A 115,343-nucleotide genomic window follows, 5' to 3' on the forward strand; every position below is an offset into this window, starting at 1 on the left:
GGCTGCACCGATTTCGGCACCTTGTTGAGCACGTTGGCGGTCTTGTGCAGCCAGCAGCGCTGATGATGCGTGCCGGGGAAGAGCTCGTCGAGCGCCTTCCAGAAGCCGAGAGCTCCATCCCCGACGGCAATCCGGGGCGCAATGGTCAGGCCCCGCCGCTTGATCTCGACGAGCAGTTCTCTCCAGCTCTGGGCGCTCTCGCGCACGCCGGCCTGGAAGCCGACCAGCTCCTTCTTGCCTTCCGGTGTCGCGCCGATCAGCACCAGGATGCATTCAGCCTGATCCTCCATGCGAGCCTGAAGGTAGACCCCATCGGCCCAGACATAGACGTACCGACGCGCTGAGAGATCACGCGTCTGCCAGCGCTCGTACTCGCTCTGCCACTCGCCGGTCAGTCGGGTAATGGTCGAGGGCGAGAGGTTCGGGGCGTCCTTGCCGAGCAGGGCGGAGAGAGCCTCCTGGAAATCGCCGGTCGAGAGCCCGCGCAGGTACAAGATCGGCAGCAGCGCATCCAAACTCTTGGTCCGCCGGGCCCATTTCGGCAGGATCGCCGAGGAGAAGCGGATTCGGTCGGCCGCGCTGCTGGCACCCCGGTCGCGGATCTTGACCCGGCAGACCTCCACCGGCCCGATGCCGGTCTGGATCATGCGCTCGGGCCCATGTCCGTGCCGGACCAGGCGCTCGCGCCCATCCGGCAGCCTCAGATCGCGCATGCTGGCGAGAAAGGCTTCGGCTTCGATCTCGATGGCCTGGGCCAGAAGCTTGCGGGCGCCGGCGCGCAGGATATCCGTCAGGGGATCGTCAATCGCATCGGGCTGACGAAGGGGCAAAACATTGCTAGGTTCGCTCATAGGCGTATCGCTCTCTCGTAGAGGTTCTGGCAAGGCTTGATCACCTGCCTCGATACGCCGCCTTTCTCACACCGTCATCACCCAGTTCCCGCCATAGCTCGCCTGCCGTTCGACGAACCTCCTCCGTACGCCCCTCTCGATGAGGATTATCCTGCGCGCCCGGAGACAGCCTACTCGCTGTCAAAGTTCCTCGGTGAGGAAATGGCGCGGCAATTCTGCCGCTGGGATCCTGAGCTGAAGATCATCGGCCTGCGCTTTTCCAACGTGATGGAGTCAGCCGATTACGCGCGCTTTGCCTCGTGTGAAGCAGACCCGCAATCGCGGAGGTGGAATTTGTGGGGCTACATCGACGCGCGGGATGCGGCACAGGCTGTCCGGAAAGCTCTTGAGGCATCGCTCAAAGGTGCCGACGTGTTCATCATCGCCAATGCTGACACTGTGATGACGCGGCCGAACGCGGAACTCATGGCGGAGTTCTACCCGGACGTTGCTTTCACGAGGGAGGTCGAGCCGAACGAAACGCTCCTCTCGATTGGAAAGGCGAAACGGCTTCTGGGATACGAGCCGCGTTATGGCTGGCGCACGGCCTCGCCAAGCTAGGACATGGCACTTGGGCAGCATCGCAGATCCGTGTGGCCGCTGTCGGTTTCGTCAGAGATTGCTACATGCCAGTCGTTTCCCTTGTGCTGCTTAAGCCTCAGGTCAGGACCTTGCTCCCTAACAGGCAGTAGGTTCTGAGGCGGCTCGTCGGTGAGCGGCCTCAGACGATCTGATCTCAACCTGATCCGCAATCAGAAGGGCATCGTCGACGTCGATCCCAAGATACCGCACAGTACCCTCGATCTTGGTGTGACCCAGATCCCGCAGGACGCGATCATGGCCACCAACTCGATGATCTCGATGATCGCAACGCGGCCAACGAGAAGGTCGGCGAGGTCGAGGACTTTGTGGTCAGTCAGGGCCGGGCCATCGGCTACATCGTCTCGGTCGGCGGCTTCCTCGGCATGGGGGGCCGAAAGGTCCTCGTCGACCCGGCTTCCGTCACCGTGTCGTACAACGCCAACGTAAGCGCTGGAATGCCGTGATGAACACCACGAATGCAGATCCGTGCCAGACAAGCCTGGCACGGATCATATGCATTGTTTTCGTACTCGGGTCGTTACCAGGTCTGGCGGCCGTACCAGTCGTCGACATCCTGGCGAACGCGGTCCTTTTCAAGACCGTAACGTTCCTGGATCTTGCCTTCGAGCTGATCGCGCTGGCCATTGATCACATCGAGATCGTCGTCAGTGAGCTTGCCCCACTGCTCCTTGATCTGGCCTTTAACCTGCTTCCAGTTGCCCTCAACGCGGTTCCAATCCATGGCTCATACCCTCTGGTTGCTACGTCTGAGCTCAACGCCGATGCGCTGACAAGGTTTCCCAATCGAAGCAGCCCCGCAACAGAGACCGAGTGTAACCACCTGTTCGTCATTCGACTGGGAGCGGGTGGCCGTGTCAGATGACTCGAAGAGGAGGAACGTCGATTTCACACGAAGCGCCGATCAAGCCTGATCGCTGGACGCAGCGCATCAACGCATGATGCGTGCAATCGACAGCTTACTTTTGCGGGTCTTGCACCCATAAGCCGGGCGATGCGTTAAATGTGGCAGTCCACCGCTGCTTCGATCAATCCTGGGAGATCATCATGGCGAGAACGCCCAAGACAGCAGTCTCGAGAACTCGTGCCAGCAAGAGAGACGATAACACCGCTGCATCAAAGAAGCAGGTGGCCCCTGCCGCACGTTCGAGGCAGAAAGCCCCGGCGTCACGTCCGCGCGCTGGAACCGAGTCGTCATCTCACAGTTGGGGAAGCCTCCTGAACAATCTCTTCACGTCATCCCTTGGACGCGAGATCCTGGCCGACGTGCTGATCGCCGCCGCGGCAGCGTTGAAGAAGGATCGCCCGATCGTACAGCAAGCCTTTGAGGACGGCGTTCAAAAGGCGGCCCAAGCGGGCGCCACTGCTGTCGGCGCGGGATCCGATGTTGCCTCTGCCACAGCCACTCTGGCGCAGTCAGCAGCGGGAGCGTTGGCCGAGATCGTGACCGATGCCGCCCGCGACATACGACCTGGATCTCCTGCCAAAAGATCGGGAAGCAGCAGCACGAGGAGTCGGCGCAGGAAGGCTTAAGAGTCTCGGAAGGGGACGGCTTGTGGGATGCCATGTCCAACGTCTTCGCAAGCTGAAAGACTAACAGGCTCTGCCCTGATGAGCGCTGAGCTGAATCAAAGGCTGCGAACACGGACATGAATTCGTCTCTCATCTTGGGAGACGAATTCCAGGGCTGGCTGCATCAATGACTGCGGTCCGTCCCGAAGCTTATGAGCAAGACCCGATATGCCAATCCAGAAAAGGGGGATTGCTGAACACCAGCCCTGCCGGGATGCAATCAAGGCGATCTTTGCTCGTGCCTGAGACTGTCGGAGGCGCGACGGAACCAGTTACCTCTGGGTTGGCGCCCATGTCGAATTTGAGGGCCCAGAGGTGGTGTTGCTGGGCTGTACCGGAACTCAGCTCTTCAAGCACGCTTCCTTCGGCTGCGGCAGCGGAAAGCGTGAGGCCAACCAATAAGATCTCTGGTGCCAGAATTCTGAAATCGATCATCACGAGCTCCGCAGCAGGGACAACGTCAACCGTCCTCTGGGCAATGTCGTTCCAAATGGTCTTGCTGCAAACGTTACCGCAGCTTGAGCGGCGGCGAAACAGCGCGTCATTTGAGGCAGCAGCTCGAAGCAGAGCTTTGATGAAATCCTTTCTAGCCATCATGACGCTTGCGGATATGTATCCCTTGGCGGATCATGGACGTCGTCCCTCACGAGCAAGTGGCTGCGATGCAGGTAGAGCCAGCATGCATGGCTGATCACCTCAGCCTGAGAGCGATAGCGAGCATGACGACTTAGCTTCATGCGACACAAGTGACCAGCATCAGAACACTTGCAGCACCGTTAAGGGAAGGCCCGTGGGAACGGCACTGCTCCCGAGGCGTCTTCACAAGCATCCGTCCCAACCCCACTGCCGGAGCCTCTCATCGTGGAAGCGCCTCCCCTCGAGCGTAAGCTCGTCGCCATCCTGGCCGCCGACGTGGCCGGCTACAGCCGCATGATGCACCAGGACGAGGACGCGACGCTTGCGACCCTCACCACCCACCGCACGATCATCGACGACCTCATCACCGCCGGGCGAGGTGGAATCTCGGGCACGGCCGGCGACAGCGTCCTGGCAGAGTTCGCCAGCGTCGTCGACGCCGTGCATTGCGCGGTGGCGATCCAGCAGGCCCTGCACAGGGCCAATGCCGACCTGCCTCCGGAGCGCCGGATGCGGCTGCGCATCGGCATCAACATCGGCGACGTCCTGGTCAAGGACGGCACCATCTTCGGGGACGGCGTCAACGTCGCCGCCCGCCTCGAGTCCCTGGCGGAGCCGGGCAGCGTCTGCATCACGCGCGGCGTGCGCGACCACATCCGCGACCGCGGCGACTATGAGTTCGAGGATCTCGGCGAGCACGGCGTCAAGAACATCGCCCGCCCGGTACGGGCATTCCGGATCCTGTTCGATCCCAACGGCACGACCGAGCTGCGCGAGATCCCGGGTGCGCCGGAGCCGTCGCTCTCGGGCGGGGTTGCCTCGGACGTGTCGCAGAATGCGATCGAGCTCGAATTCTGGCAATCGGTCCAGGCCAGCGGGGAGGCGGAGGAGTACGCGGCCTATCTCGAACGCTATCCTGATGGGATCTTCGCCGCTCTGGCACGGGATCGGCTGGCCAAGCCCGAGACCCTCGAGCGTCCACCCTCTCCGCCGAACGGCTCGGCGGTCGAACTGGCGTTCTGGGACACCGTCAAGGACAGCGACAACCCGGCGATGTTCCAGGCCTATCTCGAGCAGTTCCCGGCCGGTGCCTTCAGGGCGCTGGCGGAAATTCGGCTGACCGAACTCGACGGCGCGGACGGCGGCGAAGGCGGGCTCTAGGGCTTGTCCCGGCGAAGCGGCTCCGGCCCGCCGTCCATATCATGCGCTGGTGTCATGCGACGCCGATCGCGACCGGCCCGCGAGAGGCCCCTGTCGCCTCCGCACGGGCGAGCTGCACACTTAGGGCCACCGCCTCGCGCAGGGTCGTGGCGACGAGATCCGCCCGGGCCGCCTCGCGCAGCGCCACGGCCGCCGCAGCGTCCATTCCCTCGACCCAGCATCCCAGAAGGATCCGCGCCCGCGGCATCTTGCGGCGCAGGCGACGCACGGCATAGCGCATGTGGGCCGGGCTGCCCGCATCGAGATAGGACAGGCACACCATGGCGATGCCGGCGTCGTCGATCCTCGCAACGGCCTGGACCGACAGGGAGGCTGCGCTTTCCACCCGCGCCTTGAGGCCGTGCTTGGTCAGCACTTGCGCCAGCATCAGGGCAGCGGCCTCGTCGACCGGGCTCTGGCCGGCAATGCACAGGATCGGCGTCTCGCCCTGGAAGCGCGGGTCGAGATCCTCCGGTACCAGAGTCGGAAGACCGGCCGTGCCGCTCCCGTCCGCGCTAGCCTCGACGGCGGCGGCCGCCTCCGGATCGTCCGTGCGGCCGGATTCCGGCTCCTGGTCGGGGTGATCGGACAGGTCGTCCACGAGCTCCTCGACCGTATCCCGCACCCGCTCCAGGCGGGCTTCGTCCAGCACGCCGCGCAGCGCGTCGGCACGGGCGAGCCGCAGGCCGGCCAGGGCCACCTCGTCGTAGTACACCGAAAGCGAGCGCTCCTTCAGGAATTCCTCCGCGACGTCGGCGGCCTCCGCCGGGTCGCCGGCGAGCATGCGCTGGTAGAAGATCTCCGGCGGCGACAGGGCGGGACGGTCGCCGAGCATGACGTCGAGGAACTCGAGCTGCTCCACGTGCCGGCCGAGGACGACCAGGCACACCGTCAGCGGGGTTGCCAGCACCAGTCCGATCGGGCCCCAGAGCCAGGTCCAGAAGGTCGCCGAGACGACGACGGCCACCGGGGACAGCCCGGTGCTGTGGCCGTAGACGAGCGGTTCGACCACATGACCTGCAATCGGCTCGACGACGATGAACAGGGCGGCGGTCATCAGCAGCATCGACCAGCCGGGATCGACGGCCGCCGCCAGGGCGAGCGGGAAGGCGGCGGAGATGAAGGCGCCGATGTACGGCACGAAGCGCAGGATCGCGGCGAGGATGCCCCACAGAACCGGGCTCGGTACGCCGATGAAGAACAGGCCGATGCCGATCACCACGCCGAAGGCGGCGTTGAGCGCCAACTGCGTCAGGAACAGCTTGCTCAGGCGCCTGGCGGCGTCGTCGAGGGCGGCAGTGGTCTTCTGGAGGTCGTGCGAGCCGGCGAGGCGGATCAGGCGGTTCCGCAAATCCTCCCGTTGCAGCAGGATGAAGATCACGAAGATGATCACGATGCCGGTGGTCGCGGCAGGGTGGATGAGCGGCGTGATGAAGGCGCCGAGAGTTTGCAGCGCGCCCGGGTCGGGCTGGCGCACCTCGACCGGGATGGGCTTCGTCTCTGTCGCCGGCACGGAGTTCGGCGTCAGCGGATTGGCCGGCGGTGATGTTCCGGCGTGCGGCCTGTCGAGTTCCTTGCCGAGGTCCTGCAACACGTCCGCAGCCCGTTCGAGGGCGCTGCTGCCGGCAGCAGACCCGCGCAGCGACTGCACTTTCTCGCGCATGGTAGCCTGGTATCGCGGCAGGTCCCCGGCGAGCTGGGTCACCTGTGTCGCCATCACGGTGGCGAGTGCCGTGATGCCGGCGAAAGCCACCAGCACGACGCCGACGACGGCCAGAGCCCGAGGGACATGCGCCTTCTGCAAAAGCCTGATCAGGGGAGCCAGCACGAAGCTCAGGAGGATGGCGAGCGCCACCGGGACGAAGACCTCGCGACCGACGTACAGGGCCGCGATGATGAGCGCCGTCATGCCGACGATGCCGAGGCCGGCGGACGCGGGACCCGAGGGGAGGATGTCCCGCTCGGCGATCTTCGGTTTCAGGTCCGGCATCGAGATCGGTTCCAAGGCCGCCGGAAGTCTGGTGCGTCGGCCCGGCCCGGTGCGACAACGCGCGGTGATGCGATTGGCTCCGTTCCCGCTCCAGGGGCAGCGGCCGGGGCGGCACGCAATGGGTCCGCCTGCTCGACACGAACCGGAAGGATGAAGCCGAGTTGACGGAGTTCGACTTCGGCCACGCGTACGAGGTGACCGCCCATTCACTGCTGCTGTTCATCTTCCGGCCCTGCCGGACGAGGAAGCGGGCGACGGACACCGAGCGCTCGTTCCAACACGTCATCCAGGCGCCGGAGGATGCCTCGGTCCGTCAGCTCGTCCCGGGCGGCAGGAAAATCCGCGATCCGCGGCGATGGGAGCGGCTGGCCGAGGGATTTCCGATGGGCCGATGACGGTACCGGGCTGACACAAGCCGAACGTCGGCAAGCGACGCGGAGGGACTTGCGCGTGTCCGCCAAATGGCCGAGCCGGACGTCGCGAAATGACGCACCTCCAAACATCACCGGCTTGCAAGCCGTTGACGTATTGCACTGCATCGGCTCCGCCGTGGGGCCGGATGCCCTTCCGAAACAGGGTCGGGTCCGGGGCGGGAATTCGAGCCAGGTCGGTCACCCGGATACTTTCCCTCTGCCGTGCCTGCAAGAGATGAGCCCGTGCCTGCAAGAGATGAGCCGGTCCGAAAATGACGATCAATGCCACGCAGCGAGTGCTCCTCGTAGAGGACGAGCCGGGAATTGCCGAACTCGTCAGCCAAATGCTGCAGGATCTCTCGTGTCAGGTGGTTGCAACCGCCTCCAGCCTTGACGAAGCCGTCACCCTGGCGGGGACGAGCGATATCGATCTGGCCATCCTTGACGTCAGGCTGCAGGGACAGCCGAGCGAGCCGGTGGCGCGGGTTCTGCAAGGCCGGGGTATCCCTTTCATCTTCGCGACGGGATACCGAATCTCCGAGATCGAGCGCGAGTTCGAGGCGGTTCCGACCCTCTCGAAGCCCTTTCGATCGGTCGATCTTGCTCACGCGATAACGCTTGTCCTGGACCGCCGCTCCTGATCCCCGGGCCGCGCAGGCCTGAACAGCGTGAATTCGGCACGAAGCCGCCGATCCAGCGGCAACAGCGCGGCATTGCGTCGGCCGCGCCAAAACGCCCTAGCCTGTGAACAAGGATGGATCCCGGTGGTTGAGAGACCTGAACTCCCGCAGGCTGACAGGGGAGGTTGTCTCGGATGATATCGACCATCCCATCTCCGCGTTCATGCGCAAGCTGGAGAGCTTAGCTGCGCACACCGGGAAAAGACGACCCTGCCGCACCTGCGTGGAATATGCACTGCATTGCAGTCCATCAGGAGGGCGCCATGACCGATGCCCATTACCCCGACACCCCGCGCAACCGCGGCGACCATTATGCTCCGCACATGAGCCCGGTCATCCCGGCCGAGGATGCCCGCACAATCATGCTCAACAAGGTGTCCTGGGGCGCCGTTCTCGCGGGCGTGGTCGTCATGCTCGCGACGCAGCTCATCCTGAACCTGCTCGGTATCGGCATCGGGGCCGCCACCCTCGATCCAGCGGCAGGCGCGGCTGAGAACCCCTCCGCTTCCACATTCTCAATCGGTGCCGGCGTGTGGTTCCTGCTCGCAGGTATCCTGGCTGCCCTAGCTGGCGGCTACGCCGCGGGCCGGCTTTCCGGCAGGCCGAAGGGATCCACCGCCGCCTGGCATGGCCTCACGGCCTGGGCCGTGGCCACGCTGGTGGTGTTCTACCTGCTCGCCACGACGGTCGGCGGACTTCTCGGCGGGGCGTACCGCACGGTGACCGGCGCCCTCGGCAACGTCACGCAGGCGGTGGGCTCGACCGCGCAGACCGCGGCTCAGGTGGCGGCTCCGAGCATGTCCCGGATCACCGATCCGTTCTCCTCGATCGAGCAGCAGGTTCGTGGTGCCACCGGCGGCAACGATCCAGCCGCGTTGCGCGATGCTGCTGTGACGGCGGTTCGCGCCGCCCTGACCGGCAACGAGCAGCAGGCAGCCGATGCCCGCAATCGGGCCACAGAGGCCCTTGCGCGGGCCCAGAACATCCCGGTCGACCAAGCCTGCACGCAGGTGCAGCAGTATGAGCAGCAGTACCGGCAAGCGGTGGAACAGGCCACGCAGGCGGCCGATGCCGCAGCGAAGGGAGTATCGCGTGGCGCCCTGTTCGGCGCCCTGGGCCTTATCCTCGGCGCCGTGGCCGCCTGGTTCGGCGGGCGCATGGGCGCAGTCGAGCCGACGATCACGGTGGGCCTCGGCTCAAGCCGCGCGGGCGTGACGGGAACTGGCATGGACGTCGATCGCACGATCGTCGAGGCGGACCGCACGCCGCGAAGCACGTCGCCTACGAGGACTGGCACGACCGGGACGCCCTGATCCTGCGGGCCGGAAGGGAATATGCCTCTGCCGCAACCGCGTTGCAGACCCCTGATCGCCATGAAGTGCGTTGGCCGAGCGAGTTCTGAACGACTTGGTCCGCCGGACGAAATTTGCCGCACGGCAATCCCTCACCATGGCGTGGAGATCCTTCGCGATGGATTCGATGACCGGAGGCATCTCAAGTTGCGGGAACGAGGCAAACCAGATTCCCGTTGGGTCGGCATGGATCACGATGTGCCACAGCGACGCTTCATGCTCGTCGTCGACGACGCGCCGATCCTGCGCATGAACGCCGTCGACATGTTCGAGGATGCTGGCCTTGAGGTCCTGGAAGCCACCGACGCCGATGCAGCCGCTTGGCTGCTGGAGACGCACGGGCTCAAGGTAGCGGCCCTGTTCACCGACATCCACATGCCCGGCTCGATGGACGGCTTGGATCTGACCCGCGTGGTCTACAAACGCTGGCCGCACATTCTGCCCGTGGTGACATCGGGGAGGGCCCGGTTGTGCGACGACGAGATTCCGGACAGCGGCCGCTTCATCGACAAGCCCTATCGGCTGTCCGAGGTGGTTGGGGTCATCCGCGAAGCCTTCTAATGCATGGCAAATTGGGCCAGGCCTCGGCGGCCCCGAAAACTGTCGCGAGCACCGGCGTGCCTTGCGAAACTCTGTTGGCAGAGTGGCACGACCGAGTATGGGCCATGACCGACGCGATGAACCAACCCAACTTCCGCACCGCGGGCACGCAGATGAGGCTGGCCGAGGCGATCTACCGCGGCATGTTCGAGGGCGCGCCTCATCCTTACCTCATCCTCGCGCCGACCCTGAGGATCGCGGGGGGCAACGAAGCCTACATGGCGGCGACCCTGCGCCGGCGCGACGCGCTCGTCGGTTTCGACATGTTCGATGCCTTCCCCGACAACCCGCTTGACGACCAGGCCACCGGGGTCCGCAATCTCGGTGCCTCGTTCGAGCGCGCGCTGGCACACGTCCGACGCGATGCCATGGAACTCCAGCGCTACGACATCAGGCGTCCGGACGGCGTGTGGGAGGTCCGCTACTGGAGCCCGGTCAACTGGCCTATCGTCGACGAGGCCGGTTCGGTGATCGCCATCGTCCATCACGTGACCGACGTGACGGAACGAGTCCTTGAGCCCAGGCCCCAGCGGGAAAGTCTTCTCTTCCGGGCCGAGCGGGCCTGCCTGGAGGCGCAGGCGCTCGTCAGGGAGTCGGAGGCGAACCTTCGCCTGGCTCACGCCTCCGCACGATCACCGGCACGAGGCTCCCGGGAATGACGCAGCCAGGTGCGTCCTGCCAAGAGGGCCAGCGGAAACGCGATCCTTCCCGCAGGCGGCCGATCGCGCTGGGCAAATCCCGCTCGGCCGCTGCGTCGATGACGTCCACTTCCTGAAGTGCGTGGAGCTGAGGTTTCCGACGGTTGTCCAGGCCCGACGTCCGCAAGGGCAGTGTGAAGCGGACCTCTGCGCGACCACGTCTTAAGACTGTCCGCGACCCGAACCAGACGTCAGTTTGACCATAGAGGAACGAGCAACACCAATCTCCCGCGGAGGAGGTTGAGATATCAGTCAGTAACGAATGCCGCAGGCCCGTTCCGGAACGCTCGCCAACCTTGGGGGTTCCAATCCTTGCGCGCCCGGCATCCCTACAGACAAGGCCGTGCCGACCCCCAGGAGATAGCGATGCGTGACGTGGCTGGTTCCGTCGAAGCTCCGGTCCAGATCGAGCGCTCGCTCGATGCCCTCAATTTCTTCCTGGCGGATGTGCGCGACGGCTTAGGACCGTATCTGGCTGTCTATCTCCTGACGATCCGGCACTGGAATGAGGCTGAGATCGGCTTGGTCATGACTTTGGCGGGTCTGGCAGCCCTTTTGACACAAACCCCGGCTGGTGCGTTGATCGATGCCACGCATGCCAAGCGAGGCGTGATCGCGACTGCCGCCGTGGTGGTCACCGCCGGATCGCTGCTTTTGCCCTTTCTCTCGTCCTTCTGGCCGGTGGCGATGTCACAAGCCGTGGTCCACGCCACCGGTTCGGTCTTCGCGCCGGCGATCGCGGCAATCACTCTCGGCATCGTCGGTCATGCGCAGTTTGCCCGCCGCACCGGCCGCAACGAAGCGTTCAACCATGCCGGCAACGCCTTCGCGGCAGCGGCCGCCGGGGGAGCGGCCTACGTTTGGGGACCGATCGTCGTGTTCTTCCTGATGGCCGCCATGGCGCTTGCAAGCTTGATCGGCGTGCTGATGGTGCCGACACATGCGATCAATCATGAACAGGCACGCGGATTCAGAGACGGCAGGATAGCCGTGGACGATCAGCCGTCCGGTTTGAAAATCCTGCTCACCTGCCGGCCGCTGCTGATCTTTGCCGCCTGCGCCGTGCTGTTCCATTTCGCCAATGCTGCCATGCTGCCGCTGGTCGGCCAGAAGCTGGCGCTCCAGGACAAGAATCTCGGCACCTCCCTGATGTCCGCCTGCATCGTAGCCGCTCAGGTCATCATGGTACCCATGGCCATGCTGGTGGCGCGCAAGGCTGACACCTGGGGCCGCAAGCCTCTGTTCCTGGCCGGGTTCCTGATCCTGCCGATCCGCGGCGTGCTGTACACTCTCTCGGACAATCCTTACTGGCTCGTCGCAGTCCAGATGCTCGATGGCATCGGAGCCGGCCTGTACGGTGCGCTGTTTCCACTCATCGTGGCCGACCTGATGGAAGGCACCGGCCGGTTCAACGTGGCACAGGGAGCGGTCACCACCGCGCAGGGCATAGGAGCCTCGCTGTCGACGACCCTGGCCGGGATCTTGGTCGTAAAGGCAGGCTACTCCGCTGCCTTCCTGGTGCTTGCCGGCATCGCAGGCGCGGGCCTTCTCCTGTTCTGGGCGATGATGCCCGAAACGAAAGGCTTTGCGCCCGGTGTAACCTCAGGAGTGGTGTCCCATGAAGTACAGGCTATCCCCGGCAGGGCCCGATGATGGACGCGCATGTCTTGGCCGCTGCGGCCATCTTCATCCTGACCTACGGCGGCGTGGCGCTTGGGCGTATTCCCGGACTTCGGCTCGACCGGGCCGGCATTGCCATACTCGGAGCGGCCTGCATGCTCGCAACCGGGGTGCTCACGCTGGAGGAGGCCTATCGCGCCATTGATCTCGACACGATCACGCTGCTTCTCGGCATGATGATCATCGTGGCACACCTGAAGCTGTCGGGGTTCTTCCGTCTGGTGAACGGCTGGGCGGTCACCCACGCTCACTCGCCTCTGGTACTTCTGTTCGTCATCGTCCTGACCACGGGCGTCTTCTCGGCCTTCCTCGTCAACGATGCGGTGTGTCTCGTGATGGCGCCGCTGGTGCTGGATGTGACGAGACGTCTTGGCCGCGACCCCGTGCCCTATCTCTTGGCTGTGGCGATGAGCTCGAATGTGGGCAGCGTCGCCACGATCACCGGCAATCCCCAGAACATGATTGTTGGGGTGATCTCCCAGATACCCTATGCGGTCTTCGCGGCCAACCTCACACCCGTGGCAGTCGCTGGCCTGGTTCTTGTCTTCGTGCTGATCAGGTTGCTGTGCTCGAGCGAGTTCCGGAGCCTTAAGGCGCTTGCCGCGGAGCCGAAGCCGGCTCGGCTCCACAAGCCCCAGATGGCCAAGGCCATCGTCGTCACCATTGGGGTGGTGGTCGCCTTCTTCGCCGGGGTCCCGGTCGCCAAGGCGGCTGTTTCCGGGGCGGCGCTGCTGCTCGTGACGCGGCAGGTGAAGCCGGGCAAGGTGTACCGCGAAATCGACGGTCCTTTATTGCTGATGTTTGCCGGCTTGTTCATCGTGGTTGCCGGTGCCGAGAAGGCCCTCCTGAGCCCTGATGTGATCGAAGCAGTGCGCCGCCTGCAACTGGCCGACACCTGGGTTCTTTCCGGTGTCACGGCCGGTCTATCGAACCTCGTCAGCAATGTCCCTGCCGTGCTGGTGCTCAGACCCTTTATCCAGGGGCTTCCGGAGGAGCAGCAGCTCTGGTTGGTAATTGCCATGGCGTCGACGCTGGCCGGCAATCTCACGCTGGTGGGTTCGGTCGCCAACCTGATCGTGGCTGAGAAGGCACGCGTGATTGGTGTTGAGATCGGGTTCGGCACCCACTTGCGCATCGGATTGCCGGTGACTCTGCTGACCCTCGCGATGGGCGCGTGGTGGCTTTCAGCACCGTTCGGATCATAGCGTATGCTGTCAAGGACGAAGCCTACCAATCTATTCCGAAACAATGGTCCAATGTTCAGGGGGCAGGGAGAGACAGGACGAAAGATTGCGCTGCTCCAGCCCGACCGATACCCATGGCCCATGCAGAGGAAGGTCGGCTCCTGGTATTCCCCGGACCAAAGAGCCTGGTCCGCTTCAGCGGAGTAATGCCGACGTTCATTGAGCAGCCGGAACGTGAAAATATAACCCAATCCGGACTTCGATGATTCTGGCTTTTGTCAGAATCATCGCTGTAGTCCGCTTTTGGGTCGAGTCGTGAGGCCACAAATAGTCACGCTGCGTATTCGGCGGCCATGAGGGCTGCCCGACGGTCGAGGCGGGCCATCCGATCGAGCAGGAAGGATATGTCCGCGCGGGCCTTGGCGGTCAGGGACGGACCGGGCTTGCGCTGGGTGTCCGAGGTCAGGATGCCCCGGCGCATCATCACGTATTTGCGGATGGCGAGACCGATGCCCTGCTGCTGCTCGTAGCGCAGGAAAGGCAGATGGGCGTCGAAGAGATCGTGCGCCGCATCGGTCTTACCCTCGGCGAACAGGGAGACGATCTCAACGAGGGCGTCAATGAAAGCATATCCCGTCATGGCGCCATCGGCGCCCCGATGCATCTCCATGTCGAGGAAGAGGCCGCCATTGCCGCACAGAATTGAGAGCGGCTTCAGGGCACCCTTGACCTGAAGATCCCGTAGCGTCGAGATCTTCTCCAAACCCGGCCAATCCTCGTGCTTGAGCATGACGCAGGAGGGATTGTCCGTGACGATCCTCTGGATGACCGCGGGGGTCATGATGACGCTCAGCGTCAGCGGATAATCTTGAAGGACCCAGGGAATATCGGTGCCGATGGCCTCGATGGCTTGACGGAAATAGGAGACGATCTGGTCGTCCGTACGCAGACTCGGCGTGGGCGCGATCATGACGCCGGCGGCCCCTCGATCCATGGCGAATTGGGCCAGCTTGCGCATGGCCGCAAATCCCGGCGCCGAAATCCCGATGACGACAGGTCCGGAGAACCGCTTGATGATCCGCGCTGCGATATCGAAGGATTCCTCCGTCTCGAGCTTATGGGCCTCGCCCATGATGCCCAAGGCCGTGATACCTCGGCAGCCGGCCTCCCCGTAAAAGTCCGTCATGCGGTCGATGGACCTGGTGTCGACCTGACCGTCGGGGAGGAAGGGGGTCGGCGCAATAGCGTAAACGCCGGTTTCCTGTGCCGTGAGTTTCACCTGATGTCTCCTCGATAATACTCGGTTGTTCTTTCGGGTCTGCCCCGGTTCTTCGCGCCGGTCTATGGAGCGTCGACCCCCGCTAGCGTCAACTCTTCGATTCGATGGCAACTCGCCTGCTGTCTGGGCCCCGCCTCCCGGAGGACGGGCACCTCCTCGCGGCATCGGGCAATCGCGTAGGCGCAGCGGGGGTGGAAGGGACAGCCCGCTGGCGGGGCGCTCGGGCTCGGCACGTCGCCGCGAAGTCGGATCCGCGTTCGAGCCGCGCCAGGATCCGGAACCGGAACCGCCGAGAGAAGGGCTTCCGTATAGGGATGCCGGGGCCGGGAGAACAAGGCCTCGCTGTCGCCGATTTCCACGATTCGCCCAAGATACATCACGGCCACGCGATTGCTGATGTGGCGGACCACGGAGAGATCGTGGGCGATGAACAGATAGGTCAGACCGAAATCCGCCTGGAGGTCCTGCAGAAGGTTGACCACCTGGGCCTGGATGGAGACATCGAGGGCCGAGACCGGCTCGTCGGCCACAATGAAGCGCGGGTTGAGGGCAAGCGCCCGCGCAATCCCGATCCGCTGCCGCTGGCCGCCAGAGAATTCGTGCGGAAACCGCCGGGCATGATCCCCGCCAAGACCCACCGCCTCCAGCAGGTGAACGACCCGATCCCGGCGCTCGGCCCGGCCCATCACGCCCTGGACTCGAAGCGGCTCCGCCACGATATCGGCCACATTCATGCGGGGGTCGAGGGAGGAATAGGGGTCCTGGAAGATGATCTGCATTTCCCGGCGCAACTGCTTGACCTTCGAGGCCGGCAGGGATGCCACGTCGACGAGCGTCTCCGATGAGCCCCCGTTGAAAACCCGGCTGCGAAACAGGACCTCGCCCTCGGTTGGCTCGATCAGCCGCAGGATCGAGCGGCCCGTGGTGCTCTTGCCGCAGCCGCTTTCGCCCACGAGGCTGATGGTTTCGCCTTTCTTGATTGTGAGATCGACGCCGTCGACGGCCTTGACCGTGCCGCCGCCCCGGCGGAATAGACCCTTCCGGATCGGGAAATGCTTGCGCAGGCCTTTGACCTGCAGAAGAACGTCGTCAGGCTGCATGGGCGCGCTCCTCGACGACCGTATGGTGAAGGAAGCACGCAGCCCGGTGGTGGCCCTCCACCTCCGCCAGCGCGGGGACCTCCTGGCGGCAGATCGGCGTGGCGTGCGGACAGCGGGGCGCGAAGGCGCATCCGCGGATGCGCTCGGTTGGCCGCGGAACCGATCCCTCGATGGTCGCCAGCCGCTTCGCGCCGCGCCCCGTGATGGACGGCACGGATCGGAGAAGGCCTTGCGTGTAGGGATGGAGCGGGTGCCGGTAGAGCGCGTGGACGGTGGCACTCTCTACAATCTTACCGCGATACATCACCACCACATGGTCGGCCATGGCTGCCACAACCCCGAGATCGTGGGTGATGAACATGATCGCGCCGGCGAAATCGCGGCGCAGATCCTTCATCAGGTCGAGCACCTGGGCCTGGATTGTCACGTCGAGTGCCGTCGTGGGTTCGTCCGCGATGAGCAGCGAGGGATTGCAGACGAGTGCCATGGCGATCATGGCGCGCTGCCGCATGCCGCCCGACAGGTTGTGAGGATATTCTTCGAAGCGCTGCCGGGGCGAGGCGATCCCCACCGCCGCAAGGCTCGCGATTGCCCGCTCCTTGGCCTCAGCCTTGGAGATCTTCTCATGAAGCAGGAGCGGCTCCATGATCTGCGCGCCGATTTTCAGCACCGGGTTCAGAGCGGTCATCGGCTCCTGGAAGATCATGGTGATCTCCGTGCCGCGGATGGCATTGATCTGCCGCCCATTCGGAGGAAGGCGCGACAGGTCGACAGGTCCTTTCCGGCCGGCAAACAGGATCTCGCCGCCCTCGATCCAACCGGGGGGCTGGATCAGGCCCATGATGGCGCGCGAGGTGACGGATTTGCCGCAGCCGCTCTCGCCCACCACGGCCAGCGTTTCCCCCGCCGCGATGGACAAGTCGACTCCGTCGACCGCCCGCGCGACGCCCGCTTCCGTCATGAAGTGGACCTGCAGGTCCCTGATGTCGAGGAGGTTCGTTACGCTCATGCGATCCTGCCGGCCAGACGGGGAAGGATGCGCTTGACGCGGCGGCCCTTGAGCTTCGGATCAAGGGTCTCGTTCAAGCTGTCGCCAGCCATGTTGGCCGACAAAACGAAGAGCGAGAGCGCGATGGCAGGACCGATGATCAGGTAGGGCGCGCTCGTCAGGAAATCTTTGGCCTCATGGAGCATTTGACCCCATTCGGGTGTGGGTGGCTGAACGCCGAGACCGAGGTAGCTGAGGGACGAGGCTCCCAGGACGAAGCCCGGAAGTGCGAGGGTGGATTTCACGATGATTGGCCCGGAAATGTTGTGCAACACATGCCGCAACAGGATGTCCGGCCAGCTGGCCCCCGCGGCCACCGCTGCCTCCACGTAGAGCTCCTGTCTAACCGAAAGGGCGGCGCTGCGGGCGATGCGGATGAAGTTCGGCAACTGGGATAAACCAAGGGCAATGACGACGCCGCTCTGGGAGGGGCCGACCACCACCACGATGATGATTGCGATCATGATGGTCGGAAAGATCAGAAGCATGTCCGTCAGGCGCATGACGACTGCGTCCGCAAGGCCGCCGATATAGCCGACCACCATCCCGATCGGGACGCCGATCAGGAGCGAGAACAAGAGGGAGATCGTCGTGATCCTGGCCGTGACCTGTGTGGCGAGGATGACGCGGGAGAAGGTGTCGCGCCCGAACTGGTCCGTGCCGAACCAATGGGCGGCGGATGGCGGCTGTAGACCTTCGGCGAGGTTCGTCTCGAATGGGTCGGAGGGTGTGATCCAATTGGCCGTGAGAGCAATCACATAGAACGCCAGCAGAACGATTCCGAAAAAGAGCCCGACCCGGTCGCGGGCATAACGCCTGAGGATATCCATGTTCAGCGGCTCCGGTGCGGGTCGTCAATCATGGGCGATCCTGGGATCGGCCCAGCGATAGAGCAGGTCGACGACGAGGTTCACCAGGATGAAGACCATTGCGAAGAAGAAGATGCAACCCTGGGTCAAAGGCAGGTCGCGGGTCAGGATCGAATCCACCATCAGGCGGCCGAGCCCCGGCCAGTTGAAGATCGATTCCGCCACCGCGGCGCCGCCCAGCATATGGCCGAGCCCGAGGCCGAAGAACGTAATGATCGGCAGCAATGCGTTGCGCAGCCCATGCTTGAACACGATGACCCGCTCCGGCACGCCCTTGGCGCGGGCGGTGGTAATGAAGTCCCGGCCCAGCGCGTCGATCATGCAGGCCCGCACCATGCGCGTGAAGCCGGCAGCCTGCGCCAGCCCGAGCGTCAGAACAGGCAAAATGTAGTGCTTCCATGAGGTCATGCCCCCGATGGGCAGCCAGCGTAGATGAACGCCGAAGAAGTACAGGCCCAGAATGCCGGTGACGAAGATCGGGGTGCAGATTCCCGCCAGGGAAAATGCCGTGATGCCGCGATCGAGAGGCCTGTCCCAGTACATGGCTGAGAGCGATCCGAGCAGGAGGCTGAGGCTCATGGCGAGCAGCATGGACCATCCGGCCAGCTTGGCGGTGTTGAGAAGGCGTGGCATGACGATCTTCAGCACGGGCTGACGCGAGAAGTTCGACAGCCCGAAATCACCGTGTAGGACCCTCCCCATATAGGTTGTGTATTGCGTCATAAGCGGCTGATCGAGGCCGTAGGCCTGACGGATGCTCTGCACAAGAGCCTCGGGCGCGCTGTCGCCCGCGATCAGGCGCGCGGGATCGCCCGGGATGGCATGGAACAGGCCGAACAGGAAGGTCAGCAGGAGGAGGCCTGCCGCCGCCATAAAGACCAGCCGGGCGAGGATGAGTTTCAGCATGAGGACGTCGGGTGCTTCCGATCGCGTGTGGCCTGCAGGGCGGCCGGGCTTTCAAGCCCCGCCGCCTCCAGGCAACTACCGGGATATGCCCTGCTCCTCCTTGGCGGCCTTGTCGATCCAGGCTTGGGTCGCGTCGTAGGTGCCCGCCGGCAGATACTTCGCACCGTGGACGTAGGTCCGGTACGCCTCCGTGAGATTGACAGTCGGCAGATAGATGACAGGGGCCTGCTTGAGCAGCTCGGCCATCCACTGACGCACGTACTCGGCCCGCTTCTTAGTATCCGGCTCTGCATGGGCAGCCTCGGCCAAGCGGTCCGTTTCCGGGTTCGAGAAGAACATCCGGTTGGCGCCCGCAGGTTTCCACGCCTTCGTGTGCGTCATGTACATCATCGGCTCGTCGGGATCCGCCGTCGGGATGGTCCAGGCCAGCAGGGCAAGATCGTACTTGGCCTCCTGCGGCCCGAGTGACAGGGACGCGCTGAAGGTGGCGCTCTCGAGTACGGTCAGCTCGGTCTTGATGCCGAGCTTTTCCAAGAAGGTCTGAACGAGCTGCGCGATCTGGTACTCACCCTTGCCGGCCTTGCGGGTCCAGAGCTTTAGGGAAAGGGGCTCGCCCTGCGCGTTCTCCAGGACCTTGTCGCCGTTGCGGTCCTCGTAGCCTGCCTGCTTGAGCAGGTCCTTCGCCTTATCCAGGTCGTAAGCGAAGATCGTGTCCTTGCCCGGCTCGCGCATGTCGGTGAAGCCGAACACGCCCGGCGTTAGGGTCGGAGCCTGTGACAGCGTCGCACCGGTTCCGGCGAAGACCGACTTCACGATGCCAGCTTTGTCGATGGCGTAGTTCAAGGCCTGCCGGACGCGGGCGTCGTCCAGGGGCTTCTTCAGGTTGTTGATGACCACGTAGTTCTGCTGCAGGCTCGGGATCGTCGCAACCTTCAGGGTGTCCTCGCCGGATAGGCGGGGGATGTCGAAGTCGGGAACACCCTGCGCGCGGTCCACGTCGCCGCTCTCCAGCATGGCCACGCGGGTGGTCACCTCGGGCACGAACAGAATGCGGATGCTGTCGAGATAGGGCTTGCCCTTCTGCCAATACTTGTCGTTGCGCTTGAAGAGCACATACTCGCCCTTCGCGAATTCAGACATCACGAAGGGGCCTGTGCCGACGATCTTGCTGCCGAGCCCTTCCTCGCCGGTAGCCTTGTAGGCGGCCGGGCTGAAGATGCACATAGTGCGGTAGGCCAGGTTAGGGATCAGGGCCGCCGAGGGCTTCGAGAGCTTGAAGGACACTTGATATTCGCTGTCCGCCACAACTTTCTCGAGTCCCTCGAGCAGGCTGACATAGAGAAACTTCTTGGCGAGTGCCTCATTGAACACGAAGGCCACCGCCTCCGCGTTGAAGGGCGTGCCATCATGGAACTGGATGCCTTCGTTGAGATGGAACGTGACGGTCTTGAGGTCGTCGGACATCGTCCAGCTCTTGGCGAGAACCGGCTTGATGGTGCGGTCCGCCGCCATCTCCACCAGATTTTCGCAGGCGTTGAGGTAGACATCCATCCCGCCCGCATCCGTGTTCCGTCCCGGGAACATGGTCTTGTCGAGCTGGCCGGTCACGACGAGTTCGCCGCCCATCTGCGGTTTGGCATCCTCGCCCCGGACGGACATGGGCAGAAGGGTCGATGCGGCCAGCGTCGCTGCCGTCGCCATCTTCGCATAGGACTTCATGTTTGGGGCTCCTCTGGTTTTCTTCGTCGTTCCGCTGGTTCAGCTTCGGGGCGGTGGAAGATCCTCTGAAATCGTCCACCGCCCCAGGGTTTTACTTCAGTACATGCGCGCCTTGTCGAGCACGTTGATCATCTGTTCGGTCTCGCCGCGGACGTAGTGATTCAGGTTCCGGATGAAGATGTCCGTGATCTTGCCGTTCTCGCTCGGCGCCGTGCTGGCCGAATGCGGGCTGATGATCACATTCGGCATGGACCAGAGCGGCGAACCCGGTGGCAACGGCTCCGTTGCGGCGACATCTAGGCCTGCCAATCCGATATGGCCGCTGCCGAGCGCTTCGATCATGGCCGGCTCGTCGACCACCTGACCCCGAGCGATGTTGACGAACACGACGCCGCGCTTGGTGGCCGCCCAAATCTCCCCATCGATCATCCGCTCGGTTTGCGGCGTATGGGGCGTTGCCAGCACGATGTAGTCCGCATCCTTCACGGCACTCTTCAGGTCCGCCTGCCCATAAACCTCGTCGGCGAACAGCTCGGTGCGCCGCTCAGGGGAGGGGCGGTTGACGACGGCGTTGACCCGCATGTTGAAGGCGCGCGCCAAGCAGGCGACGCGTGCACCGACCTGACCCGCCCCGATGATCGTCAGCGATTTCCCCGACAATTCGCCGCAGCAGTAGCGTTCCCAGCGGTGGGCCTGCTGGTCGCGCTGGAGGCGCGGCAGGTCCTTCACATGGGCCAGCATGATGAAGAGCGCAAACTCCGCGAGAGCATCGGCATGGACGCCACGAGCGGTCGTGACGATCACGTCGCTGTCGGCCAGCCCCATATTGGCCACGGCCTGCCCGACGCCGGAACTTGTGGTCTGCACCCATTTGACCTGAGGTGCGAGCGCAAGGCCCCGCGCCCCCTCCGGCCCGGAGGGAAAATCCCAAAGGATCGTGGCCCGGGCCAGGGCATCGCGCCAGCGGCGGTCCTGCGCCGGCGTGCGGGCGAATCCGTCCCGGCCTTTGTGGTCAGCGATGTAGCGGGTCTGAGGGAGGAGATCGGGCTGATAGAGAATCTCTACACCCTCGGGAGCTGCCTCGCGGATGCGCTCAACATATTCATATTCTAGGGGCGACGTGATGAAGGCGACGTAGGGCGATGGAGACGTCATGAAGGGCGTGGGCCTGATGCAAGAGACCGTCAAGCACACGGTCGGATCCTCCCGGCTCATGCAGCTTGACCTAAGGGCAAGAGCTAACATGAGGTGTATTCACAACACAAGGGAGCCAGTGCCTAGACCTTAAGCAGCATGCGCGGGGATAGAAGGCATCAAAACGGCTCGTTACGAAGCTGCTGATGCAACCACCGACGAAAGCCTACGACTCGCGGATCGTGCTGCTGGTCCGGACTGCATATAAGGAAGTATCCCTTCTCACGGCGGAGGGTATGCGATGATGCCACGACGAGTCTGCCGTCAGCCAACTCTTCGCGAATGAGAAACCGCGGCAGCAAGGCGTATCCGATCCCCACGACGGCGGCCTCAATCACCAGAAAGAAGTGCTCAAAGCCAAGGCCGGCGGCCTGACGAGGCGCCAGATGGAGACTTTCGAACCATTCTCCCCAAGCTTCAAGGCGCGTTGTATGGCGGATCAACTGATCTGCGCGCACTTGCGACGGGTCGATTTCGCCATTTTTCAGAAGAGCAGGAGAGCAGACCACGATGAGCTCTTCTTCTAGGATCCTGTAAGATTTAGTCCGTGGCCAATCCCCTTTTCCGTATCGAATGCCAACATCGACGTTGCCGTCATCGAAGTTGATAGGACCTTCTCCAACAACGACATCTAGCTGCAAATCAGGGTATTCTTTTTTGAACTCGGGCAAACGCGGGATCAGAAGTCTCAGTCCGAAGGTCGGCAACACGTCAATACGAAGAGTCCGGGCCTGCTCATCGTGCCTCACGCGATCCAATACTTTTTTGATTCGCTCAAAAGAATAATTGAGCTCGCCAAAAACAACCTCGCCCAGCGGCGTCAACAGCAGGCTCGGCTTCGATTTGGCCAGGAGGGGGAAGCCGAGTTCCGCCTGAAGCGCGCGGATGGATCGACTTACGGCCCCCTGGGTGACCTCGAGTTCTGCGGCAGCACGCGTCATGCTTTTGAGGCGGGCTGCAGCTTCGAAGCTACGTAGTCCCGTAAGGGACGGAAGACGGCTCAGACGCTCCATGACTTACCGCTATGCAAAATGAGAAAATCTCATGTTATATGAAAATAAATCTTGGAGCTACCCCAATGGAGCTTCGACAATCGGTATGCCCCCGCAACGTCTGGGACGGAGTGGGCGAAACCCGTCACCACCTGACCTCCACTGATCTGAGCCGATCAAGGTTGCTGTTCCCTGACGTCGTACAAGACATGAACAGGCCATCGCACCCTTTCCAGTCGTCCATGGTTACGGTGCAGAAGCCGATGCGCTCAGGCCGAGCCGCCGTGGTCGTCTCATGGCAGATCTGGGACCAAAGGCCCTGGTCAGGTTAGAGGCTTGAAGCAGACATCCAGAAGGGCTGAGGATCTCCCCTGCGTTTGTCTACATCAAGGTCTCGCGATTTCCTCGATCCACCCGCCAAACAGGTCAGCAACTTCCAGGCTGCTGGCAAGATTGTAATTCTCGTCGACGAGTTCCTTGTCCTGGTGCTGTAACAAGCCGCTCGCCAGGTGCGGCTCGGATCCGGCTCGATACCGCGCGGTGAAGGCCCCGCTCCGCCGGAAGTCGTGTGGGCTGAGAGCCCGTCCGATTACGGACCGGGGGTCTCCATAATCCTTCGTTCGACACTGCCATAGCTGAGTGCCTCGTCATACTGTCCGACCCAAAAGTGGACCAGTAAGCAACCTGCTTTGTTCATCCCCGATCATGAACTCGTCGGTGTGCCGCATCAGCCGTGGTCTTGCCCAGGTGAGATACAGGCCGATTGCGGGATTGAGACGATATCGGATGAGGCGGAGATCAGCCCGTCCATTCTTGACCTCTGCGCCCGGCAACGTGATACCCCAGCGATCCTGCTCGCGCACAAAGCTGCGGCCGAGTTCGAGCGCCGAGAGTTTCTTCAGCCGGATGGGGCAGTAAGCCAGCATGGCGACCATGAGGCCATCGCGGATTTGACCTGCCCGCCAGATCGGCCGACGCCTGCGAGCCACCGGGGCTTTCCTGACCAGCGTGAGGCCTGCCCGGATCAGAACCTCGGAGAGGACGACGCAGTCAAACCGCTCCAGCGGGTAGTCGAACGAAGCGGCTTCCTTATCGCCGCGCAATTCAGATGATCATTCAGGATCCGTTTGGCTCGCTCAACCCGCGCCAGCGCGTTGGTGACATCATCGCGGACCCGATCAAAGTGCTTCGACTCGGCGCCCGCAGGGAGACTTCGGACCGGGTCGGAGAATTGCTCGATCGCGTGGGCCTGCCTTCGAGCGCCGCCCTGCGCTACCCGCATGAGTTCTCGGGAGGGCAGCGTCAGCGTATCGGAATCGCACGGGCGCTGGCCTCCGATCCGAAGCTGGTCATTTGTGATGAACCGGTTTCTGCTCTCGACGTCTCAATTCAAGCGCAGGTGCTGAACCTTCTCGCGGACCTGCGGGACGATCTTCACGTATCCTATCTGTTCATCAGTCACGACCTGGCAGCCGTCGAATTCCTGGCCGACCGAGTTGCAGTGATGTATTTCGGAAGGATCGTTGAAGTCGGTACCCGAGCATCGTTATTTGCACGCCCGCGCCATCCCTATACGCGTGCTCTCCTTTCAGCTGTGCCGAACATCCGGAAGCGCAAGGGCCAGATCGAGCCTCCGGTTCCGGGAGAGGTTCCGGGTGCCTATGCGCCGTTGCAGGGCTGTCCGTTCCAATCGCGCTGCCGACAAGGTAACGAGCGCTGCCGCGCTGAAACTCCCTCGTTGGCCCCTTTGGAACAGGGCCACCAAGTCGCCTGCTTCAATCCAGATTGAAGAAGCGCCAATGGCGCGACGATCCTGAACCGCAGGATCCAGGAAAGCCCGCGTGAGAGAGACAAGGTTTTGGGATATCGCAATTACCTTTGGGCCGAGCGTGTATATTTCCGCGGCGATGAAATGCCGGGCTACAAGCCGTTCATGGGCTACGATCCAGTCAACGATGTCGCGCTGATCATTTGGACCAGCCTGACCGTGTTACTGGATGGCCGGCCCACTGCGAGCACCCTCGTGCTCAACTGCTTGACTGGATTTATGCGGCATCGCCGCTTCAGCTCGGTGGCGATCGGGCATGTCGAATGACGGAAGCTTCTCTCCTGCCTCGATCCGCTGCGGCAGCCTGTTCTGGGCCGGCGGGAGGGGACAGGTCGCGAAGGACGTGAAGGCGCAGGGCGGGTTGATTGCCTTGTTGAAGTCCAGGACGATGCGAGAGCCTTGAACCTCCCCGACCAGAAACCGGCCCGCACCGTAGGTTTGAGAGCCGGATGTGCCATCACGCAGCACGAACATCGGCGCCTCCTTCGTACCGTGCGTCGGCCAGAGCTCGTACCGGACGTTGTCGCGCGAAAAGATGGCCTTGTGAGTCACGAGAATCGTGCCCGATGTTCCAATGACGCTGTCGATCTCGAACGGACGAGGCTGTGCAAGCTGAACCCAGTCGGCGACGATGCGCCAGGACACGTCGACCGGAAACCGAGGAATATCTGAAAAGCTCCGTCGATTCAGGCTTTCGCTGTCCCGTATGCGCAAGGCCCTGCGGCCATCGCGTTCAATCAGATGAAACGAGACGTTGCCGAAAGCCACCAACGTCGGTGCGACCGGATCAACGTGCAGTTGGGCTTCCACAATCGTTCGGCCGTCGACCGTCCCATTCGCAGATGGGTCAAGCTGCACATGAACAATCCCATCGTCGCCATGAGCGATCGTACCTGCGAAGGCCGGAATATTGGCAATGACGATATCGTTGTCAGGGGCGGAGCCGAAGCGCGATATCCCAGGGCGGACCCATTCGAGCCCGCTGACGCTCAGCCAGCCGTCCGGGTTAGTCAGGGTGGCTATTCTGCCGGCGTGCCAATCCTCAAGCGCCAATATGTACTGAGCTGTCGAGGATATGGTCATGAGGGTATCCTTTCGCCTTTGAGGCTATGCTGGAAAGCGGGATGCGTGGCAGCGCGGCGAGAAGTTCTCGGGTGTAGGCATCACGTGGACGCGCAAAAACCTCGCCGACGGGACCCTCCTCGACGATCCTGCCGGCATGCATCACCATCACGCGATCGCTGACATGATGCACGACGCCGAGGTCGTGCGAGATGAACAGGATGGTGAGGCCGAACTGGCGCTTCAGATCCTCGAGAAGATCGAGAACCTGGGCTTGCGTCGAAACGTCGAGGGCCGAGACGGGCTCGTCGCAGATCAGGATGTCCGGCTTCATCGCCAAGGCGCGGGCGATGGCGACGCGCTGCCTCTGGCCGCCGGACAATTGCCGTGGTCGCCGCAGGAGATGGGAATCGCTCAGTCCCACGGACCGAATGAGTTCGGTTGCGCGCCTTGTCCATTCCCGTTTTGGCAGGCCGATGATTTCCAGCGCCTCGGCAAGGATGTCGATGACCCTGTAGCGTGGATCGAACGAACCCAGAGGATCCTGCGAGACGAGCTGGAGCCGCGGTCGATGTGGGCGCCTCTGCTTCTCGGACAGATGCGACCAGGGACCACCATCGAGGAGCACCTCGCCCTGGTCCGGCTGCTGCAGCGCCAGAAGCAGGCGGGCGAGCGTTGTCTTGCCGCTGCCGGAGGCGCCGACGAGGCCGAGGGTTTCCCCCGCAACAAGCCTGACGTCCACCTTGTCGACGACCAGCCGCTCGCCTAGCGATTTTGTGACAGATCTCGCCTCGACGGCTGTTCCACCATCCTGAAGCGGCCGGGCGGCAGGCACATCGGGCGTCCCTGAGCCGAACGTGAGCCGCTGCCCTTTTGTCTCGACGGAGGGAATTGCCGCCAGCAGGGCGCGGGTATAGGCCGCCTGCGGACGTGAAAGCACCTGACTTGGCGGGCCGGCCTCCACCACGGCTCCATCCTTCAGAACGACGATGTGGTCGGCAAGGGATGCCACCACGGCGAGATCGTGCGAGATGAGAATGATGCCTGTCCCCTTCGCCTTCATCTCGCGCAGGAGTGCAAGGATCTGTGCCTGCACGATCACGTCGAGCGCCGTCGTCGGCTCATCGGCAATCAAGAGGGCCGGATTGGCGGCAATCGCCGAGGCAATCAGGGCGCGCTGACGCAGGCCGCCCGAAAGCTGGTGAGCGAATTGGCCGATCCGCTCTTCCGGATTCGGGATGCCGACCGAGGTGAGCAAGTCGAGAACCTTCCTCCTGACGTCCTGGCGCGGCATGTCGGCATGCTCGGTCAAGGCCTCGGCGATTTCAGATCCGATCGTCTTGAGCGGATCGAGGGAGACGAGGGCATCCTGCAGAACGAATCCGATGTGGCGGCCACGGATGCCGCGCCATTGCCCTGGCGAGAGATGCAGCAGATCCTTTCCATCGAGGTGGAGGCGTTGTGCCGAGACGGCGGCATTGTCCCCGGCGAGGCCTACGAGCGCGCGGGCCGTGACGGACTTGCCTGATCCGGATTCGCCGACGATCGCCACGCATTGGCCGGCCTCGACGGAGAAACTCAGTCCTTGGACTGCAGCCGTGCCGGGAAAGGTGACGTTCAGGTTTTCGACGCTCAGGAGAGACATGGTTCAGGCCCTGCCGTCCGAAAGGGCCTTCAGGTAGCGTCCGAGCACCGTCGTCGAGATGACGGTAAGCGTTGCGAACAGGCCTGGAAAGACGCCGATCCACCACGCTCTGCGTAAATAGCCTTGTCCCTCTGCCAGCATCAGGCCCCATTCCGGAGTTGGGGGCTTAGGACCGAGGCCGAGATAACTGAGGGCCGCGGAGGACAGGATGGCGCTACCGATTCCGAGCGTCGAAAGAACGATCAGCGGGCCGATGGTGTTGGGAAGAACGTGCCGCATCAGGGTGAGCCACCGTCTTTGTCCCAGAATGCGGGCAGCCTCGACATAACCGGATGTACGCACGACCAACACTTGAGACCGGACGATCCGCGCATAGCGGGGGATTTCGGCGATGGCGATGGCGATGAGAACATTGACGCTCCCGGTCCCGAGCAGCGCCACAACCGCCATGGACATGAAGAGGGCCGGGAAGGCGAGCAGCACGTCGATCACCCGCATGAACGCGAGGTCGACAGCCCCGCCGGCGCTGCCGGCAACGAGTCCGACGGCCAGGCCGATGGTGACGGCGATGGACGTTGCACCGAGTCCGATGGTCAGGGAGTAGCTGGCGCCATGTACGACACGCGAAAAGATATCGCGTCCGAGCTGGTCCGTTCCGAAAGGAAACTCGAGGGAGGGCGGACGCAATGTGTGGAGCAGGCTGATCTTGTAGGGATCCTTCGGTGCGACGATCCCCGGTGCAACCGCGCAGAGGGCGAGGAAAACCAGGACGGTCGCGGCAAGCGCGACGCCAAACGGGACACGTCGCAGCCGCATGAAGAATCCTGGCCCGGCTCGCATGCGGGCGGGATCGGCCAGGTTTGGCGTGAGATCGGTCATGCGGCGGAGACACGTAATCGGGGGTCGGCCAGACGGTAGAGAAGGTCGGCGACGATGTTGAGCGTCACGAACACGAAGGCGACGAGGAGAACGATCCCCATGACGACGGGAATGTCATGATTGTTGATCGCCTCCAGCGTGATGCGCCCGAGGCCAGGGCGGCCGAAGACCTGCTCCGTGATGATGGAGCCGGCGAGAAGGCCGCCGAACGTCTCGGTGCTGATCGTGATGCATGGGATCAGGGTATGGCCGAGGGCGTGCCGCCAGCGAACGGCCCATTCGGATAATCCCCGGGTCCGCGCCGTCAGGATGAAGGGCTGTTCGAGGGCAAGGTCCATCTCCTCCCGCATGACCTGGCTCAGGCTTCCGAACACGGCAAGGGCCAGGGTCGCGACCGGCAGGACGAGGGAGCGCCAGCCCTCGTCGGCGACGACGGGGAAGAGCTGCCATTTGAACGAGAAGAAGGTGAGAAGAAGGATGCCGATCCAGAAGGTCGGGGTCGAGACGCTCAGAAGTTCGATCGAGGACAGCGCCTTGCGAAGCCATGTCCTTCGGCCCGATGTGACAAGCGAAGCGAGGCAGGCCATGACGATGGCGAGCAGGACCGATAGGGAAGCCAGCGTCAATGTGGATCCGAGTTCGCTGCCGATGATCGAGATCACGCTCCGGCGCTGCTGGTAGGATGTTCCGAGATCCCCCTGCACGATCCTCGCCAGGAAATGCTGGTACTGCTCCCAGACGGGCCGGTCTAGGCCGAAATCGGCGCGGATGGCGGCGCGCAGTTCCGGAGTGACGGATGAATCCGCACCATAGATGACTTGGACCGGATCGCTGGGAAACAGCTGAAGAATGGCAAATGCCAATGAAGCAGCAGCCCAAAGGACTGCTGCTCCCGCGAGGATGCGTATCAAAAGTTCTCTTGCGATGTGCAAGCGGCTTCCCTTACTTCGACAGCCACACGTCGTAATAGGAGCCAATCTGGCCCGAGGTTCCGAAGGTCACGCCCTGTACCTTCTTGTTCACCGCCAGAAGAACGGTCGGGTTCGCGATCGGGATCAGATAGACCTTCTCGGCGATGATCTTTTGCGCGGCCGTATAGGCGGCGATGCGCTTCTCGCGGTCCGTGGTCGCAAGACCATCCGCGAGGGCGCCGTCGAGATCCTTGTCCTTGACGAAGCCCCAGTTCGTGTTCTTGTCCCATGTCTCGGTGGAATAGAACGCTCCATAGAGCAGGTTAGGTTCGCCTGCCGCCTGGGACGTGTCGACGATGTCATAGTCATTGGCCTTGAAGCGGGCATCGGCCGAGCCGAAATCGATGACATCGCGGACATAGTCCACGCCGATGGCGGCGAAGGCGGCCTTCAGGCCCTGGGCGTAGAGATCGCGCTGCTGGTTGCTCCACGGGGTCGCCGAGATTCCGCGCAGGGTCAGCCGCTTGCCGTCCTTCACGCGGAAGCCCTGGCTGTCCGTCTTCGACCAGCCGGCCTCGTCGAGAAGCGCTTTCGCCTTTTTCTCATCGAACGTCCACGATTTCTCGAGGGAGGGATCGTGACCGAGAGCAACTGCAGGAGTGAGGGCGGCATAGGCCGGAGTCGCCGTCCCGAGGAAAACCGCGTCGATGAGGCCGGCATAGTCGGCACCCACACGCAGGGCTTCTCGAACCCTGACGTCATCGAGGGGGGATTTCGACTGATTGAGCCAGAATGACCACGGAATGCCCGGCTGTTGCGTCTGGAGAAGCTTCAGATGGGGCTTGGACTTGATGTCCTCGACCGAGATCGCCGGCACGCCTGTCGCGATATCGGCCTGGTTCGATTCCACTGCGCCGACGCGAACCGAATCCTCTTTCAGGAAGCGCAACTCGACGCGATCGAGATAAGCCTTCCCCTGATGCGCCGCGTCTGCGGGCGCCCAGTTGTAATTGTCGTTCCGCTCCAAAACGAGGTCACGCCCCGGCGTGCGGGACGCCACCTTGAACGGACCGGATCCGGCCGTAACGCCCGGCCCGCCGGCACAACGCTCTTCCTTGCTGTATTTCTGGATGGATGCCGGTGAGATGAAGCCGAGCGTAGGCTCGCTCAGATCGTGCAGGAACGGGCTATAAGCCTTGCGCAACTTGACGGTAACGACATTATCCTTGCTTGAGATCGACTCGACCGGAGCACTGCCGGCTTTCTTGACATCGAGCCAGCGCTGCAGGTTGAACCGCACAGCCTCCGCATTCAGGGGAGTTCCGTCGTGGAAGGTGACGCCATCGCGGATCGTGAACGCGTAGGTCAGCTGATCTTCAGAGATGGCCCATTCGCTTGCGAGCCAGGAATGGAACTTGCCGTCGAGGCTCTCAGAGACGAGGCGGTCGTAAATGCTCTGGAGGGCAGTCTGGGTATTGCGTGAGGTGCCTTCTATCTGATCCAGGCAAAGCGGTTCGTAGGTCACGACACGCAATGTACCGCCCGCCTGGGGCTTGTCCTGGGCCGCAGCGACTCCTGGAGCGCAGAGGAACGCGGACGACAGGCACAAAGCAAGGCCTGCCATTCGTGTCGAGACAGCTGCTGAACCAAACCCCACCATGTCATTTCTCCGATGGTTTAAGCTCTCGTCGATGTTAATCGCTTGAGGCGAGATGGAACTATCCTGCCCTCGGTCAGATCCCTCCTGGAGCCCTCGCGCGGATGAGCGGAGAAGTCCAAGCGGGAAGTGCTTGAGGGCCGTCGTATCTGCGCTGCCGATACGGGTGCCGCGTCAAGAAACAACGTTCCCATATCCGAGTCAAGGATTGGGTTCGGATAAAAGAACGGCCGCGGTTCGACTACTGGTCGTAGAGCGAAGGCTCGAAGGCTCGCACGCCATAAGAGGGTTCGCCGCGACATGAAATTTCTCTCGTTGCGGGCAGGTAGGGGATTATTTTCTCTATCAGCGCGTTCTAAAAAAAGAACAGGCCAATTGACGTCACGCTTGTCCCCAGCGACACTGTAACGGTTGCTGGAGGTGCACTTGGCCGCCAGCAGCCGCGGTGATTTGAAGTGCCAGCTTGCGCCGCGAAACCAAACGCTAAAGCGTCACGATGCGTGTCATGCGCCTCGTGATCCGATCGAAGGATTGCGGTCATGATTGTTTCTTTGCCGAACTCTGTCCTGCATCGGACAACGTACCGGGGTCGCATCAGCGCTCGCTGTTGCCGCTGACGAAACTCTCTCATTCCTTCCACGATACATCGCGTCACGGCCAGCCTTGCGCTGGCCGCAGGAGGTCTTCGTCATGTCAAGCACTACCCATGTCATCGAAGTCGGCGAGGTTACCGCCGGCATCGTCGTCTCCACCGAAGGCGGCTTCCGCTTCTTCGCAGCCGGGCTTGCTTTCAAGTCTCTCGATCTGGCGATCTTCGCCTCGATCGAGGAGGCCAGTCGGGCGGCACGCGCGAAGTTCATCAGGCGCCGTCACTAAGAACGGCAACGCTCCTGCTCGGGCGAAAGGTTGGCCTTTTGCCGACGTCCTCCGCATCGTAGCAGGTCTCTGGCCGGTTTCGGCGTGCGGGCGAAGCTGGCGTTTGCTACTGCCGCCACTTTTGGAACTCCCCAATACGGCGGTGACACCGCTCTTCGCTCATCGGCCAGGCAACGGGCCTTCAGCGACCTTATCCATTATGGAATAAACGGTGTTCGCAAGCCGCCGCTGTTCCGCTCTCGAAGGGGGTGGCGGCAGGCAAGTGAAGCAATCCGTGGTTAACCCCATGCACGTGATGCCGATTGTGCTAAGTTCGTCCGCGATGGCGCAGGGCTTCGACCATGATCTGTGTACGGCGTAATCCAGCGTCTGATCCCGTTCCCGAATGTGCTCGTGACCGGCTATCAGGCGTTCTTCACAACACGCGAAGCCCTGCGGACCATCCTGGAGACGACGCTCGCAAGCATCTCGGATTTCGCAAAGGGCCGCCAATTGCCGAACGAAATCAGGATGTGTGATCGACGCAGCCCTTGAACGGTGCAGCCTGAGGCACAGTTGGACGAGGCCATGAAACGGATTGTGACGCTCACTCTGAACCCCGCCATTGACGGCGCCGCGGAGGCGGAGGAAGTCCGGCCGATTCACAAGATCAGAACCTGGGCCGAACGTTATGATCCCGGTGGGGGCGGCATCAACGTCGCGCGGGTCATCAAGGAGCTCGGAGGCTCGGCCCTGGCACTTTATCTGTCGGGAGGAGCGACAGGTCCGATCCTCGATCAACTCGTGCAGGCGGCGGGGATCGATAGCCGGCGCATCCCGATCAGGGGCCACACCCGTGTCAGCCATACCGTGCATGAGCGGTCGACCGGATTGGAGTATCGCTTCGTTCCCGAAGGTCCGCCCTTGGGTCTCGATGAATGGGAGGGCTGCCTTGCGGCGATCGAGGAGATCGATTGCGACTATCTGGTTGCGAGCGGCAGTCTTCCCCGCGGTGTGCCGAGCGACTTCTATGTGCGGGTCGGTCACATCGCCGGGCAGAAGGGAGCGCGCCTTGTTCTCGACACGTCGGGCGAGGCGCTGCGCGATTCCGCACGGCAAGGAGTCTTCCTGATCAAGCCGAGTCTGGGCGAGCTGGAGAGCCTGATCGGACGAGAGCTCCCGGACCCGCGGGACCAGGATGCCGCCGTTCAGGATCTCATTGCCTCGGGCGCGGCGGAGATCGTCGCCCTGACGCTTGGCCGGGACGGGGCTGCATTGGCGACCCGTGGCAGGAGCATCCGCGTACCAGGAGCGAAGGTTGTGCCCAAAAGCGCCGTCGGCGCCGGCGACAGCTTCCTAGCCGCTATAACCCTGGGGCTGGCGCAAGGGCGTCGGATCGAAGACGCCTTCGCCCTGGGAATGGCAGCCGGGACCGCCACGGTCCTGACGGCGGGAACGGAACTCTGCCGGCGCGCCGATGTGGAACAAATCTACGATGCCATCAAAAGAGACCATTCCAAGGTCTTCAGTTGAGCGCCTTCCGTCCCTGCGCCGAGGTCAGTGGAATGAACGAGCAGCGTGCCATCGCAAGAGCTTCCCGGACGTCGGGGATCAGGGACCTCCTCAGACAGTATGAGTGTGGCCCGATCCAGCTCACCGGGACGAACAATGCCCTCTACGAGCGGCACCTCATGTTCGATAACGTGGTCGACCCGGCTGTGGTCGGCCCGCGCGAGCGCTTCGAGGCGATTGCCCGTTCAGTGCGGGACATTCTTTCCCAGCGATGGCTGCACACCGAGCAGGCGTACCAGAACCACAATCCCAAGCGCGTTTACTATCTCTCCATGGAGTTCCTCATCGGACGCTCCCTGGCCAACACCATCATGAATCTCATGCTCGATCAGGCCGTGCGGCAATGCGTCGACCGGAATGGACACGACTGGCTGGCCTTGCTGGAGCAGGAGCCCGATGCCGGCCTGGGGAACGGCGGGCTTGGCCGCCTCGCAGCCTGCTTTCTCGACTCGATGGCGACGATGCAACTCCCGGCGATGGGCTACGGCCTGCGGTACGAGTACGGCATCTTTCGGCAATCCATCAGCGACGGCTGGCAGCACGAGGAGGCGGATCACTGGCTGCGGCGTCCCGATCCGTGGGAGGTCGCGCGGCCGCAGGAGCAGGTCGAGGTCAGGCTCGGCTGCTCGTTCGAAGTCCGCAGCGGGAGCCTCGCCGTCATTCCCGGCGAACCGTCGTCCCTGCTCGGGATACCCTATGATCGGCCCGTGGTGGGCTACGGCGGCCGGACCGTCAACACGCTCCGACTCTGGGCGGCCGCAGCGCCCGAGGTTTTCGATTTCCATGCCTTCAGCGCAGGCGATTTCGTCGGCGCGCTGGCCGAGCGGCTCACGGCCGAATCCCTGACACGGGTTCTCTATCCCGACGATTCGACGAGCAGGGGAAAGGGCCTGCGCTTCGTGCAGGAGTATTTCCTGGTCGCCTGCTCCCTGGCCGACCTCGTGCGACGCTTCCGCCGGGACAATTCCGACTGGCACGCGCTCCCCGGCAAAATCGCCATCCAGCTCAACGACACCCATCCGAGTCTCGCAGTCGCCGAACTGATGCGGATCCTGCTCGACGAAGCGCATCTCGGATGGGACGAGGCCTGGGATCTGACCCGGCAGACGCTTGCCTACACCAATCACACGCTATTGCCCGAGGCGTTGGAGAAATGGCCCTTGCGCTGGTTCGAGGTGCTGCTGCCGCGCCACCTCGACATCATCCTCAAGATCAACCACCACCTCCTGGAGGAAGTCAGGGCGCGCTACCCGGGCGACGCAGGCCGTGCCGAGCGCATCAGTCTGGTGGAGGAGGGGGGCGTGCGCAGAATCCGCATGGCCAATCTGGCCATCGTCGGTTCGCACAGCACGAACGGCGTCGCCGCGATCCATTCCAAGCTGCTGCGCACGAAAACGGTCAAGGATCTGGCCGACATGTTCCCCGATCGCTTCAGCAACAAGACCAATGGCGTGACACCGCGCCGTTGGATCCGGCTGGCCAATCCGGCACTTGCCGACATCATCACGCAAGCCATCGGCGACGGCTGGATCACGGATCTTGCTGAAATGGAGAAGCTCAGGCCACTCGCCGACGATGCTGGCTTCCGTGAAGCCATTCGCCGGGCCAAGCGCGATGCCAAATCGCAATTCGCCGACTGGCTCAAGTCCGGGTCCGGCGTGGCGGTGGATCCGGCGACGATCTTCGACAGCCAGGTCAAGCGCATTCACGAATACAAGCGGCAGCTGCTGAACGGGCTGCGCGTGGTCGTGCTCTACAACCGGTTGCGGGAGAATCCAGATCTTGAGATCGCCCCGCGCACGTTCTTCTTCGCGGGCAAAGCAGCCCCCGCCTACAATCTCGCCAAACTCATCATCAAGTTTCTCAACAACCTGGCCGGCACCATCGACGGGGATCCGGCCGTCAGGGGGCGCCTGAAGGTGGTGTTCCTGCCCGAATACTGCGTGTCGCTGGCCGAGAGGCTGATCCCCGCCAGCGACGTCTCCAACCAGATCTCGACGGCAGGCTACGAGGCGAGCGGCACGAGCAACATGAAGTTCATGATGAACGGGGCGCTCACGCTCGGCACACGCGACGGGGCGACGATCGAGATGGCCGAGGCCGCAGGCGAGGACAACTTCTTCCTCTTCGGGCTGACAGCCGAACAGGTCATCGGCAGCCAGGGCTGGTACGATCCGCGCTGGCATTACGACAACGAGCCGGAGACGCGCGCAGCACTCGATTTGATCTTCTCCGATCACTTCAGCCGCTACGAACCCGGCCTTTTCGGACCGTTGCGTGATGTCCTGCTGACGCATGGGGATCACTACCGCCACCTTGCCGATCTCACGTCCTATCTCGACGCCGATCAGCGCCTCATCAAGCTCTATGCCGACCAGGAGGGCTGGGCGCGCAAGGTCATCCTGAACATTGCTGCGTCCGGAAGGTTCTCCAGCGACCGCACCATTGCAGAATACGCATCCGAAATCTGGGATGTGCGGCCGTGTCCGGTGCCATAGCGGAGTCGGATGCCCTTGCCCGTGCTCCTGCAACGGGAAGGCCATCCCCGCTTGGAGCAACGCCGTGCCGCGAGGGAGTGAACTTCAGCATCTTCTCCAAGCACGCGACTGGAGTCACATTGTTGTTGTTCTATCGCGCCGATCAGGCGGAACCCAGCCGGGAGATCCGCCTCGATCCCGTGGCCAATCGCACCTATCACTACTGGCACATATTCGTCCCGGGCCTGGCTGCTGGCCAGTTGTATGCTTACCGCGTTGACGGGCCGTTCGAGCCTGCACGGGGCATGCGCTTCGACCCCACCAAGGTCCTTCTCGATCCCTACGCCCGCGGCGTGGTCGTCCCGGAGCAGTACGATCGCGATGCTGCCCGTCGACCGGGCGACAACACGGCGACGGCGATGAGGAGCGTGGTCGTGGATCCGTCCGCCTACGACTGGGAGGGTGATGTGCCCCTGCGGCGGCCCTCGGCCCGGACCGTCATCTACGAGATGCATGTGGGCGGCTTTACCCGCCACCCCAGCTCCGGTGTCAGCCAGGACACGCGCGGCACCTTCGCGGCTTGATCGAGAAGATCGCGTATCTCCAGAACTTGGGCATCACTGCCGTCGAACTGCTTCCGGTGTTCCAGTTCGATGTCCAGGATTGCCCACCGGGCAAAACCAATTACTGGGGCTACGCGCCGGTCTCCTTCTTCGCGCCGCATCAGGCCTACAGCTCGCGCCGGGATCCGCTCGGGCCGGTGGACGAGTTCCGCGACATGGTCAAGGCTCTGCACAAGGCGGGCATCGAGGTCATCCTCGATGTCGTGTTCAACCACACCGCTGAGAGCGATGCTGCCGGACCAACAATCTGCTTCCGCGGTGTGGACAACACCACGTATTACACTCTCGAGAAAGATCGTTCTCGGTATGCCGACTACGCCGGCACCGGAAACGTCCTCAATGCCAATCACACGGTTGTGCGACGGATGATTGTGGACAGCCTCCGGTACTGGGTGGAATCCATGCATGTGGATGGCTTCCGGTTCGATCTTGCCTCGGTCCTCGCGCGCGATGAAACGGGCCAGCCGATCCCGAATCCTCCGATCCTGTGGGACATCGAGTCGGACCCGGGGCTCGCCGGAATCAAGCTCATCGCCGAAGCCTGGGATGCGGCAGGCCTTTACCAGGTCGGGACGTTCATCGGCGACAGTTGGAGGGAATGGAACGGGCGCTTCCGCGATGATGTCCGCAGCTTCTTCCGAGGTGAATCAGGCTCTGTTGCCCGGATTGCCGACCGATTGCTGGGCAGCCCCGAGATCTATGGGCACAAAGAGGGGGAGGCCGAGCAGAGCGTCAATTACGTGACATGCCACGATGGCTTCACCATGAACGACCTCGTCTCCTACGACCGCAAGCACAACGAAGCCAACGGCGAGGGCAATCGCGACGGAGCCGACGCCAACCATAGCTGGAACTGCGGCGTTGAAGGCCCCACGGACGATGCCGCGATCGAGAGGCTGAGGAGCCAGCAGGTGAGGAACTTCCTGACGGTGACGATGTGCTCGCTCGGCATCCCCATGATCCTGATGGGGGACGAGGTCCGGCGAACCCAGTCCGGCAACAACAATGCCTATTGTCAGGACAACGAGACAAGTTGGTTCGACTGGACACTGGTCGAGACGCACGGCGACCTGCATCGGTTCGTGACCCTGCTCGTTGCGCGACGGGTCCAGCGTGGCACGCAGCACGAGTGGCAGCGGATCAGCCTGACCCGGCTGATCCGGCAGGCGGAGAAGACATGGCATGGCGTGAAGCTCTGCAGGCCAGACTGGAGCTATGATTCCCACAGCCTTGCGTTCGAGGCCACGCTACGGCAGGAACAGGTCAGGGTGTACCTGATCATGAATGCGTATTGGGAGCCGTTGGACTTCGAGTTGCCGCCAGTGGAGAACGGGCCGCCAGGCGCGTGGCGCCGATGGATCGATACCTCGCTCGTGTCTCCGGAGGATATCGTCCCGTGGCAGAAGGCGCCCTCACTCGCTTGTCCGACCTACCGTGCCGAGGCACGGTCCGTCGTGGTGCTCTTCCGGAAGAGCGAGACCCCTGAAACCCGCATGTAGATGTCCCTTGGACGTCCCCGAGACCACGCATCGAACCGGGCCTATTCGTCCGGTTTCGTCAGGCCAGCCGTGGAGACAGGTAAAGCGAGGGCTCCATCGAGAGAAACACAGGTCGATCCCGTGGCACCTTCACGCTGCAAGTAGACGTAGCCGGTCTGCCGTCACGGCAGGACCATGTCGCGCTTGTTGTCGAGGACGAAGTCCCCCGGTCGGTTCACGCTATCAGGACCGCATGCGGGTCGCCATCTTTATCGATGACGGCTGTCATGCCCGTCGGGACAACCCGGAGGAACCGAGGCGCTTGCGCTTGACGAGCCGGTGATCCTCGCAGTCTGCATAGCCGTCCCCCGCAAAGTCCCAGTGCTCGACATCAGTGATGGGAGTGATCGAGACGTCACTCGACGCGTAACCCGGTTGAGTGTGTCCCAAACGAGCGGCGTGAGGAGCTGCGGCTTTCGGGATCGACTCGCATTGAACAATATTCGTATTCCTGCACAAACCAGAAAACAGACAGCACTCGATGCGTTGAAGACGTAGCCCGGCATGATCTTTCCCTCGGTCCGGTGCTGTTCTGCGACGCTGTTCGACGCTCCGGCGTCAACCAGATTTAGTTCCGGGCTCCGTTCTGGGCTTTATCTCGAGGTCAGTCCTTGGTCGTCCCTAATCCTTCGGTCCGGTGCGATCAGTTCGAAGACCGTCTGCTCGTCCGGGATCCCTGGCAGCGTGAACGTTCCAAGCCGCCGGGTGGTGTCGGTCGGAAAGCATGCTGCGACCTCCCGGGAACAAACCGCGGTGGAGTTTGTGCTCTTGGCGACCGCCTCCAGCCGGCTGACAAAGTTGACCGTGGGGCCCACGACCGTGAAGTCCAGCCGGTCCGGGCTGCCGATGTTGCCATAGATCACAGGGCCAACGTGCAAGCAGCCGACAAAGTGCATCCCTGCGATCGACTCGGCGTCGATCAAGGCCGCTTCCAAGGCCCGACGCGCGCGAGTGCTCGCCGTCTCCCGTCCGCCGCCCTCAACCGGAAAGATGGCAAGGACGCCGTCGCCGATGAACTTCAGCACATCCCCGCCCTCGGCTCGAACCGCGGTGACCACCAGTTCCTGGTACTGGCCAAGGCGCTCCAGGAGTGCATTGGGAGGCAACTGCTCCGAGAGAAATGTGTACCCGCGCAGATCGGTCAGCAACACGGCGGCTTCGATCGCAACCTGATCACCGCGCCGGATAGCGCCAGCGGCAATGCGCTCGGCCGGACCATCGCCAAGGTAGGTTCGCAGAAGGCTCTCGGCAGACCGGCGCATTGCGGCAGGTTCGAGCGCTGCTGCCAGGAACGGGCTAAGCCTCTCGATCAGCGCGATGGCTTCGTGACTGAACCCGCCTGGAGCATCGGTGGTGAAGGCGGCTCCCTGGACAGAGCCATCCCCATAGATGATCGGCAGGGCCAGGTAGTCGGTGCTGCCATCCTCAGCAAGCTCGAACAGCACCGGATGGTCACGGGCGGGATTGAGATCGCGCAGGGAGCGGTAAAAGCGGGTCCGCGTCTTAATGACATGCTCGAAGGGGCTGCCGGTGAAGGCGCTTGTCGCCAGGACACGGCGGGGGACGGTGTACTCTTCGGCTCCCGTTTCGCGCATCCAGATCACTCCCCAGGCTCCGAGCAGAGGATTGATCAGCCGCTGCCCGACCCGCACCCGCCAGAGCGGGATCCCTGTAGCGACGAGCCGGTCACAGGTTTGGGCAACGATCTCGACCGGGGAGAGAGCCACGCGTGCCGTGCCCACCAGCCAGGTGGCGACTTCGGTGACATTGAAATCGAGGAACCGCTGATGGGGCATGGTGCATCCCACAGTGCGTTGCCGATACCGAAAGAATGCTGCCACTCGAGCGGGGCGCTCCGGATATTTATCCGGCCAGACCTGTCACGACACGACCCCGTCTAAGGGCAACTCCTGACACTTCTGAGACGTAAGAGCTTGGTCCGCTTCGAAGCCTGAGAGCCGACATGGGCCACCTCCGCTTCGGAGGCGCAGCTGCGGCCCGCATCCGTAACGAGCGGTAACCGCCACGAGTTTGCGCCAGACCCCTACGACCCGGTCGGAATGCATCCGAGCTGCTGGAAAAGGCCGAGTCGGTCCAGCTCGACCCAGTCCTCCGTCAGCTTGCCGCCGGCGAAGCGGCCGATAATGAGAACGGTCCAGGTCACGTTGCGACCGGACGCGGCAATCCCTTGCCATTCGCCCCGCTGGGTCGCCAGCCAGCGGCCTCGCCAGACGCCTCGGTCGCCAGCGAAGAACAGATCGTCCAAGGTATAGGCGGCGTCCGGAAAGGCGGCGAAGAAGCCTTCCATCGCCGCGCGCCAAGCCGGCAGGCCATGGATCGCCTCCATGCCCAGCCAGTTCGATGTCAGATCGTCATGCCAGTACTTCTCCAGGGCGTCCACACGGTGCCCGTTGAAGACCTCGTCAATGTAGGCGCGGATCAACGCCTCGTGCTGGTCTCCCGCCATGGTCCTTGCTCCTCCGGGTGCTGAAGGTCGACTGGCCCTTATAGTAGTCCAGCGCAAGCTGAGGTGCTCGGCGAGTACTGTCCCGACGGGAGGTGAGTGGCGCGATGCTCATGACGCATCTCCTCGAGCAAGTGGCGAGCGCCACGATTACTGCAGCTCGACTATACCGCATGATAGCGCGGAATTTCGCCAAATGCATGGGTCGTCATAGGGCGAAAGGGCCGCGACAGGCATTCCCCGGACCAAGGCGTTCGGTCTGCTTTGGTGCTGAAGAGCCGATGCTCGTTGGATGGCCGGAACGTGACGCTTTGACCCCGACCGGGCCTTCAATGCCGACGCAATCGTCCGCAAGAGATCCCGGCTCGACGTACCCAGGCGCTTGACTGAATCGGTTCCGGCCTTGCCGTTGGAGGCGGTCGAGAGTTTGTGCTGCAATGCATATTGCAGCGATCTACGATTAATGCAATTATAGTTGCATAACAGGTGGCGCATGGCACATTCACTTGCAAACCAGATCGACCGGTACCGGGACAAGCTCACCGAAGCGGACCAGCGGCTCCTGGACGTATTGCTCCGCGATCCAGGCCAGTCTGCGATGCTGTCCGCCGCCGAAGTGGCGCGCGAGGCGGGGGTGCATGCGGCTGCGGCGGTCCGGCTCGCCCAGAAGCTTGGCTACGAGGGCTACCCGGACATGCGTTCGGCCCTGCGTTCCGAAATCGTCGCATCGGATTCCTCGCGCCGTATTGCCGAAACGCTTGCCGGTTCCGAGGGAGACTTGCTGGCGTCGCTGATTGCCAGCGAGGTCGATACCCTCCTCGGGCTGATTCAGCATATCGATCAGGCTGCCATCGAGGATGCAGCCAAGGCGATGCTGAAGGCCCGTAGCATCGCCCTTTGTGCGCAGGGCAACTCCGTCGTCCTTGCCGACCTTCTGGACCGGCGCCTGCGCCGCGCAGGATTCCGCACTTCTCTCATCACCGGGCAGGGCCGTGAACTCGCCGAGCGGCTCATCCCGCTCGGGCGGAATGACATGCTCGTCTGCTTTGCATTCCGTCGTCTGCCGCGGGAGGTCACCGGAGCGCTCGATCATGCCCGTCAGGTCGGCGCGACAACGCTCGTCATAGCCGATCATATCGCCCGGCGCCTTCCGCGCACTCCCGATCATGTGCTGGCCGCGCCACGCGGCCGGGCCGAGGAGTTTCTGACGCTCACGGTGCCGATGGCGATCTGCAACGCGCTTATTCTCACCATCGCGCGCATCGATGGCGGCCAGTCGGTGTCGACGCTCGATGCGCTGGAGACCTTGATCAAACGCTTCGACTAACAACCAAGCAGCCGACAAGAGCTGCCAAAGAGGAGACGAACATGAAGACACGCAACTTCCTGGCGGCTTTTGCGATCGCCGCCTTGCTGCCTCTCGGCTCGGCCCAGGCCCAGAATCTCGAATCGATGACCGCAGCGGAGCTGCTGCCCCTTGCGCAGAAGGAAGGGAAGGTCACCGTCTATGCCTTCACCAGTCGCATCGCACAGATCGAGAAGGCCTTCGAAGCTGCCTATCCGGGGATCGATGTCGTACCGCTCGACGTCTCATCCACCCAGATGATCGCGCGACTGAAGTCGGAAGCGCAGGCCGGCGTGGTCAATGCCGACGTCGCTTACGTTTCCGATGCGCCCGTCGTCTATACGGAACTCGTCGCGAAAGGCATGCTCCTGCCCTACGTGCCGACCGATATCGCCGCTCGCGTGCCCGATGAGCACGAGAAGCCGCTTCTCGCCAACCGGCTCTCGACCAAGGTGCTCATGTACAATGAAGAGGCAAATCCGAGCGGTCCGCCTGTGCGCAATCTGTGGGAACTGACCAAGCCCGAGTGGAAGGGCAAGGTCGTGCTCGTCGATCCGAACCTGCGCGGCGACTATCTCGACTTCATGGCGGAAGTCGTGCTCCGTTCGTCCGATATGGAAAAGGCCTACCAGGCTGCGTTCGGCAAGCCGTTCGTGCTCGACAAAGCCAACAGGAATGCCGGCGAGCAGTGGATTGCAGCCTTGTGGGCGAATGGTCCCGTGCTGGTCAGGAATACGGACGCGGTCAATGATGCCGTCGGCAAGAAAGGGCAGGCCAATCCTCCGATTGGCATCACCACCTATTCCGACCGGCGCGACAATGCCAAGGAGAGCCGCGCTCTTCAGGTGGCGAACGCCGTCGAGCCGTCGCCCGGTATCCTGTTTCCGGCTTATCTCAGCGTCGTAAAGGGAACCAAGAACCCGGCAGCGGCGCGACTTCTGATCCGCTTCATGATGGGCGACGATAGTCCAACGGGTGGTCCGGGCTTTGCGCCCTTCTACGTTCCGGGGGACTACGCCACGCGAACGGATATTCAGCAGCCCAAGGATGCGATCCCTCTCGATCAGTTCCGCGCCTGGCGTATGGACCCGATCAAGACGGCCGGTGTACGGCAGGACGTGTCCGACTTCATCCTGTCCCTGAAATGATCGGCTGACGGGAGAGACGGCATGACAGCTTTGACTTGGCCGGTCGCTTCAGGCTGGCGACGGGGAATGTCCCCGACCCTGATGCTCGGCCTTGCACTCTGTGCCATTCTTGCCGTTCTCGTTGCCGCTCCCCTGCTTACCGTCGCGCTGGCGACGGTAAGCGAGGGAAGGGGGCTTAGCGTCTGGCAGCAGGTCTTCGCCGGCCGCATCGCACAGAACTTCCTATGGTCGCCGCTTGCCAACACGATGGTCATCGGGGTTCTCGTGGCTCTGGGCACCATTGCCGTCGGCGGCTTTCTAGCCTGGCTCGTCGTTCTGACTGACGTGCCTTTCCGGCGCACGATCGGCGTGTTGGCGACGCTTCCCTACATGATCCCAAGCTTTGCGGCTGCCTTCGCTTGGGGCGTCATCTTCCGCAATGAACGGGTTGGCGGTCAGGTGGGCGTGCTGGCCGAACTGGGGATCGCCGTTCCGGATTGGCTCGCTTGGGGTATGACGCCCACGCTCCTGGTGCTGATCGCGCATTATTACTCGCTTGCCTTTCTGCTCATCGCCGCAGCCCTTGCCTCCGTGAATGCCGACCTCATCGAAGCCGGAACCATGACGGGAGCGCGTCCGTCCCGCATCCTGATCGGCATCACGCTGCCGGTGGTCATCCCGGCCATCCTGTCGGCAGGCTCCCTGGCCTTCGCGGGCGCTGTCTCGAATTTCGCGGCACCGGCTATCCTTGGGCTTCCGGTGGGCATGCATACGCTGTCGACACGCCTGTACGGTGCGATCTCCACCGGTCAGGTGGAACGGGGCTATGTGCTGGCCATCGTGCTGATCGCCGTCGCGGCGCTCGTGCTCTGGGCATCGAACCGTGTGATGGCCGGTCGACGGTCGTTCGCGACGATTTCGGGTAAAGGCGGGCGCAAGCGGCGCTTTACTCTGGGGCCGTGGCGCTGGCCGTTGCTGGCGTTTGCCGCTCTGATCCTCGCGCTGACGACCTTGATGCCGCTTCTGGCTCTGCTGGTATCGAGCCTGACACTTCGCACCGGCGACATTTTCTCAGGCTACACGCTGCATTTCTGGATCGGCGGTTCCGATCCCGCCTATGCTCAGGGTCAGGCCGGGATCCTGCGCAACCCCGAGACCCTGAGCGCCATCGGAATGACGCTGGCCTTTGCCGCATCGGTTGCGGTGGTCTCGATGGTGCTCGGCTTGGCGATCGCCTATGGCATCACACGTCTGAAGCGGCATGCCATAGGCAGCCTGCTTAACCAGCTTGCCTTTCTGCCGGCACTCGTGCCGGGCATCGCCTTCGGCGCGGCCTATATCGCATTGTTCGGCGCCCCCATCGGACCGTTCCCGGCTCTTTACAGCACGTTCGCGCTCCTCGTCATCGCTGGGGCGGCCTACACGCTGCCCTTCACCGTCCAATCCGGGCGCGCTGCGATGGAGCAGGTGGCAGGCGAGTTGGAGGACTCGGCTCGCATGACGGGAGCCGGATTTCCGCGGCGGCTGCTGGCGATTTTTCTGCCGCTTACCGCGCGGTCCCTGATGGCGGGGGGAGTTCTCACCTTCGTCAAGATCCTGAGAGACCTGTCCCTTGTCGTGCTGCTGTTCACGCCGGCAACGCCTGTCTTGAGCGTCCTAGCCTACCGGTATGCCTCGGAAGGCTTCCTGCAGTTCGGCAATGCCATCACGGCGCTGATCACCGTCGTCGCGCTTGCGTCGACATTGCTGGCGCAGCGCCTGCAGGGCAAGGCAGAGCCGTGGCTCGACGAAGATCGTGGAGAGACTCGATGAACATTCATATTCGCGAGAGGCAAGAGGGTACGGACATGCCTCAAGCGCAGGTGCCAGCCATCGAGATCAGCCATCTCGAGCGCACCTATGGAACTTTCAAGGCTGTCTCGGACGTCAACATCACGGTTCCCCGCGGCTCGTTTCTCGTGCTGGTCGGACCGTCCGGCTGCGGCAAGAGCACGATGCTGCGCATGCTGGCGGGACTAGAGATACCGACCGGCGGATCGATCATATTCGAGGGGCGGGAGGTGGCCAGCGGTTCGCGCGGGATCATTCGAGGGCCTGCGGACCGCGACTGCGGCTTGGTGTTCCAATCCTACGCCTTGTGGCCGCACATGACAGTCGCGGCGAATGTCGAGTGGCCGCTGAAGGTGGCCAAATGGTCCGGCGTTGATCGCAAGGCGCGCGTCGCCGAGGTGTTGAAGCTCATGGCCATCGATCACCTGGCGGAGCGCTATCCGAACGAGATCTCAGGAGGCCAGCAGCAGCGCGTCGCCATCGCCCGAATGATCGCACCACGGCCCAAGATCCTTCTGTTCGACGAGCCGCTGTCGAATCTCGATGCGAAGCTGCGTGTCGAGATGCGGACGGAGCTGATGCGGGTGCATCGAGCGACGGGAGCGACAAGCGTCTATGTCACGCACGATCAGGTCGAGGCCCTGACCATGGCGACCCATGTCGCCGTGCTGAAGGATGGGCGCGTGGACCAGTTCGGCTCGCCGGACGAGCTGCTGCATAATCCACGGACCGCCTTCGTGGCCACCTTCATCGGTACGCCTCCGGCAAATCTGGTGCCGGTCACGGCTGTGGATGGCTCATGGTTCTTCGCTGGCGTCAGGCTCGGGCCTTCGCAAGATGCAGGATCCGCTCAGCTGATGTACCGGGCTGAGCGGCTCGGCGTGACTGACCACGGCGCGGAGAATGCAGTGCGGGCCGAGGTGGTCGAGTCCGTTCCATTGGCTGGACGCACGATGGTGACAGCGCTCGTGGGTGAGACAAGGCTGACGGCGGTCATCGATCGCATGCACCGCTTCGCCATCGGAGAGCCGATCGGCATTCGCCTGCCGTCCGAGCCGGACGGCGTATTCGATGAGAAAGGAATTCGGCGCTCATGAAGAGATTGGTTTTGGTGCGGCACGGCGAAACGGCGTGGAATGCGCGGCGCGTGCTGCAAGGCCAGGAGGACATCAGCCTGTCGCCACAGGGAGAGCGACAGGCCGCCGCGATCGCGCCGCTCGTGCGGGAGCTGGGTCCGCAGGCTGCCTATTCATCCGATCTGCGGCGCGCCCGGGAGACGGCGGGGGTTCTCGGTCTCGACCCGCTGGTGCTGGACCCGTCCTGGCGCGAGGCGAGCCTGGGGAATTGGGAGGGAAAGGCCAAGGCCGAACTCGATCCGGCCGAGTATCAGGCGTGGCGGGCCGCCCGGTTCGACCCGCCCGGCGCCGAGCCCTGGCAGGCGTTCAAGGAGCGGATCGGCAGGGCTCTTGATGCCCTTCCGGACGAGGGAACGACAGTGGTGGTGACCCATGGCGGCGCCATCCGAGCGGCGCTGTCGGTTCTGATCGGATTAGAGCCCGACCGCCTCATTCCCGTGGAGCCTGGAAGCCTGACGGTGTTGGATCTCAATGGAACGGCGAGGCTGAAGGCCTTCAATGTGACTGGCAGTCTCGCAACGCTGGACACACCCGACTAAGCAGCGATCCACTTCCTCCATTGGATGGGACCGCCCTATCAATGGGGGCCGAATCTCCCGAGCGCTTGCCTATGCTGAACACGTGTGCATAGATTTCTCTCGTCGGTTTCGAGGCACCCCAAATATTGGCCATCGAACGCAAACAGAGCATCAATGGACGCGGAGCAAGCCCCCGTAGACATGTCTTCAGGTCATGAAGACCATCTGAAACGTGACCGCACAGCGCGAAGCTTCGTCACGTCCGAGGACGTGGCGCGGCTCGCCGGTGTCTCCCGCTCGGCCGTTTCGCGTACCTTCACGCCCGGCGCCAGCGTCTCCGCCGATGTGAGGCATCGTGTCCAGGAAGCCGCCAAGACCCTTGGTTATCGGGTCAATCGCCTGGCCCGGAGTCTGATCAGCGACCAGTCCAATCTGGTCGGGGTCGTCGGCGCCAACTTGTCCTTGCCCTTCATGGCACGCCAGCTCGACGAGTTGAGCCGTGCGCTCCTCAGGCGCGGCATGCAATGCCTGCTCCTGAATGCCGCCGAGGCGGAGCAGGGGATCACGCCGCTGATCGAGCTCATCCTGGAGTTCCGTGTGCGGGCCATTGTCGTGATGTCCGGTTCGCCTCCCACGTCGATCATCGATGAGTGCATGGCCAATGGCGTGCGGGTGATCCTGGTCAATCGACAGGCGGACGACACTGAAGCGGATACGATCATCAGCGATGATATCGGCGGCGCCCGCATCGCGGCAGAGCGCCTTCTCCAAGCCGGCTGCCGGCGTATCGGTGTCGTCGGCAGCGGAGCCCAGACGCCCACCCAGATCCGTCGCCGCGGCACCTTCGTCGACTGGATTAAGGACGCTGGAATCGAACCGGCTGTCTGGGCCTCGGGCAACACTTTGTATGAGACCGGCGTCGAGGCGGCGAGGGGGCTGCTCGCCTCTCATGACCTCGATGGCGTTTTCTGTGTTACCGATCTCATGGCGCTGGGTTTCCTCGACGGTGCGCGCATGATGGGACGTCGCATTCCCGAGGATCTCTCGGTCATCGGCTTCGACGACATCCCGCAATCGGCATGGGCATCCTACCGCCTGACGACCGTGAGACAGTCGATGAGTGACCTCACCGGGTCCGTTCTCGCTGCCATCGAACGGGAAATGAGCGGCGAGGGCATGGCTCCCTTGGCGCACGAGGTTCTTCCCGTAGAGCTTGTCGAACGAGCGACTGTTCGTTCCACCGTCTGATCCGAAGACGACATTCTTATTCCGAAGACCTCTTGCAACCTTTGCACACGTGTGCAAATCTTTCGAAGCTTCGCCTCATGAGGGGACAGCTCAGCGATCTGACCGCCCTTCCGCCCAGTCGGACGAGAGCATCCGAATTGTCAGACGCGATTGGGGAAATGCTTTTCGGGCCGGCATTCGGCTCGTGGAAGGACATAGCGGAATGACGAGTTCGGCGGCACCGGCGCAGACCCCATCGAGCGTATCCTCGGCACGAGCCCTCGCAGGCCGCCTCTGGCATTCTTTCACCCAGCCCGAACGTCTTCTGGGTATCCTTCTCGCCATCGTGCTCGGCGCGCTGGTTCTCGTGCCGCTGTTCGAGCTGATCCGCGAGACCCTCACCGTTCAGCCCTATGATCGGGCCTATCTGCCCAAAGCGCAGCCGGGCGAGTTCACGCTGTTTCACTACGAGCGCGTCTTCGCCGGACGTCTCTCCTGGGCGATCTTCTACAAGCCGTTCTTCAACTCGCTGGTCACGGCCTTTGCCGCCACCATTATCTGCCTTGCTTTCGGCGCGGGCTTCGCTTGGCTGATCGTGCGCACGAACATCCCGTTCCGGAATTTCCTGCACACACTGGTGATGATCCCCTACATGCTTCCGTCCTGGGTGATGGCGCTCGCCTGGATCACGTTCTTCAAGAACGACCGTATCGGCGGGGCGTCCGGTGCGTTCGCCTATTTCTTCGGCGTGCAACCCCCGGACTGGATCGCCTATGGACCCATCCCGATCATCGTCTGCCTGTCGCTGCACTACTACGTCTATTCCTACCTCTCGGTGTCGAGCTCGATCACGAGCGTCGACAGCCAGCTCGAGGAGGCGGGGGCGATGGTTGGCCTCTCTCGCCTCAAGCAGTTCCTGTGGATCACCGCTCCGCTGCTGCTGCCCGCCATCGGTTCCGCGGTGGTGATGACCTTCATCCGCGTCGTCGGATCGTTCGGCACTCCCGCAGTACTCGGGATGCCGGTGCGCTATTACGTGCTGCCGACGCAGATCTATGCCGCGATGGGAACGCGCAATGCGGGCGACGGCTTCCTGCTGGCTCTGGTGCTCGTGGTTCTCGCCTGCCTGTTCATCTTCATCAACCAGCGCCTCATCGGCGTCCGCAAGAGCTTCGTGACACTCTCCGGCAAGGGTTTCCGCAGCAAGGAGATCGATCTCGGTCCCTGGCGCTGGCCGCTCTTCATTCTCGTCATGCTGCTCATGACGGCGGCGGTCGCATTCCCGCTGGTCCTGCTCGTCCTGCAATCCCTGATCAAGACCGCAGGCAATTACAGCCTCAGCAACCTGACCCTGCATTACTGGATCGGCGGGGGAGGCGAGGGCGTCGATCAGCTGCAGGCAGCTCTCGTCGACAACAGCAATATCATCGACGCCACCTGGAACAGCCTCAAGCTCGCGTTCCTCACGGCCATGACGACAGGCATCTTCGGCTTCCTCATCGGCTATGTGGTGGTCAGGACCCGCGGCTCGCTCACTTCGCGAGCGCTCGAGATGGTGGCCTTCCTGCCCTACATCTTTCCGGCTCTGGCCTTCGGCGCGATCTATATCGGCATGTTCGCCCGTCCCTTCGGGCCGATCCCCGCCCTTTACGGCACTTTCGCGCTGCTCGTGCTGATCTGCTCGGTCAAGACGCTGCCTTTCACATCGCGTACCGGCATTGCGGCTCTGCTGCAGATCGACAAGTCGCTGGAGGAGGCCGCTCGAGTCCAAGGCATCGGCTGGGTCCGCCGCATGATCCGGATCATCGTGCCCATCGCCGCCGGCGGGCTCCTCTCCGGCATGCTGCTGAGCTTCATCAGCATCATGCGCGAGCTGTCGCTCATCATTCTGCTCGTCACGCCTTCGACCAACGTGCTCGCAGGCGTCATCTACAACTACCAGAACCAGGATATGCCTCAGCTCGTCGGCGTCGCGACCGTACTGCTCGTCGCCATCGTGATTGCGGTCAACCTGGTCGTTCGTGCCTTGTCAACGAAGGCGAGGGTCGGAGCGGTCTGACCGGTCCGTCCCAATCGACATAACGAGAAGGAGGAAGCCCATCATGAAACCGACATTTCGCAGCGCAAAAGCCTGGCTCGCGGCTGGCGCCCTGACTCTCGCATTGGCGGCGCCGGCTCTGGCGCAGCAATCCGATCCCAAATGGGACGCCTGGCTGCAGAAGAGCCAGCTCGGCCCCTACCAGAAGAACGAGAAATGGGACGAGGTGGTCGCCAACGCGAAGAAGGAGGGCGAGGTCGTCGTCTATTCTTCCTCCGGCACGATGCTGAAGGTGGCCGAGGACTTCGCGAAATTCTATCCGGAGATCAAGGTCAAGGCCTACGATCTCGGTTCCGAGAAGACCATCGAGAAGGTCGTGCGCGAGCACCAGGCCGGCGTTTATGCTGCCGACGTGGTCTATTCGGGCGGTACCGAGCAGATGGTGTTCGACCTGCTTCCCAACCACCGCGTCGTCAATTATGTGCCGTCCTATTTGACCGATAAGATCCCGGCCGAGCATCGCGAGCCGCTTCTGACGCACGTGATCGAGGCCTATGGCGTTTTCTACAACGCGGAGGCCCATCCGCAGCCGCCGATCAAGACCATCTGGGAGTTGACGGAGCCGCAATGGAAGGGCCGCTTCTCCATGAAGTCGCCCGCCGGTTCGCTTACGACACTGATGATGCTGGCTGCCATCGTCGAGCATTCCGACGAGTTGCAGAAGGCCTATGAGCAGCACTATGGCAAGAAGCTCCAACTCTCGTCGGGCGTCGAGAACGCGGGCTACGAGTTCCTGCACCGTTTGATCGGCAACGACATCGTGATCTCCGACAACAGCTCGAAGATCGCGACCGCCGTCGGTCTCCGCGGCCAGGCCAAGCCTCCGATGGCATTCTCGGTCATCCACTATCTGACCAAGAACCAGAGCGACAATTACGCGAACGCGGTTCCCTACGATCTGACGCCATCGGCCCTGTTCTCGTATCCGACCTATGTGACGGTCGCCGGACAGGCTCCGCATCCGAACGCTGCGAAGCTCTTCGTGGCCTTCCTGATGGGCAGCAAGGATCTGAACAGCAATTCGGAACTCAAGGCGCCGTTCCGGTCTGGGAAGTCCCTGGAGCTTCTGCAGGGCATGGCGGCCTTCTACCAGGTCGGCACCTTCTCGCCGCGCACCGACGTTCCGCCGCCGCCCTACAGCGAGATGTGGCCCAAGGCCAAGAAGCTCACCGCATCGCCTGAATTCGTGAAGGACAACATCGCGAAGATCAGCGACTTCTGGATGGCCGAGACGAGCCGATAACCCGACCTGATTGGCTTCCGCACGAGAGAGTGCCCATGTCTGAAATCACCCTCAGAAACATCACCAAGTCGTACGGAAGCCATCTGGCCCTTCCGAGCCTCGACCTCGACATTCCGAAGGGCAGCTTCGTGACCCTTCTCGGGCCGTCGGGCTGCGGCAAGACCACGACCTTGCGCGTTATCGCCGGCCTTGAGCAGGCGACGACGGGCGAGGTCGTGCTTGGCGGGAAGACGGTTTATTCCAGCGGAACGGGCGTCTTTGTTTCGCCCGAGCGACGCGGACTCGGCTTCATCTTCCAAAGCTATGCCCTGTGGCCCAACATGAAGGTCGACCGCAACATCACCCTGGCGTTGTCGGAAGCAAAGCAGCCGGCACAGGTGATTAAGGAGCGCCTTGCTGAGGCGCTCGCGAAGGTCCAATTGACCGGACTTGCAGATCGCTATCCATCCGAACTCTCGGGCGGTCAGCAGCAGCGTGTGGCCGTGGCCCGCCTGATCGCGGCACGCAACTCGATCCTGCTCATGGACGAGCCGCTATCCAACCTCGATGCGAAGCTGAGAACGGAGATGCGGACCGAACTGAAGCGCCTCCACCGCGAGCTGCAGGCCACGACGGTCTACGTTACGCATGACCAGGTCGAGGCGCTGACCATGTCGGACATCATCGTGGTGATGAAGGATGGCGTCATCCAGCAGCAGGGCTCGCCCTACGAAATCTATCACAACCCGGCCAACCTCTTCGTTGCCGAGTTCATCGGTGATCCGAGAATCAACCTTCTTGACGGAGTTCTTAAGACAGTCGGAAGCGAACGGGTTGTCAGCTTCGACAACACAGACATTCCCGTTCCTGCAAGATTGCAGGACGCGGATGGCCCGGTAACCTTCGCCATTCGCCCGGAAAACATCGCGATCGTCGAACGGCAGGGGCCGCATAGTCTTCCGGCCGAGGTCGACATCGTCCAACCGACCGGATCGCAGACGATCATCTCGCTCTCGGTCAAGGGACACCGGATCACGGCTCTCATCCCGCGCTTTGAAACCTCTCTGCCGAAAAAGAACATCTGGATCGAGTTTACAGCCGACCAGCTCACTTTCTTCGATAAAGCCAACGGGAAGCTCATCCCGTTGGAACAGCCTGTTCTCGGAGCCTCCCACGCGGCCTGATGGGAGCCCGGCGAAGGGAAGGCGAGAAATACGATAACTCCGCGGCCGGCCGATCGGTCTGACGCGGCGATATGATGATGAATTCAGGATTTGAGATGGCAACCCAATTCAACTTTCCCCGTCCTCCGATGAGCCTGATCGTCGACGATCTTCCGCCATTCGGCGTCAAGCTCTATGTCGGGGACGCGAATGCGGCCTCGGATAGGGAGATGCTCGAGAGCAACGACATCGCCATCGTGGTGAACTGCGCTGTCAATCTCGATATCGACTACACAGCCGGCGTCGGAGCATCGGACATCGCCTCGCCGCACGGACCGGTTCGGAACTACAAGCTGGGTCTCATCGACGATGCGGGCAATCCGGACACGATGCTGCTCGCCGGGTACTACCTGCTCGACGGCGCCCTGCATCAGCAGCTGCCCGACCGCTACACCTATCCGCATCGCCGCCGCGGCAATGTCCTGCTGCATTGCCGCGGAGGTCGCAGCCGATCCGTGATCCTCGCGGCCTTGTACATCCACATCCAATTGCCTGACCGCTTCCCGAGTCTCGATGCGGCCATCGATCATCTGCGCATCACGCGCGAGCTCCACCCCGACGAATGGATGGAGACGCCAAAGCCTATGCTGATCGAGGCCGCGCGCCATGCCGCTGCTTGGATCCGGCGGATCGAGCGTGAGAAGCATCCGGCGCAACAGCCCGTTTCCTCAAGCCAGTAAGCAGGATCAAGCTTCATGCACGTCTCCACCATTGCCAGGGCCGCGGACCCCGCCACTTTGCCCGCAGCTGAGAAATCCGACCTCAGACTCTCCGTTGCATGCGCAGTGGCGCGCGAGGCGGGCGCCTTGGCTCGCCGCCGGTTCGACGGGCGACCTGGCACGACGGGCATCAACCTCAAGGGCAATCAGGACTATCTCTCGGCCGTCGATGCCGAGGTGGAGGGCCTGTTGCGCAGGCGCCTGCTCGAGAGCTTCCCGGAGGATTCCTTCTTCGGCGAAGAGGGCGGCGGATCGTTCGACAACGACGTCTGGGTGGTGGATCCGATCGACGGCACGGCAAATTTCGTGCGCGGGATCTCGCAGTTCTGCATCTCCATTGCCTATGTCCGCGACGGCCGGACCCAGATCGGGATCATCTACGATCCGATGCAGGACGAGCTATTCGCGGCGGAGCGTGGGAAGGGCGCGACCCTGAACGGCGAGCCGATCCGTGTCAGCGGACTAAGCGATATGCACTCTGCCACCATCGAGGCAGGCTGGTCGACTAGGCTGCCACTCAGCCAGTATGTCGAGATGGTGGACCGGATCCTGGCTGATGGAGCCGGAGTCCGCCGTGGCGGATCGGGTGCTCTCGCCCTGGCCTATGTGTCCGTGGGACGGATTGACGGCTACTGCGAGCTGCACATGAACTCGTGGGATGCTTTGGCCGGGCTGCTGTTGATCGAGGAGGCGGGCGGCTGGGTGAACGACTTTCTCGCGAATGCGGGACTGCGCGAAGGCAATATCGTGCTCGGCTGCACGCCCGGTCTGAAGAACTCGCTCGTGCGATTGACGGGAATAAGCTGAGCTCCACATGCCACTCTCAACCCATGATATCGAAGCGGTGGATCAGCTCCTCCGCGAAGCGGCGCGGGCCGAGATCATGCCTCGCTTCCGAAATCTGTCCGATCGTGAGGTTCGGCAAAAATCCTCGGCTATGGACCTTGTGACGGATGCGGATGAGGCCGCCGAGCGGATGATTGCCAGAGGGTTGAGGCAGATCTTTCCGCGCGCCGTCCTGATTGGCGAGGAAGCCACTGAGCGGGATCCGACCTTGCTGAACAAACTGGCGGATGCCGATCTGGCTTTCCTGATCGATCCGGTCGACGGCACAAAGAATTTTGCCTCAGGTCTTCCACTGTTCGGGGTGATGGTGGCCGCGGTGATGAGAGGGGAAGTCGTTGCCGGTTGGATTCACGATCCGGTTGGAAACGATACCGCAGTGGCTGTTCGTGGAGAAGGAGCCTGGATCGAACGACCTGGCAACAGACGCGTCGACCTTCGGATCGCAGCCCCCGCTCCGATTCATGGTATGGCGGGGTGCGCTTCCCTGCATCATATGCCTTTGCCCTTGCGCTCAAATGTGGCTGCGAACCTCGCCGGCTTCGGCGCCGTTGCATGCTATCGCTGCGCGGCGCACGAATATCGAATGGCGGCTGCCGGACACTGCCATTTCCTCGTGTATTCGAAGCTGATGCCCTGGGATCACGCGGCAGGCTGGCTGCTCCATCGTGAGGCCGGTGGTTACTCCGCACGGTTTGACGGATCCTCCTATCAGCCGACCCTCCGAGAGGGCGGCATCATTTGCGCTCCCGATGCGGAAAGCTGGAAGATCATACGCGAGATGCTGTTCTGACCTTCTGCGATTTCATCCCTGGCGCCGCGTCGGACGAACGACGCGTGCACTAACGTCTCGTTCTGGCAGATTGCGTCGAGGAAGTCGGCGTCCAGACCGGCTAGGACAGCGACAAAGCTCGCTTCGTTGACGTTGGGTCCGAGGTGAGCCTTTCAGATCTTCTCAGGCTCCTTGGGTCATCTGAGGCCCTAATGAAGTGACCAGCTTGGCGAGCTTTCTCAGGTTATGGGCAGTGGCCGCCAACAGGAACTCGTCGTGAGCGCCGCATGGACCTCGCAGCCGCAGGCGTCCCATCTTCAGAATTCGCTTGATATGGGCAAACAGCCTCTCGATGCGCTTGCGATCTTGCCGTGACCGCCCGAAGGCCGACGTGCCTCTCAATGAGCGTGCGACCTCGCGGGGATGCTCGTAGATGCCGCGTGGGGTCTTACGGGCCGGCGGGCTAGGAAGCTTCAGAGTTTGACCCGTTACTGACATTCGTCCGTCTGGACGGAGCCCTCGGCTGACCGTGGCCCGAATTCTGCCCGTCTCAGGTGTTAGCTTGATTGTCAGTGTTGGCATGACCTAACCTCGCCGGAGCCTCCCGTAGTCTCAACGGGAGTAGACGACCGGCGCAACGTTGATAGCGGCCGTGGGAGTGTGGTCCATGCGGATTCGGCTGGCCTTTCTGCTCATGCTCCTGACCCCGTGCATCGCTCTGGCTCAGGCCCCGCCCAAGCCTGCCGTGTCGTTCACGACCCTCGCTCTGAGCCCGATCACGGCAGGACTGAGCTTCACGGGCCGGGTCTCCGCCGTTGCCCGCGTCGATGTGCGGGCTCGCGTCACCGGCTATCTCGCGAGCGTGAACTTCCGCGAAGGTCAGGACGTCAAGGCCGGGGACCTGCTCTTCACGATCGAGCCCGACAGCTACGAGGCCCAGGTCGAACAGCGCAAGGCGGACCTTGCCGCGGCCCAGGCGAAGGCGGAGAACGCGACCGTCCAGCTCGCCCGCGCGGCCGAACTGCTGCCTCGGCAAACGATCTCGCAGGCTGTGTACGACGAGCGCCAGGCCCAGAAGCGCATCGCCGAGGCCGAGGTCCTCCAGGCTCAGGCGGCTCTCAGGCAGGCCGAGATCAACCTCGGCTATACCAGGATCCTTGCCTCGATCGATGGTCGCATCGGGCTGTCGGCGTTCCAGGTCGGGGCTCTCGTCGGCCCCGATGCCGGAGCGCTCGCGACCATCGTCAGCCAGGACCCGATCCATGTGCTGTTCCCCGTGAGCCAGCGGCAGATCCTGGCGATCAGGCGCCGCCTCGAGGAGCGGGGCGAGAAGGCCGAACAGGGTGTCGTCCGGCTCCAGCTCTCCGACGGCTCGATCTACGACCAGACCGGCACCATCAATTTCGGCGACGTCTCGGTCGACCGTTCGACCGATACCCTGACGATCAGGGCCGTCTTTCCCAACACGGACAGACTGCTCGTGGACGGCCAGTATGTGCGCGTGCGGGTCGAGGGTCCCAATCCAGACCAGGTCATTCTCGTTCCCCAGAGATCGCTGCTCAACGATCAGGCCGGATCCTACGTCTACGTGGTCGGACCGGACTCGAAGGTCCAGACCAGACGCCTAAAGGCGGGTCCCGTCCAGGGCCCGGATGTCGTCGTTCTCGAGGGCTTGCAGGTCGGCGACCGCGTCGTCGTGGACGGAATCCAGAAGATCCGTCCCGGCATGGAGGTCGATGCGGCGGAGATTCCGGCTGTCGGGTCCAAGGGATAAGCCATGCTGTCAGCGATCTTCGTCGACCGCCCGCGCCTCGCCATCGTCATTTCGATCGTCATCACACTGGCAGGCCTCATCGCGATCACGCGAATCCCGATCGCCCAGTTCCCCGATATCGTACCGCCGCAGGTCAGCGTCACCGCCCGCTATCCCGGCGCCAGCGCCGATGTCGTCGAGACCACCATCGCGCAGCCGATCGAGTCGCAGGTCAACGGCGTCGACAACATGCTCTACATGCGGTCCGTGAGCGGCAACGACGGCAGCTATACCCTCAACGTCTATTTCACTGTGGGAACGAACCCGGACATCAACACAGTCAACGTCCAGAACCGCGTCAGCCTCGCCGAGCCGAAGATCCCGTCCGACGTGCGGCAGCAGGGGCTCACAGTGAAGAAACAGTCGCCCGCACTGCTCCAGATGATCGCGCTGTATTCGCCGGACGGGCAGCGGGATGCCCTGTTCCTGGCAAATTACGGCATCATCAACATCATCGATACGATCGCCCGCGTCCCCGGTGTCGGGCAGGCCCTTCTGTACGGCTCCGAGAACTACAGCATGCGGATCTGGTTTCAGACCGACGTGCTGACGAGCCTCGGCCTTGCGCCGAGCGATGTCGTCAAGGCGATCCAGAGCCAGAATGTCCAGGCAGCGGTGGGACGGCTCGGCGGGCCGCCTATGCCCGACGATCAGCAGCTTCAGCTCCCGCTTCAGACGCAAGGGCGACTGAGCACGCCGGCGGAGTTCGAGAACATCATCATCCGGTCCAATCCGGACGGCTCCGTGGTCAGGGTGCGCGATGTCGCCCGCGTCGAGCTCGGAGCACAGTCGAGCGACACGACGGGACGATTCAATGGCGGGCCCGCCGCCAATATCGGCATCTTCCAGGCGCCGGGCTCGAATGCGGTCGCGACCACCGCCCAGATCCGCGCTACGCTGGAGCGCCTCAAGGCCCGCTTTCCGGAAGGGGTCGACTACAAGATCACCTACGACACGACGGTCTTCGTCACGGACACCATCCACGAGGTCGTCCGCACCCTCGGCGAGGCCTTCGTCCTGGTCGTGCTGGTGGTGTTCCTGTTCCTCGGCAACTTCCGCGCCACGATCATTCCGATGATCGCCGTGCCGGTGTCGCTCATCGGCACCTTCTCCGTCCTTCTGGCGCTCGGCTTCAGCGCCAACACCATCTCCCTTCTCGCCATGGTCCTGGCGATCGGGATCGTGGTGGACGATGCGATCGTCGTGGTCGAGAACGTCGAGCACGTGATGGAGCATACCGGATTGCCCGCGCCGGAGGCGACGAAGATCGCGATGGGCCAGATCACGGCGCCCATCATCGCGATCACGCTGGTGCTGTTGTCGGTGTTCGTGCCGGTCGGATTCATTCCGGGGATTACCGGACAGCTGTATCAGCAGTTCGCCGTGACCGTCTCGGTCGCCATGCTGATCTCGGCTCTCAACGCCCTGACCTTGAGCCCCGCCCTCTGTTCGATCCTGCTCAAGCCGCGCACCGGGCAGGGCGGGATCATGGGATATATATCGAGGGGTATCGACCGCGTGCGCGACGTCTATGGCAGTTCAGTGGCCGTCCTGACCCGTCGGGCGTTCCTGGGCATTGCCTTCGTGGCGATCGCCGGCCTCGCGGTCTATTTCTTCGGATCGCGAACGCCCACGGGCTTTCTGCCCGAAGAGGACCAGGGCGCATTCTTCGTCGAGGTCCGGTTGCCCGACGGATCGACGGTCGGACGCACGACCGCTGCGACGGAACAGGTCGAGCAGATCATCAAGACGACGCCCGCCGTGTCGGATGTCACGACCATCATCGGCTACTCCCTCCTCAACGGCCTGGCGCAGTCGAACAGTGCCTTCATGATCGTTCTGCTGAAGCCCTTCGGCGAGCGCACCGAGCCATCGATGCAGGTCGGAGCGCTGATCGATCACGTCCGCCGGGAAACGCTCGGGATCAGGGAAGCCCTCGTCCTTCCCTTCAACTTGCCCGCGATCATCGGATTGAGCACGGCGGGAGGCTTCGAATACCAGCTTCAGGACTTTCAGGGTCGCACGCCGCAGGAACTCGCCGCCACCATGCGCGGCCTCCTGGCGACCGCGAACCAGCAGCCGGAACTGAGCAACGTGTTCAGCACGTTCTCGACGGACAACCCGCAGCTCTTCCTCAATATCGACCGCGAGAAGGCGCAGACCCTGGGCGTTCTCCCGAGCGATATCTTCCAGGCGCTCCAGGCGACCCTCGGCGGATTGTACGTCAACGACTTCAACGTGTTCGGACGCACGTGGCAGGTCATCATCCAGGGCGAAGCCGCAGACCGGAGGAATGTTGAGGATATCTATCGCATCAATGTGCGCAGCGCCTCGGGTGCAATGGTTCCGCTGCGGGCCCTCGCCGACGCCGAGCAGCATCTCGGACCGGCCGCGATCAACCGCTACAACAACTACCGGGCCGTCACCATCAACGGATCGGCGGCGCCGGGACGATCCTCGGGCGAGGCCATCGCCGCGATGGAGCGCATCTCCGCGACCCTGCCCGCAGGATACGGATACGAATGGTCGGGCACGGCCCTTCAGGAGAAGCAGGCGGCGGGCCAGACCGGCTTCATTCTCGCCCTCGCGGTCCTCTTCGCCTACCTCTTCCTGACCGGATTGTACGAGAGCTTCTCGATTCCGATCGGGGTGCTGCTGTCGGTCGTCGTCGGCCTGGCCGGCGCGATGTTCTTCCTGTGGCTGCTGGGTCGGCCGAACGACGTCTATGCGCAGATCGGCATCGTCGTTCTGATCGCTCTCGCCGCCAAGAACGCGATTCTGATCGTCGAGTTCGCCAAGGATCTGCGCGACAAGGGCACGCCGATCGAGGAGGCTGCGCTGGAAGGCGCGAGGCTGCGGTTCCGCGCCGTGATGATGACGAGCTTCGCGTTCATCCTGGGGCTGATCCCCCTGGTGATCGCGGAAGGAGCCGCGGCCCTGAGCCGGCGCGGGGTGGGAACCTCGGTCTTCGGAGGCATGCTTTTCGCCTCGCTGCTTGGGATCTTCGTCATTCCGCCTCTGTACGTGGTGGTGCAGCGGACCCGGGAACGGCTGCGGGGAACGCCCGCTCCCAAGGCGGCCTCCAAGCCAGACCCAGTTCCGAAAGCCGCGGAATGACTGCACCTGGCATTCGTAAGACGTAAGCATTTGGTCCGCTTCGGTGCTTACGAGCCGACGTTTGGTGGGCAGTTGGAAGGTGACAGGTTAACCCCACTCCAGACAATTAGAGTTAGCCAAACGTTGAAACGCCGGGGCGCCGCGTTCTCGAACGCTCGATCAGAAACTCGGGTCTCCTATGCTTCACGTTCGCCGAGGATTTGGACAGGAGTCACTGTCCGAGCTTGGCGCTCTTCCTCTTCAGCGAGCGCCTCCAGATGCATGGCGGTCTCAAGAAGCTGGGTGCGGGCATCGTTGATGGAGATTTGGCGGGCTAGGTCCCGGACCTCCTGAGCCTGCCGTCGGTATTCGGCTGCCTTATCGTAGCGAGGTGAATACATGGCCGTCCCAGGGCAGGGCAATAAAGTTATTAACGCACATCATAAGCCTAACGTTCGCCACCCCATAAGTCGTATAGTGCCTCTATCATCGGCAGATCCGAACCCGTAGGCGCCGGTGGCTGAGAGAGACGTGCGCTCCCGCCTGCAGGGCCGAGGAGTGTCGCCATGACCGACGCCCTCCAGCGAGAACGCGAAGACCTGATCGTGGCGGATCGACATCTTGCCGCGGGCGAGCAGCGCATCGCCGAGCAGATCGCCTTGATCCAGAAGATGAGCCGGGAAGGCTACGATACTGCTCTGGCCAGAGATCTGTTGCGGCTGCTGGAAGAAACCATGACGACTTGGCAGGAGCACCGCCAACTCATACTGAGCGCAATTGCCCGGCACGAACGCGCTCTTGCCCGTCCTCAGGCGGATCTTGGGCCAAGAGCGCGTTGACCCGCCCAAGCTCGTCAGGCGGGTGAGGCAGGAGTGGATCCAGTTCCGCCTGTCGCCGGATTTTGCCCTGGATTCGCTCAAGGGAATGGCGGAGTCCGAGCGACCATCAAGTCCGCAGTTGGGATCAAGGGATCCTCAATAGTCAGGACATCGATGTTCCATGAACAGTCTTGAAAAGGAAATTATTCAATAGAATCGGCGATGCCGTCCAGACATCAGTATCGGTATGCAATCGAGGCCATAGCGGGCTGCTGTCTTTCTGCGATCTGAGCTGATGAGCGTTCAGAGAATGCTGTTGCGGCGGGCGATCTCGGCGACCGCGTCGAGCAGTGCCTCCGGTCTGAACGGCTTCTCCAGGTGGGCTGCTCCCTTGAGAGCCTCTGCGATAGTCGTGTTCCGATAACCCGTTGTATAGATGAAGGGTACATTCCGCCTGTGAAGCGCCTCCGCGATAACGAGGCCGCTCTCGCCGCGCAAATTGATGTCCAATATAGCGCAAGTGAGGTCTTCATTCTCGGCGAGGGGCATGGCCTTCGCCAAGCTGGGCACTGGGCCGACGACTTCAGCTCCACATCGTTGAAGAACCTGGCAGAGATCATCCGCCAGGAAATACTCATCCTCGACCAGGAGCACCCGAAGGCCAGACAGGTCGGGCTTTTCAGCTCTCGCGCTGCCGGTCACGCTCATCTTGATGGTCCTCCATGCTGGAATGATCCCACCGTTGCGAAGCTTCCATTGTCCCGGTCTGCTCGTTGAGCGGCACCCTGATCATGCAGTGCACGCCGCCGGGCGTAAACTCCAATTCCGTTTCCGCATCCAGTTCATAACCGAGGGTCTGCTCGATCAGTTCAGAGCCGAAGCCTCGCCGTCGCGGCGCTGCACCGACGATGTGCACACCGCTTTCTCGCCACTCCAGCGTGAGCTTCCGGTCTCCATCGGACCCCTCCACTTTCCAGATCACGTCAATATGGCCGTTATCCTGTGACAGAGCACCATACTTGAGAGCATTGGTCGCCAATTCATGGATCGCCAGCCCGACGGCGTCGGCTGCCTTGGAGCGCAGGCGTACGGGAGGACCTTCGATATGAGCCTTTTTTTCATCCTGGATCGTGAGGGAGAGCAATTCTTCGCGGATGAACTCCTCCAGGTCGACACCCGCATCCGGAACGCGGGTCGCCATGGTCTGCGTGCGGGCAAAGGCATCGATGCGCCCTTCGAGATGCATGGCGTAATCCTCGATCGTATTGCTTGTCGCCGCCGTCCGTCGGGTGATGGAGCGAACCACGGCCAGCGTGTTACGGACCCGGTGCTGAAGCTCCGCCAGAAGCGTCTTGGTGTTGCGTTCGCTCTCGCGCAGGGCCTCTTCGGCCTGCCGTCGGTCCGAGATGTCGATGCAGGCGACCGAGCCGCCCGTGATGCGTCCTCTGGAGTCCTTGAGCGGGCTAACGCTCGTCAGCGCCCATACGCTGATTCCATCTGGTCGAACGTAGCGGGCGTCAAGGACAAACGGCTCGCCCGTGTAATGGAGATGTTCCAGAAGAGCCGCACTTCGATCAGCATCGTCGGGGTGGATGATCTCCCTCATAGCTCTCCCGATGAGAGCCTCGGCGCTGCTGCCGATCATGGCGCAGAACCGGTCGTTCACGTAGGTCAGCGTGCTGTCCCGCGTCTCGGCGATGCCGATCGTGGATTGGGTGACGATGGCACGAAACCGCTCCTCGCTCTCCCGGAGCGCTTGTTGAGCCTTCGTGAGCGGGGTCATATCGGTGAACGTAATCACCGTCCCGCCGATATAGTTGTCGACGCTGCGATAGGGTAGCACGCGAACCATGTAGCGCGTGCCCGATGACAGGTCCTCGACCTCCCGGTCGATGCTTCCCAGGGTCCGGGCAACGCGCCGTGCGTCCTCCTGCAGTTCATCATAGCCGACGCGCGATTTGATGTGGGCGATCAGGCGACCGATGTCGGTTTCGACGAGATGGAAAATTTCGGCCACGGCGGGCGTGTAGTTCATCACCCGCAGGTCGTTATCGAGGAAAATCGTGGCGATCTGCGTGCTTTCCAGCAGGTTCTTCAGGTCGCTGTTGGCGCGCCCCAGTTCTTGCACGCGATGGGCGAGTTCGCCATTGACGGTGGTCAGCTCTTCGTTGACGGATTGCAATTCCTCTTTCGAGGTTTCCAGTTCCTCGTTGGCGGATTGAAGCTCCTCATTGAGCGATTGGTATTCCTCGTTCGAGGATTTCAGCTCCTCGTTCGTGCTCTCGAGTTCCTCGATCGTGGCCTGAAGACGCTCACGGGTCACCCGCAACTCGGCCTCAAGCCGCTGCAGATGCTCATCCTGAAAGACCGTGTTCGACGTGTCGCGGCTGACTTCTTCAAGTCGGGCAGTGCTGTCCTTGAAGATGACGACATAGCCGGGTCTCGAGTTCGGCTGGTCACCCATGGGTTCAACCACGAGGTCAACGATCCGGTGGTTGCCGTTCGTCCCGAGGGAGAGGCCATCGACCTGCACAGGTTCGTGCTCCTCGGCAGCCTTCGTCAGCGCAGCGCGGAGGTCGAGGCGCAGATCGCTGTGGATCAGGTTCAGCAGATTGAGGCTAGCTGCGCCGCCGGCCGGCTCGATGTAGCGACCGCTTCTGCCCGAGAAGTGCAGGACGTCGAAGTTCTGATCGATCACAACATGAGCTGGGGCATAGCGCTCGGCGATGGTCTCCGCCTGGCGGGCAAGGTTGCCCTCGATCGGGCGTGGCCGAGACGGCAGAGCGTTCTCGGGCGGTCGTCGGTCTGCTGCCGTGAATGGGAAGTCCGGCATGACCCGGACCGATGTCTCAAGACGTTGGAAGATGCGAAAACCGCGATCGATCGGGGCGAAGAGCCTCGTGTGGCGTGAGATGTTCTCGGAGTTCCCCAGGAACAGGAAGCCGCCCGGACGCAGGGCGAAATGAAACAGCGGGATCACCCGGTCCTGAAGATCGCCGTTGAGATAGATCAGCAGGTTGCGACAGGAGATCAGGTCGAGGCGCGAGAAGGGTGCATCCTTGACCACGCTGTGCTGCGAGAAGATGCACATCTCCCGCAGTTCCTTTACCACGGAGTAGGTGTTGCCCTCCTTGACGAACCAGCGCGCCAGCCGTTCGGGCGTCACATCCTTGGTGATGGCTTCCGTATAGCGTCCCACCCTTGCCGTTGCGAGGGCGCGGCCGTCTATGTCGCTGGCGAATATCTGCACGTGAGGCACCGTGTCGAGCTTCGCCATGTGCTCTCGCAGGAGGATGCCGATGGAATAGGCCTCTTCGCCCGTAGAGCAGCCGAGCACCCAGACCCTCAGGTTGTCGTTGCGGGTCTTGCCTTCGAAGAGCTTGGGGATGACCTTCTCTTCAAGAAGTTCGAATTCCCGGCGATCCCGGAAGAACTGCGTGACCCCTATCAGGAGATCGTTGAAGAGATCCTGAGCCTCGTCAGTCTGCCCGCGCAGCACCTCCATGTAGCTTTCGATGGTGTCGGTCTGAACGACCTGCATCCGGCGCTGCACACGCCTGAGGAATGTGCCGGCCTTGTAGCCGTGAAAATCATGGCCGGTCTTGTTGCGCAGCACGGTGGCGATATTCGCAAGAGCTCCGGAGATCTCCTCCGCCGTATGACCGTCTCGCGCGGCTTCCCGATAGTTTTTGAGGTGCTGCTCGTAGAGGCGGATGCGTCCCGGAATCTGCTCGACGGGCAGAACGAAATCCGCGAGCGCGACCGGACTGGTGCTCGCGGCAAGGTTCTCCTGCGAAACCTCGCTAGTCTCCTCCGCCAAGGTGAGGCCACCAGCTTCTTTGAGCGCCGCAAAGCCGAGGATGCCGTCACCGCCCGTGCCGGATAGAATGACGCCGATAACATCCCTTTCCTGGTCGTGAGCGGCAGAGACCAGGAAACTGTCGATCGTGGCGCGCTCGCCTGGATTTTCTTGAGCCGCCCGGCTTCGGAAATGCCCGTCTTCAAGTGTCAGAATCGTATTTGGTGCAGGCCAGTAGATCTTGCCTCTTTCGAGAGGGGCACCCGCCGCGAGGGTAAGCTCGCGCCCGTGTTCCGCCAAAACCTGGCTGAAACGCTCCTCATCCAGGGCTTCGCGGTGCTGAAAGACCAGCACAACCGCGATGCCCTCGTCCAGTGACAGGTCGCTCAGGAGGCGCTCTACCGGCCGGCTGTGCGCCCCGGAGGCGCCGATGGCAACGATCAGACCCACGGAGGTCCCAGCCAAGCCGCCCCCTTGAGCGGCGTCGGAACTGGGTTTGTTGTTGCTTCTTCTCGCGGCCAACTTGCAATATCCCTGCTTGCTTAAGGATTTGCCATATAAGGCGAAAACATGCCACCCCTTGGGTGGGGCTACGGGATGCCCTCAACCGTCCGGGTTCTGCTCTCCCTCGTCCACCTTCGTGCCCAGAGGCTCCATGGATTGCAGAACGGCCCGGCGGAGCGTGTCGGCATATTGCCGGTATTCGACAGCCCGATCCCTATACATCTCGGCGACCGCCTTACGGCCGCTTCGGAGCCCGTCTTCGGCCATCCGAGTGACCAGTTCGGCCCGCTCCTCGATGACCCGCAAGGCGACCCGCAACGCTTCGTCTACCGCGCTCTCCTGCTCTTTGGCCAGGACTTCGGCAGTCATCGTGTGGCCCACTTGGCAGCGGAACCGGAGGGGCTTGCTGTCCGTGACCGCCGAGAGGACCCCGCCGCACGAGGGACAGGTCAGGGCGGCCGGAGCAGCGAGCTTCCGCAAGACCTCGCTGTCGATGCGCTCACCTGCGGCGATATCCACCTCCAGGCGGATATCCGGAGGGACCGGCACCCCCGGGCCTGCCGCCTCGCGGGCAAGGTCTGACAGCACGTCGCCGATCCGAGCGCTCGGGACCGACAAGTCGGCCTCGACTGATTTCAGGGCGCTGCGTGGCATTTCATCGACGGTGGCGTCGTTCGGATCCTGCACGATCGCGACCCCGCCGCAGCGTTTGATCGCCTCGAGGCCCGAGGCTCCGTCATTCAGAAAACCGCTTAGAACAACACCGATGACCCGGGGGCCGTAAGCGGCCGCTGCCGAGCGGAACAGCGGATCGATGGCGGGCCGCGCCATGTTTTCCCTTGGCCCACGCCCTAGCCTTATGTGACCCTCGGTCAGGATCAGGTGGTGGTCGGGAACGGCCAGATAGATGTTGCCGGGATCGATGCGCATGCCATCCACGGCCTGGTGAACAGGCAGGAGCCCGGCTGCGGAAGCGACCGTGGACAAGATGCCGATGCTTCTGGCCGGAATGTGCAGGACGACGAATACGGCTGCCGGGAGGTCCGGCGGAAGCGCCCCGAGAATGCGCTTGAGAGGGGCGGTCGCTCCCGAAGAGCCTCCGATGACGATGATATCGCGATTGTTCATATGTTGTCCTCGTCCCGCCACCACTCAATGAACAACAGGCTTTGATCGAGGTTCCTTTTCCGACGGAAAATCGCACTAATCCCAAGGATTTGGGAACTTTGGTCCGTGGTAAGCGTCACCACTTCAAGCACTCGATGAGCAGTTCAGGCCATGCCGGACCTTAACCTCGACCGGGAACATCTTGCGAAGGCAGAACGAGACATCGCCGAGGGCGAGAGGCGCGTTACCCGTCAGATGATTCTCATCGAGAAGCTGCGTCATGACGGCCACGATACAGTCGAGGCGGAACACCTGCTGCTGACGTTGGAGACCACCCTCGCGGAGTGGCAGGCGCATCGGGAAGAGATCTTGCGGGATCTGGAGCGACACAGCGCGCTGCGCTCTGGCTAGGGGCCAAGTAAGCTTTCCACACCCATCAAATTGACCAACCCGCATATTTTCAAGGGATAACCTAGAGTGGGCCGAAAAAGTTTGGACCGAGAGGCACGATGATGAAAACCGCTCTGGACGAACAAGCTCAGTCAAGCCTGCTTCTCCGTAAGCTGGGCCGTATCGACGATCTCACTGACGATGAGGAGCGGGCGGTCTTGAACCTGCCTATGAAGGTCAAGGTGTTTGACGCGGACGTAGATATCATCCGTGATGGAGATCGCCCCTCCGACTGCGCCGTGGTTCTCAGCGGCTTCGTCTGCCGTTACAAAATCCTGCCTGATGGCAAGCGGCAGATCTTGGGTCTCTATATTCCTGGGGATATGCCGGATCTGCAAAGCTTTCCCTTGCAAGTTCCAGATCACGGCGTGGGAACCTTGGCGAGAAGCAACGTGGGGCTGATCCCACATGAGTGCCTTCAGGACATGCTGCGGAGCTACCCTAATCTCACCAAGGCCTTTTGGCGCGAGACCCTCATCGATGCTGCCATCGCTCGCGAATGGATGATCGGGCTGGGCCGCCGGTCAGCTTATCAGCGCACGGCCCACCTTCTTTGCGAGCTGCATCTGCGCATGATGTCCGTCGGACTTGCCAGGAGCGATGGCTATGATCTTCCGCTGACACAGAACGAGCTTGCGGATACGCTCGGACTGTCGACAGTGCACGTCAACCGCGTCCTCCAGGATCTCAGGCGGGAAAAATTGATCACCCTACGCGGCAGCGCGTTGCACATCCCTGATACGAGAGCACTCCAGGCCGCCGGTGAATTCGATCCGGCCTACCTTCATTTGACGGATTGAGGTGCAGAGGAGCAGGACGTTCTACAGATGGCAAGTGCCGATACATCGGTGTTCCCGCTCATGTTCGCGACGTGGCTCGCCGTCGTGAGGCATGGTCGTCGTTACTCAGATCGACAAGACACCCAAGACCTGAGTGAGCACCACGACGACAGCCAGGGCGCTCGAGAGCGTCAGGACAACATTGCTTATTCTCGCCTGACGGGCGAGCTGGGCCTCAAGGGCGTTGATCTCAAAGTTGTGAAGCATAGGCCGTTCCTAGATCAGGACGGCCATAAGCCAACAGATGATTGACCTGCATAATGACTGTCCGAGACGCCGTTGCCTGCTTCATGACAGGCTGGTCGACAAAGAGGACATGGCTGCATCATGCGCCACGGATGAGGACCAGCCGAAACTATCAGGGCGATAGGGTTACGGCAATATCCAGGACCTGCGTGCTGTGGCTGTAACCTTAACGGCCGTTGGCCGACTTGATCAGACTATGATGTGGATACTGAATTTCCGATAAGGCACAGTACGGACCTCGAACCGTAAGCTTGTTCATTCGCTCGGCTCGACGGCCTTCAGCTCACTGAAATCGAATGGATCGTGCGGCGGCACGTGACTATCGGGTTAAATGGGCCTCCCCAGGAGTTCTCTGGACCGGGCCAGGCGCTCCAAGCTTCGACGCAGGCAGTCTCGATCGCCGGCAAGGAGCCGACTGGCCCGGAAACTCATGTCGGCTCAGGCCCTGAAAATATGATCATCCATCAGAATGCTGTTTCATATCCTCTGACGGATCATCCTCGTATGGGTTGAAAATACGCGCCCCGATCCAGCCGCCCCCCACGGTCTCTGTCACCAGAGGGTTTGTTTGATCCAGCAGCTTGCGTGACAGTTTCACGGTTTCCCGCGCGGCGTGGAGCAGCAGGGTATCGTACTCGGCGCGCGTCATCGGTGTTTGGGGAGTAGCATCCATGAAGGTGCTCCTCAGCCTTGCAGGCGGGAGCACACATCTCTCTCAGCCACCAGCGCCTACGGGTTCGGATCGGCCGGCGATGGCCGCACTATGGACCTCGTGGACCGAAAGTCAAAGCGGAACCGCAAATTTCGCATAATCATCAGTATGAGTTTAGGCTAGGCTTGCGTCTGGCTGCGGAGCAGAGCCCAAGACTGGGCAATCCGGGCCTTGCTATAGCGGATCTGTTCCCGGGAACGAGCCACGAGCCTCGCCGAGGTAAGGCTGATCGCAGAGCATGTTTGAAAGACATCGGACTCGACGACAATCCTCCTGTGCACTTTCCTGCATCCACTTGGATCATCTTCAGCCTCAGCCGCAAGGAGAACCGTCGTGATAGCCTGGGCATCCTGCCGAAACGCCTGCCTGAGCCGTTCCGGCTCTCTGTCCCAGCCCCGCGCGCAGTCCTGAGCGTCATAGAGCGCCCGAGCGATGAATTCGATTTGGTCGTGGGTCACAAGCATGGCCACACCTTGGCTGGCGGCGCAGATCCTGATCGCAAATCAAGGCGAGATTAGACCTGTCTCGTAGGTATCGCGCGCAAGCAGCCGGCAATTTTGCATGACACCAAGTATGGGACGAGATTTTGAGTGCTTGAGAGCGTATTCGCAATTTTTTAAGCCAAAGCCTGAATTAGTGCAGTAAAATGCGAGTGCGTTGGCACCCGCTCGGCGTGGGGCTCGCTTACGATGCGCAGACCGCGTCTTCAGGCATCACGACAGTGCGCTCGAAGGCGTGATATCGAAGACCGAATGCAGTCGCACGCAAGCAACATAGCCATGAGGCCGTGATCGAAGCTCGGCCGATGACTGCATCGGAGCACTGCTCAGCTTCTCGAACGTGCTCGCCCTCGACGCCGCGCGTCCAGGGCCGGCATATCGGCCGCAGGGAAGCGGCCTTTTCAGTTCGCGGTCTCCCATGCCACGGCCATCTGTGCTAAGAATGGGGTCTTCCCAGTGGAGTTGAACCCGAACAGGCGAGAAGTCGCCTCATGATGGAGTTCGTCCGCTCATGACCATCTTCGCCAAGATACTGGCCGCAGCTACGACCGTGATTGTTCTGGGCACGGCCGTCTACGCGCAGGACAAATACGCGCTGACATCGCCAGGCGGAATCGCGTTCTCCGACTTTCGGGGATATGAGGACTGGGCGGTAGTCTCGTCCGCCCGGACCGACGAAGTGCTCAAGGTCATCGTCGCCAATCCGACCATGATCGCGGCCTACAAGGCCGGCGTTCCGGGCAACGGCCAGCCGTTCCCGGACGGCTCCAGGATCGCCAAGCTCCAGTGGAAGCCGAAGAAGAGCACAGAGGCGCCCTTCGTGGTGGACGTGCCGGACGTCTTCTCGCAGGCTTTCGTCATCGAAAAGGACGCCAAGAGGTTTCCGGACAGCGGCGGCTGGGGTTATGCGCTGTTCAACTATGACCCCGCATCCGACAGGTTCGCAGCCGATCCCAGTCCCTCGGATTGCGGACACGCATGCCACGTGGCCGTGAAGGCCAAGGACTACATCTTCCACCCGTATCAGAAGCGTTGAATGCGCGCGCTTGTTCCTGAACGGCTGCCGTCGCGATCGTTCCGTGTCCGGGAGCTCATCGGCCTGAGTCAATCGCGGAGGTGGACGGGCGTCGTGGAACCACGAGCTTCGACGTCAGCACCTGAACGACTTCGCCGCGCTCGTTCCGGGTCTCGCTCCGCAACACCACGATGCCGCGGTCAGGCTTCGAACGGGACGGATTGATCTCCATGACCTCGCTGACGACTCGAAGTTCGTCACCGGGACGGGTCGGTTTGGGCCACGCGATCTCGCCACCCGCGCCGATGAGGCCGCCGGCGATGGGCGCGCCGCCGTTGACGAGCAATCCCATTGTGACGGCGGCCGTATGCCAGCCGCTGGCCGCGAGCCCAGCAAAGAGCGATCGGGCCGCAGCGGCCTCGTCGAGATGAAAAGGCTGCGGATCGAACTCTTTCGCGAACCGTTTGATCTGTTCCGCATCCAGTCTGTGCGATGGGCTCGTGAAGGTCTGGCCGACGTGCAGATCGTCCAGAAACAGATAATCCCGTGTTTCGTTAGCCATTGGAGCCGGGTCCCTTCATGATCAGGATCATGGTATCCACTGGACGACACTACTGCCACATAGGCACGACCCGTAGCAGACATGCGCGGTCCAAATTCAAGCGAGATTGCCGGAAACACCATCCCACAACAGTTTCAACGCCGTCGTCGGTTGGTCGGGCCGGACCGGGCATGTTTCATTGGCTGCGGTATCACGGTGAACACGAGATCCATATGTGGTGCGTCGCGCCCAGCGAACTCATCCCAGCTTTTGGAACGCAAGACCGCGGCGTCATGGCCCAGGGTGCGCTGGAGGTTGAGGGCGTAGGGATTGATGCCGCCGAGCAGCTGGCTTCCGGTGCTATAGGCACGAAATCGGCCCTTGCCGATGTCGTTCGGGATGGCCTCGGACAGGATCGAGCGGGCCGAGTTGGCCGTGCTGATGAACAGGACGTTGTGGACGCGATCAGCCATGGACGGGTTCCTTCGACGTCGGCAAGTCATGAGGGTGGTTTCCCGGTGTCACGGCACCTGTTGGCTCCTGGGTTCGATTGCATACCAAAGGTATAGGGCTCGCGGTCGCGATGTCCCCTGGCTTGTCACGCCGGCTGAGAGGCGTATCCTGGTGACATGCGTTGAAATCGCGCGCCGGACCCAGGCTCTCACTCCGCCACTTCCGGTCACCGATTCTTGTTGGCGTCGCTCCTGTAACGCGTGGTTTGTTTCGACCGCCAGGGGGAATGACGATGTCCTTTCTGATGCCCGCCGCTGCAATGCTCCTCGGCACGTCGGCAATCATGCTCGCCGTCGGCGTTCCCGGCTGCGCAGCCGGTTCCGGCCGGCACTCCGCCAATCGAACTGAAGGCTTCGGCGTCGAAGGGCGAGAACGTGATGATCAATCCGCGGGAGGTTCTGAATGACGAGACCGACCTACGATCCCGCCCGAACCGGCTTGCTGTTCGTCGATCCCTATAACGATTTCCTCTCCGCGGGCGGCAAGCTATGGCCGCGGGTAAAGGACGTCGCGGAGCAGGTCGGCCTGATCGACAACCTGAAAGCCATCGTCGCAACCACGCGAGAGAGGAACATCCAGGTCTTCATCGTGCCGCATCATCGCTGGGAGCCCGGAGACTATCGGCGCTGGAAGCATGTCAATCCGTCTCAAATCAGATCCGGCGAAAGCCACCTCTGCGCCGTTGGCACCTGGGGCGGCGAGTGGCACCCGGATTTCGTGCCGCGCGAGGGCGACGTCATCGTCAAGGAGCATTGGGCCCAGAGCGGCTTCGCCAACACCGACCTCGATCAGCAGCTCAAGCAGCACGGGGTCGAGAAAGTCATCCTCGTTGGCCTGGTGGCCAACACCTGCATCGAATCCAACGGCCGCTTCGCCATGGAACTGGGCTATCACGTCACCTTGGTCACTGATGCGACGGCTGCCTATTCGCTCGAGATGATGCATGCCGCGCACAGGCTCAATGGGCCGACCTACGCCCATGCAATTCTGACCACTGCCGAGTTGATCGCGTCATTGCATGCCAAGGCGACATCGGTTGGCTGAGTTTCTCACCGGAGCTCATCACCGGGGAAGTCCGGGCAGCACTCACATCTTTGCGCTTGGGGAAGGAAGCCAATGTCCGACGGAGTCAACCATGGGCGTCGCCGCTTGCTGAGCCTGATGGCCATGACCGTTGCAGGCACTGAACTCCTCACGATGGGTTCGGCGCAGGCCCAGGCGGACGGGGCACGTGGGCCGGGCACAAACATGCCGTTCGGGCCGATGAAGCAGATTGATGCCGGCGAATTGAATGTCGGATACGCGGAAGCGGGGCCTGCCGACGGTCCTGTTGCCCTGCTTCTGCACGGCTGGCCCTACGACATTCACAGCTTTTTCGATGTCGCCCCGATGCTGGCATCTGCGGGCTACCGGGTGATCGTCCCGTATCTGCGTGGTTATGGTTCGACCCGATTTCTGTCCGACGGAACCTTCCGCAACGGCCAGCCGTCGGCGCTCGCCGTCGATGTCACCGCGCTGATGGATGCGCTCAGGATCGAGAAGGCAACGCTCGCCGGTTTCGACTGGGGTGCACGGACGGCCAACATCGTCGCGGCGATTTGGCCGGAGCGGTGCAAGGCCATGGTATCCGTGAGCGGCTACCTGATCGGCAGCCAGGACGCCGGCAGGATGCCATTGCCGCCCAAAGCGGAGCTCGAATGGTGGTACCAGTTCTATTTTTCCACCGAGCGCGGCCGCGCCGGCTATGACAAGTACCGGCATGACTTCGCGAGGCTCATCTGGCAGCTCGCGTCACCGAAATGGAAATTCGACGACGCCACGTTCGAGCGAAGTGCGGCGTCATTTGACAATACGGATCATGTGGCCATCGTGATCCATAACTACCGCTGGCGGCTCGGCCTGGCGGAAGGCGACCCGAAGCTCGATGATCTGGAACGGCGCTTGGCTGCCTTCCCGGTCATCACTGTGCCGACCATCACAATGGAAGGCGATGCCAATGGTGCTCCCCATCCGGACCCGGCCGCCTATGCCAGGAAGTTCTCCGGCAAGTATGAACATCGACTGATCACCGGCGGCATCGGTCACAACCTGCCGCAGGAGGCGCCGCAGGCCTTTGCCGAGGCCGTGATCGACGTCGATCGCCTGTGATCGGGCGCGATAGCAATTGCCGTTTGCAGCGTTTTCAACCTGAAGGAGGCTGACATGACCGATACGCAATTGCGCGGAACGACAACGGCCAACATCCCCGGTGCGCGGACGGTCGATTTGAAGCTCGAGGTCGTCGTCATCCCCGTTGCGGATGTCGAACGTGCCAAGCGCTTCTACGGTGGACTGGGATGGAGGCTCGATGCCGACTTCGTCAAAGGGGATGCGTTCCGGGTCGTCCAATTCACGCCTCCAGGCTCGCCGTGCTCGATCCACTTCGGCAAGGGCGTGACATCGGCTGAGCCCGGCTCGGCACAGCGCATGTATCTCGTCGTCTCCGACATCGAGGCAGCCCGCGCTGACCTCGTCAATCGCGGCGTCGATGTCAGCGACGTGTTTCATCGGGCGGCGATCGGGGAGGGCCCTTCGAGCGGACCGGATCCGGAGCGGCGCAGCTACAACTCCTTCGCCACGTTCAGCGATCCGGATGGCAATGGTTGGATGCTGCAGGAGATCACCGCGCGCCTGCCCGGGCGCGTGGACGCGGACAATACGACGTTCACCTCGGTGGCCGAGCTTGCGGCTACACTCCGCCGCGCTGCATCCGCTCATGGGGAACACGAGAAGCGCAACGGCGGGAAGCACGATGAGAACTGGCCGGACTGGTACGCCGAGTACATCGTTCAGGAGCAGGCCGGCAAGCCGCTGCCCTCGTGAGCAGCGGCTATCCCCTGGTGCGCCTCCCGATGTTAAGCTGCTTCGTTATTCCGCGGCGGTAGGCCTGGTTCGCGAAGGTTCCTGCATTCTGCGACTAGCCATGAGCTGGATGATCGCAATCGTCGCGACGCAAAGCCCGATCAGGACATGCGTCCACATTGCGGCCGGTGCCGATCCGAAGCCGAGCAGGAACGGAGCGACGATCGCCCACGAGCTCAGAGTGAGATTGGACCATTCGGCCCAATCCCCGTATCGGTAGAGCGCGGCAGCGGAGCAGCCCGCAACCAGCGTGCCGACGATACCCGCGTTCCATGCCGCGGAAGGCATCGCGGCGAACATGAATGCGGCAGAGGCCAGACATAGGCCGAGGATCAGGTTGGTCCACTCCAACCCTTTATTTGGTAATTCGCTTTTCATCTTAAGCTCCTCTCTCATTCCATTCCGGGCCGCCTCATCATCCTGATCGAGGTGGCCGGAACGAGAAGAGTGCGGCAGTCTGGCGGCTACGCCTATTCTACCCAGGCATCTGTTGGGCTGCTCCAAGGCTCAGGGCGACTAGACCCAGCGCGAACACGCGCTATCGGTGTCTCAAAGGGACCCTATGCTTTGGCATAGGAGAGTATCTCCCTTCGGTCGATAGCCGATTGCTTCCCGATATTGAAAGATGTCTGTTGGAGCATCGAAACGCATGAGCGGCAGTCGCGTCAAGGCACTTGATCCAATGCCAATCGGAGGGCTGGCAGATGGTTCTCTACAGAGCAAGAACGAACCATGTCATCGGAGTCTGGCTGGCCCACGCGGTTTGCTGGTTTTTGGTCGCCACGTTCGTCACTTCGCTGGGCGCGTGTGTCACACGACCTGGACCCGGCGTCCTGCAGCCCGCACGAACAGAGCGCGTGGGCAGAAAAGTCCCCGTCTTCGTCGCGACCCTGCGAGCGCCAGAGCCCGGATCGGGAACGACATTCGGTGGCAGGCGTTCGCCGACACTTCATTTTGCCCGATATGTGATCTCGATCCCACCGGCGCACCGAACCGATGTGATCGAGTGGCCAAGTGACCCGCCCGATCCGGCTACTGACTTCGTCACCGTCGACGCGGCGCGCCTCTCGGAGGCCGAGTTCCGATCCGGGATCGCCAGCGCAGTGAGCGACGGAAGTTCCATTCGGCTTTTCGTTCACGGATATAACAATAGCTTTCAGGAAACGGTCTATCGCCTCGCCCAGATCACGACAGATGCTCACGATAACCGGGTCGCAGTTCTGTTCGCTTGGCCATCCCAAGGGAGGCCGCTTAGCTACAGCGCCGACAGAGCCGCCGCGGCGGCATCGACGGATGGTCTTGCGAGGACCATCGAAATTCTTGCTGAGCGACGGCGTGAGCGGGTCGTGTTGCTTGCACACAGCATGGGAGGATGGCTCGCAATGGAGACGCTGACGAAGATGAGCCGCGAGCGTCGTCGAGCGGTTTTCGAGCGGTTTTCGAACGTCGTGTTGGCTGCTCCTGATATCGATATTGCCGATATGGTGCGCCAGCTCGAGATCGTCGGGCGCCTCCCTCGTCCCCTCACGCTGTTGGTGTCGAGCGATGACAGTGCCCTGACCCTGTCTCGCATCATCACCGGAGGGCGGCGTGTCGGCGCCGACGATGTCCACGATCCGTGGGTTCAGGCAGCGGCTAAGCGGTACGGTGCCCGTGTTATCGATATCTCGGAGCTGACGACGTCCGACACCTTCAAGCATGCCCGCTTCACCGCGATGGTGGCGCTCTACTCGAAATTTCAGGCGCAGATCGAGAACCCGCTGGGCAAGCGCTATGCTGGACCGGGCGCATTCGTGTTCCGAGCCGCGACCTCGACGCTGGAGCCGGTTGACCGGTAAGCGGTGCAGAATGGTTGCGAGTGGGCCCTGGCTGCGGCGGCCAGGGCCCGGCGGGATGCTCATGGAGCCTGCGTGCAGGGGGCACAGGTTCGCAATCTGGGCGTCCCGCAATGGGGCAAATGTTGTCAGGTCGGCCGACGCGGACTTAGCCGAACGCCTGACGCGGGATCTTCTCCGCCTCTTGTTCGGGCGATCGTTTGAGATGAAACTCAATCGTCCTCGGTGACTTCGCAGCCTGCGCCTTCGCATATCGATGCAGGCCGATCTTGACGGTCACCAGCAACGGCGCCGCTATGACAAAAAGCAGGGCCACCGCGTTGAATGCGGTATCAAAGGCAATCACGGTCGACTGACCTGCGACGGCCCGGCCCAGAAGGCTCATGGCGGCTGGGCCCGCGGCTGAGGCGTCCATTCCTTTTGCCACGAGCATCGCCGTCGTCGCCGTCAGACGCTCGCCGATCACAGGAGCGCCCGCTGTGACGTGAGACCCGAGCACCGCGAAGTTGGCGACGACGTTATGCTCGATCAGGGTCTGGAGGCCGGCAACTCCCATGAGACCGCCGAGCTGACGGCCCGTATTGAAGAGGCCGATGCCGGATGCGAGATTGCTGTTGTTGAGAGGGCTGAAAGCGATCAGGGTGATTGACAGAAACAGGAAGCCTAGCCCCAGGCCGCGCAGCAGGATGGCTCCCATCATGTCATCCGCGCCGCTTTGACTGGTTGAGCCGGACAGCATCCACATCGCCACCATGATCATTAGAATGCCGAACGGCACGGTGGCGAATGGCGCACTGCGACGGAACTGGAAGAGAAAGGCTGCGAGCAGGAGCGCTCCGATAAAAAGGGCGCCGCTCGGCAACAGGAGAAGGCCGGCATCGGTCGGCGTGAACGCGAGGACGGATACGGCAAATGACGGAATCAGGAATGCACTTCCGAACAACGCCGCGCCGGCAACAAAGCTGACGATGAAGGCAAAGGTGAAATCGTCCGATCGAAACGCGGTAAAATCGAGCAGGCGGTGGCCGTCGGTCAGGACTTGCTGACCGAGAAAGGCCAGCAGGGCGGATGTGCCGACAAGGGTGGACCAAAGGATGCGGGACTCCTCGAACCAGTCCCATCGGCTGCCCTGGCTGAGAACGTAGGTGAAGCATAAAAGTGCGGCGGAGATCAGGGAGAAGCCCAGCCAGTCGAATGGACGAGACGTGGTCTTGCCGGGAGCTGGACCATCGACCATCAGCAGGAGGCCGGCCGCCGTCAGTGCCACCGGAACGACTCCGAAGAAGATCCATGTCCAGGAGTGGCTATCGAGCAACCAGCCCTGAAGGGCAGGGGCGATCGTCGCGGGCGCAACGACCGAACCCATCGCAAACAAGGCCTGCAGGATCGGCTGCTGAGATCGCGGATAGGCGAGAAAGATGAGCGCCTGGCCCCCGACGAGAAGGATCCCGCCGGACAGGCCCTGGAGGATGCGAAGGGCGACCAGCACGTCCAACCGAGCCGTGAAGGCGGCCAGACCGCAGGCCGTGCCCATCACAAGGGTCGCCGCGATAATTAGGTTGCGCGGGTTGATGCGGGTGAAAAGCGAGGGAGCCGCCACGAACCCGATCATTTTGCAAGCGGTGTATCCAACATCCAGCCAAGCGAACTCATCCGGCGTGGCATAGGTATCGCCGAGGATGTCGGCGCGCCCGAGCGCCAGGACTGTGCTGGCGATTGCCTCCGTCAGTGCGGCAAGCACGATCCCCGCCATAAGCAGGGCACTCGGTGCCGGCGTGCTGCGGCACGGCAGGCACATGACCGCCGTTGTCATGAGCCGCTTCCTTCCATGATCTCAACCCGCGCGGACAGGCCGGGCACGAGGCGACCGGGCAATGGATTGTTGGCGAACCGGATCTTGACCGGAACTCGCTGGACGACGCGAACGAAGTTACCCGTCGCATTGTCTGCCGGCAGCAGGCTGAAGGCGGAGCCGCTCCCGGGCGCGAAGCTGTCCACGATTCCTTCAAGCGACTCGTTCGGATAGCCGTCGACGGTGATCCTAGCGCGCTGGCCGGGCTGGATATGCTCGAGTTGGGTTTCCTTGAAGTTCGCCACGACCCAGACGTCGGTGACCGGGACGATATCGAGCAGCGCCGCTCCTGGCGTCACCAGCCGGCCGACGCGGACCTGGCGGTTGCCGATCACGCCGCCAACCGGCGCGCGGACCACCGTGTTGTCGAGATCGATCTGGGCAAGATCGCGTGCGGCCTGTGCCCGTGCGACGGCCGCGACGGCTGCATCGCGTTGGGTCACGAGGACGGTGATGCGGCGCTGTTGAGCCTCGACCGTAGCCGCCGCTGCCGCCACACCCGCTTCGCCTCGCGATCGCACGGCATCGCTTTCATCGATCTGGGCCTGGCTGACGGCGTTGCTGCGGATCAGCTGACGGTGGCGGTCGGACGCCCTGGTCGCGCGATTCAATTCTGCCACGGCCGATTGCTTTTGAGCTTCCGCCTGCTCGATGAGAGCGTACTGCAACTGGGTTTCCGCGTCGACATTGGTCAGGCGAGCCTGGGCAGCTTCGATATTGGCTACCGCTTGCGCAAGCCGTGCGCGGTGGTCTCGGTCGTCGATCCGGAACAGCACATCACCAGCCTGAACGGCTTGGTTGTCTTCGATTTCGACCGCCGTGACATAACCTGCAACCTTTGGCGCGAGGGATGTCAGGTCTCCGCGGATATAGGCGTTGTCGGTCGATGCCTCGTCGCTCGAGCGAGCCCAAGCCCAACCCGCAGCCGATACAACGCCTGCCCCCAGGCATAACAGGATACCGATCCGCTTTTTCTTGCCGAGCTGCGCCATAGCACTCTCCGGTAATGTGTATTACCACTGACCTATACGGTAATGTATGTTACCAGTCAAGAATAGGACGCAGCTTCGATCACGCTTACGGTGGCCATGATGATCGACTTTCTCAGCGCACTCGGTACGTGCATCACCGTGCAATCATGCCGATCCGACACTGGTGCCGCTATTGATCCAGCGGCGTGTGCAGCCACTCGATAGGTCTACGAAGGCTATACTGAAGTTTAGGTGCCCCGTATCAAGTCATCAAAGACGGACCTTCTGGCTTTGGGCGCCTTGTCGAGCCGCGCGACGACGTTCGGTGACGCCCATCACCATTGACAGGCAAGGTAACGACCGTTACCAAACAAGGACCCAAATCTGGGGGGAGGTTCGATGCCTGTAGTTGCAGCAAAGTCAGGGCGGCCGAGCAGTCGTCGGGAAATCCTTCTGCAAGCGGCTGCCGAGGTCTTCTTCGAGCAAGGCTACGCGGCAACAAGCATCGATGCGATCATCGAGCGCGCCGGCGGATCGAAGCGCAACATCTATAGCGAGTTCGGCAACAAGGAGGGCTTGTTCTCGGCCATCGTCACCGAAAACGCAGATCGAGTGCTATCGACCTTGGCGATCGAGGAGATCGAAGGGCATGACTTGCGGGAGACGCTGACAGCTTTCGGTCAGCATCTCATGAGCGGCTACATGTCGCCCACCTTGATCGGTATTTATCGCATGGCCGTTACCGAGGCCAATCGCTTCCCTGACCTTGTGCGGTCCTTCTATGACGAGGGACCGGGCCGAGCCACCTCCCAGCTTGCTCAGGTGATTGAACTCGCCAAGGAACGGGGAGAAATCCGGGCGGACGATTGCCAGCGCGCAGCCGGGCATTTCGTCGGCATGATCCGTGACAATCTCCATCTGCAGGTCATTCTCGGCCTTCGCCGTCCGCCGTCGGACAAAGAAATGCGAGCGGCGGTCGCCTCCGCTGTCGAGCTGTTCTTGAACGGCGTTCGATCCGGTCGGAGGAAGTAGCATCGAGCCATCATGCAGGGGGCGCACGACTAGCTCAGTGCGCCAATTCCATAACATTATAATATCAGGGGTGCGCTTTTCCCTAGCGTGTCCAAGGTGGAACCATGGGTTCGACGGCCCAAAACCTAAAAGCAAGTGCTATACCAAGCGCTGAGAGGCCCCAAGCTATCTTTGTCTGGCGGGAGAAGCCGATGATGTCCGTCTGGTCTCAGCGTCCTCGATTCTTGCACCTCGCAGTGTTCTTTCTCGCCTATGTCCTGGGCTGCGGATTTGCCGATGCACTCGCGATTGTTCCTGGAATAACAGTTTCCATCTGGCCGCCGGCCGGGGTCTTTATCGCGACATTGATCCTCACCTCACCTTACACCTGGCCGTGGTGGATTCTGTCCGGCTGTCTGGCCGAAATGTTCGCGCAGCTCGTATGGTTCCACAGTCCATTGCCTGCGGGCTTCCTGATCTTTGTCGGAAATGTGCTTTGTGCGGTCGTCGGCGCAACGCTCGTAAACTGGGCCTGCGGCCGGCCGCTTCGGCTGGAAACTTTATCGGATGTTCTCGCATTCGTTGGCCTAGGCGCCGGTGTCGCGCCATTCTTCAGCGCAACGGTCGGAAGCGCAGCGCTTGCGTGGTTCGGCATCGAGGCCCAAACCTTCACGGGAGTTTGGCCGCTATTCTGGATCGGTGACGCCACCGGTATCCTGCTCTTAGGGCCGCTGACACTGATCGTAATCCAGCACTGGCGCGGCAGGACACAGTTCTCTGCCGCACAATGGACGGAAGCCGGCATCCTGGGCCTGATCTTTCTCGGTATCGCCGCGCTATCCTTGAGCACCGATTATCTGGCCTCCGCCTATATCATCATGCCACCGCTCCTTTGGGCGGCTGTACGCTTTGAGTTTAAGGGCGTGGCCGTAGCGTTGACCCTGCTTGCACTGATCACGATGGCACTGACGATCTCGGGTGGCAGCCACTTTGTCGGTGATCCCGAGACCCAGAGGGAAAAGCAGGTCATGCTGCAGCTTTTTCTGGCCATCTCGGCATTCTCTGCCCTCATCGTGGCCGCGATTTCCCGACAGAACCAGCAAGCGCTCTCGTCCCTGCGTGAACGAGAGCGGGAGCTCTCGCAACTCGTCGATATGGTTCCGGTCCATATCCGGCGCATGACACCCGAAGGCGAGCCGATCTTTTTCAACAAGCGACTGCTGGACTTCTTTGGGTTGAACGAGCTGGCCCGCCTGGACAAGCCAGGTATGAGCCGGCTGGCCGCAGCTATTACGACTCTCGTCCACCCCGACGACGCAGCCCGACTGCTCACGACGGCCCGCCATTCCTTTGTCACGGGCGAACCATTTGCCATGAAGTACCGCATGCGGCGGGCCGACGGCCTATACCGATGGGTTGACGGCCGTGGGGAACCGCTGCGGGATCAAAGCGGAGCGATTGTGCAATGGTACGTGGTATCCATCGACGTCGACGATGAGATGCGCGCGCAAGAGGCGCTGCGGCGCAGTGAGCGTCAGCTTCAGCAGATGATCGACGCGGTGCCAGCTCTCATCTGGTGCATGACTCCGGAGGGAATACCGTGTTACCTCAACAAACGGGCAATGGACGTCACCGGTGTCACCGTCAAGGATATGATCGCGGCTGACGGCTCTCGAACCCTCGCCGTGATACACCCGGACGAGCGGGATGCGGTTGATCACGTGTTCGCACGTGCGATCGCGACCGGATCACCCCTCGTCGTGAAGTATCGTCAGCGTCGAGCCAATGGTCTTCACCGGTGGGTCGAGAGCCGCGCCGAGCCGTTGCGCGATGAGTCTGAGAAGATCATCCAGTGGTATGGAGTGAGCGTCGACATCGATGACCTGGTGACGGCGCAGGAGGCGTTGCGCAACCGAGAGCGAGAACTCTCACAGCTCGTTGACATGGTTCCGAGCCTGCTCTGGCGGCTGTCGCCGAAAGGCGATCCGACGTTCTTCAGTAAACGCATGATCGAGTTCTGCGGCCTCAATGTTGGAGACTTCCGGAAGGCTGGCACCAACCGATTGGCAACTGCCATCGCGACCCTCTTCCATCCAGACGACGTCGCCAAGCTGGAGGAAGCGCTCAACCGATCTCTTGTCACGGGTGAGAGCTTTTCCTTGAATTACCGCATGCGGAGAGTGGATGGGGTCTACCGCTGGGTGTCAGGCCGTGCCGAGCCGTTGCGGGATGAGAGTGGACGCATCGTCCAATGGTTTGGCCTCTCACAAGATATCGATGATCAGGTTCGTGTTGAGGGAGAGCTGCGGCTGGCGCGAGAGAGCCTAGCGCGGGCGAGCCAGGCTGCGAGCCTCGCCGAGCTGTCGGCCGCAATCGCGCATGAGGTCAACCAACCGCTGGCGGCGGTCATTGCCAACTCCAACGCATGCCAGCGCTGGCTCTCGGCGTCTCCTCCAAATCTCGACCGCGCGAGCAAAACGGTGGAGCGCATCATCCATAATGCAAATACCGCGGCCGACATCGTGAGTCACATCCGCGCCTTGTTCAAGCATTCAGTAGAGACGCGGGCGAGCACGTTGCTCGAGAGCGTCATTGCGGACGCACATACTCTCATGGCTGAAGAGGCGATCCGGCGCCGCATTCGTATGGATGTTGAGGTCGAAAGCGACCTTCCTCCCGTCGCGCTCGACCGTGTCCAAGTTCAGCAAGTTCTCGTCAATCTCATCCGCAATGCCATGGACGCGATGGATTCAATCTCAGGTGACAGAGTTCTTGGAGTTCGCGTACACCGACCCGGTGACGAGATCCGAATCGACATCAGTGATCGTGGCCAGGGCGTCGCGTTTCCGGAGAGAGTGTTCGAGCCGTTCTTCACGACAAAGGAGCAGGGTATGGGCATGGGATTGGCAATCTGCCGGTCGATTGTCGAGGCTCATGGCGGCCGGTTGTGGGCTGAGAACAACGAGCGCCAGGGGGCGACATTCACCTTTACGCTGCCGATCGAAGCCGCGAGCGCGCCGGGGCGCTCGGAGTCGGAGCTATCGCGATGAACATACTCGACGCTGGTGAGAGTCGTCCGCTGGTCCTCATCGTCGACGACGACGAGGACATCCGGGCTGCGATACAGGAGCTCATGTTGTCCGTTGGGCTTGATGCGATGGGTTTCGCCTCGCCTCGCGAGTTGCTGGAAGCTGATCTTCCCAACCGTCCGGGTTGCCTGGTACTCGACGTCCGGATGCCCGGCGCCAGCGGCCTCGATCTTCAGCAACAACTGGCAGCGAAGGGCAACCTGAAGCCGATCATCTTTCTGACCGGCCATGGCGACATTCCCATGTCGGTCCAGGCCATGAAGGCCGGCGCTATCGACTTCCTGACAAAGCCGTTTCGCGATCAGACCCTGCTCGACGCGATAACATTGGCCATCGAGAGGGACGTTGCCCAGATGGCTGCTGCTCGAAATGCTCGACAGCACTTCGACCGGTTTGCAACTCTGACACAACGAGAGCAGCAGGTTATGCGCGAGGTGGCGCGCGGCCGGCTCAACAAGCAGATCGCCTTTGATCTCGGTATCAAGGAGATTACGGTCAAGCTTCACCGCGGCAACGTCATGCGTAAGATGAAAGCGTCCTCCATTGGCGAGCTCATCCGGGCCTGGGAGACTCTCCCCGCCGGCCTTCGCGATAAGTCGTAAATCCTAGACTTCGGTATGGTTTCAAAAAGGAGTGATTCAGCGCAGCCTTAGGACGTCGGCCTGATGGGCCGCCCTAGTAAAGGCCATTTGCGTGTTCAATCCGCCTGTCATTGCGGTCGTGGATGACGACGAAGACATCCGTGATGCCCTCTCCGATCTCCTTTTCGCCATGGGCTGCACATGTCACGTCTTCGACCGGGCCGAGGCCTTTCTGGCCGCCGATGCCGCCGGTCGGTTCGACTGCCTCATCACCGATATCCGAATGCCCGGCATCGGCGGCCTTGAACTGCTCGATCGCCTTAAGGCAGCAGGCTCGACCATGCCGGTGATTGTCGTGACGTCGATGACGGATCCCGTGACCCGACGCCGAGGGCTTGAGGGCGGGGCGCATGCATATCTGACGAAGCCGGTCACCGACGATACTCTCCTTCAAAGCCTCAGAACCGCGCTGCCAGGCTGGGAGATTCCGCGAAGCGATGAGGAAGGGCCTTCTGGCAGTTAGGAGCCGGCAAGGGCCGGCTCCACCTCCGAGGCCAGACCTAAACCTCGGTATAGGCATCGTAGACTTTTCGAGTGGTCATCTACGCCGCCGGCTCAATGGAAGGATCTCCGGGAGGCATGCATGCTTCAAATACCTCCATAGCTACGCCCATGGGTGAGGCGGTTTGGAGGCGGGCCGCAGGAGACAGCCATGAGCTTGGTCAACATCTTACACCCCTCGGTTAAGCACTGCGCCGACAAGGTGACCGCAAGGCACATCCACGGTCGACCGGAGCCCGAGCTCGTTCCGTCGCGCTACGCGCTGCGGGTCGGCGAAATTGACGTGATGGTGATCAGCGATGGGGTGCTGTCGCTACCAGGCGCGATGCTGGGCCACAACGTTGATCCAGCCGTCCGCGCGGCTTGGCTGGAGGACATGTTCCTGCCGCGGGATGTGCTCGAGTGGGCACTGAACGTGGTCGTGGTGCGCAGCGGCGACCGGACCATACTCATCGACGCCGGAATGGGTATGGAGTTTCCGGACTTGCCGCGGGCCGGCCGGTTGGTTCAGCGACTCGAGGCCGCCGGACTCGATCTCGCATCCGTGACCGATGTGGTGCTGACCCACCTGCACATGGACCACGTTGGAGGGCTCCTCGTCGACGGGGTGAGGGACCGACTGCGTCCGGACCTGCGGATCCACCTGGCGGCCGCCGAGACCAAGTTCTGGGAGGCGCCCGACTTCTCCCGCGTTTCGATGCCGCCGGGCTTCCAGGACGCGCTTCGGCGGACGGCCACGCGATTCCTGCACGAGTACGACAGCCAATTGCGGCCGTTCGAGAACGAATACGAGATGGCCCCGGGGGTGATGGTCACTCGCACCGGCGGCCACACCCCTGGGCACAGCGTGGTCCGCCTTGCGTCCGGTGGAGACCGGCTGACGTTCGCCGGTGACGCCGTGTTCGCGGTCGGATTCGACCATCCCGACTGGTTCAACGGCTTCGAGCACGACCCGGAGGAGGCGGCCCGCGTTCGGGTCCGTCTCTTGCGGGAGTTGGCGGCTAACCGCGAGTCGCTGGTGGCCACGCATCTCTCGTTCCCGTCCGTCTGCCATGTGGCGGTCGACGGCGACGTCTTTCGATGCGTACCGGGCCTTTGGGAGTACTGACTGCTTGTTGGGTTAGGGCTGAAGCCGGGCAGGGGTGGCCTTCAGATCTATGCAGGAGCGGGCCGACAAGCTGAACGGAGCTGAATCGGGCCAACATCATCAAGGCTTTGCTACAGGAGATTGGTTATGAAGATCGTCATCAACGGTGGAACTGGCCTCATCGGATCGAAGACAGTCGCAAGATTACGCAGCGCTGGGCACGAGGTGGTCGCCGCGTCACCGCAAAGCGGCTTTAACTCGGTAACCGGCGAAGGGGTTGCGGAAACGGTGAAGGGTGCGCAGGTCATCGTCGATTTGTCGAACTCGCCCTCCTGGGAGGATGCCGCCGTCCTCGAGTTCTTTCAGAAGTCGACAGGCAATCTCATCGCCGCCGCAAAGGCGAACGGGGTGAGGCATTACATCGCCCTGTCCGTCGTCGGAACGGAGCGTCTGCAGGAGAGCGGCTATTTCGTCGCCAAGCTGACACAGGAGAGACTGATCAAGAGTTCTGGGGTTCCCTACACCATTGTCCATTCGACGCAGTTCTTCGAATTGCTGGGCTTCTTGGTCAAGGCCTGGGAGAGCGGCAGTAAAGTGGTTGTACCCGACGCCCTGATCCAGCCGATTTCCTCAGATGACGTTGCCGACGTCATGGCGGAGGCGGCACTGGCCGCACCCCGCAACGGTATATTCGAGATCGCCGGCCCGGAGCGGTTCAACATCCGTGATCTGGTCGCGGAGTATCTGGCTGCAACGGGCGATGCTCGGGCTGTCGAAGCCGCGGCGGATGTTCTCTATTCCGGGGCCGAGCTCGAAGAGACGACGCTGGTTTCGGACGACAATCCACGCCTCGGCAAGATCGACTTCGACCAGTGGTTCGCGTCCAGAGCCAAGGCCGCCTGAACACCCACAAGAACACCGCTACAGCCGAACGGTCCTCCGTTCACGTCGGGGCTCTGCCCCAGACGGCATTCAGACGAAAGGCACAACTATGAGTACCGTTACCACGAAGGACGGCGTCGAGATCTTCTTCAAGGACTGGGGTCCCAAGAATGCCCAGCCCATCGTCTTCCATCATGGATGGCCCCTGAGTTCCGACGATTGGGACGCTCAGATGCTCTATTTTTTGGGAAAGGGGTATCGTGTCATCGCCCATGACCGGCGCGGCCACGGCCGTTCGGCTCAAGTCAGCGATGGGCACGACATGGACCATTACGCCGCCGATATTGCGGCCGTCGTCGAACATCTCGATCTCAGGAACGCTGTTCATATCGGCCATTCGACGGGAGGCGGGGAGGCGACGCACTACGTGGCGCGCCATGGGCAGGCTCGAGGCAGGGTCGCCAAGCTCGTGCTGATTGGGGCCGTGCCGCCGATCATGGTCAAAACCCCGGCTAATCCCGGCGGTCTGCCGCTCGAGGTGTTCGATGGTCTACGGGCACAACTCGCAGCAAATCGTTCGCAGTTCTATCTCGATTTCGCGGGCGGGCCCTTCTACGGCTACAATCGCCCGGGGGCGACCCCGTCGCAGGGCATCATTCTGAACTGGTGGCGCCAGGCCATGGCCGGCAGCGCCAAAGCTCAGTACGATGGCATCAAGGCCTTCTCCGAAACCGATTTCACGGAGGACTTGAAGGCGATCGACATACCGACATTCGTCATGCATGGCGACGACGATCAGATCGTACCAATTGCGGCCTCTGCGCTGCTTTCGGCGAAGCTGCTGACGAATGGCTCGCTCAAGGTCTACGAGAAGCTCCCACATGGCATGTGCACCACTCACGCCGAAATCGTGAACCCTGACATTCTAAGCTTCGTCAACGCGTGAAAATCACGCGCAACAGGGAGACGGACGCAGCTCAGAAAGGAGAATTTCCAATGAAAATGACAATAGGTGCCGCAGCCTTGCTGCTGGCTGTCGCAAATGCCAATGCTCAGGCGCAAAGCACGTCCGATAAAGGTCTCGCGGTTCCTGGCGCCAAGAACGCGAGGGTCACGCAGGTGTACCAGCACGCACTGCCAGGGGTTCCGGGCAAGAGCATCAAGGGTGTTACGGTCGAGTACGGACCCGGTGGGTTCTCCCCATCTCACACGCATGCGAAATCTGCAATCATCTATGCGACCGTCATTGAGGGTACAGTCCGCATGCAGGTCAACGAAGGGCCTGAAGTCACCTACCAGACCGGCCAGAACTGGACGGAAAAGCCTGGCGATCATCACCGTGTCAGCGCCAATGCGAGCCAGACGCAGCCGGCGAAAATCCTCGCCGTCTTCGTCGTGGACGATGTCGATAAAGAACTCACGATCCCGGACAAAAATTGATGAATCTCGAATGAGGAGGGGGTAATGAGAATTGTCGTAGTCGGCGGTACCGGACATATTGGATCCAGGTTGGTTGCAGCACTCAAAGAGTGCGACCAAGACGTTGTGGTTGCCTCACCTTCGACAGGGGTCGACACCATCACCGGCGAGGGGCTGGCTGAAGCCCTCGCTCATGCTCACATCGTCGTCGACGTGTCGAACTCGCCTTCGATTCAGGATGACATCGCACTGGAGTTCTTCGAGACAGCAGGCCGAAATCTCATGGCGGCCGAGCGGGCAGCAGGCATCCAGCACCACGTCGCCTTGTCGGTCGTTGGAACAGATCGCCTACCCGATGGCGGGTACTTCAGGGCGAAGATGGCCCAGGAGAACCTGATCCGCGCTTCGCACATTCCCTATACGATCTTACGATCGACGCCGTTCTTCGAGTACCTCACCGGGATTGTCGAAAGTGCCGCTGATGGCGACGTGCTGCGCCTGTCGCCGGCTCCCATTCAACCCATTGCGGCTGATGACGTCGTGTTGGCGTTGCGCGACGTTGCGATGGGCCGCTCCCAGAACCGTGAGGTAGAAATCGTCGGTCCGGACAGATTCAGCCTCAACGAGCTTGCCGAACAGATCCTGACCGCCAACGAAGACAGCCGAATGGTGATTGCCGATCCGCGCGCTCTGTATTTCGGAGCGGTGCTGAAGGAAGACACCCTGGTCCCGGGCGATCATCCGCGGTTCGCGCCGACGCGGTTTGACGATTGGCTGAGGCGTTATGTGGCTGACGCGTTACCTGTGGCCTTTTGAGAGACGATCAAACAGGATCGGGTGACAATATGTTCAAGCATAGCAACTACGAGCCGAAAAGCCGGTTCGAGCGGTGGCTTGAGACGAGATTGCCCATTATCGGCTTTTCCTATGATACGGCGGTGTCGTATCCGGTTCCAAGGAATCTGAACTATTTCTGGACCTTCGGTGGAATCCTGACATTGATGCTCGCGTCGCAGATCGTGACCGGCATCTTTCTCGCGATGCACTACGTTCCGAATACCGCACTCGCGTTTCTGTCGGTCGAGCGGATCATGCGCGACGTCAATTATGGCTGGCTCATCCGCTATCTCCATGCAAACGGCGCCTCGATGTTCTTCGTTGCGGTGTACATCCATATCTTTCGTGGCCTGTACTATGGATCGTATAAGGCGCCCCGTGAGATCATCTGGGTCCTTGGCATCACCAACCTTCTGATCATGATGGCGACCGCGTTTCTGGGATATGTCCTGCCTTGGGGGCAGATGTCGTTTTGGGGCGCGACCGTCATCACCAACCTCTTCTCGGCGATCCCGCTCGTCGGCACGACGATCGTCGAGTATCTGTGGGGTGGCTATTCGGTCGGCAATCCAACCCTGAACCGGTTCTTCTCGCTCCACTACCTCTTGCCGTTCATGCTGATCGGCACTGTGACACTTCACGTCTGGGCACTTCACCACGTCGGACAGAACAATCCTGCAGGTGTTGAGATCACGGATTTCAAGAAGGACACGGTGCCCTTAACCCCCTATGCCACAGTGAAGGATATTTTTGGCATTGCTTGCTTCATGGTCTTTATCGCCTACTGGGTGTTCTACATGCCGAACTATCTCGGCCATGCGGACAATTACATCCCGGCAAACCCGGCTGTGACGCCCGCGCACATCGTGCCTGAGTGGTACTTCCTGCCGTTCTACGCGATCCTGCGTGCCATCCCGGACAAGCTTGGCGGGGTGATCGCGATGTTTCTGGCGATCCTCCTCGTGGCATTCCTACCCTGGCTCGATACCTCCAAGGTCCGCACGATGCGCTATCGCCCAGTCGCGCGATTTCTGCTCCTGGTGTTCGTTTGCACCTTCATCGGCCTTGGATATCTCGGCAGCAGGCCGGCGGAGGGCGGCTACGTGATCGCGGCCCAGATTCTCACGGTGGTTTACTTCGCATACTTCATTGCGCTGCCGGTGGTCGGCCTGTTCGAAAGGCCGCTGCCGCTGCCCCTATCGATTAACGAGTCCGTGCTGGCCGGCCACAGAGCGGCTGATCCAGTGTCCGACAGGTCCATCATACGCATCCGACAACTTAAAGGCGGTTAGGCTATGCACGTCGGTCGACAGTACAAAGTCAACGACTTCCTCGCCTGGACGAGGTGGGAGATCGGCTGGATCATCGCTTGGTCCCTTCTAGTGACTCTATTCTTGGCGGTGACAGGCTGGAGCTTTCTGACGGTGCCGGGGCCGATCCTGACAATCGTCGGGTCGGCGCTCGCGATCAGTCTCGCCTTCAAGAGCCAGCAATGCTACGCTCGCTTCAACGACGGTCTTATCCTGTCCGGACAGGTCAGTACCGCCAGTTTGGTCCTCGCCAATCGGTTGATGGTGACGATCGGCAATCGAGATGGTGGGCCGGAGCCGGGACTGCGGGAGATCTTCTATCGCCATTTTGCCTGGCTGACCGCGCTGCGCTTTTATCTGCGCGAAAAGAGAGCCTGGGAGAATACGTTCGACCGAGGGAATGTCAGCTATCTTGCCAGGCTTCCAAGTCCTGAGAGCAAATCCGTTCTCGATGATGAGCTGAACTCCTATCTCTCGGATGCCGAGCTGAAGAAGTTCAAGGCGTATCGCGGCGACAAGGAAGCCCTTCTCATTCAATGGCAGTATGACGCCATCAAGGACCTCCATAGCAGAAGCCTGATCAGCGAACTGATTTTCACCGTGCTGGCCAGCGCGCTGGATGAGCTTCTTCGACTGCAAGGTGGCTTGAAGCGTGTCAAGAACTATCCGTATTCGCGCAACTATTATTCGATCGCCGTTATCGTGGTGAAGATTTTCGTCGCGATCATACCGTTCGGCCTCTTTCCCTACTCCCGGGAACTGGGCGAGCCGGCTGGGATCGCGGCCTGGACCGCATGGTTGAACGTTCCGCTCAGCGCGATTGTCGGCTGGATCTTTGTCGCAATGGAGAAGGTCGGCGAGAATTCCTCGAACCCCTTCGAAGGGAATGCCAACGATGTCCCGATTTCATCGATCGCGCGGCGGATAGAGATTGAGATGAGGACTATGCTCGGCGAGCAGACCGACCTAAGACCAATCGAGGCAAAGGGCAGTATCCTGTTTTAGGGTTTTGCGCATGATGCCACTTCGTCATACCACCGCCTTTGACGACTGGACTCGCAAGGGGGAGGGGATCGCAGCGTGGTTGATCGGGCCGGCACGCCTGTCGGGCGATGCCTTGACAGTGACCTCTGGATTCGCGGAACAGTTGGTCGGAGCGGGCGTGCCGTTGCACAGGCTGCGCATCGCCATGCGCGTCGACAACCCGTTGCTGACCGCCTGGGGCATCATCTGGGAGCCGGAGACGGCGGCCGAACTTTTCACCATCAGCCAGGCCCTGCGCGATTCCCCCACCTACTTCGGCAGCCCGTCTCAGCATGTCATGGAGACTGGAACCTCTGTCCGATGGCGGCTCGACCGGCTTGAGCGTGATGATCACACGGTCCTGTATGAGTTGGCGAGCGCGGGTTTCACAGACTATCTCGCAGTCCCGGTCGCGTTCGGCAACGGGATCATCCAACCAGCAATGTTCGCGACGCGACATGACAGCGGTTTTGATGAGAGCCACATCGCATTGGTCAAGAGCCTATCCATTCCGCTTTCTGCTGCGTTGGAAGCGATCGCCATGCGCCGCTCAACGGCAAGCCTGCTCGCCACATTCCTGGGCGATGGCCCAGCCGCGAGCGTGCAGGCGGGCGCGATCCACCGCGGTGACATTATCGCGACGGAAGCAGCTATCCTGCTGACTGACATGCGCGGGTTCACGCCCCTCTCTCTCACTTTAGCGCCGTCACAGCTCCTGGCGATCTTGGGCCGCTATTTCGAGGCCGTCGCGGATGCGGTCCGGGCGGAAGGAGGCGACGTTCTCAAATTTCTGGGAGACGGAGTCCTGTCGATCTTTCGGGTGGAGGAGGGCGACCGCACGGCGGCGTGTGCGGCGGCTGTGCGCGCGGTTTCGCGGGCTAATGCAGTGGCTCGGGCCGAGGGTCTGCCCTCCTTCATGACGGCTCTGCATATGGGATCCGTGATGTACGGCAACATCGGCAGCCTTGACCGCCTGGACTTCACGGTGGTCGGGCCTGCGGTAAACATGATCAGCCGCCTGGAGGCAGTCGCCAAGGCGAGCGGAGAGCCGGTGGTTTGCTCCGAAGCCTTCGCCTCGGCTCTACCAGCAAAGTCCGCGCGAAGCATCGGCCAATTCGAGCTCAAGGGAATGGATGGGCCGTATGAGGTATTCGCCCCGGAATTTGAACAGGTCAACCAGGCGTGAAACCAGTCACTGCCGCCAGGATATATGTCTGTCTTCGACTGATATCATTTGACGGTGCTCTCGATCGCCGATTTGCATCGGAGGAGCGAAAGTGAGCTTGCTTTAGCTTATCCCACGACAAGATCGCCGACCTCAGGGTGTCGGCTCACCCAGGCGGCCATGAACGAGCACCGAATGATCGCCTGACGCTCGGTCTCGAACAACAGAACGGCGACCCTTCGGATCATTTCTCTCTCCTTTTCGTTGCTATTCGGTCTGGTGGGAAAATATAGCACGGAGGTGGCATGCGCAGACAGTTTGTAAGGAGCACTTCTGGTAGCCCCCGGACGAAAGAATGTGGCCCGCTCCGGCGCTTAGGAGCCGACTTTCCCTGAACGGTGGGAATGTAAAAGTATGACCCGTGCCGGACTATCGGCGACCAGCATGCATGTGACCTTCGACTAGGCGGCAATGGACGGGAGCCGCTATCGATGGCGACGAACGTGAAGATCGCCTCGGTTAACTTGATCTGCTCGCCACCCTCACGCGATCGGCGCCAGGCCTTGAGCTGGAACTTCATGGATGTGCGGACTGTTGAAATCAGGTCGGCGTACACCGAGACCTCGTCGCCGACCACGACGGTCACGCAGCGCTCGCGCGCCCGCCGGGCGGCGGCGTTGCCGGCCGCTAGGTCCATCTGCGACATCAGCCAGCCACGGAAAATGTCACCGGCGGGATTGGTGCTCGAGGGCATCGCGATTGTCCGAATGACAGGCTCTTTGTTCGTGCCGTTCTCTTCCGACAAGATCCTCCGAGGACACGCGTGTTTCTGACCTAGGCCCGTGATCGGCGCCGTGGACCGCCACGGGTCTGCTGGTCAACGGATGCAAAGGCCATGGCCTCCGCCCTGCGTTCGCCGGCGCTGCGGATGTGCCGCCGCATCATGATTTCCGCCAGCTCCGGATCCCGGTCCTGAATCGCGTCAAGGATACGCTTGTGCTCGACAAGCGCGCGGGTTCTCAGAGCAATGCTGTCGCTGCGGCTGCGGTAGAGCCTCAGGAGCGGGTAGAATTGATTGCAGAGATACTCGATGAGGAGCGGATTTCCACTCGCCCGTGCGATCCGGAAATGAAAATCCCGGTCAGCGGCACCTAACGCATTGTGAACGCCTGGCTGAAGCCCAGCGATTTCCGCTTCGTGGCGGCGCACACCCTCGGCAAGCGCCTCGATGTCCTCCGCACTCATGCTCCGCGCCGCTTCGCGGGCGGCAAGGCCCTCGAGGACCTCGCGCACGCCATAGATCGATTGCAGCATCTCGGCTGTCGCCTCGACCACCCGCGGGCCCTGGTTCGGAACGCGGGTGATCAGATGGCGCTCTTGCAGCCGGTGCAAGGCCTCGCGCAGGGGCCCGCGGCTGACGCCATAGCGCTGGGCAAGCGCCGGCTCGCTGATCTTCGATCCGAGCGGCAGCTCGCCCTGGAGAATGGCGTCAGTCAGGCGATGGAAAAGCTGCTCGGCCAGCGTCTGGCTCGCTTCCGCGGCATCACTGACAGGGGTCAGACGAGTTTCAGAACCATCCATAACTTTCGAACCTTGCCGTTCCATCGCGTTGGGCATCTTCGGCTCGAAGACGGGAACGAACAAGCCCAATCCCGAACATCGACCTAAAGTCCGGGGCGGTGGAAGCCCGGTTGCCGAAAGGCATGGCTCCCGTCCGCCCCGAATGGTCAGCACTTAGACCGATGGCGGCGGGCGGTCCAGGTCCGCCTGCCGCGAAGCATCACTGCGTGGCGAGACCGAGCTCGGTCAGGATTTCCCTGGCCTGGCGTGTCTCGTCGGCGATGAAGGCCTGGTAGGGCTGTTCGGGCAGGTACAGGTCGAGCCAGCCGCGATCGTTGAGGATCTTCTTCCAGTGGGCTGACTTGACGAGCTTGGCGAACAGGTCGGCCAGGGCGTTCGCCGACTTGTCATCGAGGCTCTTGTGGACGGAAACACCGCGCCAGTTGGCGAACACGACGTCGTAACCGAGTTCACGTAGGGTCGGTGCGTCTACGTCGGGCAGCCGCTCGGGCGAGGCGACCGCAAGCAGTCGCAGCTTCTTCGCCTCGATCTGCGTCTTGAAGTCCTGCAATCCACCGCCGACCACGGTCGCCTGTCCGTTCAGTGCCGACACGACGACCTCGCCTGTGTTCGGGTGTGGGATGAAGTTGACCTGCTTCGGCGTCATGCCGGCGATCTTCGCAAGCCGGGCAAAGAAGATGTTCTCGGTCGATCCCGGTGAGCCGCCGCCCCAGGCGACCGAGCCGGGATTGGCCTTGAAGCGCGCCATCAGATCCTTGAAGTCCTTGACATCGGAATCATGGCGGACGGCGATCACCTCGTACTCGCCCGCGAGCCGGGCGAGAGGACGGACATCGGCCAGGGTGACCGGGGTCTTGTTCGTGAGCGGGAAGAAGACCGTACCTGCACCCTGCACGACGACGGCATTCCTGTTGCCTTCCTTCGTGGTCACGAATTGCGAGATCGCGATCATGCCGCCGCCGCCCGGCACGTTGTTGACCTTGACGGCATTGATCCCCTCGGCCCGCAGCGCTTCCTCGATCCCGCGCGCCGCCTGGTCGAGCCCGCTGCCGGGGCCGCCAGGCACGGTGATGTCGAGGGAGCGGATCGTCTGTGCTTGGGCCGGTGCAACGGCGAGAAGGAATGCGGCCGCAAGTGCCGTGAGCGCCGTCCGTCGAGTGAAAGTCATCTTATCCTCCCAGTGATGGTGATTGTTGAAAGATCGCGCGGTGTGGGCGTTATCGGGTCATACCCACCGCGGATTGGGGCTTTGGCTTTCTCAGGCTGGAAATGATCGGGGTCGCGACGAAGGCGAGCGCCACCAGAAGGAAGAAAGCCGAGACCGGGTGCGTGACGAAGACCGTCCAGTCGCCCTGGCTGATGGCCAGCGAGCGCCGCAACTGCTGCTCGATGAGCGGCCCGAGGATCAGTCCCAACACGCACGGGACGATCGGCACCCCGATAACCCGCATAATGAAGCCGACCATGCCGATGATCCACAGGATCACGAGATCGACCGCGTTGCCGTTGAGGCTGTAGACGCCTAGCGACGACAGCACGAGAATGCCGCCATAAAGCCAGGGCTTCGGCAGCGAGAGCAGCCGCACCCAGACGCCGACCATGGGCAGGTTGAGGACGAGCAGGAAGACGTTGCCGATGTAGAGGCTCGCGATCAGCCCCCAGATCAGGCTCGAGTTCGATTCGAACAGCAGCGGACCGGGGCGCAGGCCATATTGCTGGAAGGCCGCAAGCATCACTGCGGCGGTGCTCGATGTGGGCAGGCCCAGTGCCAGCAGCGGCGACAGGGCGCCGGCCGCCGATGCATTGTTGGCGGCCTCGGGACCGGCCACACCCTCGATCGCGCCGAGGCCGAACTCCTCCGGCTTCTTGCTGAGCTTTTTCTCGAGCGTATAGGACAGGACGGTCGGAATCTCGCTGCCGCCCGCCGGGATGGCGCCGATGGGGAAGCCTATCAGCGCGCCGCGCAGCCACGGCTTCCACGACCGGCTCCAATCCTCGCGGCTCATCCAGAATGAGCCCCGCAGCTTGTGCATGCTGTCGGCCTTTCCGCCGTCGGTCGCCGCCATGTAGAGAGTCTCGCCGATGGCGAAGAGCCCGACAGCCACGACGACCGTATCGATGCCGTCGAGCAGCTCCGGAACGCCGAAGGCGAAGCGGGCTTGTCCGGTCTGGGGATCGAGGCCTACCGTGCCGAGAAGCAGCCCGAAGAACAGCGAGGCGATCCCGAAGGCTATCGATCCACCCCCCGTCGGGTTGCTCAGCATGGTTGTGACGGTTGCAAGCGACAGAACCATCAGGGCGAAGTAGTCGGGTGCCGTCAGCTTGAGCGCGATCTCGACGAGAAGCGGGGCGGCGAAGGTCAGCCCGATCGTGCCGATCGTGCCGGCGACGAACGAGCCGATCGCGGCCGTCGCCAGCGCCTGGGCGCCGCGGCCCCTGCGCGCCATGGCGTTCCCGTCGACGGCCGTCATCATCGACCCGGCCTCGCCGGGCGTGTTCAAGAGGATGGAGGTTGTCGAGCCGCCATATTGTGCACCGTAGTAGATGCCGGCGAACATGATGAAAGCGGAGACCGGCGGCAGGCCCACGGTCAGGGGCATCAGGATCGCGACCGTGGTCGCCGGACCGATCCCGGGCAGCACGCCGATCGCGGTCCCGAGGGTCACGCCGATGATGGACCAGATGAGATTACCCGGCGTGAGCGCGACGGCAAAACCTTGGGCAAGTAACGTGAGTGTTTCCATCACCTGGCTTCCATCATTGGTCGCTCTGGAATAGCGGTTCCAGCGGCCCGAGCGGCAGATCGATCCCAAGGCCGAGAGTGAAGACCAGCAGGATCACGGTGGCCAGGACGAGGCCGGTGAGCGCGTTCGATAGGATGCGGCGGTCGCCGAACGCGTAGGTTCCGGCCACGAACACGGTCGCTACGACGGGGATCCAGCCGAGGCGCGAGATCAGGGCGGCCTCCAGCAACAGCGCTGCCGAAATGAGGCCCACGGGCCAAAGGTTGAGCTTCGGCTGATCGGGCAGGTCTTCCAGCGATGCACGTCTCGCGCTGATCACGCTTGCGATGCCAGACAGCACGAGGCCGACGCCGATCAGGTTGGAGAACATGGCCGGTCCGACCACGTCGTAAGTGAATCCGGTCTTGATCTGTTGCGAAGCCACGACGGCCGCCACGCCGAGCGCGGCGACGGCGGAGCCGAATAAAGTCCCGGGCAGTCGATGTGCCGACATTGGTTCTCCTTCCCATCCCTGCTGATACGGGCCGGTCGTTGAAAGTAATGCCGGCGGTTGCTCGGAAACTATCGAGACGAATGAGATTGTCAACACATTTGAAGCTTAGCAACCCATAAACTGTCTAAATTGAGAAAATTACACTAATGTGTTGACACATAGTTTGGTCTTGGGTTTTTTGGTGCCAAGCCAAATCGGTCATCAAACGTGAGGGAGTTCGTCCATGCATCTCAGGCCCAAGGTCGTCGAAGGCCGTATGAGCGCGGAACTGCGGCGGCAGCTTCGAGAGGAGGCCCATCCGATCTGCGCGATCTCCGGCGCAACGCCGCATCATGCCCAGTTGGCGGAAGCCGCCGGGTTCAGCCTGTTCTTCCACTCGGGCTCGCAGGCAGCCGCGACGATACTCGGCCTGCCGGATGCCGGGCTGATGACGCTGACGGAAGCAACGGACAACATCCGGCGCATCTGCCAGTCCGTCTCGATTCCGGTGGTCGCGGACTGTGAGACAGGCTTCGGGAACGTCATCAACACGACACGGGCCGTACACGAGTTCATCACCGCCGGCGTCGCAGGCTTCTTCCTCGAGGATCAGGTCTTCCCGAAACGCTGCGGCTTCACGGCAGGGGTCGAGGTGGTTCCGATCCCCGAGGCCGTCGGCAAGTACCGTGCGGCTGTGGCCGAGCGCGACAAACTCGATCCCGACGTGGTCGTCATCGCCCGCACCGACTCCAGGGCCGCCGTTGGTGGAAGTGTCGACGAGGTGCTTCGGCGCTGCGAGGCCTACCTGACAGCTGGCGTCGACATGCTGATGGTCGTGGCGCTCCAGACGCGCGAGGAGATGCGCAGGGTCATGGAAGCGTTTCCGGGCACGCCCATCTACATCAATGCGGGCGCGGTCCGACCCCTGGTGACGCATGCCGAGTACACGGAGATCGGGGTCGCGACCTACAACATCTCGGTGGCCAAGGTCGCGCAGATCATGATGGAGCGCTTCCTGGACGAGTGTCGGCAGCGGGGTGCGGATGCGTTCAACGACTTCATGGCATCGGAAACGGCGACGGGCCGCTCGACCCTGGGCTACCTGAGCCTGACCGGTTTCCCGGCCGTAGTGGAGATCGAGCGCGCCTTCCTGCCCGCCGAAGCGATGGCGAAGTACGACACGTCGCTCGCGGATTACGATCCGCGATGATGCCGGCTTTGCGGGAACCGCGCGGCTTTGACGTCGAGGGCTTGATCGGAATGGCCGCGTAGCCGATTGGTTCGAACTCGGCTCTCTCGCTGCGGGGGGAGCGGCGTATGGATATTCACCATTCGAAGCTGTCCAAGTCGGGGAGCAGTCGTCCAAGGATGTTGAGCGAACTTGCCAGCAGCACCACCGCCCGGGCCCTTTTCGGCCTTGCCTCAGGATGCGCGGGTGGAGTCGTTTTCAAGGAACTGGGCCTCCCGCTGCCATGGACACTTGGATCGCTGACGGCCGCAGCCGTGATCGCCATCGCCGGACTTGACTGGAAGTTGCCGGGTGCCGCCCGCAACGCCGCCCGCCCGATCATCGGCGTCATGGCCGGCAGCGCCTTCACCGCCGAGGTTGCGCGCTCGATGGTGCATTGGTGGGAAGCCGTTCTCCCTCTGGTCTCGTTCCTCGTGCTCATCATCCTGGCTGGCCGGGCGTACTTCACCCGCTTCTGCGGCTTCGACAAGACAACAGCCTTCTTTGCTTCGACACCCGGAGGATTGAGTGAGCTGACGCTGCTTGGAGCGCAATATGGCGGGAATATCCGCCAACTCGTTCTCATCCATTCCACTAGGATCATCACGGTCGTCTTCCTGGTGCCGTTCGTCGTCCGCCTCCTCTTTGATCTGGAGGGTGGAGGGAGGATGAGGCCCGTTCACGTATCGGATGTGCTTTCCGCCTCTGACTGGCTGATCCTGCTGGGATGCGCCGGCCTTGGCTACGTCATCGGACTTCCTCTCAAGATGGTCGGCGGTGTCATGGTCATGCCATTGATTCTGAGTGCGATCGTCCATGGCACTGGCCTGACGCAACTTCCTCCACCACCTTGGCTCGTCGCACTCGTGCAGGTGGTCATCGGCTGCGTCGCAGGTTCCCGCTTCGCCGGCATTCAATGGCACGAGGTCCGCACCTCTGTCGTTCAGGGGCTTGTCTGGACGGCGATCATGCTGCTGGCGGCTCTCGCTGCGGCCGTCCTGTGCGCGACGTTCGTCGACGCGTCCGTGCCGGCCCTTCTTCTCGCCTTTGCGCCCGGTGGTATCGCCGAAATGACAATCGTGGCTTTTGCCATGGGCATCGAGGTCGCTTTCGTCGTCTGCTGCCACGTCTTCCGGTCGATCTTCCTCGTTGCCGTGGCACCGGCGCTATATCGCGGATTGCACAAGGTAAACGGAGATCAAGCATGAGGTTCTACAACTCAAGATCCGGATCAGCCGATGCACCCACGTTCCTTGGAGATCTCATCGACACGCTGACGGAAAGGGGACGGGCCTTGCTCGGTCGCAAGGGTGATCGTGATGCCATCCCTCAACTCGATCTGATTGCTTTGAGCGAATTGCTGCTGTCCCGCAGAGGCGAGGCGTCAGGCGTCGCCTTGGCACAAGCCCTCCTGGCGAGCTATGACTCCGCTTCGAGTGCAGACAGGATCTCGTTCCTCCAGGCACTCGCCGATCGCTTTGGGCCCGATCGCCGGCAGGTGGAGCGCGCCATCGAAGCGGTTCGCAAGGATGAGGGGACAGATGCCCTGGAGGCGCTGCATGCGGCAGCCGAGCCTCAACGGCAGGAGTTGTTCCGGAGGCTCAATCTCGCCCCGGGCGGCACCGGGGCTCTCATCCGAATGCGCGAAGAACTCGGCGGGCATATCAAGGGCAATCCTGGACTGAGGTGCGTTGACGCGGACTTTGCCCATCTGTTCTCGTCCTGGTTCAATCGGGGTTTTTTGGTGTTGCGGCCGATCGACTGGACCACGCCTGCCAACATCCTGGAGAAGATAATTCGCTACGAGGCGGTGCATGCCATCCAGAACTGGGATGACCTGCGCAATCGCCTCCAGCCGGAGGATCGCCGCTGTTACGGATTCTTCCATCCCCAGCTCGTCGACGAGCCGCTGATCTTCGTCGAGGTGGCGCTGACCAAGGAGATCCCCGGCGCGATCGGGCCGCTTCTCGACCTCGGCCGCACTCCGATTGGCGCCTCTGAGGCGACGACCGCCGTCTTCTACTCGATCTCGAACACGCAAAAGGGCCTTGGCGGGGTGTCCTTCGGCAATTTCCTGATCAAGCAGGTCGTGGAGAACCTCAAGCGTGAGCTGCCGAATCTGAAGACATTCGTGACGCTCTCTCCCGTTCCGGGCTTCGCGGCATGGCTCGCCCGCGAGCGCAAGACGGAGGAGTCAGCCTGTCTCGATGGTGCATCGAAGGAGATCCTCGACATTCTCGATCAGCCAGCCTGGAGCGACGACCTGGACATGGTCGAGAAGGTTCGTGATGTGCTCCTGTCGGCCACAGCCTACTACTTTTTGAAGGCCAAGGATTCCAAGGGTCGTCCGGTCGATCCGGTGGCCCGCTTCCATCTCGGCAATGGAGCTCGCCTTGAGCGCCTGAACTTCCTCGGCGATGTGTCCGCGAAGGGCCTGAAGCAATCCCATGGTCTGATGGTCAACTACCTCTACGCTCTCGATGAGATCGAGAAGAACCACGAGGCCTTCGCTGAAAAGGGCACGATCGCTGCATCGCCTATGATCCGCAAAGCCTTGCGGGCCGATCTGCCCTCTCGCGATCTGGTGCCCGCGCCCTGACCGCCAAAGGCGACAATACTTTGACCGGGTCGATCATCGACCCTCGCTTCGGAGCCCATGCCATGAATGCGAACCTGTTCGACCGGCTCGAACGCTCGATCGCTGCCCTCACCAAGACAGCCATTGCCACACTGGGCGGGGAGACGGTCAGCTATGCCGACCTGATCGCCCTGTCCGGCCGATTGGCCAACGTGCTCGCCACCTGTGGGGTCAAGCCCGGCGATCGCGTCGCTGTCCAGGTCGAGAAGTCGGTGCCGGCCTTGGTCTTATACCTTGCGACCGTCCGAGCCGGCGCGGTCTATCTGCCGCTCAACCCCGCTTACACATTGGCGGAGCTGGAATACTTCATCGGCGATGCTGAGCCCTCGCTGGTGGTCTGCGATCCGGGCAACCGCGAGGGGATCGAACGACTCGCCGCGAAGGTCGGATCGTCCGTCGAAACACTCGATGCGCGAGGGCAAGGCTCTCTCACGGAGGCTGCAAACAATGCCTCTGACCTATTCGAGACGGCGCAGAGGGCAGGCGAAGACCTGGCGGCGATCCTCTATACGTCGGGCACGACCGGCCGTTCCAAGGGCGCCATGCTGACCCACGACAATCTCGTCTCCAATGCCCTCACCCTGAAGGAGGCCTGGCGCTTCACGGCGGACGATGTGCTGATCCATGCCCTGCCGATCTATCACACTCACGGGCTGTTCGTGGCGAGCAACGTCACGCTGTTCTCCGGCGCGTCGATGATCTTCCTGGCGAAGTTCGATGCGGACCAGATCCTCGGTCTGATGCCCCGCGCCACGGCTCTGATGGGAGTGCCGACCTTCTACGTTCGCCTGTTGCAGCATCCAGGTCTCGCGAAGGGGACGACGTCGGGAATGCGCCTGTTCGTGTCAGGCTCGGCGCCTCTGCTGGCGGAGACCCACCGCGAATGGAGCGCCCGGACCGGTCATGCCATCCTTGAACGCTACGGCATGACCGAGACGAACATGAACACCTCCAATCCTTATGATGGAGACAGGGTTCCGGGCGCCGTCGGCCTGCCTCTGCCCTGCGTATCAGTGCGTATCACCAATCCGGACACCGGCGAGGAGTTGCCAACAAACGAGATCGGCATGATCGAGGTGAAGGGCCCGAACGTCTTCAAAGGCTACTGGCGCATGCCGGAGAAGACGGCGTCCGAGTTCCGCCCGGATGGCTTCTTCATCACGGGAGATCTCGGCAAGATCGACGAGCGCGGCTATGTCCACATCCTCGGGCGTGGCAAGGACTTGGTGATCACCGGCGGCTTCAACGTCTATCCGAAGGAGATCGAGGACGAGATCGATGCCATTCCGGGCGTGTTCGAGAGCGCGGTGATTGGCGTCCCGCACGAGGACTTCGGCGAGGGGGTGACAGCGGTCGTCGTCTGCTCCAGGGAGGCAGCAGTCGACGAGAAGATGATCTTGGCGGCACTCGATGGCCGCTTGGCGAAGTTCAAGCTGCCGAAGCGGGTCGTCTTCGTCGATGAACTGCCGCGCAATACCATGGGCAAGGTACAGAAGAACGTCCTGCGGCAAGAGTTCGGCGGCCTTTATGTTTCCTCCGCCCGTGTATCCTAGACCGAGCAGCAGGCACTTGAGGGGAGGTCAGAGAGAGATCGCAGGCATCGGCCTGCGATCTTTACGTGATGCTGACCTCATCTGAACAACAAATGTCGTCTCTTGGCACGAGGCAGAAGGTCAGAGATGTATTGAGAAACGGATGTCGATGGCCTATCGACCTGTCAGCCCCAGGATCGCTCAGCCGTCGTTGTCAGGCGTAATCATCGGAGGAGGGTGAACCTCCCGATAAAATTAGGTCGGGTTACCCATCAGGATTGTCGCCAGTCCATCAAAATTTGCTCTAGCCGGCGACGCTTGGTCGACAACGATGCCGATTCGGCGCCGCGGGCGATGATCAGCTAGACTCTTTATGATTGGATACGAGCGGATCTGGCGTGATACGGGTCCGCCGCGACAAAGCGCGCCACCCGACGGTGAAGATCCAGCGAGTACCGGCAGTCTGGCGCGGGTGCTATGCCGGCAGGACGACCACCTTCGTCTTGACCGGCGTGCGTTCGTACAGGTGCATCATGTCCTGCGTGAGGAGGCCGACGCAGCCGCTCGTGATGCCGTTGCCGATCGTCTCGGGGGCGAGGCTGGCATAGATCGTGTAGAGCGTGTAGGCGCCGTTCTGATAGAGATAAAGCGTGCGGGCGCCGAGCGGGTTGTCGAGGCCGCCCGGCATGCCGCCGGCCCATTTGGCCGCCTCGGGCTGGCGCTTGATCATCTCCCTGGGCGGGGTCCAGGTCGCCCATTCGCCCTTGCGCCCGACATAGGCGTCACCGCTCCACCGGAACCCGTCGCGGCCGACATTGGCGCCATAGCGGGTGGCGGTTCCGTCGTCCTCGACGCGGTAGACGTAGTAATTGGCGGGATCGACGATAATCGTGCCGGGCGCCTCTTTGGTGTCGTAGCGAACTGTCCGGCGGTAATATTTCGGATCGACCTTGCTGACATCGACCGCCGGGATCGGGAACTTCTCCTCGGGCACCGGCCCGTAGAGTTTCGACGCCTCGGCGAGGCTCATGCCGTCGGATGTGACGCAGCCGGCGAGCCCCAGCGCGCCGACGCTGGCGGCCGAGCCGGCGAGAAAAGACCGGCGGCTTAAAAGTCCCGCCCGACGCCCGAGCAAAGCTGCGTCGTCCCTGTCTCCGGCATAGGTATTCCCACCGTCCATGATCATGTTGGCCGTGTCCCTTGTCCTGTTGCCCGACGAGAAAATAGTCCGGCATACACCCGCTGAACGTCTTGTTGAGCTTCAGATTGCCGTCACACGGCTCGATTGGCAAGCCCGGGCCTTTGCGCGGGACGGGCCGGGTGGGCTCGATTCCGACCGATGCCAGGGCCTGCAAATGGCACGTCCCGGAAGGTGAATGTCCGCCGAAAGCAGATGTTTTCACGCGATGCTGCCAAGCTTCGCCTTTGACCCGGTACCGATTTGTCTGAGACGACGCTTCACGATGCCTTGCTGCGCAAGATCCGCACCTATAAACGTTAGGCTTCCTACTCCGCGTTTTGACGAGGCGAGCGAATGGCTTGCCGGACGAGGCGCTGTGGCTGAAGTTAGTTAATGTATCTCGCGGGGCATTCATGGCACTGGTCAAGACGTCCGAACTTCCGGGCAAGGGCAACTCACGATCGGTGAGTGAAGAGGCTCTTCCCCCGGAGATCCCCGCCATAAGAGGAAAGGCCTCCCAGCGCCGGACGCTCGAGCGGGTCAAGGCGCGGAGGCTGCAGGCCGCCGAGCGCATTGGCGCCGCGACCGAGGAACTCGCCAGTGGCGTCACCGAGGCTTCGTCGGCAGCCGAGGAACTCCGGCGCTCCATGGAGCAGATTGCCAGCGGAGCCGAGGAGGCCGCCGGGGCGTCCCACCAGTCGCTTTCGGCCATCGTGAGCCTGAATGCGTCGTTTTCCGACGCGCGGGCTCATGCCGAGACCACTCGCGCCAAGACCGCCGGCCTCCAGGGCCTTCTGATCGAGACGGGAGCCCAGATCGATGCCTCGGTGGCGGCCGTCGAAAGCAACACGACCCGCCAACGGGCCCTGGTCGATATCATTTCTCTTCTGGAGAAGCGGGCCTCCGAGATCGGCGAGATCACCCTTTTGGTCGGGGACATTTCCGACCAGACCAACCTTCTGGCGCTGAACGCCGCCATCGAGGCTGCCCGGGCCGGGGAGAGCGGGCGCAGCTTTGCGGTTGTCGCCGACGAGGTCCGGGCTCTCGCCGGTACTTCGGAGAGAAGCGCACAGGATATTCAGGCCCTCGCTGAAGGCATCGTCAGCGAAGTCCGGTCCGTCGCGGAGCGGATCAGGACGGCAGCCGAAACTGCATCCGGGGAAGCTCAGGTCGGCCGCGCCGTCGTGACCGCTCTGGACAAGATCCGGGCTGATGTGTCCCTCTTGGCCGAGGGAAGCCAGGCCATTCTCGTTGCGGCCGTCGAGGCCGAGGCTGCCATTCGAGAGGCTCAGCGTGGCGCGGAACAGGTCGCCAGTGCCGCCGAGGAGCAGGCGGCAGCGGCGGCCGAAGCTCAACGGGCAGTCCAGCAGCAGAGCATCGCTCTCGACCAGAGCCAGCAGACTGCGCAGGCGCTGGCCGCTTTGGCGGACGATCTTCAAGGAGGCACGGCCGGAGCAGCCAGTGCCGAGCAAGTCGGGTCCGCTGCCGAGCAGCTGTCGGCGGCCATTCAGGAGCTGTCAGGAGCTGCCGGCGAGATCATGACCGCTGTCGACCAGATCAGCCGCGGAGCGCAGATGCAGGCTGCGGCCGCGCAGCAGGCTGATGTGGCCATGGAGCGGATTGAGCGAGCGACCGCTGGGTCGCGGGGTGCGGCCAGCGCCGCCGCCGAGCGCATCGAGGCACTTGCCGCCGATCTGCAGGACAACCGTTCTGCGACTCTGCGGCTGGCCTCCGGCGTCGAGGAGGCGCTGAAGGAGACGCAGGCGATGATCGAATTGATGGGCGGATTGGATGAATCCGGCCGCCGCATCGAGAAGATCGTCGACGGCATTGCCCTCGTTGCGGTCCAGACCAACATGCTGGCCGTGAGCGGCTCCATCGAGGCCGCCCGTGCCGGCGAGGCCGGGCGCGGCTTCGCCATCGTGTCCGGAGACATCCGCGTTCTGGCGCGGGACGCGTCCGAGAACGCCGACCGCATCAAGGATGTGGTTCGCCAGATCCGTGAGCAGATCACCATCGTCAGGCGCGATCTGGAGCAGAGCGCCGCCATTGCACAGGCTGAGGTCGCCAAGAATATCCAGACGGCGGAAAAGCTGGGGACAATGGAAGCCGATGCGAAGGCTATTCGGCAAGGCAGCGCCTCGATCCTGTCGGGGTCCGAGACGATTCTGACGGCGGTGCGCGAGGTCCGGCTCGGCACCCAGCAGGTGGCCGTCGTCGCCGAGCAGGCCGGCAATGCTGCCGCACAAGCCGCCACCGCGGCGCGCCAGCAGGCGCGGGGAGCCGAGGATCTGGCGGCTGCCATCGAGGAGATCGCCTCTCTTGCCGACGAACTCCAGATGAGGGAGTCGTAAGGCCATGACCGAGGCGGCCTCGGCTCCTCCCACTCAGTCGTTCCTGACGGTGCAGGTGGGGAACGAGCGCTTCGCCCTTCCGGCATCCGATGTGATGGAGGTGATCCGTCCTCCGGCCATGACTCGGGTTCCCCTTGGGCCCTCGAGCCTGCTCGGGGTGACCAACCTGCGAGGCGCAGTGATGCCGGTCGTGTCGCTGCGCCGCCTTCTGGGGCAGGAGGATAGCCCCTCATCGAACGCACGCGTGGTCGTGATCGACCGCGGCACCCCGGTCGGTCTTTTGATCGACAAGGTGGCATCTCTAAGAGAAGGTGGCCCTGCTTCCTCCGAGGCGGCCCCCGCGGACAGACCAGGCATCGCACCGGTGCGGGCAGGCGAGCTGGATGCGCTGCTGGCGAAAGACTTCGGGACGATTGCCCGTTGCGCGCGCAGCAGGCCATCCTCGACTCTGCAAGGCCCCCAGCGCGAGGCGGCCGCAAACCGTGATGAGATTGCCGTCGTGCATTTTGTCGTTGCGGGACAGGACTACGCGCTGCCCCTTGCATCGGTTCACGAAGTCGTCGCCCTGCCGGAAGAGGTCGTCGTCGTTCCGCACACGGATTCAATCATGCTGGGCGCGATGTCGCTTCGCGGACAGCTGCTGCCGCTCGTATCGTTGCGAGGCCTTCTCGGGCTTCGTGCCGGCGGCCCGGCGACAGGCAGAGCCCGTGTGGTCGTGGTGCGGATCGGCGGAGGGCTGGTGGGTCTTGCCGTCGACGACATGAGGGAAATCCTTCGTCTTCCGAAAAGCGCCATCGATCCGGTCCCGACCATCCTGACACGGGGAAATGCGGAGGCTCAGATCCAAGGGATCTGCAGGCTTGAGGGCGGACGGCGGTTGGTCTCGATCTTGTCGATGGATCATCTGTTCAGGGATCAGGCGATGATCGAGGAGATTATGTCCCGAACGGAGAAGAGCCGCGACATGGACACAGCTGATGGGCCTGCAGGAGGCGATGAGCAGTTCATCGTGTTCCAGCTGGGCGGCGAGGACTACGGATTGCCCATCGAAACCGTCGACGAAGTGGTGCGCGTGCCCGACACGCTGACGCGGCTGCCCAAATCTCCCGACTTCGTCGAAGGCGTGATGAATCTGCGCGGGCGGGTTGTTCCCGTAATCGACCAGCGGAGGCGCTTCCAGTTCGAGGGGCGGGGGGAGCGGCGGCGGGAGCGCATCCTGGTTGTCAGGATCGACCAGATGCAGGCCGGTTTCCTGGTCGACAGGGTGTCGGAGGTCCTCAGCATTCCACAAAGCCAGCTTCGCCCGACGCCCGACCTGGCAGCAGACGAGAGTCAGGTCATCGACCGCATCGCGAATATCGAGGTCGAAGGGAGGATGATCCTACTGCTCAACCCGAGGGAACTGCTGGACAAGGCAGAGAAGGATCTGCTCGCCACTATCGGTGAGAGAAACCTGGAGCGGCCCGCTTCGTGATCCGGCTGCTGATCGTCGACGATTCTCCTTTGATGAGGCGCCTTCTCGGCGGGGTGTTTACGGCCGAGGGGGATTTCGAAATCGCTTTTGCCCGCAATGGGGTCGAGGCGCTGGAGCAGTTGCATGTTTTCAAGCCGGACGTGATCACGCTCGATGTGAACATGCCCGAGATGGATGGCCTTGCCTGTCTCGACCGGATCATGCTGGAGCGTCCGTGCCCCGTCGTGATGGTCTCATCTCTGACCGAGGCAGGCGCGAGCGTAACCCTCCAGGCCTTCGAGCTTGGAGCCATCGACTTCATCACGAAGCCTGAACGGGCCATTTCACTGGAAATGGGAACCCTCGGCCCCAAGCTCGTCGACACGGTCCGCAACGCTGCGCAGGCCCGGCTGCCCAGCAGCCTGAGGCTGGCCGAGCGGGTGCGCCTGCGCAGCGGATTGACGAATCCGACACCCGCCATGGTGCCGAGTCGGCGTGCGTCGGCCTTGCCGCGGGTGCGCCGAACCAAGGCCGCGCCGGCCCATGGCCTCGTCCTGATCGGGGTTTCCACTGGGGGGCCGCCTGCGCTGGATGCCGTGCTGTCCCGGCTGCCTGCCGACTTCCCGTGGCCGATCGTAGTGGCACAGCACATGCCAGGCTCGTTCACAGGTCCATTGGCCCGTCGGCTCGACAAGCTTTGCGCACTTACCGTAACGGAAGCAATCCTGCCGATGCCGCTCGCTCCCGCCCATGTCTATGTCGGCAAGGGCGATGCCGACGTGATCATCGGCATCCGTCCGGACGGACCTGTCGTCATGGCTGCTCCGTCTCTGCCGGAGCACCGATGGCATCCGAGCGTCGATCGGCTGGTCGAGAGTGCCATGCAGCATTTTGCACCCGACCGCTTGATCGGGGTGCTTATGACCGGAATGGGCAGCGATGGAGCCGAGGCTATGGCACGGCTGCATGAGCAAGGCGGCTGCACTATTGCGGAAGCGGAAGAGAGCGCTGTCGTATGGGGCATGCCCGGCGAGCTGGTTCGCCGTGGCGGCGCGCAGGTCATCGCGCCCCTGGAACAGATTGCCGACCGTATCCTGGGCATGGTTGAGCGCTCATGAGCAGGTCGCGCAAGGCACACACGCTCACGATCGATGAGATCCGCCGCCTGTGCCAATTCCTCCATCTGCGCACGGGAATGATCTTCGGTGAGAGCAAGCGGTACTACATCGAGAGGCGCATCGCCGATCGCATGGCCGCGACGGGAATGCGCACCTTCAATGCCTATCTTGCGCATGCGGAGGTCGACCGACGCGAAGTCGAGCAGCTGATCAACATCTTCACGGTGAATGAAACCTACTTCTACCGCGAGGAGCATCAGCTGCGCTGTCTGAGCCGCTCGATCCTGCCAGGGATCGTGCAGGGCAAAAGGCCGGGCGATCTCGTGCGGATCTGGTCTGTGCCTTGCTCGACCGGCGAGGAGCCATACTCCATCGCCATCTGGCTGCTCGAAAATTGGCCGCTGGTGGACGCCTATCACATCGAGATCGTCGGCTCCGACATCGACACGCAGGTTCTGCTGGATGCTCAGGCGGGAAACTACGGGGAACGCGCCCTTTCGCGGTTGCCTCCAGATGTGGTCGATCGCTATTTCGACCCTGCTCCGGATGGCGAGCGCCGATTGATCCAGGATTTGCGGGAATCTGTGAAATTCACATCCACCAATCTCGTCGACGCCTCGTCCGTTGCGGGGCAGGGATTGTTCGATGTCATCTTCTGCCGCAACGTTCTCATCTATTTCGACGATTCCTCACGGCTCCTGACAGCCAACAACCTCTACGATTCCCTGCACCCGGGAGGTTACATTTGTCTCGGCCATACCGAGTCGATGACCCGGATCTCGAAACGGTTCGACATTCGCCGCTTCGAGGATGCGATCGTCTACCAACGGCCCTGGAGCGACCGTGATGGATGATCTCCTCCAGCATTTCATCGTCGAAGCGCATGAGTTGATCCAGCAGGCGACGGACGATCTTCTGGCCTTGGAGAGGGCTCCCCGGGCGGCCGGACCCATGGACAGCGCTCTTCGCGCTGTTCACACCCTCAAGGGATCGGTGGGCCTGTTCGACTTCGCGCCCATGGGAATTGCGCTGCACGCCGCCGAGGACCTGCTGAGTGCCCTTAAAGAGAAGCGGGCGGGTATCGATGCCCAAGCTATCGACATCCTTCTTGCCTGCATCGGTCAGGCGGAGCGGTGGGTCGCCACTATCGAGCAGACAGGGCAATTGCCGCCAGATGCCGCGGAAGACGGCTACCGCCTGGCACGGTCATTGCGCTCCCAGCTCGAAGAAGATCCTGCCCAAGCAGCCGATGCGATCCCGCAGACCGAGCTCGGCTGGATCGAGGAGTTACGGGCCCGGAGCGGCAATGCCGCATTGAAGACGCAGGATGCTCCGCTGGTGGCAATCCGGTACACGCCACGCGCCGATTGCTTTTTCGCCGGTGACGATCCGATTGCGCTCCTGCGCTCCGTTCCCGGTCTCGTGGCTGTCCGGCTCTCGAGCCGGAACCCTTGGCCACCCCCGGCGGAAATCGATCCGTTCTCGTGCAATCTGAGGATCGAGGCGCTCTCCAGCGCCGAGCCGGATAGGGTCAAGGCGATCTTCCGCTTTGTGCCGGATCAGGTGAGCATCCACGAGGTTCCCTCCGCTGCCGGATTGCAGGCCCCCGGTGCCGTGCCAGACGCCGCCCGTGGCGCCGGCGCACGGACGCTTCGCGTCGATTCCGCACGGATAGATCAGCTGGCGGATCTCGTCGGCGAGATGGTCGTAGCCAAGAACGCGCTGGCGCATCTGTCGCGGCAATTCGAGGACGGGTTGGACCGGAAGCACCTCGCTCAGGGCCTGCACGCGAGCCATGCCGCCATCGAGCGCCTCGTGGCGGAACTGCACGGGGCCGTCATGGACGTTCGCATGATGCCCATGCGTGACGTCTTCCGGCGCTTTCCACGTTCCGTACGCGAAATCGCCGGCCAACTGGGCAAGGCAATCGACTTCTCGATGGAAGGGGAGGATGTCGAGGCCGACAAAGCCGTCGTGGAAGGCCTTTTCGAGCCCCTGCTTCACATCCTGCGCAACGCCGTCGGCCATGGCGCCGAACCTGAGCTTGTCCGTCGGGAGACCGGGAAGCCCGAGAAGACCAGGATCGTGCTCAGGGCCTACCGGGACGGCGAACGGGTTTCGGTCGAGGTCGAGGATGATGGCGGCGGCATCGATCCGGCCGCGATCCGCCAGGCAGCCTGCGAGCGCGGGGTTGCTTCCGCGGATGACCTCGAGCGCATGAGCGATGACGAGGCCGTCGACCTGATCTTTGCTCCCGGCTTCTCGACCGCCTCGGAGGTGACCGACCTGTCGGGCCGGGGAGTGGGCATGGATGCGGTACGTTCAGCAGCGGAGCGTCTGGGCGGTCAGGCCAGCGTTCGGAGCCGGCTGGGGCTCGGCACGACGATCCGCCTGTCCCTTCCGCTGACCATTGTCATGACGAAGGTCATGGCGGTCCGACTGGGCCAGGATCTCTACGGCATCCCTCTTGAAGGAATCCTTGAGACTGCGCTCGTGCCCGCCGCCCGGATCCTCCCTGTTCGGGACGCCGAAGCCTTCGTTTGGCGCGATAGGACGCTGCCCCTGGTGAGGCTTGCCGACCTGCTGGCGATACCCCGTCCGCCGGAAGCGCCGCAGAGCCTGAAAGTCGTCGTGATGGCCGCAGGCGACGATCTTGTCGGAATCGCCGTGGACCGGTTTGCCGAGAAGATGGACGTTGTGATGCGGCCCATGACCGGCATTCTCGCCCGCATGCAGGGCGTCGTGGGGACGACCTTGCTCGGGGACGGCAGCGTTCTCATGATTCTCGATATCCCGGAGCTGATCGGATGAGCGTGAGGTTGGACGGCAACGTCATCATTCTCGAAGGGGCCTGCCGCGTCGAGGATGCGGAGCCGCTGCTTGGCTGGCTACAGGCCGACAGGGACCGGATGGTCGATCTAAGCAATGCCGAGCACCTCCACGCCGCGGTTCTTCAGGTCCTGATGGCGTTGCGCCCGGCTGTCAGCGGCCCGGCCAAGGATCCTTTCTTCAGAGATTGGATATCTCCGGCTTTGGGGGAAGCGCCCGTCGGAGATCCAGGGTCCAGGGCGCGCTGAGGAGTTGTCATTCTTCAAGCGTCCTCTAAAAGAGATTTATAACCTTTCCCTATGCCGATCCGGTCTTTCCGGGCGACCCATCCCCAGCGGAGTATCTCAGTGGCGATAACGGTTCTGATCGTCGATGACAGCAAGCTGGCCCGCATTGTCGCAGGCAAAGCGCTGGCCGCACTGCAGCCGGACTGGGACCGGATCGAGGCCGGCAACGCGCAGGAGGCCCTCGGCATCCTGAGCGAACGGAAGATCGACTTGGCCATGATCGACTTCAACATGCCTGAGAAGAATGGGCTCGAACTGGCGGCGGAGATCCGCTCCAGCCACCCCATGATGCCGATTGCGGTCATCACGGCCAACATCCAGGACGAGGTGATCGCACAGGCCCGCGAGGTGAACGCCACTTTCGTCAGCAAGCCTCTGACCGAGGAGGGGTTGCGAGGATTCATTTCCGGAGCCGCCCTGCGCCTCCGCTCGGGCGCGGTGTAAGACACGATGGCCTGGAAGCGTTCGGCAAGATACCGCGGCCGAGGTGTGAAATGATGACATCAACGATCTCGGAAGTCCTCAACGAGCTGGAGCTGGACGCTCTGACGGAGCTCGTGAACATCGGCGTCAGCCGTGCCGCCTTCAGCCTTCGCGAGATGGTAGGAGAGCAGGTTCACCTGTCCGTGCCGGCCGTCGATCTGGTACATCGCGTGCAGGCCATCGAAATCCTCGAAGGACGCGAGGCCGGCTCTCTCGTGGCGGTTCATCAGGTCTTCGAGGGTGACATCACAGGCCGCGCCATGCTGATCTTCCCCGAGACCAAAAGCCTCGAGCTCGTCAGGGCGGTGACCGGTGGGGAGCTTTCCCTCGAAGACATCATCGAGCTCGAGCAGGAGGCCCTGGCCGAGACCGGCAACATTCTTCTGAACGGCTGTCTGGGCACAATCGCCAATATGCTCCATCGCAGCCTGAGAATGTCCCTGCCGGAGATCATTCGCGGGAAAGGGTCGGAACTCTTCAACCTTGAGCCTCCACCCGAGGCCGGCGATGTGGTGATGTTCCTCTATATCAATTTCACGGTACGGCAACGGGACATCAGCGGATACATCGTCATGCTGATGGACATTCCCTCGCTCGCCGTGCTCAAAGACCTTCTCGGCGAGTTCATCGAGCGGGCGACGGATGGCATGGCATCCTGATCACATGCATCAGATTGAAGATGAACTCCTGTCGGTGGTTTTCGACGCCGTAGATACGGGCCTCATCGTGCTCGATAGCTCTTCTCACGTGATCGCCTGGAACGCGTGGTTCGCCTCGGCAAGTGGAATTTCCTCTCAGGATGCGGCTGGACGGCGATTGGATGAACTGTTCCCGGGAGCGACGGCACCCGGGCTCAAATCCGCGATCGCAGACGCATTGGAAGCAGGTGCCTCGAGGCTTCTGACTCATTCCCTGCATCCACTTCTCCTGCCACTGCGGACACGCTCCGGCCGAGAACTCGTGCATAATGTTTCCGTGCGTCCGCTCGGGACCGCACCGCATCTCCAATGTCTTGTGCAGATCGTCGACGTCACGGTTGCCGTACAGCGCGAGCAGGTCCTGCGCCAGCGACAGAACGCACGCTACGATGCCGTCATGAACAGCGCGCCCGATGCGATCCTCACCCTGGATGCGCAGGGCGTCATTCAGCTCGCCAATCCCGCTGCCGCACGGGAGTTCGGTTATGCACCCCGAGAACTCGTCGATTTGGAGATGGCAGTTCTTCTGGATGTGCCGGAGACTTGGAACGCGCTTTGGACAAGCATCCTCGACGGGAACGTCATGCATCGCCCCGTGGAGGTCACGGCCAAGCGCAAGGACGGATCTGCCAGTTTCCTGGAGATTTCCGCCGCCCGTTGGCAGAGTGACACGCGTGTCTACGTGACGGCCATTCTGCGCGATGTGAACGAGCGGCGAGCAGCCGAAGAAGCTCTGCGACACCTGAACCAGACCCTGGAAGAGCGAGTCGAAGAGCGGACGCAGGAGCTTGTGCGAGCCGAAGACCAGCTTCGACAGGCCCAGAAGATGGAAGCGGTGGGCCAGCTCACGGGCGGCATCGCTCACGACTTCAACAATCTCCTCACCGGTATCGTCGGTTCGCTCGATTTGATGCAAACACGCATTGCGCAAGGCAGGACTGAGCATGTGGAGCGCTACACGAAGGCCGCGATGAGCTCGGCCCAGCGCGCCGCCGCGCTCACCCACCGCCTGCTCGCCTTTGCCCGCCGGCAGCCGCTCGATCCGAAGCCGGTGAACGCCAATCAGCTTATTGCCTCGATGGAGGACATGCTTCGCCGCACCATTGGTCCGCTGCATGCATTGGAGATTGTCACGGCCGGCGGGTTGTGGACGACATTGTGCGATCCCAACCAGCTCGAGAGCGCCATTCTGAACCTCGCCATCAATGCACGCGACGCCATGCCGGAGGGCGGCAAGCTCACAATCGAGACGACAAACGCCCATCTCGACGATGCTTATGCGACAGCCAATCTCGACGTGACGCCGGGACAGTACGTAGCAATCTGTATAACGGATACCGGAACGGGCATGCCTCCGGACGTGATCGAGCGCGTTTTCGAGCCCTTCTTCACGACCAAGCCGATGGGGCAGGGCACCGGACTGGGTCTCTCGATGGTCTATGGATTTGCCAAACAATCCGAGGGGCATGTCAAGATCTACTCGGAGCTGGGCAAGGGCACGACGATCAGGATCTATCTGCCGCGCCACCGTGGCGCCGCGGCGGAGGAGACATCCACGACCCGCTTCACCGAAGTGCCCCGGGCAGAAGCCGGCGAAACGGTGCTCGTGGTCGAGGACGAGCCGGTTATCCGCCAGCTGATCATCGAGGTGCTTCAGGACCTGGGGTACCGCGCACTCGAAGCATCGGATGGACCAGCAGGTCTCAAGATCCTGCAATCACCCCAGCGCATCGACCTGCTCGTCACGGATGTCGGCCTGCCCGGAATCAACGGGCGACAGCTCGCGGATGCGGCGCGCGAGAACAGGTCGAACCTGAAGGTGCTCTTTATCACGGGTTATGCGGAGAACGCGATGCTGGCGAACGGCTTCCTCGATCCGGGGATGGAGATGATTACGAAGCCCTTCGCGGTCGAGGCGCTGGCTACTCGCATCAGGAGCATGATCCAGGGCAAGAGGTAAGCGAGCCCCCGACGCTTAACGCGTTTGGACAGCAGAGCTGCGTGAACAGGGCATATCGAAATGGCGTGTGAGCTTCACTGCCTGACCGAGAACCAACTTTGGCTGTTCCGCGATCAATCCTTGTGCAGGAGGGGAGCTTAGGAAAGGACCGAGAGTGGCGGCGGGAACACGCATGCGGGACTGGGCGCGAGCGATCAAGAAGGACGTCGTCGCCCTCTACATCGCCGCTCGCGATCCCCGGGTGCCCTGGTATGTGAAACTGGCGGCGGCTGCGGTCGCGGCCTATGCACTCAGCCCCATCGATCTCATCCCCGACTTCATCCCAGCCCTGGGCTACCTCGACGACGTGATCATCGTGCCCTTGGGGATCTTCCTCGTCGTTAAAATGATCCCTGCTCCCCTCATGGCAGAGTTTCGTGAGGAGGCACAGCGGCGTTCCGGACGCCCGACCAGCCGCGTGGCCGCCGCGGCGATCATCGCCCTTTGGATCGCGGCCATCGCCGCGACCTTTTGGGCATTCTGGCCAAATCCGGTTCCATGAACGGCTTCGAATTCCGGCGCGCGATCTCCCATTTGTAAGTCGAGTTCACAAGCGCTATGTCCTTGCTTTCGCAAAGAGCCTGATATGACAATCTCGAATGACAACGATCTCACCTGCCTGAAAGAGGTCGGGCGCATCGTGGCCAATACCCTCGAGGCGATGGTGAAGGCCATCGAGCCGGGCATGACCACCTCCGAACTCGACCAGATCGGGCGAAAGCTCCTGGAGGCTGCAGGTGCGCGTCCTGCTCCGGAATTGGCCTATGCCTTTCCCGGGGCGACCTGCATCAGCGTAAACGAGGAGATCGCCCACGGCATCCCGGGCGCCCGACGGATCGAGCGGGGCGACCTGGTCAACATCGACGTTTCAGCCGAGAAGAACGGCTTCTTTGCGGATACGGGAGCCTCGTTCGCCGTGCCGCCCGTCACCCGCTCGATCGAACGTCTGTGCAGGGATGGTCGGCGGGCCATGTGGACAGGGCTGCGGCAGGTCGGAGCTAGCAAACCGATTGCCGGCATCGGACAAGCCATCGGGGCCTTTGCGCGCAAAAACGGCTACTCTCTCGTCAGGAACCTCGCCAGTCACGGTGTCGGCCTGTCGCTCCATGAGGAGCCGACGGAGATAGCAACATGGCCCGATGCCTCCGAGCGCCGCATCATGACCGATGGGATGGTGTTCACCGTGGAGCCATTCCTTTCCTTCGGCGCGGAATGGGCCGAGGATGGCGACGATCCGTGGACGCTCTACAGCAGCCCCGAGGCCCCGACCGTTCAGTACGAACACACCGTCGTCGCAACCCGAAACGGACCTTTGATCGTGACGATGGCCGGATAGGGCCTTGGTCGGTTCAGTGCCGATGAGCGGATATTCCGGCGCTAACGACGTTCCTGAAGAAGCTCGATCTGAAGCTCCTGAATCTCGGCCAGCCGCTCCCACTGGCGGGTGATGAGATGATCCAGTTTTTCGTGCAGATGCCTGATTTCCAGTTCCGCCTTCAGGTTGACCTGATAGTCGTTGAGTGAGCGCAGGCGATCCTTCGCTTCCTGCCGCTTTTGGCTCATCATGATGATCGGAGCTTGGACCGCCGCGAGGCAGGACAGCAGGAGATTGAGCAGGATGTAGGGATAGGGATCGAAGGCCTCCGTCCCGCGCAGAGTGTTGACGAGCGTCCACACCACCAGGCAGAGCCCGAAGGCGATGAGAAACGGCCAGCTTCCGCCGAACGAGGCAAGCCCGTCCGACAGGCGCTCGCCGAGCGTGCGGCTCTCGTCGTAGTTCTCCTCGATGTTTTCCGTGAGGGTGATGCCCTCTGCGAGGCTGCGCGCCACCTCCCGATCGAGATTGGTGAGATCGCCGCGCTCCTGCCGGAGGAGATCCTCGACATAGCGGAGGCGATATCGGTCGACGGCCGCGCGGCTGATGCGGCTATGGATGTCCAGGGCCGGATGGTCTTGCCTGATCCTCTCCGCGAGAGCCGGGCGCAGCTGATCGATAAGGATGAATTCCTTTTGCGGATAAGATTGTCCGGTGACCGGGCAGACCGCGCTGGACGACGTGGCGTGGGAGGTCATGATCGTCAGTTCCATGGGTTTGGC

The 115,343-nt window shown here is 62.3% G+C and carries 102 protein-coding genes and 3 pseudogenes; 65 read left to right on the forward strand and 40 right to left on the reverse strand.

What is annotated here, in order from left to right; all coding sequences use genetic code 11:
• Positions 1-851 (reverse strand): IS256 family transposase (locus JKL46_RS13855; RefSeq protein WP_201833703.1); only part of this gene is annotated, 851 nt, incomplete at its 3' end.
• A gap of 201 nt (positions 852-1,052) precedes the next feature.
• Between JKL46_RS13855 and JKL46_RS13860 the strand changes: the two genes are divergently transcribed.
• Positions 1,053-1,451: an NAD-dependent epimerase/dehydratase family protein gene (locus JKL46_RS13860; protein ID WP_246529311.1), complete on the forward strand. Its 399-nt coding sequence runs from the start codon at positions 1,053-1,055 to the stop codon at positions 1,449-1,451.
• A 320-nt stretch (positions 1,452-1,771) separates the two neighbouring features.
• A pseudogene (locus JKL46_RS13865) lies at positions 1,772-1,936 on the forward strand (PRC-barrel domain-containing protein); the annotation flags it as partial.
• 74 nt (positions 1,937-2,010) lie between these two features.
• On the opposite strand, the gene JKL46_RS13870 reads toward JKL46_RS13865, so the two are convergent.
• Both JKL46_RS13870 and JKL46_RS13875 read right to left on the reverse strand, forming a co-directional pair.
• Entirely contained in the window at positions 2,011-2,214 is a 204-nt protein-coding gene (locus JKL46_RS13870) for a CsbD family protein (RefSeq protein ID WP_099513526.1), read from the reverse strand.
• 998 nt (positions 2,215-3,212) lie between these two features.
• Positions 3,213-3,497, reverse strand: coding sequence for a hypothetical protein (locus JKL46_RS13875; protein WP_201833707.1), 285 nt, complete (start codon positions 3,495-3,497; stop codon positions 3,213-3,215).
• Between the two features lie 426 nt (positions 3,498-3,923).
• On the opposite strand from JKL46_RS13875, the gene JKL46_RS13880 reads away from it, so the two are divergent.
• A complete protein-coding gene (locus JKL46_RS13880; protein WP_201833709.1) occupies positions 3,924-4,859 on the forward strand; it encodes an adenylate/guanylate cyclase domain-containing protein in 936 nt (311 codons plus the stop codon).
• A gap of 52 nt (positions 4,860-4,911) precedes the next feature.
• Here the strand turns inward: JKL46_RS13880 and JKL46_RS13885 are convergent, their stop codons facing one another.
• Positions 4,912-6,888 carry an AI-2E family transporter gene (locus tag JKL46_RS13885; RefSeq protein ID WP_425493268.1) on the reverse strand — a complete coding sequence of 659 codons (1,977 nt, stop codon included), beginning with the start codon at positions 6,886-6,888 and terminating at the stop codon, positions 4,912-4,914.
• A gap of 161 nt (positions 6,889-7,049) precedes the next feature.
• On the opposite strand from JKL46_RS13885, the gene JKL46_RS13890 reads away from it, so the two are divergent.
• The 7 genes from JKL46_RS13890 to JKL46_RS13920 all read left to right on the forward strand — a co-directional run bounded on the left by JKL46_RS13890 (position 7,050) and on the right by JKL46_RS13920 (position 13,516).
• Positions 7,050-7,283 carry a hypothetical protein gene (locus tag JKL46_RS13890; protein ID WP_201833711.1) on the forward strand — a complete coding sequence of 78 codons (234 nt, stop codon included), beginning with the start codon at positions 7,050-7,052 and terminating at the stop codon, positions 7,281-7,283.
• 290 nt (positions 7,284-7,573) lie between these two features.
• On the forward strand, positions 7,574-7,942 hold the full coding sequence (locus JKL46_RS13895; protein ID WP_201833713.1) for a response regulator: 369 nt from the start codon (positions 7,574-7,576) through the stop codon (positions 7,940-7,942).
• A 302-nt stretch (positions 7,943-8,244) separates the two neighbouring features.
• On the forward strand, positions 8,245-9,294 hold the full coding sequence (locus JKL46_RS13900) for a PhnA-like protein (protein ID WP_425493269.1): 1,050 nt from the start codon (positions 8,245-8,247) through the stop codon (positions 9,292-9,294).
• A gap of 237 nt (positions 9,295-9,531) precedes the next feature.
• Positions 9,532-9,894, forward strand: a complete 363-nt coding sequence (locus JKL46_RS13905; protein WP_425493270.1) for a response regulator — start codon at positions 9,532-9,534, stop codon at positions 9,892-9,894.
• Positions 9,895-9,998: 104 nt separating this feature from the next.
• Positions 9,999-10,592 carry a PAS domain-containing protein gene (locus JKL46_RS13910; protein ID WP_201833717.1) on the forward strand — a complete coding sequence of 198 codons (594 nt, stop codon included), beginning with the start codon at positions 9,999-10,001 and terminating at the stop codon, positions 10,590-10,592.
• Positions 10,593-10,997: 405 nt separating this feature from the next.
• The gene (locus JKL46_RS13915) at positions 10,998-12,284 is read left to right on the forward strand and encodes an MFS transporter (RefSeq protein ID WP_201833719.1); all 1,287 of its coding nucleotides are present in this window, start codon (positions 10,998-11,000) and stop codon (positions 12,282-12,284) included.
• The gene (locus JKL46_RS13920) at positions 12,284-13,516 is read left to right on the forward strand and encodes an anion transporter (RefSeq protein ID WP_201833940.1); all 1,233 of its coding nucleotides are present in this window, start codon (positions 12,284-12,286) and stop codon (positions 13,514-13,516) included. Before JKL46_RS13915 ends, JKL46_RS13920 begins: the two co-directional genes overlap by 1 nt.
• A gap of 310 nt (positions 13,517-13,826) precedes the next feature.
• On the opposite strand, the gene JKL46_RS13925 is transcribed toward JKL46_RS13920, so the two are convergent.
• From JKL46_RS13925 to JKL46_RS13965, 9 genes are all read right to left on the reverse strand, one after another.
• Entirely contained in the window at positions 13,827-14,774 is a 948-nt protein-coding gene (locus JKL46_RS13925) for a dihydrodipicolinate synthase family protein (RefSeq protein ID WP_201833721.1), read from the reverse strand.
• Positions 14,775-14,836: 62 nt separating this feature from the next.
• Positions 14,837-15,874: an ABC transporter ATP-binding protein gene (locus tag JKL46_RS13930; RefSeq protein WP_201833723.1), complete on the reverse strand. Its 1,038-nt coding sequence runs from the start codon at positions 15,872-15,874 to the stop codon at positions 14,837-14,839.
• A complete protein-coding gene (locus JKL46_RS13935) occupies positions 15,864-16,883 on the reverse strand; it encodes an ABC transporter ATP-binding protein (RefSeq protein WP_201833725.1) in 1,020 nt (339 codons plus the stop codon). Before JKL46_RS13935 ends, JKL46_RS13930 begins: the two co-directional genes overlap by 11 nt.
• A complete protein-coding gene (locus JKL46_RS13940; protein ID WP_201833727.1) occupies positions 16,880-17,752 on the reverse strand; it encodes an ABC transporter permease in 873 nt (290 codons plus the stop codon). The genes JKL46_RS13935 and JKL46_RS13940 overlap by 4 nt, the downstream gene beginning before the upstream one ends.
• A 24-nt stretch (positions 17,753-17,776) precedes the next feature.
• Positions 17,777-18,697: an ABC transporter permease gene (locus tag JKL46_RS13945; protein WP_201833729.1), complete on the reverse strand. Its 921-nt coding sequence runs from the start codon at positions 18,695-18,697 to the stop codon at positions 17,777-17,779.
• Positions 18,698-18,772: 75 nt separating this feature from the next.
• Entirely contained in the window at positions 18,773-20,416 is a 1,644-nt protein-coding gene (locus tag JKL46_RS13950; protein ID WP_201833731.1) for an ABC transporter substrate-binding protein, read from the reverse strand.
• A 96-nt stretch (positions 20,417-20,512) separates the two neighbouring features.
• The gene (locus JKL46_RS13955; protein ID WP_201833733.1) at positions 20,513-21,571 is read right to left on the reverse strand and encodes a D-2-hydroxyacid dehydrogenase; all 1,059 of its coding nucleotides are present in this window, start codon (positions 21,569-21,571) and stop codon (positions 20,513-20,515) included.
• Between the two features lie 158 nt (positions 21,572-21,729).
• Positions 21,730-22,623 (reverse strand): LysR substrate-binding domain-containing protein, encoded by an 894-nt coding sequence (locus JKL46_RS13960; RefSeq protein WP_201833735.1) that lies wholly within the window; start codon positions 22,621-22,623, stop codon positions 21,730-21,732.
• 626 nt (positions 22,624-23,249) lie between these two features.
• The gene (locus tag JKL46_RS13965; RefSeq protein ID WP_201833737.1) at positions 23,250-23,705 is read right to left on the reverse strand and encodes a hypothetical protein; all 456 of its coding nucleotides are present in this window, start codon (positions 23,703-23,705) and stop codon (positions 23,250-23,252) included.
• Positions 23,706-23,710: 5 nt separating this feature from the next.
• Between JKL46_RS13965 and JKL46_RS13970 the strand changes: the two genes are divergently transcribed.
• Positions 23,711-24,391 carry an oligopeptide/dipeptide ABC transporter ATP-binding protein gene (locus JKL46_RS13970; protein ID WP_201833739.1) on the forward strand — a complete coding sequence of 227 codons (681 nt, stop codon included), beginning with the start codon at positions 23,711-23,713 and terminating at the stop codon, positions 24,389-24,391.
• 201 nt (positions 24,392-24,592) lie between these two features.
• Here JKL46_RS13970 and JKL46_RS13975 read toward each other — a convergent pair whose 3' ends face one another.
• Genes JKL46_RS13975 through JKL46_RS13995 form a run of 5 tightly spaced genes read right to left on the reverse strand, consistent with a single transcriptional unit; the run spans position 24,593 to position 30,587 of the window.
• Complete coding sequence (locus JKL46_RS13975; RefSeq protein ID WP_201833742.1) at positions 24,593-25,513, reverse strand: DUF1684 domain-containing protein; 921 nt, start codon at positions 25,511-25,513, stop codon at positions 24,593-24,595.
• A complete protein-coding gene (locus tag JKL46_RS13980) occupies positions 25,473-27,137 on the reverse strand; it encodes a dipeptide ABC transporter ATP-binding protein (RefSeq protein WP_201833744.1) in 1,665 nt (554 codons plus the stop codon). Before JKL46_RS13980 ends, JKL46_RS13975 begins: the two co-directional genes overlap by 41 nt.
• Before the next feature lie 3 nt (positions 27,138-27,140).
• Entirely contained in the window at positions 27,141-27,953 is an 813-nt protein-coding gene (locus JKL46_RS13985; protein WP_201833746.1) for an ABC transporter permease, read from the reverse strand.
• 59 nt (positions 27,954-28,012) lie between these two features.
• Positions 28,013-28,927, reverse strand: coding sequence for an ABC transporter permease (locus JKL46_RS13990; protein WP_210381357.1), 915 nt, complete (start codon positions 28,925-28,927; stop codon positions 28,013-28,015).
• A 31-nt stretch (positions 28,928-28,958) separates the two neighbouring features.
• Positions 28,959-30,587 (reverse strand): ABC transporter substrate-binding protein, encoded by a 1,629-nt coding sequence (locus JKL46_RS13995; protein ID WP_201833749.1) that lies wholly within the window; start codon positions 30,585-30,587, stop codon positions 28,959-28,961.
• A 687-nt stretch (positions 30,588-31,274) separates the two neighbouring features.
• Between JKL46_RS13995 and JKL46_RS14000 the strand changes: the two genes are divergently transcribed.
• The 5 genes from JKL46_RS14000 to JKL46_RS14020 all read left to right on the forward strand — a co-directional run bounded on the left by JKL46_RS14000 (position 31,275) and on the right by JKL46_RS14020 (position 37,610).
• A complete protein-coding gene (locus tag JKL46_RS14000) occupies positions 31,275-31,460 on the forward strand; it encodes a hypothetical protein (RefSeq protein WP_201833751.1) in 186 nt (61 codons plus the stop codon).
• Between the two features lie 567 nt (positions 31,461-32,027).
• Positions 32,028-32,972: a 1-phosphofructokinase family hexose kinase gene (locus tag JKL46_RS14005; RefSeq protein ID WP_201833753.1), complete on the forward strand. Its 945-nt coding sequence runs from the start codon at positions 32,028-32,030 to the stop codon at positions 32,970-32,972.
• 32 nt (positions 32,973-33,004) lie between these two features.
• Positions 33,005-35,509: a glycogen/starch/alpha-glucan phosphorylase gene (locus tag JKL46_RS14010; protein WP_201833755.1), complete on the forward strand. Its 2,505-nt coding sequence runs from the start codon at positions 33,005-33,007 to the stop codon at positions 35,507-35,509.
• Positions 35,494-36,072 carry a hypothetical protein gene (locus JKL46_RS14015; protein ID WP_201833757.1) on the forward strand — a complete coding sequence of 193 codons (579 nt, stop codon included), beginning with the start codon at positions 35,494-35,496 and terminating at the stop codon, positions 36,070-36,072. Before JKL46_RS14010 ends, JKL46_RS14015 begins: the two co-directional genes overlap by 16 nt.
• Entirely contained in the window at positions 36,069-37,610 is a 1,542-nt protein-coding gene (locus JKL46_RS14020; RefSeq protein ID WP_201833759.1) for a glycogen debranching protein, read from the forward strand. Before JKL46_RS14015 ends, JKL46_RS14020 begins: the two co-directional genes overlap by 4 nt.
• A 264-nt stretch (positions 37,611-37,874) precedes the next feature.
• On the opposite strand, the gene JKL46_RS37190 is transcribed toward JKL46_RS14020, so the two are convergent.
• The 3 genes from JKL46_RS37190 to JKL46_RS14035 all read right to left on the reverse strand — a co-directional run bounded on the left by JKL46_RS37190 (position 37,875) and on the right by JKL46_RS14035 (position 40,116).
• Positions 37,875-38,108 (reverse strand): transglutaminase-like cysteine peptidase, encoded by a 234-nt coding sequence (locus tag JKL46_RS37190; protein WP_484502699.1) that lies wholly within the window; start codon positions 38,106-38,108, stop codon positions 37,875-37,877.
• Between the two features lie 134 nt (positions 38,109-38,242).
• Positions 38,243-39,445 (reverse strand): adenylate/guanylate cyclase domain-containing protein, encoded by a 1,203-nt coding sequence (locus JKL46_RS14030; protein WP_201833763.1) that lies wholly within the window; start codon positions 39,443-39,445, stop codon positions 38,243-38,245.
• A gap of 248 nt (positions 39,446-39,693) precedes the next feature.
• A complete protein-coding gene (locus JKL46_RS14035) occupies positions 39,694-40,116 on the reverse strand; it encodes an ester cyclase (RefSeq protein WP_201833765.1) in 423 nt (140 codons plus the stop codon).
• 490 nt (positions 40,117-40,606) lie between these two features.
• Here JKL46_RS14035 and JKL46_RS14040 point away from each other — a divergent pair, with 490 nt between their 5' ends.
• The 12 genes from JKL46_RS14040 to JKL46_RS14095 all read left to right on the forward strand — a co-directional run bounded on the left by JKL46_RS14040 (position 40,607) and on the right by JKL46_RS14095 (position 54,194).
• Positions 40,607-41,440, forward strand: a complete 834-nt coding sequence (locus tag JKL46_RS14040) for a MurR/RpiR family transcriptional regulator (RefSeq protein WP_201833767.1) — start codon at positions 40,607-40,609, stop codon at positions 41,438-41,440.
• A gap of 41 nt (positions 41,441-41,481) precedes the next feature.
• Positions 41,482-42,606 carry an ABC transporter substrate-binding protein gene (locus JKL46_RS14045; protein ID WP_201833769.1) on the forward strand — a complete coding sequence of 375 codons (1,125 nt, stop codon included), beginning with the start codon at positions 41,482-41,484 and terminating at the stop codon, positions 42,604-42,606.
• Between the two features lie 21 nt (positions 42,607-42,627).
• Positions 42,628-44,397, forward strand: a complete 1,770-nt coding sequence (locus JKL46_RS14050; RefSeq protein WP_201833771.1) for an ABC transporter permease — start codon at positions 42,628-42,630, stop codon at positions 44,395-44,397.
• 35 nt (positions 44,398-44,432) lie between these two features.
• On the forward strand, positions 44,433-45,512 hold the full coding sequence (locus JKL46_RS14055; RefSeq protein ID WP_201833942.1) for an ABC transporter ATP-binding protein: 1,080 nt from the start codon (positions 44,433-44,435) through the stop codon (positions 45,510-45,512).
• A complete protein-coding gene (locus JKL46_RS14060; protein ID WP_201833773.1) occupies positions 45,509-46,090 on the forward strand; it encodes a histidine phosphatase family protein in 582 nt (193 codons plus the stop codon). The genes JKL46_RS14055 and JKL46_RS14060 overlap by 4 nt, the downstream gene beginning before the upstream one ends.
• Positions 46,091-46,270: 180 nt before the next feature.
• Entirely contained in the window at positions 46,271-47,317 is a 1,047-nt protein-coding gene (locus JKL46_RS14065; RefSeq protein WP_246529312.1) for a LacI family DNA-binding transcriptional regulator, read from the forward strand.
• 202 nt (positions 47,318-47,519) lie between these two features.
• On the forward strand, positions 47,520-49,355 hold the full coding sequence (locus JKL46_RS14070; protein ID WP_201833777.1) for an ABC transporter permease: 1,836 nt from the start codon (positions 47,520-47,522) through the stop codon (positions 49,353-49,355).
• Positions 49,356-49,398: 43 nt separating this feature from the next.
• A complete protein-coding gene (locus tag JKL46_RS14075) occupies positions 49,399-50,637 on the forward strand; it encodes an ABC transporter substrate-binding protein (RefSeq protein ID WP_201833779.1) in 1,239 nt (412 codons plus the stop codon).
• 35 nt (positions 50,638-50,672) lie between these two features.
• A complete protein-coding gene (locus JKL46_RS14080; RefSeq protein ID WP_201833781.1) occupies positions 50,673-51,800 on the forward strand; it encodes an ABC transporter ATP-binding protein in 1,128 nt (375 codons plus the stop codon).
• A 95-nt stretch (positions 51,801-51,895) separates the two neighbouring features.
• Complete coding sequence (locus tag JKL46_RS14085) at positions 51,896-52,519, forward strand: protein-tyrosine phosphatase family protein (protein WP_201833783.1); 624 nt, start codon at positions 51,896-51,898, stop codon at positions 52,517-52,519.
• A 15-nt stretch (positions 52,520-52,534) separates the two neighbouring features.
• A complete protein-coding gene (locus tag JKL46_RS14090) occupies positions 52,535-53,365 on the forward strand; it encodes an inositol monophosphatase family protein (RefSeq protein WP_201833785.1) in 831 nt (276 codons plus the stop codon).
• 7 nt (positions 53,366-53,372) lie between these two features.
• On the forward strand, positions 53,373-54,194 hold the full coding sequence (locus JKL46_RS14095; RefSeq protein ID WP_201833787.1) for an inositol monophosphatase family protein: 822 nt from the start codon (positions 53,373-53,375) through the stop codon (positions 54,192-54,194).
• A 162-nt stretch (positions 54,195-54,356) separates the two neighbouring features.
• Here JKL46_RS14095 and JKL46_RS14100 read toward each other — a convergent pair.
• Positions 54,357-54,641, reverse strand: a pseudogene (locus JKL46_RS14100) (transposase); the annotation flags it as partial.
• 199 nt (positions 54,642-54,840) lie between these two features.
• Here JKL46_RS14100 and JKL46_RS14105 point away from each other — a divergent pair.
• The 3 genes from JKL46_RS14105 to JKL46_RS14115 all read left to right on the forward strand — a co-directional run bounded on the left by JKL46_RS14105 (position 54,841) and on the right by JKL46_RS14115 (position 59,921).
• On the forward strand, positions 54,841-55,947 hold the full coding sequence (locus JKL46_RS14105) for an efflux RND transporter periplasmic adaptor subunit (RefSeq protein ID WP_201833791.1): 1,107 nt from the start codon (positions 54,841-54,843) through the stop codon (positions 55,945-55,947).
• A 3-nt stretch (positions 55,948-55,950) separates the two neighbouring features.
• Positions 55,951-59,103, forward strand: coding sequence for an efflux RND transporter permease subunit (locus tag JKL46_RS14110; RefSeq protein WP_201833793.1), 3,153 nt, complete (start codon positions 55,951-55,953; stop codon positions 59,101-59,103).
• A 545-nt stretch (positions 59,104-59,648) separates the two neighbouring features.
• Positions 59,649-59,921 (forward strand): hypothetical protein, encoded by a 273-nt coding sequence (locus JKL46_RS14115; protein ID WP_201833795.1) that lies wholly within the window; start codon positions 59,649-59,651, stop codon positions 59,919-59,921.
• Between the two features lie 282 nt (positions 59,922-60,203).
• On the opposite strand, the gene JKL46_RS14120 is transcribed toward JKL46_RS14115, so the two are convergent.
• The 3 genes from JKL46_RS14120 to JKL46_RS14130 all read right to left on the reverse strand — a co-directional run bounded on the left by JKL46_RS14120 (position 60,204) and on the right by JKL46_RS14130 (position 65,331).
• On the reverse strand, positions 60,204-60,608 hold the full coding sequence (locus JKL46_RS14120) for a response regulator (RefSeq protein ID WP_201833797.1): 405 nt from the start codon (positions 60,606-60,608) through the stop codon (positions 60,204-60,206).
• Complete coding sequence (locus tag JKL46_RS14125) at positions 60,580-64,164, reverse strand: CheR family methyltransferase (protein WP_201833799.1); 3,585 nt, start codon at positions 64,162-64,164, stop codon at positions 60,580-60,582. The genes JKL46_RS14120 and JKL46_RS14125 overlap by 29 nt, the downstream gene beginning before the upstream one ends.
• A gap of 138 nt (positions 64,165-64,302) precedes the next feature.
• The gene (locus JKL46_RS14130) at positions 64,303-65,331 is read right to left on the reverse strand and encodes a chemotaxis protein CheB (RefSeq protein ID WP_201833801.1); all 1,029 of its coding nucleotides are present in this window, start codon (positions 65,329-65,331) and stop codon (positions 64,303-64,305) included.
• Positions 65,332-65,481: 150 nt separating this feature from the next.
• Here JKL46_RS14130 and JKL46_RS14135 point away from each other — a divergent pair, with 150 nt between their 5' ends.
• Both JKL46_RS14135 and JKL46_RS14140 read left to right on the forward strand, forming a co-directional pair.
• Complete coding sequence (locus JKL46_RS14135) at positions 65,482-65,721, forward strand: hypothetical protein (protein ID WP_201833803.1); 240 nt, start codon at positions 65,482-65,484, stop codon at positions 65,719-65,721.
• Positions 65,722-65,819: 98 nt separating this feature from the next.
• Positions 65,820-66,560 carry a Crp/Fnr family transcriptional regulator gene (locus JKL46_RS14140; RefSeq protein WP_246529313.1) on the forward strand — a complete coding sequence of 247 codons (741 nt, stop codon included), beginning with the start codon at positions 65,820-65,822 and terminating at the stop codon, positions 66,558-66,560.
• 105 nt (positions 66,561-66,665) lie between these two features.
• On the opposite strand, the gene JKL46_RS14145 is transcribed toward JKL46_RS14140, so the two are convergent.
• Together JKL46_RS14145 and JKL46_RS14150 are read right to left on the reverse strand one after the other, a co-directional pair.
• On the reverse strand, positions 66,666-66,806 hold the full coding sequence (locus JKL46_RS14145) for a hypothetical protein (protein ID WP_201833805.1): 141 nt from the start codon (positions 66,804-66,806) through the stop codon (positions 66,666-66,668).
• 496 nt (positions 66,807-67,302) lie between these two features.
• The gene (locus JKL46_RS14150; RefSeq protein WP_201833807.1) at positions 67,303-67,518 is read right to left on the reverse strand and encodes a hypothetical protein; all 216 of its coding nucleotides are present in this window, start codon (positions 67,516-67,518) and stop codon (positions 67,303-67,305) included.
• 1,050 nt (positions 67,519-68,568) lie between these two features.
• Between JKL46_RS14150 and JKL46_RS14155 the strand changes: the two genes are divergently transcribed.
• The gene (locus JKL46_RS14155) at positions 68,569-69,093 is read left to right on the forward strand and encodes a cytochrome P460 family protein (protein WP_201833809.1); all 525 of its coding nucleotides are present in this window, start codon (positions 68,569-68,571) and stop codon (positions 69,091-69,093) included.
• A gap of 55 nt (positions 69,094-69,148) precedes the next feature.
• Here the strand turns inward: JKL46_RS14155 and JKL46_RS14160 are convergent, their stop codons facing one another.
• On the reverse strand, positions 69,149-69,634 hold the full coding sequence (locus JKL46_RS14160; RefSeq protein ID WP_201833811.1) for a MaoC family dehydratase: 486 nt from the start codon (positions 69,632-69,634) through the stop codon (positions 69,149-69,151).
• Between the two features lie 134 nt (positions 69,635-69,768).
• Positions 69,769-70,086: an arsenate reductase/protein-tyrosine-phosphatase family protein gene (locus JKL46_RS14165; protein WP_201833813.1), complete on the reverse strand. Its 318-nt coding sequence runs from the start codon at positions 70,084-70,086 to the stop codon at positions 69,769-69,771.
• Between the two features lie 442 nt (positions 70,087-70,528).
• Between JKL46_RS14165 and JKL46_RS14170 the strand changes: the two genes are divergently transcribed.
• The 3 genes from JKL46_RS14170 to JKL46_RS14180 all read left to right on the forward strand — a co-directional run bounded on the left by JKL46_RS14170 (position 70,529) and on the right by JKL46_RS14180 (position 72,988).
• Positions 70,529-71,170 (forward strand): cysteine hydrolase family protein, encoded by a 642-nt coding sequence (locus JKL46_RS14170; RefSeq protein ID WP_201833815.1) that lies wholly within the window; start codon positions 70,529-70,531, stop codon positions 71,168-71,170.
• 72 nt (positions 71,171-71,242) lie between these two features.
• Positions 71,243-72,274 carry an alpha/beta fold hydrolase gene (locus JKL46_RS14175; RefSeq protein WP_201833817.1) on the forward strand — a complete coding sequence of 344 codons (1,032 nt, stop codon included), beginning with the start codon at positions 71,243-71,245 and terminating at the stop codon, positions 72,272-72,274.
• Between the two features lie 54 nt (positions 72,275-72,328).
• Positions 72,329-72,988: a VOC family protein gene (locus tag JKL46_RS14180; RefSeq protein WP_201833820.1), complete on the forward strand. Its 660-nt coding sequence runs from the start codon at positions 72,329-72,331 to the stop codon at positions 72,986-72,988.
• 45 nt (positions 72,989-73,033) lie between these two features.
• On the opposite strand, the gene JKL46_RS14185 is transcribed toward JKL46_RS14180, so the two are convergent.
• Positions 73,034-73,405: an SPW repeat protein gene (locus JKL46_RS14185; protein ID WP_201833822.1), complete on the reverse strand. Its 372-nt coding sequence runs from the start codon at positions 73,403-73,405 to the stop codon at positions 73,034-73,036.
• A 326-nt stretch (positions 73,406-73,731) separates the two neighbouring features.
• Between JKL46_RS14185 and JKL46_RS14190 the strand changes: the two genes are divergently transcribed.
• Positions 73,732-74,865, forward strand: coding sequence for an alpha/beta hydrolase (locus tag JKL46_RS14190; protein ID WP_201833824.1), 1,134 nt, complete (start codon positions 73,732-73,734; stop codon positions 74,863-74,865).
• A gap of 145 nt (positions 74,866-75,010) precedes the next feature.
• Here JKL46_RS14190 and JKL46_RS14195 read toward each other — a convergent pair whose 3' ends face one another.
• Together JKL46_RS14195 and JKL46_RS14200 are read right to left on the reverse strand one after the other, a co-directional pair.
• Positions 75,011-76,675, reverse strand: a complete 1,665-nt coding sequence (locus tag JKL46_RS14195) for an MFS transporter (RefSeq protein ID WP_201833826.1) — start codon at positions 76,673-76,675, stop codon at positions 75,011-75,013.
• The gene (locus tag JKL46_RS14200) at positions 76,672-77,706 is read right to left on the reverse strand and encodes an HlyD family secretion protein (RefSeq protein WP_201833828.1); all 1,035 of its coding nucleotides are present in this window, start codon (positions 77,704-77,706) and stop codon (positions 76,672-76,674) included. The genes JKL46_RS14195 and JKL46_RS14200 overlap by 4 nt, the downstream gene beginning before the upstream one ends.
• 378 nt (positions 77,707-78,084) lie before the next feature.
• Here JKL46_RS14200 and JKL46_RS14205 point away from each other — a divergent pair, with 378 nt between their 5' ends.
• The 12 genes from JKL46_RS14205 (at position 78,085) to JKL46_RS14260 (ending at position 90,671) form a co-directional block, all read left to right on the forward strand.
• Complete coding sequence (locus JKL46_RS14205; RefSeq protein WP_201833830.1) at positions 78,085-78,717, forward strand: TetR/AcrR family transcriptional regulator; 633 nt, start codon at positions 78,085-78,087, stop codon at positions 78,715-78,717.
• A 191-nt stretch (positions 78,718-78,908) separates the two neighbouring features.
• The gene (locus tag JKL46_RS14210) at positions 78,909-81,746 is read left to right on the forward strand and encodes an MASE1 domain-containing protein (protein ID WP_201833833.1); all 2,838 of its coding nucleotides are present in this window, start codon (positions 78,909-78,911) and stop codon (positions 81,744-81,746) included.
• Positions 81,743-82,387, forward strand: a complete 645-nt coding sequence (locus tag JKL46_RS14215; RefSeq protein WP_201833835.1) for a response regulator transcription factor — start codon at positions 81,743-81,745, stop codon at positions 82,385-82,387. Before JKL46_RS14210 ends, JKL46_RS14215 begins: the two co-directional genes overlap by 4 nt.
• Positions 82,388-82,478: 91 nt before the next feature.
• Entirely contained in the window at positions 82,479-82,889 is a 411-nt protein-coding gene (locus JKL46_RS14220) for a response regulator (RefSeq protein WP_201833837.1), read from the forward strand.
• A 189-nt stretch (positions 82,890-83,078) separates the two neighbouring features.
• The gene (locus JKL46_RS14225; RefSeq protein WP_201833839.1) at positions 83,079-84,035 is read left to right on the forward strand and encodes an MBL fold metallo-hydrolase; all 957 of its coding nucleotides are present in this window, start codon (positions 83,079-83,081) and stop codon (positions 84,033-84,035) included.
• Between the two features lie 126 nt (positions 84,036-84,161).
• Entirely contained in the window at positions 84,162-84,917 is a 756-nt protein-coding gene (locus JKL46_RS14230; RefSeq protein ID WP_201833841.1) for an SDR family oxidoreductase, read from the forward strand.
• 88 nt (positions 84,918-85,005) lie between these two features.
• On the forward strand, positions 85,006-85,842 hold the full coding sequence (locus tag JKL46_RS14235) for an alpha/beta fold hydrolase (RefSeq protein ID WP_201833843.1): 837 nt from the start codon (positions 85,006-85,008) through the stop codon (positions 85,840-85,842).
• 50 nt (positions 85,843-85,892) lie between these two features.
• Positions 85,893-86,336, forward strand: a complete 444-nt coding sequence (locus tag JKL46_RS14240) for a cupin domain-containing protein (RefSeq protein ID WP_201833845.1) — start codon at positions 85,893-85,895, stop codon at positions 86,334-86,336.
• Between the two features lie 24 nt (positions 86,337-86,360).
• Positions 86,361-87,131, forward strand: coding sequence for an SDR family oxidoreductase (locus JKL46_RS14245; RefSeq protein WP_201833847.1), 771 nt, complete (start codon positions 86,361-86,363; stop codon positions 87,129-87,131).
• 29 nt (positions 87,132-87,160) lie between these two features.
• Positions 87,161-88,444: a cytochrome b gene (locus JKL46_RS14250; protein WP_201833849.1), complete on the forward strand. Its 1,284-nt coding sequence runs from the start codon at positions 87,161-87,163 to the stop codon at positions 88,442-88,444.
• Positions 88,445-88,447: 3 nt separating this feature from the next.
• On the forward strand, positions 88,448-89,467 hold the full coding sequence (locus JKL46_RS14255; RefSeq protein WP_201833851.1) for a bestrophin family protein: 1,020 nt from the start codon (positions 88,448-88,450) through the stop codon (positions 89,465-89,467).
• Positions 89,468-89,477: 10 nt separating this feature from the next.
• The gene (locus JKL46_RS14260) at positions 89,478-90,671 is read left to right on the forward strand and encodes an adenylate/guanylate cyclase domain-containing protein (protein WP_201833946.1); all 1,194 of its coding nucleotides are present in this window, start codon (positions 89,478-89,480) and stop codon (positions 90,669-90,671) included.
• A gap of 107 nt (positions 90,672-90,778) precedes the next feature.
• On the opposite strand, the gene JKL46_RS35495 is transcribed toward JKL46_RS14260, so the two are convergent.
• From JKL46_RS35495 to JKL46_RS14285, 6 genes and pseudogenes are all read right to left on the reverse strand, one after another.
• Positions 90,779-90,898 carry an N-acetyltransferase gene (locus tag JKL46_RS35495; protein ID WP_246529314.1) on the reverse strand — a complete coding sequence of 40 codons (120 nt, stop codon included), beginning with the start codon at positions 90,896-90,898 and terminating at the stop codon, positions 90,779-90,781.
• Positions 90,899-91,113: 215 nt separating this feature from the next.
• Positions 91,114-91,404, reverse strand: a pseudogene (locus JKL46_RS35500) (acyl-CoA thioesterase); the annotation flags it as partial.
• 80 nt (positions 91,405-91,484) lie between these two features.
• Positions 91,485-92,231 (reverse strand): GntR family transcriptional regulator, encoded by a 747-nt coding sequence (locus tag JKL46_RS14270; protein WP_201833855.1) that lies wholly within the window; start codon positions 92,229-92,231, stop codon positions 91,485-91,487.
• 199 nt (positions 92,232-92,430) lie between these two features.
• Entirely contained in the window at positions 92,431-93,399 is a 969-nt protein-coding gene (locus JKL46_RS14275; RefSeq protein ID WP_201833857.1) for a tripartite tricarboxylate transporter substrate binding protein, read from the reverse strand.
• 49 nt (positions 93,400-93,448) lie between these two features.
• Entirely contained in the window at positions 93,449-94,975 is a 1,527-nt protein-coding gene (locus JKL46_RS14280) for a tripartite tricarboxylate transporter permease (RefSeq protein WP_201833859.1), read from the reverse strand.
• Positions 94,976-94,988: 13 nt separating this feature from the next.
• Positions 94,989-95,468, reverse strand: coding sequence for a tripartite tricarboxylate transporter TctB family protein (locus JKL46_RS14285; RefSeq protein ID WP_201833861.1), 480 nt, complete (start codon positions 95,466-95,468; stop codon positions 94,989-94,991).
• Between the two features lie 223 nt (positions 95,469-95,691).
• On the opposite strand from JKL46_RS14285, the gene JKL46_RS14290 reads away from it, so the two are divergent.
• From JKL46_RS14290 to JKL46_RS14305, 4 genes are all read left to right on the forward strand, one after another.
• Positions 95,692-96,657: an isocitrate lyase/PEP mutase family protein gene (locus tag JKL46_RS14290; RefSeq protein WP_201833863.1), complete on the forward strand. Its 966-nt coding sequence runs from the start codon at positions 95,692-95,694 to the stop codon at positions 96,655-96,657.
• A 158-nt stretch (positions 96,658-96,815) separates the two neighbouring features.
• The gene (locus tag JKL46_RS14295) at positions 96,816-97,883 is read left to right on the forward strand and encodes an AbrB family transcriptional regulator (protein WP_201833865.1); all 1,068 of its coding nucleotides are present in this window, start codon (positions 96,816-96,818) and stop codon (positions 97,881-97,883) included.
• A complete protein-coding gene (locus tag JKL46_RS14300; RefSeq protein WP_201833867.1) occupies positions 97,880-99,274 on the forward strand; it encodes a malonyl-CoA decarboxylase in 1,395 nt (464 codons plus the stop codon). The genes JKL46_RS14295 and JKL46_RS14300 overlap by 4 nt, the downstream gene beginning before the upstream one ends.
• 62 nt (positions 99,275-99,336) lie before the next feature.
• Positions 99,337-100,866: a malonate--CoA ligase gene (locus JKL46_RS14305; protein ID WP_201833869.1), complete on the forward strand. Its 1,530-nt coding sequence runs from the start codon at positions 99,337-99,339 to the stop codon at positions 100,864-100,866.
• A 454-nt stretch (positions 100,867-101,320) separates the two neighbouring features.
• On the opposite strand, the gene JKL46_RS14310 is transcribed toward JKL46_RS14305, so the two are convergent.
• The gene (locus JKL46_RS14310) at positions 101,321-102,031 is read right to left on the reverse strand and encodes a L,D-transpeptidase family protein (protein ID WP_201833871.1); all 711 of its coding nucleotides are present in this window, start codon (positions 102,029-102,031) and stop codon (positions 101,321-101,323) included.
• A 407-nt stretch (positions 102,032-102,438) separates the two neighbouring features.
• On the opposite strand from JKL46_RS14310, the gene JKL46_RS14315 reads away from it, so the two are divergent.
• From JKL46_RS14315 to map, 11 genes are all read left to right on the forward strand, one after another.
• Complete coding sequence (locus JKL46_RS14315) at positions 102,439-104,379, forward strand: methyl-accepting chemotaxis protein (RefSeq protein WP_201833873.1); 1,941 nt, start codon at positions 102,439-102,441, stop codon at positions 104,377-104,379.
• A gap of 4 nt (positions 104,380-104,383) precedes the next feature.
• Entirely contained in the window at positions 104,384-105,853 is a 1,470-nt protein-coding gene (locus JKL46_RS14320) for a chemotaxis protein CheW (protein ID WP_201833875.1), read from the forward strand.
• The gene (gene cheB, locus JKL46_RS14325; protein ID WP_201833878.1) at positions 105,850-106,950 is read left to right on the forward strand and encodes a chemotaxis-specific protein-glutamate methyltransferase CheB; all 1,101 of its coding nucleotides are present in this window, start codon (positions 105,850-105,852) and stop codon (positions 106,948-106,950) included. Before JKL46_RS14320 ends, cheB begins: the two co-directional genes overlap by 4 nt.
• Positions 106,947-107,804 carry a CheR family methyltransferase gene (locus tag JKL46_RS14330; protein WP_201833880.1) on the forward strand — a complete coding sequence of 286 codons (858 nt, stop codon included), beginning with the start codon at positions 106,947-106,949 and terminating at the stop codon, positions 107,802-107,804. Before cheB ends, JKL46_RS14330 begins: the two co-directional genes overlap by 4 nt.
• The gene (locus tag JKL46_RS14335; RefSeq protein WP_201833882.1) at positions 107,797-109,761 is read left to right on the forward strand and encodes a chemotaxis protein CheA; all 1,965 of its coding nucleotides are present in this window, start codon (positions 107,797-107,799) and stop codon (positions 109,759-109,761) included. The genes JKL46_RS14330 and JKL46_RS14335 overlap by 8 nt, the downstream gene beginning before the upstream one ends.
• Entirely contained in the window at positions 109,758-110,027 is a 270-nt protein-coding gene (locus JKL46_RS14340; RefSeq protein WP_201833884.1) for a hypothetical protein, read from the forward strand. The genes JKL46_RS14335 and JKL46_RS14340 overlap by 4 nt, the downstream gene beginning before the upstream one ends.
• A 99-nt stretch (positions 110,028-110,126) precedes the next feature.
• A complete protein-coding gene (locus JKL46_RS14345; protein WP_201833886.1) occupies positions 110,127-110,510 on the forward strand; it encodes a response regulator in 384 nt (127 codons plus the stop codon).
• 50 nt (positions 110,511-110,560) lie between these two features.
• Positions 110,561-111,208, forward strand: a complete 648-nt coding sequence (locus tag JKL46_RS14350) for a chemotaxis protein CheX (RefSeq protein ID WP_201833888.1) — start codon at positions 110,561-110,563, stop codon at positions 111,206-111,208.
• A 4-nt stretch (positions 111,209-111,212) separates the two neighbouring features.
• On the forward strand, positions 111,213-113,207 hold the full coding sequence (locus tag JKL46_RS14355; protein WP_246529315.1) for a hybrid sensor histidine kinase/response regulator: 1,995 nt from the start codon (positions 111,213-111,215) through the stop codon (positions 113,205-113,207).
• A gap of 172 nt (positions 113,208-113,379) precedes the next feature.
• A complete protein-coding gene (locus JKL46_RS14360; protein WP_201833948.1) occupies positions 113,380-113,748 on the forward strand; it encodes a YkvA family protein in 369 nt (122 codons plus the stop codon).
• Positions 113,749-113,832: 84 nt separating this feature from the next.
• Entirely contained in the window at positions 113,833-114,582 is a 750-nt protein-coding gene (map, locus tag JKL46_RS14365) for a type I methionyl aminopeptidase (protein ID WP_201833893.1), read from the forward strand.
• 41 nt (positions 114,583-114,623) lie between these two features.
• Here the strand turns inward: map and JKL46_RS14370 are convergent, their stop codons facing one another.
• Positions 114,624-115,319: a DUF1003 domain-containing protein gene (locus JKL46_RS14370; RefSeq protein WP_201833895.1), complete on the reverse strand. Its 696-nt coding sequence runs from the start codon at positions 115,317-115,319 to the stop codon at positions 114,624-114,626.
• Positions 115,320-115,343: the final 24 nt, after the last annotated feature.

It is taken from the genome of Microvirga zambiensis WSM3693, assembly GCF_016735695.1.
In the GTDB taxonomy this organism is placed as follows: domain Bacteria; phylum Pseudomonadota; class Alphaproteobacteria; order Rhizobiales; family Beijerinckiaceae; genus Microvirga; species Microvirga zambiensis.

Excerpts from the sequence above, each read along its gene's own strand:
- JKL46_RS13995 (WP_201833749.1), bottom strand. The coding sequence starts at position 30,587 with ATGGTGGGGTTTGGTTCAGCAGCTGTCTCGACACGAATGGCAGGCCTT.
- JKL46_RS14000 (WP_201833751.1), top strand. The coding sequence starts at position 31,275 with ATGTCAAGCACTACCCATGTCATCGAAGTCGGCGAGGTTACCGCCGGC.
- JKL46_RS14235 (WP_201833843.1), top strand. The coding sequence starts at position 85,006 with ATGAGTACCGTTACCACGAAGGACGGCGTCGAGATCTTCTTCAAGGAC.
- JKL46_RS13940 (WP_201833727.1), bottom strand. The coding sequence starts at position 17,752 with ATGGATATCCTCAGGCGTTATGCCCGCGACCGGGTCGGGCTCTTTTTC.
- JKL46_RS13875 (WP_201833707.1), bottom strand. The coding sequence starts at position 3,497 with ATGATCGATTTCAGAATTCTGGCACCAGAGATCTTATTGGTTGGCCTC.
- JKL46_RS14075 (WP_201833779.1), top strand. The coding sequence starts at position 49,399 with ATGAAACCGACATTTCGCAGCGCAAAAGCCTGGCTCGCGGCTGGCGCC.
- JKL46_RS13985 (WP_201833746.1), bottom strand. The coding sequence starts at position 27,953 with ATGCGGCTGCGACGTGTCCCGTTTGGCGTCGCGCTTGCCGCGACCGTC.
- JKL46_RS13870 (WP_099513526.1), bottom strand. The coding sequence starts at position 2,214 with ATGGATTGGAACCGCGTTGAGGGCAACTGGAAGCAGGTTAAAGGCCAG.
- JKL46_RS14285 (WP_201833861.1), bottom strand. The coding sequence starts at position 95,468 with ATGTCGGCACATCGACTGCCCGGGACTTTATTCGGCTCCGCCGTCGCC.
- JKL46_RS14350 (WP_201833888.1), top strand. The coding sequence starts at position 110,561 with ATGATGACATCAACGATCTCGGAAGTCCTCAACGAGCTGGAGCTGGAC.
- JKL46_RS14055 (WP_201833942.1), top strand. The coding sequence starts at position 44,433 with ATGCCTCAAGCGCAGGTGCCAGCCATCGAGATCAGCCATCTCGAGCGC.
- JKL46_RS14140 (WP_246529313.1), top strand. The coding sequence starts at position 65,820 with ATGATGAAAACCGCTCTGGACGAACAAGCTCAGTCAAGCCTGCTTCTC.
- JKL46_RS14070 (WP_201833777.1), top strand. The coding sequence starts at position 47,520 with ATGACGAGTTCGGCGGCACCGGCGCAGACCCCATCGAGCGTATCCTCG.
- JKL46_RS14355 (WP_246529315.1), top strand. The coding sequence starts at position 111,213 with ATGCATCAGATTGAAGATGAACTCCTGTCGGTGGTTTTCGACGCCGTA.
- JKL46_RS14275 (WP_201833857.1), bottom strand. The coding sequence starts at position 93,399 with ATGACTTTCACTCGACGGACGGCGCTCACGGCACTTGCGGCCGCATTC.
- JKL46_RS14155 (WP_201833809.1), top strand. The coding sequence starts at position 68,569 with ATGACCATCTTCGCCAAGATACTGGCCGCAGCTACGACCGTGATTGTT.
- JKL46_RS13975 (WP_201833742.1), bottom strand. The coding sequence starts at position 25,513 with ATGACCATATCCTCGACAGCTCAGTACATATTGGCGCTTGAGGATTGG.
- JKL46_RS14170 (WP_201833815.1), top strand. The coding sequence starts at position 70,529 with ATGACGAGACCGACCTACGATCCCGCCCGAACCGGCTTGCTGTTCGTC.
- JKL46_RS14245 (WP_201833847.1), top strand. The coding sequence starts at position 86,361 with ATGAGAATTGTCGTAGTCGGCGGTACCGGACATATTGGATCCAGGTTG.
- JKL46_RS14145 (WP_201833805.1), bottom strand. The coding sequence starts at position 66,806 with ATGCTTCACAACTTTGAGATCAACGCCCTTGAGGCCCAGCTCGCCCGT.
- JKL46_RS14210 (WP_201833833.1), top strand. The coding sequence starts at position 78,909 with ATGATGTCCGTCTGGTCTCAGCGTCCTCGATTCTTGCACCTCGCAGTG.
- map (WP_201833893.1), top strand. The coding sequence starts at position 113,833 with ATGACAATCTCGAATGACAACGATCTCACCTGCCTGAAAGAGGTCGGG.
- JKL46_RS13885 (WP_425493268.1), bottom strand. The coding sequence starts at position 6,888 with ATGCCGGACCTGAAACCGAAGATCGCCGAGCGGGACATCCTCCCCTCG.
- JKL46_RS14150 (WP_201833807.1), bottom strand. The coding sequence starts at position 67,518 with ATGGATGCTACTCCCCAAACACCGATGACGCGCGCCGAGTACGATACC.
- JKL46_RS14120 (WP_201833797.1), bottom strand. The coding sequence starts at position 60,608 with ATGAGCGTGACCGGCAGCGCGAGAGCTGAAAAGCCCGACCTGTCTGGC.
- JKL46_RS14040 (WP_201833767.1), top strand. The coding sequence starts at position 40,607 with ATGGCACATTCACTTGCAAACCAGATCGACCGGTACCGGGACAAGCTC.
- JKL46_RS13895 (WP_201833713.1), top strand. The coding sequence starts at position 7,574 with ATGACGATCAATGCCACGCAGCGAGTGCTCCTCGTAGAGGACGAGCCG.
- JKL46_RS14240 (WP_201833845.1), top strand. The coding sequence starts at position 85,893 with ATGAAAATGACAATAGGTGCCGCAGCCTTGCTGCTGGCTGTCGCAAAT.
- JKL46_RS14060 (WP_201833773.1), top strand. The coding sequence starts at position 45,509 with ATGAAGAGATTGGTTTTGGTGCGGCACGGCGAAACGGCGTGGAATGCG.
- JKL46_RS14295 (WP_201833865.1), top strand. The coding sequence starts at position 96,816 with ATGTTGAGCGAACTTGCCAGCAGCACCACCGCCCGGGCCCTTTTCGGC.
- JKL46_RS14130 (WP_201833801.1), bottom strand. The coding sequence starts at position 65,331 with ATGAACAATCGCGATATCATCGTCATCGGAGGCTCTTCGGGAGCGACC.
- JKL46_RS13945 (WP_201833729.1), bottom strand. The coding sequence starts at position 18,697 with ATGCTGAAACTCATCCTCGCCCGGCTGGTCTTTATGGCGGCGGCAGGC.
- JKL46_RS14315 (WP_201833873.1), top strand. The coding sequence starts at position 102,439 with ATGGCACTGGTCAAGACGTCCGAACTTCCGGGCAAGGGCAACTCACGA.
- JKL46_RS13915 (WP_201833719.1), top strand. The coding sequence starts at position 10,998 with ATGCGTGACGTGGCTGGTTCCGTCGAAGCTCCGGTCCAGATCGAGCGC.
- JKL46_RS14035 (WP_201833765.1), bottom strand. The coding sequence starts at position 40,116 with ATGGCGGGAGACCAGCACGAGGCGTTGATCCGCGCCTACATTGACGAG.
- JKL46_RS14105 (WP_201833791.1), top strand. The coding sequence starts at position 54,841 with ATGCGGATTCGGCTGGCCTTTCTGCTCATGCTCCTGACCCCGTGCATC.
- JKL46_RS14200 (WP_201833828.1), bottom strand. The coding sequence starts at position 77,706 with ATGGCGCAGCTCGGCAAGAAAAAGCGGATCGGTATCCTGTTATGCCTG.
- JKL46_RS14270 (WP_201833855.1), bottom strand. The coding sequence starts at position 92,231 with ATGGATGGTTCTGAAACTCGTCTGACCCCTGTCAGTGATGCCGCGGAA.
- JKL46_RS14290 (WP_201833863.1), top strand. The coding sequence starts at position 95,692 with ATGCATCTCAGGCCCAAGGTCGTCGAAGGCCGTATGAGCGCGGAACTG.
- JKL46_RS14165 (WP_201833813.1), bottom strand. The coding sequence starts at position 70,086 with ATGGCTGATCGCGTCCACAACGTCCTGTTCATCAGCACGGCCAACTCG.
- JKL46_RS14045 (WP_201833769.1), top strand. The coding sequence starts at position 41,482 with ATGAAGACACGCAACTTCCTGGCGGCTTTTGCGATCGCCGCCTTGCTG.
- JKL46_RS14090 (WP_201833785.1), top strand. The coding sequence starts at position 52,535 with ATGCACGTCTCCACCATTGCCAGGGCCGCGGACCCCGCCACTTTGCCC.
- JKL46_RS14230 (WP_201833841.1), top strand. The coding sequence starts at position 84,162 with ATGAAGATCGTCATCAACGGTGGAACTGGCCTCATCGGATCGAAGACA.
- JKL46_RS14215 (WP_201833835.1), top strand. The coding sequence starts at position 81,743 with ATGAACATACTCGACGCTGGTGAGAGTCGTCCGCTGGTCCTCATCGTC.
- JKL46_RS14115 (WP_201833795.1), top strand. The coding sequence starts at position 59,649 with ATGACCGACGCCCTCCAGCGAGAACGCGAAGACCTGATCGTGGCGGAT.
- JKL46_RS14080 (WP_201833781.1), top strand. The coding sequence starts at position 50,673 with ATGTCTGAAATCACCCTCAGAAACATCACCAAGTCGTACGGAAGCCAT.
- JKL46_RS14300 (WP_201833867.1), top strand. The coding sequence starts at position 97,880 with ATGAGGTTCTACAACTCAAGATCCGGATCAGCCGATGCACCCACGTTC.
- JKL46_RS14050 (WP_201833771.1), top strand. The coding sequence starts at position 42,628 with ATGACAGCTTTGACTTGGCCGGTCGCTTCAGGCTGGCGACGGGGAATG.
- JKL46_RS14250 (WP_201833849.1), top strand. The coding sequence starts at position 87,161 with ATGTTCAAGCATAGCAACTACGAGCCGAAAAGCCGGTTCGAGCGGTGG.
- JKL46_RS13900 (WP_425493269.1), top strand. The coding sequence starts at position 8,245 with ATGACCGATGCCCATTACCCCGACACCCCGCGCAACCGCGGCGACCAT.
- JKL46_RS14185 (WP_201833822.1), bottom strand. The coding sequence starts at position 73,405 with ATGAAAAGCGAATTACCAAATAAAGGGTTGGAGTGGACCAACCTGATC.
- JKL46_RS14110 (WP_201833793.1), top strand. The coding sequence starts at position 55,951 with ATGCTGTCAGCGATCTTCGTCGACCGCCCGCGCCTCGCCATCGTCATT.
- JKL46_RS13955 (WP_201833733.1), bottom strand. The coding sequence starts at position 21,571 with ATGACGTCTCCATCGCCCTACGTCGCCTTCATCACGTCGCCCCTAGAA.
- JKL46_RS14005 (WP_201833753.1), top strand. The coding sequence starts at position 32,028 with ATGAAACGGATTGTGACGCTCACTCTGAACCCCGCCATTGACGGCGCC.
- JKL46_RS14175 (WP_201833817.1), top strand. The coding sequence starts at position 71,243 with ATGTCCGACGGAGTCAACCATGGGCGTCGCCGCTTGCTGAGCCTGATG.
- JKL46_RS14305 (WP_201833869.1), top strand. The coding sequence starts at position 99,337 with ATGAATGCGAACCTGTTCGACCGGCTCGAACGCTCGATCGCTGCCCTC.
- JKL46_RS13860 (WP_246529311.1), top strand. The coding sequence starts at position 1,053 with ATGGCGCGGCAATTCTGCCGCTGGGATCCTGAGCTGAAGATCATCGGC.
- JKL46_RS13920 (WP_201833940.1), top strand. The coding sequence starts at position 12,284 with ATGGACGCGCATGTCTTGGCCGCTGCGGCCATCTTCATCCTGACCTAC.
- JKL46_RS14340 (WP_201833884.1), top strand. The coding sequence starts at position 109,758 with ATGAGCGTGAGGTTGGACGGCAACGTCATCATTCTCGAAGGGGCCTGC.
- JKL46_RS13970 (WP_201833739.1), top strand. The coding sequence starts at position 23,711 with ATGATCATTCAGGATCCGTTTGGCTCGCTCAACCCGCGCCAGCGCGTT.
- JKL46_RS13930 (WP_201833723.1), bottom strand. The coding sequence starts at position 15,874 with ATGCAGCCTGACGACGTTCTTCTGCAGGTCAAAGGCCTGCGCAAGCAT.
- JKL46_RS14335 (WP_201833882.1), top strand. The coding sequence starts at position 107,797 with ATGGATGATCTCCTCCAGCATTTCATCGTCGAAGCGCATGAGTTGATC.
- JKL46_RS14225 (WP_201833839.1), top strand. The coding sequence starts at position 83,079 with ATGAGCTTGGTCAACATCTTACACCCCTCGGTTAAGCACTGCGCCGAC.
- JKL46_RS14280 (WP_201833859.1), bottom strand. The coding sequence starts at position 94,975 with ATGGAAACACTCACGTTACTTGCCCAAGGTTTTGCCGTCGCGCTCACG.
- JKL46_RS14360 (WP_201833948.1), top strand. The coding sequence starts at position 113,380 with ATGCGGGACTGGGCGCGAGCGATCAAGAAGGACGTCGTCGCCCTCTAC.
- JKL46_RS13910 (WP_201833717.1), top strand. The coding sequence starts at position 9,999 with ATGACCGACGCGATGAACCAACCCAACTTCCGCACCGCGGGCACGCAG.
- JKL46_RS14085 (WP_201833783.1), top strand. The coding sequence starts at position 51,896 with ATGGCAACCCAATTCAACTTTCCCCGTCCTCCGATGAGCCTGATCGTC.
- JKL46_RS14370 (WP_201833895.1), bottom strand. The coding sequence starts at position 115,319 with ATGACCTCCCACGCCACGTCGTCCAGCGCGGTCTGCCCGGTCACCGGA.
- JKL46_RS14320 (WP_201833875.1), top strand. The coding sequence starts at position 104,384 with ATGACCGAGGCGGCCTCGGCTCCTCCCACTCAGTCGTTCCTGACGGTG.
- JKL46_RS14180 (WP_201833820.1), top strand. The coding sequence starts at position 72,329 with ATGACCGATACGCAATTGCGCGGAACGACAACGGCCAACATCCCCGGT.
- JKL46_RS14160 (WP_201833811.1), bottom strand. The coding sequence starts at position 69,634 with ATGGCTAACGAAACACGGGATTATCTGTTTCTGGACGATCTGCACGTC.
- JKL46_RS13935 (WP_201833725.1), bottom strand. The coding sequence starts at position 16,883 with ATGAGCGTAACGAACCTCCTCGACATCAGGGACCTGCAGGTCCACTTC.
- JKL46_RS14135 (WP_201833803.1), top strand. The coding sequence starts at position 65,482 with ATGCCGGACCTTAACCTCGACCGGGAACATCTTGCGAAGGCAGAACGA.
- JKL46_RS14255 (WP_201833851.1), top strand. The coding sequence starts at position 88,448 with ATGCACGTCGGTCGACAGTACAAAGTCAACGACTTCCTCGCCTGGACG.
- JKL46_RS14260 (WP_201833946.1), top strand. The coding sequence starts at position 89,478 with ATGATGCCACTTCGTCATACCACCGCCTTTGACGACTGGACTCGCAAG.
- JKL46_RS35495 (WP_246529314.1), bottom strand. The coding sequence starts at position 90,898 with ATGATCCGAAGGGTCGCCGTTCTGTTGTTCGAGACCGAGCGTCAGGCG.
- JKL46_RS13960 (WP_201833735.1), bottom strand. The coding sequence starts at position 22,623 with ATGGAGCGTCTGAGCCGTCTTCCGTCCCTTACGGGACTACGTAGCTTC.
- JKL46_RS14065 (WP_246529312.1), top strand. The coding sequence starts at position 46,271 with ATGTCTTCAGGTCATGAAGACCATCTGAAACGTGACCGCACAGCGCGA.
- JKL46_RS14195 (WP_201833826.1), bottom strand. The coding sequence starts at position 76,675 with ATGACAACGGCGGTCATGTGCCTGCCGTGCCGCAGCACGCCGGCACCG.
- JKL46_RS14030 (WP_201833763.1), bottom strand. The coding sequence starts at position 39,445 with ATGCCCCATCAGCGGTTCCTCGATTTCAATGTCACCGAAGTCGCCACC.
- JKL46_RS14010 (WP_201833755.1), top strand. The coding sequence starts at position 33,005 with ATGAACGAGCAGCGTGCCATCGCAAGAGCTTCCCGGACGTCGGGGATC.
- JKL46_RS13980 (WP_201833744.1), bottom strand. The coding sequence starts at position 27,137 with ATGTCTCTCCTGAGCGTCGAAAACCTGAACGTCACCTTTCCCGGCACG.
- JKL46_RS14205 (WP_201833830.1), top strand. The coding sequence starts at position 78,085 with ATGCCTGTAGTTGCAGCAAAGTCAGGGCGGCCGAGCAGTCGTCGGGAA.
- JKL46_RS13950 (WP_201833731.1), bottom strand. The coding sequence starts at position 20,416 with ATGAAGTCCTATGCGAAGATGGCGACGGCAGCGACGCTGGCCGCATCG.
- JKL46_RS14190 (WP_201833824.1), top strand. The coding sequence starts at position 73,732 with ATGGTTCTCTACAGAGCAAGAACGAACCATGTCATCGGAGTCTGGCTG.
- JKL46_RS14330 (WP_201833880.1), top strand. The coding sequence starts at position 106,947 with ATGAGCAGGTCGCGCAAGGCACACACGCTCACGATCGATGAGATCCGC.
- JKL46_RS14310 (WP_201833871.1), bottom strand. The coding sequence starts at position 102,031 with ATGATCATGGACGGTGGGAATACCTATGCCGGAGACAGGGACGACGCA.
- JKL46_RS14095 (WP_201833787.1), top strand. The coding sequence starts at position 53,373 with ATGCCACTCTCAACCCATGATATCGAAGCGGTGGATCAGCTCCTCCGC.